We start from the raw sequence: 115,343 nt of genomic DNA on the forward strand, positions 1-115,343 counted from the left end.
TTGCCGGTAATAAAAAATCAATTTTAGTTTTGTGAATCGTTTCGGGAAATTAACCCTTCATTTCTTCCAGCTCCACCCAGCGCTCTGCGGCCGTATCCAGCGCCTGTTGTTTTTCTGCCAGTTGGTCCAGCACCAGCTGGGTTTCGGTGAAAGGGCGGTTGAAAAAGTCCGGGTCAGCTGTCTGCTCTTCCAGCAGCGCAATATCCTGCTCCAGCTGGTCGATCAGGCCCGGCAGGCTGTCCAGCTCCCGCTGGAACTTGTAGCTCAGTTTGACAGCGGGTTTTTTCGCCGCAGCGGTTGAGGTGGTCTCGTGATCCACAAGGTGGCCGGAGGGATGATCCAGCGTATCGGCAATCTTTAGGTGTTTGCCCCGTTTGACCCAATCGCTGTAACCGCCGATATACTCTTCAATTTTGCCGTCTTCCTCGAACACCAGCACGCTGGTGACCACGTTATCGAGGAACTCTCGGTCGTGGCTGACGATGATCAGGGTGCCCTGGTATTCCACCAGTTGCTCCTCGAGAACTTCGAGCATTTCCACATCGAGATCGTTGGTGGGTTCGTCGAGCACCAGCAGGTTGGTGGGGCGGGTAAATAGCTTGGCCAGCAGCACCCGGTTGCACTCGCCGCCGGACAGGGCGCTGACCGGGGTCATGGCGCGTTTGGGCGAGAACAAAAAGTTGCGCAGGTAGCCGATAATATGGCGTTCCTTGCCATTGATGCGAATGTACTCTTTGCCATCGCCAACGTTCTCGGCAATGGTTTTGCTGGTATCCAGTTCCCGCCGGATCTGGTCGAAATAGCCGATTTCAATATTGGTGCCCAGTTTGACCGAGCCTTCATCGGGTTCTATTTGGCCGAGCAGGAGTTTCAGCAGGGTGGACTTGCCGACACCGTTGTTGCCGATCAAACCGATGCGGTCACCGCGCATGATCTTGATCTTGAAGTTGTTGATCAGTTGTTCATTGCCATAGCCGTGGCACACGCTGCGCGCTTCGATCACTTTGCGCCCGGAGTTCTCGGCGGTTTCAACAGTGATTTTGGCCTTGCCCTGCACATTGACGCGTTGGGCCCGGTTCTGGCGCATGGCCTGCAGGGAGCGCACACGGCCTTCGTTGCGCGTGCGCCGGGCTTTGACGCCCTGGCGGATCCAGGTTTCCTCTTCCGCCAGTTTCTTGTCAAACAGGGCATTGCGACTTTCTTCTTCCTCGAGGGCCTGCTCCTTGAGGGTCAGGTAATTCTGGTAGTTGCCGGGCCAGCTGACCAGGTGTCCCCGGTCGATCTCGATGATTCGTGTGGCCAGCCGCTGTAAAAAATTGCGGTCGTGGGTAATGAAGATGACAGAGCCCTGAAAGCTGCGAACACGGTGTTCCAGCCATTCAATCGTGCTGATGTCCAGGTGGTTGGTAGGCTCATCGAGCAACAGCAGATCAGGATTGGACACCAGCGCTTTGCCCAGTGCGACCCGCCTGCGCCAGCCGCCGGATAATTCCGCCAGGGTTTTGTGGGCGGGCAATTCCAGTTGACTGATGATGGTCTCCACCTGTTTGTCCACCTGCCAGCCACCGCCGGCATCAATCTCGGCCTGCAAGTCTTCCATCGCCTGCATTCCCTGTTTGTCCGGACTCTGTTGGGATTGGTGACAAAACTGGTCGATCAGCGATTGTTGGTCGGCCAGGCCCTCCCGCACGACATCCGCGACATTGCGTTCCAGGTCCCCCGGCAGGGCCTGCTCCAGCTGGCTGATGCGCAGGTGGCGGCGGAAGTGGATTTCGCCGTGGTCGGGTTTGATCTGTCCGGTGAGGATTTTCAGCAGAGTGGATTTCCCCGCACCATTGCGACCGATCAGACAAATCCGTTCACCGGATTCCACCGTAAGCTGGGCATTGATCAGCAGTGGCACATCGCCAAATTCAATGGAAATATCGTCGATCCGGATCAGAGTCATGAAACAGCTTGCCTGTGGTTTGGGGTGGGGGATTCTAACAGAGTTCAGGTGATGGGCTATGGGCGCGAGCTCAATGGTCGCAGGGCGTCTCGCCGTTGAGCAGTGGCAGCAATAACTGCATGGCGCGTTGGGTGATCAGCGGTTGTGCCGTTTCAGTCGGATGGATGCCGTCCGCCTGAATCAGGGCCTGATCTGTGGCGATATCTTCGAACATGAAAGCAATCAGTGGCACGTTCTCCTGGGCGGCGAGTTTAGGAAAAACATTGGCGAACTGATCGCTGTAACGCTTGCCATAATTGGGAGGGATTTGCATGCCGAACAGAATGGGCTGGCTATCATTGGCGCGACTGAGGTCGATCATGGCCCGCAGGTTCTGTTCCATGCGGGGAATCGGGTAACCCCGCAGTCCATCGTTACCGCCCAGTTCGATCAGCACAAAATCCGGCTGGTGTTCGTCAATCAGGGCGTCCAGTCGGGACAGACCGCCACCGGTGGTGTCGCCGCTGATACTGGCATTGATGACCCGGTGCTCATCGCCCAGTTGATGTTGCATCAAGTCCACCCAGCCCTTGCCGGCATCAATACCATAACCGGCACTGATGCTGTCACCCAGAACCAACAGGGTGGCGCTGTGGGCGGGGAGCAGAACAAGTGATAATAGCAGGGCAATACAACAGCGGATCATGGCAACAAATTTGAGGGTGACAGATAACTGTTACAGTGTATGGCGTTTGTCGGCAAATGGAAGTAATCAATGATTGAAGCGAACCAGCTTACCAAGGAAGTGACCACTTCCGAGGGTGTCCTGCGGATTCTGGACGATATCAACCTGACCGTTGCTGACGGAGAGGCACTGGCGATCGTCGGGCCTTCCGGATCGGGCAAGTCGACCCTGCTGGGAATCTTGGCGGGTCTGGATACACCCAGCGCCGGGGTAGTCAGGGTGAACGGGGAAGATATCACGGCCATGACCGAGGAGGGGCGGGCTGCAATGCGCGCCCGCTATGTGGGGTTTGTCTTTCAATCATTTCATTTGCTGCCCAGTCTGACGGCGCTGGAAAACGTTTCGCTGCCGCTGGAGTTGCGAGGTGACGCCAACGCCACTGAGACCGCCCGCGGTTACCTCGACCGCGTCGGATTAACCGCCAGGTTCAGCCATTACCCCCGCCAGTTGTCCGGTGGTGAACAGCAGCGTGTCGCGCTGGCGCGCGCCTTTGCCAGTCGACCCAAGATTCTGTTTGCCGATGAGCCCACCGGCAACCTCGATACGGTGACTGGCAAGACCATCAATGATTTGTTGTTCCAGCTGAACCGTGAAGAGGGTACAACACTGGTGCTGGTGACCCATGAGGCGACGCTGGCCAGCCGTTGTCACCGGCGTGTGACGCTGAGGGGAGGTCTGTTGGTGGGGGACGAAGCGGCGCTGCCGGGTACGCCGGGATGATGGCCTGGAAGCTGTTGTGGCGCAGTTGGCGCGGCGGTCAATTGGCGCTGATTTTCTGGTCGCTGGTCATGGCGGTGGTTGTCGTGACTGCGGTTGCCCTGCTGGCAGACAGGGTAGAAAAGGCGTTGGTTAAAGAGTCCAGCCACCTGCTGGCTGCGGATGCCCAGGTTCGCACTAGCCGTGCTATCCCGGACGACTGGTTGCAGCGCGCCGATGATGGGGGCTTGAAAACCGTACAGATGGCACTGTTTGCCTCCATGGTCTACAGCGGGGATAACAATCATCTGGCGGCGGTGAAAGCCGTGCAGTCCGGCTACCCCCTGCGCGGCCTGTTGACGCTGGCCGAGCGCCCTTTTGTAACGACCCCCGAGTTTTTTGAGTCGGTAAACCACGGCCCGCCCGCAGGTGAGGTCTGGGTGGACAGCCGGCTTCTGCCCATTCTGAAGATGGAGCTTGGTGAATCGCTGGACGTGGGGGAAGTCACCCTGCGTGTCTCCAAAGTCATTGTCGAAGAACCGGATCGCGGCGGCTCTTTCTCCCTGTTTGGTGCCCGGGTGTTGATGAACTGGCAGGATCTGGCGGCATCCGGCGTGGTCCAGCCCGGCAGCCGGATCGACTACCGGCTGTTGCTGGCGGGTGAAGACAGCGATCTGGCCAACTACCTAGCCTGGCTCGAGCCGCAACTGAACAGCCATGACCGGCTTCTGTCGCCCGATGAAGCGCAGGCGGGTATTGCCGATACACTGGTCCAGGGGCGGCGGTTCCTGATCCTGGCAGGCAGTCTGGGTGTTGTCCTGGCCGGTATTGCCCTGGCCCTGGCCAGCCGCCATTACGCTGCCGGGCAAACGGCGGCTGTCGCATTGTTGAAAAGCTGGGGTGTGTCCGCCCGGCGTGTGCGGTTACTTTACTGGCAGCAAACTTTCTGGTTGGCGCTGGTGGGCTCGCTGCTGGGGCTAGCGATAGGCTGGCTGGTGCATGAATCACTGGTCTTTTTGGTGCGTGAATTACTGCCGGTCAATCTGCCCCAGGCCGGTTGGCGACCCTGGCTGGTGGGTTTGGCCACAGGCATGCTGTGTCTGGTGGGTTTTGCCCTGCCGGCTCTTTGGCATCTGCCGTCCCTGTCGCCGCTGGCGGTGTTGCGGCGGGATGTGCCCGTCCACCCGGTAAGTGCGATGAAGCGACTGGTGATTGGTCTGCTGGTCATCGTGCTGATGCTGCTCTGGTACAGCCAGAGTGTAGCCCTAACGCTGGCGATTCTGGCGGGACTGGCAGTGACAGCACTGGCGGTGATGGGCCCTGGCTGGCTGTTGTTGAATCTGGCCCGGCGACTGGGTAACCGGGCCGGCAGCGTGTGGCGGCTGGCCCTGGCCAATCTGTGGCGTCGGCGTGGACAAACATTGGTGTTGTTGACCGGCTTTGCCGCTGCCATGGCGATTCTGATGACGCTGGTGATGGTGCGCACCACCCTGATGGAGCAGTGGCGCTGGCAATTGGCCGAAGATGCACCCAATCACTTTCTGGTCAATGTGGCTCCCCACGAACTGGATGGCGTGGAGCACCTGTTGGCAGATAACCAGCTCAGTTCGGTGGGTTGGTATGCCATGGTTCGCGGGCGGATAACGCTGATTGATGGTCAGCCGCCCTCCGACGAGCTGGTGGAGCAGAATAATGCCCTGCGCCGCGAACTGAATCTGAGCTGGACCGATCAGTTGCCCGAGGGCAACAGGGTGGAAGAAGGGCTGTGGTGGGAAGGGCTGGACAACTTCGCTGAACGGCATGGCGAGAATGTGGCGCCGGTATCGATTGAAGAGGATCTGGCCAGTGAAATCGGGGTGACGCTGGGTAGTCGTCTCACCTTCAGTGTGGGCGGACTCACCTTTGACGGGGTGATTACCAGTATCCGCAGCCTCAACTGGGACACCATGACCCCCAATTTTTACGTGCTGTTTCCCGATGGGTATCTGGAAAAGTATCCGCGAATTTTCATGACCAGCCTGTATCTGCCGCCGGAACAGAAACCGTTCGTCAATACACTGCTCAGTCAATATCCCACGGTATTGGTGATTGAACTGGATATGGTGATTGAACGGATTCGCTCTATGGTGACTCAGGTGACCCATGGGCTGGAGTTGATGACGCTGCTGATTCTTGGCTGTGGAGTGCTGGTCATGCTGGCCGCAGTGAAGCTGTCGATGGCCGAACGGCTGCAGGAAAGCGCCATTCTGCGAACACTGGGCAGCACGGCCCAGCGCATATTGATGGTGCAGTCGGTAGAGTTCGGTGCGCAGGGTGCGCTGGCCGGATTGCTGGCCGCCGTCGGTGCAGAGCTGGCATTGTTCCTGTTGCAGCGGCGTATGTTCGAGGCGCCCTTCGGGCTCCATGTCGAACTGTGGCTCTGGGGTCCCCTGATAGGAGCCCTACTGATTGGTGTGCTCGGTGTGCTCTACACCCGCAGGGCGGTGAACCGGCCGCCGCTGCAGGTGTTGGGTAATCTCGATATCTGAAATCGTTAAAACAGCATTTTGGCACCGAGGTAGCTCTCGTGCGCTGCTTCCTGCGTCGCCTGCTGTCTGTGCAGTGACGGTTCTCCACCGTACTGGATGAACAGCACAGACCGGGGTGTACGCTCGTCGCTGGGGGTAGTCCGAAGGGATGCGGCTTGCCACAGCATTGACCATTGCACGGCGAAGATGAAACCCTCTGCAATAGCGCTATTATCGGGCGCATGATGGTTGCCTTCATCACGGCTTGGCTGGATTTTCCAGGTGTCATGATCTTCGCGCTGTAGGGGTGACAGCGCACCAATGTGCTGCCAGCCGTGAGTGTCCGACAATGCGGGCAATGCGATAAATCCGGTTAGTACAACAAGTGTCAGAGTCGGGAGTTTCAAGGAGCGCCTCCATTTTATTTTTGCAAACAACCCCGGAGGGTTGCCTGCCGCCATCCAGTCAGTGACAAAATCGTCATTGTCAGATATTTGTACGCAGGCAAGTAGATTGTGGATCGCATCTGCGATGCAGTAAGATAAGGCAAACGGACGCATCTCTGGAGAACAGGCCGGGAATCCGTTAGAATCCGGCCTCGTTTTTTCTCACAGTCTTGGCCATTATTCATGGAAATCAGCCCACTTCGTCACGCCCTCGAGGATCTTCAGGTACGCACAGACGTGCTTAGGGGGTATCTTTGACTTTGCCAACAAGAAAGATCGCCTGACCGAGGTCGAGCTGGAGCTTGGCGCTGCCGATGTATGGAATGACCCCGATCGGGCTCAGCAACTGGGGCGCGAGCGCTCGTCACTGGAAATTATTGTGACAACCATCGAAGCGCTGGACAGCGGCATTGCCGATGCCAAAGACCTGCTCGATATGGCGGTGGAAGAGGACGATGCCGGCGCGGTAGCGGATATTGAATCCGAAGTGGAGCAGCTCACCGCACAACTGGAAAAGCTGGAATTTCGCCGGATGTTTTCGGGTGAAATGGATCCCAATAATGCCTTTCTGGATATTCAGGCCGGTTCCGGCGGAACCGAAGCCCAGGATTGGGCGGAAATGCTGTTGCGTATGTATTTGCGTTGGGGCGATGAAAAGGGCTTTAAAACCACCCTCGAAGAGTGTTCTGCTGGCGAAGTGGCCGGCATCAAGAGTGCTACGATTCTTTTTGAAGGTGAATACGCTTTCGGTTGGCTTCGCACCGAGACGGGCGTGCATCGGCTGGTGCGTAAGTCACCGTTTGATTCCGGCAATCGCCGCCATACCTCGTTCAGCTCGGTATTTGTTTCCCCCGAAATCGACGACGATGTGGAAATTGACATCAATCCTGCCGACGTCCGGACGGATACCTACCGGGCCAGCGGCGCCGGTGGTCAGCACATCAATAAGACCGATTCGGCGGTGCGCCTGACCCACGAACCGACCGGTGTGGTGGTGTCCTGTCAGAGCGAGCGATCCCAGCACCAGAACCGGGACAAGTGTTGGAAAATGTTGCGCGCCAGGTTGTATGAGCGGGAAATGCTGAAACGCAGCGAAGCGGCTCAGGCCCTGGAGGACAGCAAGTCGGATATCGGCTGGGGCAGCCAGATTCGCTCCTATGTTCTCGATGACCAGCGTATCAAGGATTTGCGTACTAACGTCCAGACCAGTAATTGCCAGGCCGTGCTGGATGGTGATCTGGATCGCTTCATTGAAGCCTCACTCAAAGCCGGTCTGTGATAACCGCACCTGTCCCGGTTCGGCCCAACCCATCTGGTAGATACCATGACTGATACACCCAAAAACACCACCGACCAAGCAGAAGAAAACAGGTTGATCACCGAGCGTCGCGCCAAGCTGGCTGTTATCCGGTCCGAAGCCGAGGCCGTCGGTGGCAACCCGTTTCCCAATGATTTTCGTCCCGCGAATCAGGCGGCATCGCTACAGGCCGACTATGGTGAAGAGTCCAAGGAAGCCCTTGAGTCCCGCCATTACCAGGTCAGTGTGGCCGGGCGTGTCATCCGCAATCGCGGTGCCTTTATGGTGTTGCAGGATGCCTCGGGAACCATTCAGCTTTATGTCACCAAGGAGGCGCGCAGTTTTGCCAAGCGTCTCGATCTGGGGGATATCGTCGGGGTCGCCGGTGCACTGCACAAGTCGGGCAAGGGCGATCTTTACGTCAATATGGAGCAATTTCAGTTGCTGACGAAGGCGTTGCGGCCGCTGCCTGACAAGTATCACGGGCTTGCCGACCAGGAGCTGCGCTATCGCCAGCGCTATGTGGATCTGATCGTCAATCCGGAGATCCGCGAACTGTTCCGCATCCGTTCGAGTGTGATTGATTTTATTCGTCGCTACCTCAACAACCGGGCGTTCATGGAGGTGGAAACCCCCATGCTGCAGGTGATTCCCGGTGGTGCTACGGCCAAACCGTTTATCACGCACCACAATGCGCTCGACATCGATATGTATCTGCGAATCGCCCCCGAGTTGTATCTCAAGCGGCTGGTGGTCGGCGGCTTTGAGCGGGTTTACGAGATCAATCGCAACTTCCGCAACGAGGGGCTCTCGACCCGTCACAACCCCGAATTCACGATGCTGGAATTCTATCAGGCCTATGCGGATTATCAGGATCTCATGGATCTGACCGAAGACATGTTGCGCAGTCTGGCCGCCGAGGTGCTCGGTAGCACCGAAGTTGTCAGTACGGTTAAAAACGCCGAGGGCGAGGTGTTGCAGGAAACCCGTTACGACTTTGCCAGGCCTTTCCGTCGCCTGTCGGTATTCGATGCCATTCTCCACTTCAATCCGGATGTCAGTGCAGCGGTACTCTCCGACGTGGAAGGCGCCCGGGAGCTCGCTGAACATCTCGATATTCCCCTCAAGGACAACTGGGGGCTGGGCAAGGTGCAAATTGAGATTTTCGAGAAAACCGTCGAGCACCGCCTCGATCAGCCGACTTTTATCACCGAGTACCCCACCGAAGTGTCGCCACTGGCCCGTCGCAGTGATCGGAATCCTTTTGTCACCGAGCGTTTTGAATTCTTCGTCGGCGGTCGTGAGATTGCCAACGGTTTTTCCGAGTTGAACGATGCAGAAGACCAGGCGGCGCGTTTTCGTGCCCAAGTGGCAGAAAAAGAGGCTGGGGATGACGAGGCAATGCATTATGATGGAGATTATATTCGTGCACTCGAGTATGGCTTGCCACCCACGGCTGGTGAGGGGATCGGTATCGATCGTCTGGTGATGTTGCTTACGGACTCACCTTCTATCAGGGATGTGTTACTGTTCCCGCATATGCGCCCGGAGTAGTGTCTGGACTCTTTACCTCGTGCTCGTTGTTGCAGGCAGGCTCGAGGGTTTTCTTCTGATCAGGGTGGGTTGAGCACCACGTTTTCAAAAACGGCTAGCAATTAGTGTGTTTCGAGTGTAATTAATAATACCGTGGGACCCGTTTTTTAAGTGACGGGTATTTGTTCAAGGAGAACAGCGGATTATGTCAGGGAACTCAGACAACCAAAAAAAGCCGGGCTGGACCGACAGCATCAGTCGTGCCCCGCAGCGTGCTGCGGCCGATGCGGAAGCCCAGTGGCAGTCAGTGATCATTGGTATTCTAATGCTCACCGGGGGGCTGGTGATGACGGCCCTGTCGCTCTGGGACATCTATATAGACCTGGGCCCGGTCTGGTCAAATCTGGTCACTCTTGCAGCCGGATTGATCATCACCTTCTTCTATATCCTGCTACTTAACAGAGGCAGCACCAGTGTTCGCCTGACGGTCGTCATACTCCGATTGACCATGGTTATCATGGTCTTTTTACATTTCTTCTGGTTGCTGGTTGAAGATGTGGAGTGGTCCGGACTGCTTTGGTGTCTGGTGATGTTACCGCTGTTTTTTCACCTGCTCGGCTACCAGCGGGGTTCGATTCTGGTGTTGTTGCTGATCAGTGGCACCACATGGCTGCTGTTCTGGCCCGCCACTTTCTATTCGTCTCCCCACTCGGCAGCAATTCTGTTTCGGTTCTGGGCCGCCTACCTGATACTGGCCTGGATTTCCTTTTCGGTGGAGTATATCCGCCACCAGACCCGTCAACGACTGCAGGCTACCTGGCGGGAGCTTGATGTCCAGGCCTGTACGGATGAATTGACTGGCCTGGCCAATCGACGTGGCCTGAAAGAGTATCTGGGCAAGCAGGAGCAACGCAGCAGCCAGGGAGAGGGCAGTTATGCCGTGATTCTTGGCGATATGGACGATTTCAAGCAGATTAATGACCGGTATGGTCACGATGTTGGGGATCGGGTGTTGGCGACAGTGGGCAAGCTTATCAGCAGCTTGGCCCGGGCAGATGATCTCGCTGCCCGCTGGGGTGGTGAGGAGTTTTTGTTATTGCTGGCCGATACCGATGCCGAGGGTGCGAAAGTACTGGCTGAGAAAGTTCGCGACTGCGTGGCCACCAGTAAAATTCTGGTGGGTGGTGAGTCGATTGATCTGACCATGAGTCTGGGGGTTGCTGCCCAGCAACAGGATGCGCCTTTATCGGCTTTGCTGAAATCTGCCGATACCGCCATGTACAAGGCCAAATGCCGGGGCAAAAACAGTGTGGTCATGGCGGACCACCTGCCATCGAACGTGGAAAGCGAAACCCGTCAGGATTCACCGGCGGCGGTCACTGATCCGGTGAATACCTGAGGCGGCAGTTGAGGGTAGAAGGCTTCAGAGCGCTTTGATGGTGATGCACTGCTGAGAGAGTTTGCCCAGCGTGGCTTCCATGTCAGCCATCCTTTCCCGCTCTTTGGCAACCACCTCTGCCGGTGCTTTGCCGACGAAGTTTTCATTGCCGAGTTTGCTTTGTACTTTTTCCAGTTCCCGCTGCAGTTTATCGATTTCCTTGTTCAGTCTCGCCAGCTCTGCGTCCTTGTCGATCAGCCCTGCCATGGGTACCAGGATTTCCATATTGCCCACCAGTGCCGTGGCCGACATGGGTGCTTCTTCACCCGGCTCCAGCCAGGTGATGGCTTCGAGATTCGCCAGTTTGGCGAGAAACTGACGGTTATCGTTCAGCTTGCGCAAGTCATCGGCGGAACCGTTGTTGAAATAAATAGGCAGATGTTTTGCCGGCGTGATGTTCATTTCACCGCGGATGTTGCGGATACCGATGATTACCTTCTTCAGCCATTCGATATCTGCGATGGCGGTTTCGTCGATGCGACTGTCGTCGGACTCGGGATAGGGCTGCAGCATGATGGTGTCACCTTTGGCACCGGCCAGCACCTTGATTTGCTGCCAGATTTCTTCGGTGATGAAGGGCATCAGCGGGTGAGCCAGTCGCAAGGTGGCCTCCAGTACTCTCACCAGGGTGCGACGGGTGCCCTTTTTCAGGGCCGGAGCGGCGTCGTCGTCCCACAATACCGGCTTGGACAGTTCCAGATACCAGTCGCAGTATTCGTTCCAGAAAAACTCGTAGATAGCCTGTGATGCCAGATCGAGCCGGTAATGGTCGATGGCCTCTGTTACGGCCTTCTCGGCCTGTTGCAGGCGACCGATGATCCAGCGATCCGCCAGGCTCAGTTGATAGTCAGTGCTGTTGTCCTGACCGCAGTCCTGATCCTCGGTATTCATCAGTACATAGCGGGTAGCATTCCACATTTTATTGCAGAAATTGCGGAAACCCTCGATCCGGCCCACATCGAAATTGATATCCCGGCCGGTAGATGCCAGCGAGTAGTAGGTGAAGCGCAGGGCGTCGGTGCCATAGGGTGCAATGCCGTCCGGGAATTCCTTGCGGGTCTGTTTATCGATTTTTTCCCGGAGTTTGGGCACCATCATGCCGGCGGTGCGTTTCTGCACCAGCGGTTCCAGGTCGATGCCGTCGATCAGGTCGATGGGGTCGAGCACGTTGCCCTTGGACTTGGACATTTTCTGGCCCTGACTATCGCGCACCAGGCCGTGCACATAGACCGTGTGAAACGGCACTTCCTTCATGAAATACAGGGTCATCATGATCATTCTGGCCACCCAGAAGAAGATGATGTCGAAGCCGGTGACCAGCACACTGCTGGGGTGGAAGGTCTTCAGGAGTTCGGCGACATTCGGATCGTTATCGGCATTGGGCCAGCCCAGCGTGCCGAAGGTCCACAGGCCGGAGGAGAACCAAGTGTCCAGCACATCCTCGTCCTGTTTCAGGGCGGTATCGCCGAGGTTGTGGCGTTCGCGCACGTCTTCCTCGTTGCGGCCCACATAGACATTGCCTTGATCGTCGTACCAGGCGGGGATACGGTGGCCCCACCACAGTTGTCGGGAAATGCACCAGTCCTGGATATCGCGCATCCAGGAGAAATACATGTTCTCGTACTGTTTGGGCACAAACTGGATACGACCGTCCTCTACAGCATCGATGGCTTTCTCCGCCAGCGGTGCGGCTTTCACGTACCACTGGTCGGTGAGGTAGGGCTCGATAACGACGCCGGAGCGATCGCCCCGGGGCACTTTCAGTTTGTGGTCGTCGACCTTTTCCAGCAACCCGAGGGCATCCAGATCATCGACAATGCGCTTGCGGGCCTCAAAGCGGTCGAGGCCGCGATAGGCTTCCGGTACCTGGTCGTTGAGCTGGGCATCGTGGTTGAAGATGTTGATCATCGGCAGGTTGTGGCGCTGGCCGACTTCGTAGTCGTTGAAGTCGTGGGCCGGGGTGATTTTGACGCAGCCGGTGCCGAATTCGCGGTCGACATAGTCGTCGGCAATAATCGGGATTTCTCGATTGGTCAGGGACAGGGTGACGGTTTTACCCAGCAGATGGGCGTAGCGTTCATCGTCGGGATTCACTGCCACGGCAGTGTCACCCAGCATGGTTTCCGGGCGGGTCGTGGCGACAATCAGAAATCCACTGCCGTCGGTCAGCGGGTATTTGAAGTGCCAGAGGTGACCGTTTTCCTCTTCGGCAATCACTTCCAGGTCGGAGATGGCCGTGTGTAGTGCCGGGTCCCAGTTCACCAGCCGCTTGCCGCGGTAGATCAGGCCGTCCTCATAGAGTCGAATGAAAACTTCCTGAACGGCTTTGTAAAAGCCGTCGTCCATGGTGAAACGTTCCCGGGACCAATCCGGGGATGCGCCCAGACGGCGGAGTTGTCGGGTGATGTTGCCGCCGGACTGGGCCTTCCATTCCCAGACTTTTTCGATGAATTTTTCGCGGCCCAAATCGTGCCGGGAAACACCTTCAGCCTCCAGCAGACGCTCCACGACCATTTGCGTGGCAATGCCTGCGTGGTCCGTCCCCACTTGCCAGAGCGTGTTGTTGCCGAGCATGCGATGGTAGCGAATCAGGGCATCCATGATGGCTTCCTGAAAGCCGTGGCCCATGTGCAGGCTGCCAGTGACATTCGGAGGCGGAATCATGATGCAGTAGGGGTCCGCCTGGGGATCGGAGCCGGGTTTGAAATAACCCTGCTGCTCCCAGGTCTGGTACCACTTGGATTCAATATCTTGGGGACTGTAGGTCTTTTCCATGCGCACTCGTAGGGGTTTTTGGCAAAACATGACCGCCCATGGCGGAAATTGCGGGGCAAATAAACGTAAAGGCGGGGATTATAAAGGGCCAGCTAGCCTGCGTCGACGTGGTTTTCGTCACCTTCCGTGGAATCCGAACTGAGTGCCAGACGCAGTTTTTCCCGTAGCTGGCGTTCCAGGACGGGCAAGTATTCTGCGACCAGTTCTTCCAGCAAATCCTCCAGCTCGGCGCCGGCTAATGTCGGGGCCGACAGCGGGGTTTGATGGGTTTGCAGAGTAGCCGGGTGGCTGGACGCTTCAGGTGGATTTTGTTCACCTTCTAATAATGGCTCAGTGAGAATCGGGATATCCAGCTCGAACGGGTCGTCAAGGTCGCCGAAGGTCTCATCCAGCATGGGAATATTCTGCTGCACCTCAGGACTGTCGTGGAGGGTATAACGCAATTGATCGAGTTCTTCGATCAATGTCTTGCGCGGGTCTTTGGGCTCGTGATTCATGGCGCCTACCTCTGGCCGCCAGCACGGTGATCCATATTCCTGATGGTCAACACTATTTTTTGTTGCTCAGATCGTGAAAGTTTAGTGGATAGCCGCGGTGTTTATAAAAGCTGAAACGCTCCCGTTTCAGTTCTATCACTTGCTGGTCATCGTAGACGATCTCAATGGCTTTCTCAAAGCGCGAAAACCATCCCGGCGTCTCTTTCGCCAGGTTGATCAGCAACCCGTGGTGCTCACCCGGGTCATCATCGTGATTGATGGCGATGGCTGAGACCGGCTTTGACTCAATGGCGTGGGGCAAAAAGGCGGTCGGTCGGAAGGACCAGAGCAGGTCGTCGAGTTGCCGGGAAACATCCTCGTCACCCGTGTGCAGCAATACCGGCAGGTCCTGCTGAAAGGCTTTTTCCGTCAACTGACAGGACAGCATCAGCGACTCACTGAAGCCGCCGCTTATCTTGTAAAAATTGATATTGGTCATTGGCTGACCTGCCCAGCCAGAAACTCGACCAGTAGGGGAACGGGGCGACCGGTGGCCCCCTTGTTGGCGCCGCTATTCCAGGCGGTACCGGCGATATCCAGGTGCGCCCAGCGATAATTTTTGGTAAATCGTCCCAGAAAACAGGCTGCGGTGATGGTGCCCGCTTCCCGCCCGCCGATATTCGCCATATCGGCAAAATTACTTTTCAGCTGTTTGTCGTATTCATTCCACAGGGGTAGTCGCCAAACCCGGTCACCGCTGGTCTGGCCGGCGCTTTCCAGTGCCTGTGCCAGGGTATCGTCATTGCTCAGCAGGCCGCTGGCATGACTGCCCAGCGCCATGACACAGGCGCCGGTAAGTGTTGCAATATCAATCACGAAAGAGGGCTTGTAGCGCCCGGCGTAGGTGAGTGCATCACAGAGAATCAGGCGGCCCTCGGCGTCGGTATTGAGCACCTCAATGGTTTGTCCGGACATGCTGGTCACCACATCACCCGGCCTGGTGGCAGTGCCACTGGGCATATTTTCGACCGCCGGGATAATGCCTGTGACATTCAGGGGGAGCTTGTACTCGGCAATTGCCGACAGCGTGCCAATAACGCTGGCGGCACCGCACATATCGTATTTCATTTCATCCATGCCGGCCCCGGGTTTGAGGCTGATGCCGCCGGAATCAAAGGTCACCCCCTTGCCCACCAGCACGATCGGTTTGCCGCGGCTTTTGCCTCCCTTGTATTCCAGCACAATCATTTTTGCTGGCTGTTCAGTGCCCGCGGTCACCGATAACAGTGAACCCATGCCGAGCGTTTCCATCTGTTTCTCGCTCAGGACCTTGCAGTCAAGATTGGGGTATTGGCCCGCCAGCTCCCTGGCCTGACTGGAAAGGTAGCTGGGAGTGCAGATGTTGCCGGGCAAATCGCCCAGTTCCCGGCTGCGGTTGACACCGTTGGCGATGGCGCCGCCGAGGAGCAGGGCCTGTTTCACCGGGCCTATTCCCTGTCTGGACGGGCATATCAGGGAAACCTTGCCCAGGCTTACTGGCTTCTTTTCCCGGGCCTTGAACGGATTGAACAGATAAGCCGCTTCGCCCAGTTTGCGGGCCAGCTGCTGAGCCAGCCAGGGGCGCTCGCGCCCGGTTACTGCGATGCCTTCGAGTGATATGGAGGCAGACTTTATCGGCAATTTGGTCAATTGGCTGGCCAGAGTGGACAGGGTGTTGAGGCAGGTTTGTTCGTTGAGTGTTTCTTTGCCAGCACTGAAGATGAGCAGGCGTTCCGCCGCCAGGCCTTTTGGCTCATTGATCAGCTGCATGCCGCCGTCGGCATATTTGATATCGCCTTTTTTTATCAGTCGCGCTATCAACCCTTCCGTAGCCTGGTCGATTTGTTGGAGGTCAGGGGAGTCGAGTCCCTTCGGGCCATAGGCCAGCACGAGACATTCGGTTTTGCGGGTGGTGAGCTGGCCGACAAAGGTATTAAATTCCATGATATCTCCATTGAGGGGTAGGGAGTGCGAGACAATAGCAGTGTAATTCTGGATAATTGGATGAACAACTCCAATGCTAGTCCGCCGAGCATAACAGGAACCCACACTTGCTGATATTTCGCTACATTGCCAAGGATCTACTGATCTCTACATTTGCTGTCAGCGGGATTTTGTTGATCCTGGTCGCCAGTGGCCGATTTGTGAAGTACCTGGCCAGAGCAGCAGCGGGTGAGATGGATGCCAGTGTGCTGCTGGCTATTATCGGCTACCGCCTGCCGGGTTTTCTCGAATTGATTCTGCCGCTGGCTTTCTTTCTTGGCATATTGCTCAGTTACGGTCGGCTTTACGTGCAGAGTGAAATGACCGTGATGCGAGCCTGTGGTATGAGCGTGCGCAGGCTGGTGGTTTATACCATGATTCCGGCGGTGTTCGTCGCGTCTATTGTTGCCTGGCTGAGTCTGGATGTCAGTCCGTCCGGGATGCAAAAAGCCGAAGCCCTGTTGCTTGCCCAAAAGGAACGCGGCGAACTGGACGGTTTGATTGCTGGGCACTTTCATCCCCTGCAGGGTGGTCGGGGTGTTACCTACACCGAAGAAGTGACCAAACAGAAAGAAATGCGGGACGTGTTCCTGGCGGAAAACAACCCCGATGCCGTGGAAGGTAAACAGTTGGTACTGGTGGTTGCGCCCACCGGGCACGTTCGTGTCAGTCCCGACCCTAAAGAGGCGAACTTCCTGGTTCTTGAGGACGGCTACAGGATTGAGGGTGTTCCGGGCAATGCCGATTATCAAATCACCCGGTTTGAGGAATACGGTCAGCGGCTGAGCAAGCCTGAAGAGCCAAGGAGCAGGGACAAGGTGGATACGTTAGCAACCGGCACTTTGATGAGTTCAACGCTTCCGTCGCATGTTGCCACCCTTCATTGGCGGCTGTCTGTGCCAGTGCTGGTCCTGGTGGTGGCATTACTGGCGGTTCCTCTCAGTAAGACCGATCCCCGCCAGGGCCGATTTGCCAAGACGCTGCCGGCGGTCATTCTATACATGGTTTACCTGGTCTCCCTAAGTGGCGCCAGAGGATTGGTGGAAGACGGCAACACCGCCGCGCTTGTGCTGATGTGGGGAATCCATATCCTGTTTCTGGGTATTGCCGTATTGCTGTTTAACTGGTCGACCGTAAGCACCCTGTTTGCGCGCCTTGCAGGCGTTGCCAGAAAACCGGTGGGAATGCAGTCATGAAGTTAAATGCAGGCTATCAGTCGATGAGGCGTCTGTCCTCCTATGTGATGGCATCGGTGTTGTCGGCGATTGCCATGGTTCTGCTGGTTATCGTGACGCTGGATGCGGTGGGTGCCGTCATCGATGGGGTGGACGATATTGGTAACAAATACACTTTTTCTCAGGTGGTTATCTATGTCGCGTTGACCCTGCCAGCACGCATTTACGAGCATATTCCGATGGCATCACTGATCGGCTGCCTGGTTGGTCTCGGCGTGTTGGCGAATAATTCTGAACTGGTGGTGATGCGATCGGCCGGGATTTCCCTGCTGCGCATTGTCTGGTTTGTGAGCCGACCGATTCTGATGCTGATTTTTTTGGGCGCACTGCTGGGTGAATTTGTGGTGCCCTACACGGACCAATATGCCGAGAGTCGGCGCATGGTCCTGAAAGGCGGGGAGAGCTCTCAGGAAACCAACATTGGTATCTGGAACAAGGAAGGCAATGAATACATGCATTTTAATGCAGTGTATCCCGGCGGTGTTTTGTTCGGGGTGACCCGCTATGAATTTGATGATGAGCACCGGCTCCAGAGAGCAAGTTTTTCCGAGCGGGCGACGTACCAGGGTGATCATTGGCTGGAAGAGCGGGGAGTAATCACCCGCTTCCTGGATGACAAAGTGGAAACCGGTGAATTCACCACGCGTCTCTGGGACAGCAAACTGTCGCCGGAGTTGCTCTATCTGATTATCCTCCCGCCGGAGTCACTGGCCATTCGAAGTCTTTACGATTACACCGAGTATCTGGAAGGGCAGGGCCAGGATGCTTCGAAATATCAATTGGAGTTCTGGCGCAAGGCACTACAGCCGGTCACGATAGTCAGTTTGGTGCTGATTGCCATTTCCTTTGTGTTTGGTCCGCTCAGACAGGTGACGATGGGCTATCGGATTTTTGCCGGTGTTCTGGTGGGGCTGGTGTTTAGTACTGCCCAGGATCTGCTGGGGCCCGCGAGTGTGGTGTTCGGTTTCCCCCCTCTGCTGGCGGTAGTGATCCCGGCGCTGGTATGTGCTGCCGTTGGATTGATTCTGCTGCGCAGAGCGGCCTGACCCTCTATTGCGAGAGGCTTCCCCAGTGTCAGTTGGCAGCCGGATTTTTTTTGCTCCGTTTCGGCGGCTTCGGTAATACAACCGTTCGGGTATGGCTCCACTTGTCATGCAGGCAGTCGCCGTTACGGTCCACCAGGCACCACAGATAGCCAATGCCGAACACGGCAAAGGATAGCGGTGCAAACACCGTGCGTTTCCAGCAGGCTTGCCAGGGGGGACTATCCTCGTTCTGGCCGATGAGCTGAATTCGCCAGGATTTCATGCCGAGGGTTTGGCCTGAACGACGCCAGCACCATACAAAAAACAGCGCACAAAAAAACCACCATCCCACCATAATTAGTAATTGTAACGAGCTGTCTGGCGCCTGCATGGTGTCGTCACCGAACAACCTGCGCAGCAATAACAGTACAACGCCGTAGGCGAAACTGATGCCCAGCAGCAAAAAACTGTCATAAAGCATTGCCATCAGGCGTCTTGCCAGATTTGCGGAGGGGAGCGTGGTGAGGGTGGGATAGGTCAAGGAGCGCTTCACTTATGTCGGTTGGGGGTGTTGGCTAGCTTGTGATGATCGTTTCAGGTCGGCTGACCATTGATGTCCAGCAACCGCATTCTAACAAAACACCATCAACTCGACATCGATAACCGGGATCAATTTCTCCCACTCACCTGATCAGGTAATCCACTTCCTTGCGCACAGGATCTTTGCCTTCGGCATCGGAGCAAAAAAAAGGCTGCCGGTGAGGGCAGCCTGTCAATAAGGCCTATGGGATTGGCCTTGGGCACTAGTTGCTCTTGCGAGCAAGGGGGTAAGACAATATTAAGCGCTAGTAGTGGGGCTATTCGCTTTCGGTGTGGTCGGTGCTGGTTTTGTCTCAGCACTGATGGGTTTGCTGGCCGCAGGAGCCGGCTTGGTCGCTACCGGTTTGGCAGCCGCTTTTTTAGCGGGTGCCTTTTTGGCCACTGGCGTAGCAGTTGCTGTTGACTTGGCCGTTAGCTTGTTGACGGTGCGAATCAGCTCGTCTACTTTGGTATTCAGCTCGGCCAGTTTGTCGTCGTTGTTGTAGAACGAAGGCATAGACGGAATCGTCGGCATCACCATTTTGGATGAGACTTTTTCACGAATCTCGTCGATTCTGGAGCTGACATTCAAATTGATGCCGTCCTTACGTAGATCTTTGCCGCGCTTCTTGAGCTTTTCACCTTTGGCTTTCAGTTTGCCACCCGCTTCCTTGAACCTGTCGCCGGTTTTATCCAGTCTGGATTTGGCTTCTGACTCGATTTTTGTGCCGCGGGCAACCAGGTCGTCAAAATAGCGACGGGTCTGATCACTCATTTTTTCATAGCCATCATGAATGTTGTTGAGGCCATGGCCATAGGCGCCGAGTCCAGCGAGCCAGATCTTGCGTGCGAGTTCTTCAGTTTTGTCGATAGTGTTTTTAAGTTCTGCCATAGTAATATCTCCGGTAGCAGTTGAATTCGTGTGTTTACGCTTAATTTCATGCCACATTAGTGATAATTTTTAGAAAACGCATACTAAAAACAAGGTTTTTACAAAATAGTGGAATTTATTTTGCAACGCAGTCGGGATGCTGATGAAAAGACGTGATCATATTCTGTTGGTGAGTCTGGACCTGTTTAATCGCGAGGGCGAAACCAACCTCACTGCAGTGGATATTGCCAATGAGCTGGAAATCAGCCCCGGTAACCTCTATTACCATTTCAAGGGAAAGGAGGAGATGGTCACGGAGCTCTATGAGCAGTTTGAGGCCGGTATCGACACCTTGCTACAGGACTCCCGCAGCGCAGAAGACAGTCTGGAGGAGCACTGGCTCTACCTGTATGTGATGCTGGAGCATATCTTCAACTACCGCTTTTTTTTCCGTAATACCACAGACCTGTTGCACAAGTACCGCGGTATAGATAAGCGGTTCGGCAAGTTGGTGGAAAAGCAGTATCAGTGGATACACGGGTTGCTGGATAGCCTGCTTGAGGAAGGGTTGCTGGCGGATAGAACAATGATTGCAAGTCGTGTTGATCAGTTGGCCGACAACATGATGCTGATTTTCACACACTGGTTTCAATTTCAGAATCTTCGCAAAAAAGAACTCGACCAGCACCAGTTTATCCAGGGTGCCATTTTACAGATTATGGCACTATTGGCGCCTTATCTGGGTGAGCAGCAATTGCAGTTTATGGAAGCCTGCACGGAGCTTTCTCTCCGCGAGAAACAGTGCCAGTAATCCTGCATTCGGCCAGGTCCAGTCAAATCACAAAAAAGAGAGGGGTAGATGAGCCATATTCAGTTGGAACGCAATCACACCATGGAGAAAGAACAGGTTCGCACCATGACGGAAGCGCTGGGACAAAAACTGAAAGCCAAACATGGTGGTGATTATTGCTGGGAGGGCGATACGGTTCATTACAAACACAGCGGTATTGATGCCAAAGTGAGCTTTGATGACAATACCGTCAGAGTGGATGTAACCCTTGGCCTATTGATGAGCGCCTTTAAAGGCATGATCGAGTCAGAAGTCACCAAGTATCTGGATGAAAAGTTTGCCTGAGTGCGACGCTCACTTATTTCAGGACGGGGACTAGTTCTGCGTCGCACCGACACTGACCAGATATTCAGTGACCTGTGTGTTGTCACCGTAGTGGGCCCACTTTAGTGGCGTTTCAGCTCCCCGGCAGGTAGCGTTGATCAGGGCGCCGTTGTTCACCATGTATCTGACCATGTCGACAGTCCCGTCCTGCGACAGGTAGTGCAACGCGGTGCAGCCGTCACTGTCACCCTGATTGATATCGACGCCCTGATCCACCAGGTACTTCACAACGTCGATTTTTTCCGTCAAAGCTCCGTAGAGAATTGCCTGGTTAAGCTGGCTTTGCTGAGCCTGTCCGCTGTCCACGAAGGCTTGGAGGGTATTCAGGTTTCCGAGGCGCGCCGCCATCTTTAAAGCGCCACTGTTTTCGCTTGCCGCAAAGGTCCCGCCGTTTGCCAGAAGCAGGGCTGCCAGATCGTAGTTATCCTGGTAGGCCGCGTAAAACAGCGAATCATTGCCCGGTTTTGCCCCATGGTTAATCAACAAAGCCGCCATTGGAACAGTGTTTTTCCTGATCGCCCGATTCAGGGAGCTGGCCAGTTCATCGGCCGGAAAGACCTGGTCAGCTTCGTAACGGGACAGCATCACATAAAGCCCGTAGTTGCCGCTGGCGCTTGCGTGTTTCAGCGCGTCCCGGAAGTCGGCATCGCTGATCTCTGCGAAAAAGCCTGCATCCTCGAACAGATAAGCTCCGTCATGGTTCCGTCCGGTGGTTGCCTGTTTAAGACCGGCGAGAGTAACTGGGATATTCCGGCGGGCCAGCTCTTCCCTGGCGGCTGCTTCCGCAGCTGAGTTTGAGGCCTGTTGCGAACAGCCAGAAAAAACTGTGGCCAATAAGCCAGCCAGTAGAATTCGTAGCAGATTCATCGGGTTCTCCGTCTCAGGAGCGAAAAAAAGATAGGTTAACAGCGCCAACACAGGACGGGCAGCAGCGGGTTCCAGCCTTAAATACTGTCTTCAAACTGAACGGGTTCTTTGCCTGTATTGCGGATAACGACAGTGCTCGCCAGCTTGTCGTGCCAGCCCTGTTTGCGCTGGTCTATGCCCACCCAAATAAATCCAAGGCATAGTGGAACAGCGGATAAAATGTACGCAAAGTATCTGCCGATAGCCTGGCCGGTACGCATTTTTTCACCGGTGGATGCATCGACGATTTGTAATCTCATGACCATTTTACCGGGCGTGCCGAGATAATGTAGCCAAAACCATATTGTTGCGACAAATGGCACAACATAGCCAAGCATAACGTCCCAGAAGCCGTATATAAGTTTGTCCCCTACCCAATACTCTTCACCGTAAATAAGGCTTAATGGCACATATAAAACAATCATCATGATCACTAAATCAATGAGCAGTGCGCCAAATCTAATCCAGAAACCTGCGTATTCTTTATTTTCCATAAAGCAAAAACTCCTTAATGTGATTTAGTGGTTAACGGTTTTATATCACGCAGATACGCTGTGCGACATTTGATACTGGGATCTGTTTGGTAGGGCTTTGATATGGAATAGAAATTTCGGCATGTCTGGTTCCTATCAAAATAAAGTGAGATTTTTTGTTAGCTAAAATAACAGGATCTCATAACTTACCTGCCTGAGCAGAACTCGCTGTTTTTCTGATTATATTCCGGGCAATTGCTTGGAGAATGAGCGTCGCTCGAGTATAAGCCGCACGTTGGATTTGGCAACCTCAGGATATATTGCCTTGAATCAGGTGCGGGTGTTGGAATATCTGCCCTTGAGAATAAAAGGGAATTTTTTGTAGGGATAGGGAATTTTCGGAGGGATAAATCAGGGTTGAGGTATTTTAACCCTGTGATTTTTAAGTGGTACCAGAGGCCGGACTCGAACCGGCACGCTTTTAAGGGCGGGGGATTTTGAATCCCCTGTGTCTACCAATTTCACCACTCTGGCACAGGGGCGCGATTATAGCAGTGGTCCCCGGAGAAGCAATAGAGCGGTGTTGTTCTGATTGATGGGTGCGCTGGCTCTGGCGGTGGATTTCCATTACCCTTGCGGCCTTTTACAAGCCTCCCCCAAACGTATGCGCCGAGACCATTTTCATTACCCTCTGCCCGATGAGCTGATTGCCCGTCAGCCCGCTGCCGAACGCCGTGGCAGCCGTCTTCTGGTGGTGGATGGCGTGACGGGAGCGCTGCAGCATCTGCAGTTTCCGGCGATCAGTTCGCTGGTGAATTCTGGTGACCTGCTGGTGTTCAATAACACCCGGGTGATTCCGGCCCGGCTGTTTGGTCAGAAGGATTCCGGCGGCAAAGTTGAAATGTTGGTGGAGCGTCTGCTGGACGACCAGCGATTGCTGGCTCATCTGCGGGCCAGCAAATCACCCAAGGCGGGCACCCGACTTCAGTTCGAAGGCGGTGTGGAAGCCGAGGTGGAAGGTCGCGATGGCGATCTGTTCCGGCTGCGTTTTCTCGGTGACAGAACGGCACTGGATATTCTTGAGAGCCACGGCCATATGCCTTTGCCGCCTTACATTGATCGCGCCGATAACCCTGCTGACCGGGAGCGCTACCAGACGGTGTACGCTGAAAAGCCCGGTGCGGTAGCCGCGCCCACGGCGGGACTGCACTTTGATCGGGCGCTGCTCGACCAGCTTCGCGCAAAGGGTGTGGACTTTGCTTTTGTGACACTGCATGTCGGGGCGGGCACCTTTCAGCCGGTGCGGGTTGACCATATTCACGATCATCAGATGCACTCTGAGGTGATCGAGGTCTCGGCTGAGGTCTGTCAGCAGGTGCGGGAGACTCGCGCCCGGGGCGGTCGGGTTATTGCGGTCGGGACCACCAGCGTACGATGCCTGGAAAGTGCCGCCGCTGCTGGCCAGATACAACCGATGACCGGTGAGACCGATATTTTTATCTACCCCGGCTATTCGTTCAAACTGGTGGATGCCCTGCTGACCAATTTCCACCTGCCGGAATCGACGCTGCTGATGCTGGTGAGCGCCTTCTCCGGATACACACACATGATGAACGCCTACCGGCAGGCGGTGGTGGAGCGCTATCGGTTTTTCAGTTATGGCGATGCCATGTTTTTGACCCGCAATCCCGCTGCTGCAGAGGACATTCCCGAATGAGAAACAGTTGTTTTATGTCCTTTGAGGTGGCTTGCCGCGATGGCGAGGCGCGCCGTGGCAGAATGACCTTTCCCCGCGGCACGGTTGAAACGCCGGCATTTATGCCGGTGGGCACCTGTGGCACCGTCAAGGGCATGTTGCCGAGGGATGTTGAGGCCATCGGGGCCCAGATTCTGCTCGGCAATACCTTCCACCTGATGCTGCGCCCCGGCACAGATGTGGTGATGGAACATGGCGGATTGCATGAATTTATGCACTGGCCGGGACCAATCCTGACCGATTCCGGCGGCTTTCAGGTGTTCAGCCTCGGGGCGATCAGCAAGATCTCCGAGCAGGGCGTGGCTTTTCGTTCGCCGATCGATGGCAGTGCCGTGTTTCTCGATCCGGAGACATCCATTCGGGTGCAGCAGCAGCTCGGTGCGGACGTGGTGATGATCTTTGATGAGTGCACCCCTTACCCGGCAACCGAACAGCAGGCCCGTGCCTCAATGGAGCTTTCGCAGCGCTGGGCAAAGCGCAGCAAGGATGCCCACGGTGACAATCCCTCTGCGCTGTTTGGTATTGTGCAGGGCGGCATGTATGAGGACCTTCGCGATGCCTCCCTGGCCGGTCTCGAGTCAATCGGTTTTGACGGCTATGCCATTGGTGGTTTATCGGTGGGTGAGCCGAAAGAGGATATGTTGCGAATTCTGGATCATCTGCCGCCGAAAATGCCCCAGGACAAGCCCCGCTATCTGATGGGTGTGGGCAAGCCGCAGGATATTCTCGAAGCCGTGCGGCGGGGTATCGACATGTTCGACTGTGTGATGCCTACCCGCAATGCGCGCAATGGACATTTGTTCACCAGTGCCGGTGTCGTCAAGATCCGCAATGCGGTGCACCGGCACGATACCCGCCCCCTCGATGCGAACTGTGACTGCTATACCTGCCAGAATTTTAGCCGGGCCTATCTGCATCATCTGGAAAAGTGTGGTGAAATGCTCGGCGCTCAACTGAACACACTGCACAACCTGCGTTATTATCAGACGTTGATGACCGATATCCGTCAGGCCATCGCCGATGGCGGTCTCGATGAATTCGCCGTGCGGTTCTATGACCAGCAGGGTCTGGAACAGCCCGCTTGAGGTTTGCTCATTTGCCCCAATATGTGAGGGGTGCTCGATATTTTCCGCCGTTTCTGACAAGGGCGCTGCTTCCACCCTATAATGGTCAGCCTCTTGTTCAGGACTCAATAAAAGACTAGTGATATGAACCGTTATCCGTTATGGAAATACCTGCTGATTCTCTTTGTCGTCTCGTTGGGAGTGGTGTATGCCCTGCCCAATCTGTACGTGCCTGATCCGGCTGTACAGGTTTCCGGACAGAGTAGTGCGACCGTGGTCGATCAGCAGTTGCTGGATCAGATGGAGCAGGCTCTCAAGGATGAGGGTATCGAGTATTTCGGTGCAGAGAGCACGGGTGAAAACGCCCTCATTCGCCTGAAGGAGCGGGATCAGCAGTTGCCGGCCAAACGGGTCATTCAGCGGGCTCTCGGTTCCAATTATGTGGTGGCGCTTAACCTCGCACCCACAACCCCGGAGTGGCTTGCTGCGCTGGGGGCGCAACCGATGAAGCTCGGGCTCGACCTCAGTGGTGGCGTGCATTTCCTGCTGGAGGTCAATATTGACGAGGCGGTTGGCAAGCGGATGGAATCTTCGGTTCGGGAGATACGCGGTGCCATGCGTGAGCAGAAACTGCGCTACCACACGGTGAAGCTGGAGGAGGGGACGATTGTCAGCAAATTCCGCACTGAAGAAGAGCGGGATGAGGCGAACCAGATTCTCCGTCGCGACTTCCGCGATCTTACCACGCAGCTCACTACGGACGGCGGTTTGTTCACTATCCGCTCCAATATGTCGGAATCTGCGATCAGGGAAGTTGAGGATTACGCACTGAACCAGAACCTGGTGACCCTGAGAAACCGGGTTAATGAACTGGGGGTGTCCGAGCCCATCGTTCAGCGTCAGGGTCGCAACCGTGTAATGGTCGAGCTGCCCGGGGTTCAGGATACGGCTGAGGCGAAGCGGATTATCGGCAAGACAGCCAATCTTGAGTTCCGTCTTGAGGCCGAAGAACAGAACGTGGTCACGGCAGAAAAATTTGAATTTCTGAATGACAAATCCCGTTTTCCCGATGCCTGGCTGGAACGTACGGTGGTGATAACTGGCGACCATGTCTCGAACGCGACAGCCTCCTTTGATGAAAATGGCTTTCCGCAGGTGAATATCACGCTGGACAGTGATGGTGGCGCCCGTATGCATCGGGTTTCCCGCAAAAATATCGATCGTCGCCTGGGTGTGCTGTTTATCGAGTACAAGACCAACACGACCTATACCACCAATGAAAAGGGCGAACAGGTTGCGACGTCCGAGCGCTACGTCGAAAAGAAAATTATCAGTCTGGCCACCATTCGCAGTGCACTGGGCAAAACCTTCCGCATTACCGGTCTTGATAATCCCCGTGAGTCCTCGGAGCTGGCACTGCTGCTCCGTGCCGGCGGCCTGGCGGCACCCATGTATTTTGTAGAAGAGAGAACCATCGGTCCTTCGCTGGGCGCCGAGAATATTGCTCTGGGGGTTAAATCGGTCACCATCGGTATGGCGATGGTGCTGCTCTTTATGCTGGCCTACTACCGCGTCTTCGGCATCTTTGCCAATGTGGCGCTGGCTCTCAACCTGGTCATCATGGTTGCGGTTATGTCATTGTTGAGTGCAACCCTGACCCTCCCGGGTATCGCGGGTATCGTGCTGACGGTGGGGATGGCAGTGGATGCCAATGTGCTGATTTTTTCCCGAATCAGGGAGGAACTGGCCAACGGCCTGCCACCCCAGTCGGCCATCAATGCCGGCTATGACCGGGCTTTTGTCTCGATTCTGGATGCCAACCTGACGACCCTGATTGTGGCGGTGATTTTATACGCCGTTGGTTCCGGGCCGGTGCAGGGCTTCGCAGTCACCCTGTCGATCGGTATTTTGACATCGATGTTCACCGCAATTCTGGGTACCAGAGCGCTGGTCAATCTGGTCTATGGTGGCCGTACCATTAACAAAGTCTGGATTTAGGAGCTCACCATGACAACGCTACGTGTTATTGATTTCATGGGTCAGCGCAAATTGGCGGCGATCATCTCCATTTTATTGGTGTTGGGTTCGCTGGTTTCCCTGTCGGTGAAAGGCATCGTGCTGGGTCTTGATTTCACCGGAGGCACCCAGATAGAGGTGGGCTATCCAGAGCCGGCAGATTTATCAGTGATTCGCGCACAGCTGACTGAGAGCGGCTTTGAAAACCCCACTGTGATCTATTTTGGTTCCGAGAGTGACGTGCTGATCCGTTTGCAGGGTGAACCGGCAGCCGGCTTGTCCGATGAGGTGTTTGCTGCGCTGAAAAATAACACCGACAGCGAGATTGAAATGCGCCGGGTGGACTATGTGGGCCCCCAGGTGGGCGATGAGCTCCGCGAAGATGGCGGTCTGGGCATGCTGGCTGCGCTGGCCGTGGTGATGCTCTATGTGGCCATCCGGTTTCAATACAAGTTTTCCATTGGTGCTGTTCTTGCGCTGGTTCACGATGTGATTATCACGCTCGGGTTTTTCTCGATCACTGGCCTGGAATTTGATCTCACAGTGCTGGCGGCGGTGCTCGCCGTGATCGGTTACTCCCTGAATGACACGATTGTCGTGTTTGACCGAATACGGGAAAATTTTCGCCTGTTGCGAACGGCAGAGGCAAAAGAGGTCATTAATGAATCCCTGACACAATCGTTGCAGCGGACATTGCTTACCTCTCTGACAACCATTTTTGTGCTGGTGGCGCTGTTTGTTTTTGGCGGTGAGCTGATTCACAATTTTGCGATTGCACTGATTGTGGGTGTGGTAATCGGTACGTACTCCTCCATCTATGTGGCGTCAAATATGCTCATGGCTCTACGGATGACCAGAGAGAACCTACTGCCGCCCGAGAAGGAAGGAGAGGAGTTCGATGGGATGCCATAGGATTTCTTCACGATGACGTGCGCTGTACTTGAGGGATATGTCAAGGTATTTTTGCTTGCGCGTTTTTGTAAGCCGTTTTAAAGTGGGAATTGCGGGTCTTTGGCTGCCCGTATATTTACACCGCCAACCGAGGTTGGCACTAAGTGCTTACGAGGATTTTATGTCAGATTTAGTTACCGGTACCGTTAAGTGGTTCAATGAAGAAAAAGGGTATGGCTTTCTTGCGCAGGAGGGTGGCAAGGACGTCTTTGTACATTTCAGTGCTATTAACGGTACAGGCCGTCGCACACTTTATGAAGGGCAGCAGGTTTCTTTCGAAGTGACCGACGGTCAGAAAGGCCCGCAGGCACAAAACGTGACTGTTGTTGCCTGAGGCAAATGCCTGAGTTTAACCAATAAAAATGCCAGCATTAGCTGGCATTTTTTTGTGTTTTCGTTGCAGATGGTCATCACAGGGGTTTTTCGTTTGAAATAACCCTGTAGTGCTGTTTGCGCGTTTGCTTTTAGCGCCAGTTATCCCAGGCCAGCATGACTCTCTCTGGGTACCAGGTTTTACCATAGCTGCCGTTATAGCGGGCGAGCGCCAGCGCGAGATCGCCATTTTCCTTGTCCAGATAATACTTGAGAATGGTGCAGCCATAGCGCAGATTGGTATCGATGTTGATCAGATTGTCGTCCGCCCGGCCGATTTCGTGCTTCCAGAAGGGCATGACCTGCATCATACCCTGAGCGCCGGCACTGGAGACCGCGTAGGAGTCAAAGTGACTCTCCACCTGAATGACCGCGAGCACCACTTCCGGTGACAGTTCTGCCCGCGTGGCGGCCTGATGGATTTTACGCAGCAGATCGAGTCGCTCTTCGCTGTCAGGAATGTACCGGGCAAGCTGGGTGGATTTTGCCATCAGCCATACCTCGGCATCGAAACGATCCTCAAAGCTGTCGGCCTGTTCCACGGTCTTTTTCAGCAGGCTCAGCAGAGCCTGATCCACTTCCTGCACATCGCCCGCGAGAGAAACACTCAGCCAGAGAGCGGTGCTCGTCAGTGTCAGCCATCGCGCGATCATCTGGCCGACCGAGGCGCTCATCCGAGGGCCTGTGCCAGAAATTCAGGCAACTCCGTTACCGCGATTTGGCAGCTTTCCCCGCTGCGACGGTTGTAATATTCCACCTGACCCTGTTCAAGCCCGCGGTCACCCACGACGATGCGGTGAGGAATGCCCATTAATTCGATATCTGCCAGCATGACCCCTAACCGGGCTTTCTCTTCATCCATTAACAGTACGTCAAAACCTGCCTGTTGCAGATCGGAATAGAGTGTTTCGCAGGCATCGCGAACCGGTTCGGACTTGTGTAGATTGATCGGCACCACCGCGACCTGGAACGGGGCCAGGGCATCGGGCCAGATGATGCCTTTTTCGTCATGATTCTGCTCGATGGCAGCGGCCACAACGCGGCTTACGCCAATACCGTAGCAGCCCATCAACATGACCTGCTCGCGGCCTTCTTCATTGAGTACCCGGGCGTTCATGGCCTCACTGTATTTGGTGCCCAATTGAAAAATATGCCCCACTTCAATGCCGCGTTTGATCTCCAGTGTGCCCTGGCCGTCGGGACTGGCGTCGCCGGGGACCACATTGCGAATGTCCTCGACTTGCAGCGGCGGGCAGTCCCTCTCCCAGTTGACACCGGTGAGATGGTAATCATCGCGGTTGGCACCACAGACAAAATCTGCCAGATGGGCCGCGCTGCGATCCACAATGGTCGGAATGCTGAGCGCTACCGGACCAATGGATCCCACAGAACATCCCAGTATGGCTTTTACCTGAGCTTCGCTGGCAAAGGTCAGTGGTGATGCCACGCCCTGCAGTTTCTCGGCCTTGATAGCGTTGAGTTCGTGGTCGCCACGCAGCACCAGTGCCACCAGTGCGGTGGTGTTTTGGTCGGGTTCTCCCAGCACGATCAGGGTTTTTGCGATCTGCTCAGGTTTTACCCCGAGAAACCGGCTGACCTGTTCAATGCTGTGCTGGCCCGGGGTGGCCACTTCCTGCATGTCTGTCGATGCAGTTGGCCGACTGCCGGTCGGAGCCATGGCTTCGGCCATTTCCACGTTGGCGGCATAGTCGCTGGCGTTGGAGAAGGCGATATCGTCCTCGCCGGAGGCCGCCAGCACATGAAATTCATGGGAGTGGTTGCCGCCAATGCTGCCGGTATCCGCCAGGACGGGCCTGAAGTCGAGGCCGAGACGGCTGAAAATAGTGGTGTAAGCCGCGTGCATGGTGTCATAGGTCTGCTGCAGGCTGGCCTGATTCGCATGAAAGGAGTAGGCATCTTTCATCAGAAATTCCCGTGCGCGCATGATGCCAAAGCGGGGGCGGATTTCATCCCGGAATTTGGTCTGAATCTGATAGAAATTGGCGGGCAGTTGCTTGTAACTGCGCAGCTGGTTGCGGACCAGGTCGGTAATGACTTCCTCGTGGGTCGGGCCGAGGCAGAAGGCGCGGTCGTGACGGTCTTTCATTCTCAGCAGTTCCGGCCCGTACTGTTCCCAGCGACCGGACTCCTGCCAGAGTTCCGCCGGTTGGGTCACCGGCATCAGGACCTCCATGGCGCCGGCCCGGTTCATCTCTTCGCGGACAATGGCCTCCACTTTACGCAGCACCCGCAATCCCAGAGGCAACCAGTTGTAGAGCCCGGCGGCCAGCTTGCGGATCATGCCGGCGCGAATCATCAATTGATGGCTGATGACTTCGGCATCGGCCGGGGTTTCTTTTTGGGTAGCGATCAAAAACTGGCTGGCACGCATAGTTGATTCTTTGTCTTGGAGGTGAGTGTAAAAACCGCTATTTTACGGTGGAGCCCGCTTTGGGTACAGGACAAGAGGTTGTTAAATGTTTGAGCTCGATTCTGCACTGATGGCTGACACGGTAATTATTGGTGACTTTCCGTTGTGCCGGTTGTTGATCCACCGCGATGCCAATTATCCCTGGTTCATTCTGGTGCCACGGATTGCCGATGTGACGGAAATTTATCATTTGTCAGAGCAGGACCAGTATCAGCTGATTCGCGAATCCTCTCTGCTGGCGGAGACATTGGTGGATGTGTTCTCCCCGGATAAGGTCAATATCGCGACCCTGGGCAACCGGGTGGCCCAACTGCATGTGCATCATCTCGCCCGCTATAAAACGGACGGTGCCTGGCCCGATCCCATTTGGGGACGGCTGCCGGCACAGGGTTATACCGGGGAGTTGCTTGCGGCGCGGGTCGATCCAGTCGTCAATGTGCTGGTCGGGGACGGCTTCACCGCCCTTCAGAAATAGCCTTTTCGGCAGATTTTTGCGTACTGTGTCGGCCATTGCCCGGATTCAGGCTTTATCCAATCTTCTAGCCCCCTGGTTACTGGGGTATAATGCGCCGCTTTTATCAGGGGCGTTCTGCCCGCTCTAGAATCAGGGTATTTGGTTATGCCGATTTACAGTTATCAATGTCAGGCCTGCGGTCATGCGCTGGAGGCACTCCAAAAAATCAGTGACAAACCATTGACGGATTGTCCGGTTTGTCATCAGTCGGAATTGAAAAAACAGTTGACGGCTGCCGGTTTCCGGCTGAGTGGCAGCGGCTGGTATGAAACGGATTTCAAAAAAGAGAAAAGAAAGAATATTGCCGGCGACCAGCCCTCGGAAAGCAAGGCAAAGCCAGAAACAAAACCCAAACCCAAAGAGGCTGCCGGTTCCACCCCCGCTGCCTGAACCAATACCACCGGAAGCCCTGCCCGGCCTCCATTAGATTAACAACGGGAAGACATAATGCGGACAAGTTATTGTGGTGTGCTCGGCGCCGAACACATTGATCAGGAAGTCACCCTGTGCGGTTGGGTGGATCGTCGCCGCGACCACGGGGGTGTGATCTTTGTCGATTTGCGCGATCGTGAAGGTATCGTGCAGGTCGTGTTTGACCCGGATTGTGGCGAGCATTTTGCCCTTGCCGACCGGGTTCGCAGTGAGTATGTGCTGCAGGTGACTGGTCGGGTTCGCGCCAGAACCCCCGAAACCGTCAACCCGGAAATGGCCACTGGTCAGATTGAAATTTATGGTCTGGCGGTGCAGATACTGAATGCCTCTGAAACGCCGCCTTTCCCGCTGGATCAGCACAACAAGGTGGGCGAGGAAGTGCGGCTCAAGTACCGCTATCTGGACCTGCGCCGGCCGGAAATGCTCAACAACATGCGGTTTCGCTCCAGGGTGACCAATATTATCCGCAACTTTCTCGATCAACGGGGGTTTCTGGATATTGAAACCCCGATCCTGACCCGGGCCACGCCGGAGGGCGCCCGCGATTACCTGGTGCCGAGCCGCACCCACGAAGGCAAGTTCTTTGCGCTGCCGCAGTCGCCACAATTGTTCAAGCAGTTGCTGATGGTGTCGGGGGTGGACCGTTATTACCAGATCGCAAAATGTTTCCGTGACGAAGACCTCCGGGCCGACCGCCAGCCTGAATTTACCCAGGTTGATGTGGAAATGTCGTTTACCTCGGAAGCGGAGATCATGGCCATCAATGAGGAAATGATCCGCACGGTTTTCCAGGAGGTGCTCGAGGTGGATCTGGGGGATTTCCCCTCCATGCCTCATAGCGAGGCCATCATGCGCTATGGCAGCGATAAACCGGATTTGCGGATTCCCCTCGAATTGGTGGAAATCAAGGATCTGATGACAGAAGTGGATTTCAAGGTGTTTTCCGGGCCAGCCAATGATCCAAAGGCTCGTGTCACGGCGTTGAAGGTACCTGGTGGCAACGAGATCAGTCGCAAGCAGATAGATGATTACACCAGGTTTGTCGGTATTTATGGTGCCCGGGGGCTGGCCTATATCAAGGTCAATAACAGGGAAGATCTGGAAGAGGGGCTGCAATCCCCGATCGTCAAGTTTCTGCCGTTGGACGTGCGTGCCGCCATACTCGATCGCACCGCCGCCGAGAATGGCGACCTGATTTTCTTTGGTGCAGATAACCACCGTGTTGTGACCGAAGCTTTGGGTGCTCTGCGCTGCAAACTCGGTGCAGACCTGAATCTCTACACCTGTCAGTGGGCGCCGTTGTGGGTGATCGACTTCCCGATGTTTGAAGAAGACGGGGAGGGCGGTTGGACCTCCCTGCATCATCCCTTTACCCGACCGGCCTGCTCGGTGGAAACGCTTGAGGCCGATCCGGAAAAAGCCCTGTCGATTGCCTACGATATGGTGTTGAACGGCACGGAACTCGGTGGTGGTTCGATTCGTATCCACAACCCCGATATGCAGCATGCAGTCTTCAAGGTGCTGGGTATCAGTGAGGCAGAAGCGGACGAAAAATTCGGTTTCCTGATCGACGCCCTGAAATTTGGTTGTCCACCCCATGGCGGGTTGGCGTTTGGTCTGGACCGGCTGATTATGTTGATGACCGGTAGCCATTCGATTCGCGATGTGATCGCTTTCCCGAAAACCCAGACTGCGGCCTGCGTCATGACCGATGCGCCGGGCGGGGTTGATAATCGGCAATTGCGTGAACTGAATATTCGTTTGCGGGAGAAAAAACCGGCGGATAGCTGATTTATTCCGCAGTGCGCTGACCGGCGCAACACGATAAAAAACGGCTGTTGGCGAGATGGCCACAGCCCGGCAGTATGGGAGATTTTTGTTATGGCAGGTCACAGCAAATGGGCCAATATCAAGCACCGCAAGGCAGCACAGGATGCCAAGCGCGGCAAGGTATTCACCAAACTGATTCGCGAGCTGGTTGTGGCTGCAAAATCCGGTGGGCCTCTGCCGGAGGATAACCCCCGGCTTCGCGCCGCAGTGGACAAAGCGCTCGGTAATAACATGAAGCGCGACACCATTGATAAAGCCATTGCCAGGGGGGCCGGTGCCGGTGAAGGCGACAATTATGAAGAGGTGACCTACGAGGGTTACGGGGTCGGAGGTATCGCTGTGCTGGTGGACTGTATGACGGATAACCGCAATCGTACGGTTTCCGATGTGCGCCACGCATTCACCAAGCGCGGTGGCAATCTGGGCACGGACGGGTCGGTCGCCTACCTGTTTAATCGTACCGGTCAAATCAGTTATCCCGCCGGGGTTGATGAAAACCGGTTAATCGAAGTTGCCCTGGAAGCGGGCGCAGAAGATGTGGTGACCAATGATGATGGTTCCATGGATGTGCTCACCGCGTGGGAAGACTTCAGTGCAGTCAAAGAGGCCCTGCAGGGAGCCGGCCTAGAGCCGGAAAGTGCAGAGGTCACCATGCTGGCATCCATTACTGTGCCCGTTGATCTGGACGGTGCAGAGAAACTGCTGGCGCTGGTGGATCATCTGGAAGATCTGGATGATGTGCAGAATGTATTTACCAATGCGGATATTCCTGCGTCGGTGATGGCTGAGCTCGGCTGATAATCGGTTGGGCCAGAGAGTAAACCCGGGTGTATCCCGATATTGTTAACAGAACGAGTAATCACAGGAGAGACAGGATGAAAGTACTTCAGAAAACTGACGAGTACACCATTTATCAAAAACGCTCAGGCCGCTATGCCGTTGAAGGCGCCGACAAGAAGATCATTAATGGTGACGAAAAAGTCAGCATTCTGGTCGCCGCGGGTGTCGTCAAGCAGGCAGTTGCCAAACCCGCGCCGGTAGAAGAGGCGGTTGTTGAAGAAGCCCCCGCTGAGGAAGCCCCGGCAGAAGCAGCCCCGGCAGAAGAAGCTCCAGCAGAAGAAGCTCCAGCAGAAGAGGTTGTGGCAGAGGCAGCTCCAGCAGAAGAGGCGCCTGCTGCTGAAACATCCGCAGAAGCAGCTCCCGCTGAATCGGTAGATGAAGAAACCAAATAAAAGTTGTTGCTGTGTGAACGCAAAAAGGCGGCTGGCAACAGCCGCCTTTTTTAGTGGGGACAGTGTCGATGGAGCAGGTGGCTCTTGTTTTTTTAAGTGATTAGGATACTGTGACAATATACAGTATTTCGGGCGACTCCCATGACACTGATTCTCGGTATAGATCCCGGTTCGAGAAAGACCGGCTTTGGCCTTGTCAACGCCGTTGGTTCCAATGCTGAGTATGTTGCCAGTGGCATTATTCGCCTGCCGGATGGGGCGCTTCCGGATCGTCTCAAGGTGATCTTTGAGAGCCTTTCCAGCATTATCGAAGAGCATCATCCTGAGACAATGGCCATTGAGGATGTTTTCTTTGCTCGAGACCCCAGGGCTGCGTTGAAGCTCGGGCAGGCCCGTGGCGCGGCGATTGTGGCGGGTGTTGCTGCGGGGTTGTCGGTGGCCGAATATGCCGCGCGGTCGGTCAAACAGTCGGTGGTCGGCAGTGGTGCGGCTGGCAAGGAGCAGGTGCAGCACATGGTCACACGGTTGTTGAAGTTGCCTTCGGCACCCTCTGAGGATGCCGCAGACGCACTTGCCGTGGCACTCTGCCACGCGCAAACGATGCGCACCACGGCCGGGTTGCCCCCCGATGTTCGTTATGCCAGAGGGCGGTATAAATAATATGGCGAGTCCTATAACGAGAGGGGTTGCGAGGTGATCGGAAGAATTCATGGCACATTGCTGGAGCGCAAGGCGCCGGAACTGCTGATTGATGTGCAGGGTGTCGGCTACGAAGTGTTGGTGTCGCTCAATACGTTTTTTGATTTGCCGGCACCGGGCCAGACCGTGACTCTCCATACGCACTTTGTGGTGCGGGAGGATGTGCAGCAACTTTACGGCTTTGCCGATACTGTCGAGCGCGAGTTATTTCGCAGCCTGATCAGGGTCAGTGGCGTGGGGCCGAAAATGGCGCTGGCGATTTTATCCGGGATGACGGCGGCTGATTTTGCCCATTCAGTACAGCACAACGATACCGCGACCCTGGTGCGATTACCCGGCGTCGGCAAAAAAACAGCCGAGCGCCTGATCGTGGAAATGCGGGATCGTCTCAATCATTTTTCCACCGATTCGGCGGACTCCCCACTCACTGGCCCGGCAGGACGACAAACCGATACGGTCAGGGAGGCCGAGAGTGCACTGATTGCACTGGGTTACAAGCCCCAGGAGGCGGCCCGGATGATAACGGCCGTAGCCAGCGAAGGGCAATCCAGTCAGGAATTGATTCGCCTTGCCCTGAAAAGCATGGTTAAAAGCTAGCCCGTGCAAGATATACTGCGCCCATGATTGAGAACGATCGTCTGATATCCCCGGAAGCTTCCGTGCAGGAAGAGCGCTTTGATCGTGCGATTCGCCCCCTGAGTCTGGCCGACTATGTCGGGCAGCAGGCGGTCCGTGAGCAGATGGAAATATTTATCGGTGCTGCACGCAGGCGCGGTGAGCCACTGGACCACACGCTGGTGTTTGGCCCCCCGGGTCTGGGCAAGACCACGTTGGCTCATATCATTGCCAACGAAATGGGCGTGGACCTAAAAACCACTTCCGGCCCGGTGCTGGAGAAAGCCGGTGATCTGGCGGCCCTGATGACCAATCTGGAGCCGGGTGATGTGCTGTTCATTGATGAGATTCATCGTCTGAGTCCCGTGGTGGAAGAGGTTATCTATCCGGCCATGGAAGACTACCAGCTGGATATCATGATCGGCGAAGGGCCTGCTGCGCGTTCCATCAAGCTGGACTTACCACCCTTTACCCTGGTTGGTGCAACCACCCGGGCGGGGTTGCTCACGTCGCCGTTGCGCGATCGATTTGGTATCGTGCAGCGTCTTGAGTTTTATTCTGTGGACGAGTTGAGCACGATTGTCGCGCGCTCTGCGGATATTCTCGGGGTGGCCATGGGGCAGCAGGGGGCTCTGGAAATTGCCCGCCGTGCGAGGGGTACCCCCAGGATTGCCAATCGCCTGTTGCGCAGGGTCAGGGACTACGCCGAGATCAAGGCAGATGGCAAGATCAGTGCGGAGGTGGCCGATCAGGCACTGAATATGCTCAATGTGGATGCCAATGGTTTTGATCATATGGATCGACGGCTGATGCTGACCATCATGCAGAAGTTTGATGGCGGGCCGGTGGGGGTGGACAGCCTCGCGGCCGCGATCAGCGAAGAGCGGGGAACAATCGAGGACGTGCTGGAACCGTTTCTGATCCAGCAGGGATATTTGATGAGAACCACTCGGGGCAGAATGGTGACACGCCTTGCCTACCAGCACTTCGGTCTGAAAAGTCCACAAAAAATTGACCAACAACTGGATTTCATGGAGAAATGACGAGCGAATATTGTCTACCGATCCGTGTGTATGTGGAAGACACTGACGCGGGCGGGATTGTCTACTACGCCAATTATCTGAAGTACCTTGAGCGCGCCCGCACTGAACTGATGCGGTCGTTGGGTTATGACAAGCCAGCCCTGTTTGAGGGCATGCAGTTTGTGGTCTGTTCGGTGGAATTGAAGTACCGGCAACCGGCAGTATTGGATGACCAGATTGTTGCCACGGCCAAACTGGTCGCCGTGAGCAGAACTTCATTCACCATCGCCCAAAAAGTGCTGAGGGGTGAGCAGGTTCTGGTCGAAGGGGTCGTAAAAGCGGCCTGTATCAATCATCAAACGAAGCGACCCACGGCCATCCCGGCCGAGATGTTGCAAACATTGCAAGCCGCTATTTAACAAGAAAACAGGAGTTACCTGGTGACCGAACAATTATCACTCTGGAGTCTGATTGCCGATGCTTCCCTGCTGGTGCAATTTGTCATGACGCTGTTATTTTTTGCTTCGATCATCTCCTGGGTAATGATCATCCAACGCGGGCTATACCTGAGAAATGCGGGGATGAATTTGCGCAAATTTGAGGATAATTTCTGGTCCGGGGTAGATCTTAATCAGCTCTATACGGAGATTGGTGGCAGAGGTGCCGCCGAAGGTCTGGCGAGTGTATTCCGCGCGGGCTTCCGCGAATTCAACCGCCTGGCCCAGCAGGCAAATGTTGATGCGGACACGGTCATCGAAGGCACCGAGCGGTCCATGCGAATTGCCCTGTCCCGGGAGGAGGAGCGACTCAATCGGAATTTACCCTTTCTGGCCAGTGTTGCGTCGGTGAGTCCCTACATTGGTTTGTTTGGCACCGTCTGGGGGATCATGAACTCCTTTCGCGGACTGGCAACAGTACAGCAAGCCACCCTGGCTACGGTTGCGCCGGGTATCTCTGAAGCCTTGATCGCCACAGCCATGGGCTTGTTTGCCGCGATTCCGGCGGTGCTGGCCTACAATCGCTATTCAGCGTCGGCGGATAGTATCTACAGCGGCTATCAAACCTTTGCCGAGGAATTTTCCAGTATTCTGCACCGCCGGGTACACGGTTAATGGCTATCCGAACTCCCAAGCATAAAAGGCGGCTGGTGGCTGAAATCAATGTGGTGCCGTACATTGATGTGATGCTGGTGTTGCTGATTGTCTTTATGGTGACAGCTCCCATGTTGATGCAGGGGGTCAAGGTGGAGCTGCCACAGGCACCGTCCGCACCGCTTGACGACAAGGACCTGGAACCCCTCATTGTTTCTGTGAAGGCCGATGGAACTTACTATCTGGATCTCGGCAATGGCAAGAATATTGAAGAGCCGCTCACCTCTATTATAGAAAAAGTGCAGAAGGTGATGGGCGTGCAGCCGAAGACGCCCGTACTGGTCTGGGGCGATGCAAAAGTGGATTATGGTACTGTGGTCAGGTTGATGAGCGAGCTGCAGAATGCCGGTGCGCCCTCTGTCGGGCTGGTCACCGAGCCGCCGCCAGGGAAAAACTAGCTACCGTGTTCTCCGGCAAAGTCTCCTCATTTACCGTTGCCGTTGTGGTGAGCCTGCTGTTGCATGCTTGCATGTTGGTGCTATTGGTGGTGCATTGGGAACCGGAGAGGAAACAACGAAAAATTACCCAGCCGAAATATGTTCAGGCAACGTTGCTCAAACTGGAAGAAAAGGCCAAACCCAAGCCAAAGCCCTCGGTGCCTAAAGCGGCACCCAAGCCAGCGCCCAAACCGACTCCGAAACCGGCCCCCAAGCCCAAGCCAAAGCCAGCTCCGAAGCCGGCGCCAAAACCGGAACCCAAACCCGCGCCAAAACCGAAACCGGAGCCCAAGCCGCAAATAGACCATCAGCAGCTTGAACAGGCGCTGGCCAGTGCTCTGGCCGAGGAAGAGGCGTTTTTGGCAGCCGCAAACGATGAGGAGTTGGCCAGCAGTTACGCGGATTACATTTTTGAGCGAGTGGCCGCCAACTGGAGTCGTCCTCCCAGTGCCCGTCGCGATATGGAGGTTGAGTTGCTGGTGCAACTGGTACCAACCGGTCAAGTGGTCAGCGTTGTTGTTGTCAGATCCAGTGGTAATACGGCATTTGATCGTTCTGCCGAGCAGGCCATCCTTAAAGTGGGCAGGTTCGAAAAGCTACAGGAACTGCCACCGAAGGTGTTCGAGACTTATTTTCGTAAATTGCCGTTAATTTTCAGGCCAGATGATTTGAGGTTATAAACAGTGAGGAAAATCGGGTTTCTATTAAGTGTGTGTGTGCTGGTGACGTGCTGGCTGCCATCAGCATCTGCTGAATTCGCCATCGAAATTACTCAGGGCGTCGACAATCCGACCCGTATCGCCATTTCACCGATGACACTCGGCGGTCGGGCGTTGCCCGAAGATATCAGTAAAATTGTTTCGGCGGATCTGGATCGCAGTGGCCTGTTCAGTTCGATATCCCGGCAAAACATGTTGTCATTTCCCGCTCGTGAGAATGATGTCTACTTGCGTGACTGGCGGGTTCTCGGTGCAGAATACCTGGTGGTTGGCGACGTGACTGATCAGGGGGGTAGTTACAAGGTGACGTTCAGCCTTATGGAAATGGCTGGAGGCCGCAAGTTGTTTACCAAGGCGGTGGATGGAAAGGCTGCACAGTTGCGAGATATCGCCCACCACATCAGCGATCAGGTGTATGAAACTATCACCGGTATCCCCGGTGCCTTCTCTACCCGCATTGCCTATGTGAGCGCTATTCCCAAGAACGGAAAAATGTCATTTCGCCTGATGGTGTCTGATGCGGATGGTGCCAGAGAACGTTTGCTGTTGGCATCAGACGAGCCAATCATGTCACCGGCCTGGTCCCCAGATGCCAAGGAGTTGGTGTATGTCTCTTTTGAAACAGGCAGGCCGGCCATTTTTCGTCAAAATCTTGCCACGGCAGCCCGCGAACAGTTGACCAATTTCCGGGGGCTCAACGGTGCACCCTCCTGGTCACCCGATGGTCGAAAGTTGGCTCTGGTATTGTCAAAAGATGGCAATCCCGAACTTTATACATTTGACTTGATCACACGAAAATTTACGCGCCTGACCACCCATTTTGCGATTGATACCGAACCAAACTGGATGCCGGACGGAAAATCGCTCGTTTTCACCTCAGATAGGGGCGGAGCGCCACAAATTTATAAGTTAACCATTGCCAGCGGGCAGGTAGAACGCTTAACCTTTACAGGGTCGTACAATGCCAGACCAAGACTTGCTCCTGATGGGCGCACTTTAGTTATGGTGCACCGCGATAAAGGCGATTTTCATATCGCCTCTCAGGACCTGGTTACGGGCGACCTGAGAGTTTTAACACAAACGTATCTGGATGAATCCCCTACAGTTGCCCCGAATGGTGCTATGTTAATTTACGCAACCAAGCAGGGCAGCAAGGGAGTACTGGCAGCTGTTTCGCTGGATGCGGGTGTGAAATTTTTACTGCCAGCAACTGTCGGCGATGTCCGAGAGCCTGCCTGGTCACCAAAATAAACAAGCTACATTTAGTTACAGGAGAAAAAAATGAAAAATCAACTGCTCAAATACGGCGCTTTGGTTACCGTTGTGATGGCGCTGTTATCGGGCTGTTCATCGACCGGTACTGAAACAGATACAGCGGGTGCCGGCACGTCAGTGCCAAGCAGCCAGGTGTCTACAGGTTCAGTATCGACTGAAGGCGTTACTGCTACGACACTGGGTACAGATACCGCTGTGCCACGGGTATTCTACTTCGAGTTTGATCGCGCGGTTCTCAATGCTGAATCTACCGCTGCGTTGCGTCTCCATGCCGAATGGTTGCATGCCAATCCGGTCAATGTTCGTCTGGAAGGTCATGCCGATGAGCGTGGAACACGCGAATACAACATGGCGCTCGGTGAGCGTCGCGCCAATGCCGTTCGCGATTTCCTGATTTCCGAGGGTGTGAATGGCAATTTGCTGGAAGTGATCAGCTATGGTGAGGAAAGCCCTGCTTCCCTGGATAGCAATGAAACTGCCTGGGCGTTGAATCGTCGCGTAGAAATGAAGTAATCGCGCCGCAGGCGCCTTTGCTGTTTTTAGCAAACGTCCGGTGTTCAAACACCGGACGTTTGCCTTTCTCGTGTAGCGTTTTCCCGTGCCATTGGTAGAGGATATCTCCATGCGTGTGACTGCAGTTGGTATTATTCTTTTCTCTCTCCTGCCCATTGTTGGTTTTGCCGCTGCGCCCGTCTCTGAACTTGGCAGACAGTCGCAAGATACCTCTCCCAGGGTCGTCCCTGTCCCACCTGCCGAACCCGCTCAGACATCCGCCTTTAATGGGGGCGCTCAATACCAGATGCAAATGTTGCAGGAGGAAGTCCGAACCCTGCGGGGTATGGTGGAAGAGTTGAGCCACGAAATCCGTCAGTTAAAATCCCGTCAGCTGGATGACTACATGGACCTCGATCGGCGGCTCAGTGCTATTGCAGCCGGTGACTCGTCGGTGACCCCCACCCCAAACCGGGCTGATGGCCCTTCAGCTGAGAGCCCCTCTGCTAACAGTCCCGCTGCCGAAAGTGTCAATTCCGGCACGGATGAAGCAAAGCACTACAACAATGCCTACAACCAGTTAAAAGCGGGTAAGACCGAAGACGCCATTGCTCTTTTCAAAAAACATCTCTCCGATTATCCGGATGGCAAGCTGGTGGCCAATGCGCATTACTGGTTAGGTGAAATTTATCTGCTACAAAATGATCTGGATGCTGCCCGTCAGGCTTTCTCTGCTGTGGTAGAACAGTATCCGGCGAACCGTAAGGCCTCCGACGCCGCCTTCAAGCTCGGCCAGGTGTATTTCCTGATGGGTGATAAAGCGAAGGCTAAATCCCTGTTGGAGACCTCCGCTGCAGGCAATGATAACGCGGCGACCCTGGCAAAACGCTATCTGGATCAACACTTTTAATCGGTCAGACCTTCTGATTTTGCAAATGTCGGTTAAACTGCGGCATTGATGACATGCAGTACCTCCCATGAACCCAACGTCTGTCCGCATTACTGAAATTTTTTATTCTCTCCAGGGTGAGTCGTCCACGGTTGGCCTGCCGACGGTTTTCGTGCGACTGACCGGTTGTCCGTTGCGTTGTCATTATTGCGACACGGAATATGCTTTCTACGGTGGCGAGCGGCGCTCAATCGAGCAGGTTTTGGATGAAGTGAGTACTTTTAAGGCTTCGCGGGTGTGTGTCACCGGTGGCGAACCGCTGGCCCAGAAGTCCTGCCTGCCGCTGTTGACCGCGCTTTGTGATAAGGGGTACCAAGTGAGCCTGGAAACAGCGGGTGCGTTATCCCTGGCCGAGGTGGACCCCAGAGTGATCAAGGTGATGGATCTGAAAACCCCCGCCTCTGGTGAGGTCAATCGCAACCTGTATGAAAATATTGCTTACCTGAAACCCTCCGATCAGATTAAGTTTGTGATCTGTGACAGGCAGGACTACGAATGGGCCCGGATGAAGCTTGATGAATTCGATCTGCCGGGCTGTGTCACTGACATCCTCTTTTCTCCGAGTTTCGGCCAGCAAGATGCCACCGAGCTGGCAGAGTGGGTGCTGAATGACAGGTTGCCGGTCAGGTTTCAGCTTCAATTGCATAAACTGTTGTGGAAAGATGCCCCGGGACACTGAATGACTGAGAACGAAAATAACAGGGCCGTGGTGCTGGTATCCGGCGGCCTGGACTCTACGACGGTGCTGGCGCTGGCAAAAAGTCAGGGATTCAGCTGCTATACCCTGAGCTTTGATTACGGGCAGCGGGCCCAGGCAGAACTGGTTGCCGCCCGGCGCTGTTCTGAACAGCTGGGTGCCGAGGAGCACAAGGTTATTAAGTTGGACCTGAGGGCTATTGGCGGCTCTGCCCTGACCGATGACCGTATTGATGTGCCAGAGGAGCAGACCAGCGGCATTCCCGTGACTTACGTGCCGGCCCGCAATACGGTATTTCTCTCCATTGCGCTGGGTTGGGCAGAGGTGCTGGGTGCCCAGGATATTTTCATCGGGGTCAACGCGGTGGATTATTCCGGTTATCCGGACTGTCGTCCCGACTACATCGAAGCCTTTGAAAAAATGGCCAACCTCGCCACTAAATCAGGGATTGAAGGGCATTACCTGCGAATCAACAAACCGTTGATCAATCTCACCAAAGCAGAAATTATCCTTCAGGGCACGTTGGCGGGCGTTGATTATGCGGAAACAGTCTCCTGCTATCAGGCGAACGAGCGAGGTTTTGCCTGTGGCCGATGCGATAGTTGCCGGTTAAGAATATCGGGATTTCAGGAAGCCGGGTTGCCAGATCCCACCCGTTATATCGGCACAGAATAAACACTTGATTTTTGACTCCCCATAAGTAAGATATGCGCCTCTTCTGAGGGTCGTTAGCTCAGTTGGTAGAGCAGTTGGCTTTTAACCAATTGGTCGCTGGTTCGAATCCAGCACGACCCACCAAACAAATAAAAAGGCCACCCCAATGGGGTGGCCTTTTTATTTGTAGGCGATTTGTTGTGGCTTCGTTCGTTAAAGCGTGGTTCGACAAACTCCGTCAGGAGTTTGGACCGAGCGGCTGCAGGCCGCGAAGCCCTTAAGGGGTCAAAACAGTGACAAACTGTTTTGAGTCAATCCAGCACGACCCACCAAATACAGAAATGCCGGGCTTGTCCCGGCTTTTTTGTGTCTGCGCGTAGGGCTGGTTGAGGTGCGTGCAGTGCAGGCCGTAGTAATTCTCGACTCGAGGTGGCGGAGTGGTGATGCTGCACTATTTTAAGCGGGCCTGCGGATTCGGGTCGTGAACGGCGGCTGTTTGTCAGGGTCACATTCATAGAACACACTGAAATAAATTGGCGGCGGAGGATCCTGGTATTTATGGTAAAATTCTTGCGTAGCACTGCACTTATTCCGGTTTTTTATGACGCATCCATCGAAACTCCATATTGCCAGCGATTCTGATCACCGTGAGGTGGTCGAGCACTATCTGGGCAAATTGCACGAGGAGCCTCGCTACACGCCAGAGCAAGAGGCCGCATATCGGACTTCGATCAAACGGCTGTTGAAGGAACGCAATGCGGTTATCGTGGCACATTACTACACGGATCCGGTGATTCAGTCTTTAGCTGAAGAGACGGGTGGGCTGGTATCGGACTCTCTGGAGATGGCCCGTTTTGGGCATGATCACCCGGCTGCCACGCTGATCGTGGCCGGCGTCAGGTTTATGGGTGAAACCGCAAAGATCCTGAATCCGGAAAAAACGGTACTGATGCCTACCCTGGAAGCAACCTGTTCTCTGGATATTGGCTGTCCTGCGGATGATTTCAATGATTTCTGTGATGAAAACCCAGATCGCACGGTGGTGGTTTACGCGAACACCTCGGCGGAGGTAAAGGCGCGTGCCGACTGGGTGGTGACGTCCAGTATTGCGCTGGACGTGGTGGATTACCTGGATAGCTGTGGAGAGAAGGTTCTATGGGCACCTGATAAGTATCTCGGCAGCTACGTGCAGAAAAAAACCGGTGCGGACATGCTGTTGTGGGATGGCAGTTGTATTGTTCATGAAGAATTCAAGGCCCGGGGGGTGCTCAGCATCAAGCAGCTCTTCCCCGATGCAGCCATTCTGGTTCACCCGGAGTCCCCGGAGGCCATGGTGGCCATTGCCGATGTGGTGGGATCTACCTCGCAGCTGATCGAGGCTGCCAGAACGCTGCCGAACCAGCAGATGATTGTTGCCACGGATAGCGGTATTTTTTACAAGATGCAGCAGGCGGCGCCGGATAAAGAGTTGATTATTGCGCCCACTGCCGGTGAGGGAGCCACCTGTCGCAGCTGTGCCCACTGTCCCTGGATGGCAATGAATCACCTGGAGAACCTGATGGAATCCCTTGAGCGCGGTAGCAACGAGATTCATGTGGATCCAGCGGTTGGCCGGCGCGCAATGGTGTCGCTGCAGCGGATGCTGGCATTTCGCGAGCAGCAGTTGGCCGAGTTGTAACCCTCTGTAGTAGCGCCGGGCAGACTGCCTGACTTGTAGCTGCCAAGCCTAGAAGTTTTTCATCTTCTCCTGCAAATCGGCCAGATCTCTCAACTGCTGGTCAATAATGGCGGTCTCCTGATAATCGTGAATCAGCAGCTTTCGGGCATAACCCAGTTGTTCTCTGGCCTTGTCAAATACCCCGTTGAGAATAAAATATTGTGCGCGGGCCTTGTGCACCCCGGCGATATCACCTGCCAGACCACTGACTTCCGCCAGCTGAAACCAGATGTAGGGTCGATCGGGGTAGCGTTGGGCCAGCTCTTCAAGCACTTTTTCAGATTCGGTGAACTGGTTGGCCTTGAGGTAAACTTCGGCCAGCATCATCCTGAGCGCATAACTTTTCGAATTGTGGCGCAAAAGATTTTGTGCCTTCTCAATGGCCGAAATATATTTCCCTTCCCGGCGGTCAATTTCGATATCAGCCAGTAGATAGGTGAGTCTGTCGGGCGATGAGCTGATTAACTGGCTGAGGTTTTTTCTTGCATCATCGAAGTTGCCCAGTCCCATGTGAGCCAAAACCAGGCCGTAACGAGAGGCATCCTTGTTGAGGCTGTCGCCTTCCAGTTCGCTACTGAAGCGGTTGAGCGATGCCGCCGCATTTTTTTCGATGGCAAACAGAGCCCGGGCACGCATCAGGTGATATTCAACATTATCAGAGTAATGTTTTAACGGAAATTGACTGACGCGGTTTTTGGCGTCAGCAACGCGGTTTTCCGTCAGTGGGTGAGTGAGCAGGAATTCTGGCGGCTTGCTGCCGGTGTAGCGGGTTGCTCGCAGCATTTGCTCGAACATGGCGGGGACACCTTTCGGGTCCATACCAGCGGCATAAATTGTCTGGATGCCGAGCCGGTCGGCCTCTTGTTCATTTTGGCGGCTGTATCGCATGGCATTTTCCATGCTGTGCGCCTGGCTGGCGGTCATCGCGGCCATCCCGGCATCACCGCCTACGGTGGCGGCAATCACGAGGCTGGCCAGCATGGCAGCCATCGTGGTGGTCGCGTTCTTGCGCTGTTGTTCGACCCGCCGGGCAAAATGTCGTTGGCTGAGGTGAGCCAGCTCATGGGCCAGCACGGACGCGATCTGGTGTTCGGTCTTGGCGTAGCGGAACAGCCCCGTGTGTACGCCAATAACGCCACCCGGAACCGCGAAGGCGTTCATTGATGGATTATTGATCGTCACCAGTGACAGGCGGTGGTCCTTTAATTCACTGTGGGCGGCGAGTTGGTAGAGTAGTTCCTCCAGGTAATCATACAGTTGGGGATCGTTGTATTCGGAGATCCTGCTGCGGTAGGCTCGCAGCCAGGCCTGCCCGAGTTCAAATTCCTGTTGCTGTGAGATAATGGCCGAGGCGGTATCACCCAGCGCTGGCAACTCAATATTGGCGCTGTGTGCCGGCGCGATCAACAGCGCGGTCAGCATTAACCGGTTCAGGAAAAACATGATGGAGCCTGTGTGCACTGCTTGAACATCCATTAATACGTGAAAGTGATATGTGAGAGGGTGACAATTTCTCTGGATAGTAACGCAACTCTATGACCTAATTCATGCGGATTCGTGCGTTTTCATCTGAAAAAACCGACCGCATTGCAGGTGGTTTCAACAGTACTTGGTGCAATAGTAACGATTTCGTAATCTGATTTTTGTAACCTTTTTAATTGTCTTGACAGGAAAATGTTATGTGGAGAGTGCTTGGCACTTGGGTCGACCGCTATTTCGGTGAAGAAGAAGCGGTATTGCTGGCTTTGATGCTGGTGATCGCATTGATCGTTATGGTCACTTTTGGCCAGATTCTGGCCCCTTTTGTCGCAGCCATTATTTTTGCTTTCCTGCTCCAGGGCGGTGTGAATCGTCTTGTTAGGTGGCGGCTGCCCCGTCTGGTTGCTGTGGTGCTGGTGTTCCTGCTGTTTGTCGGCGTATTCCTCACGATCCTGATCGTTGTCCTGCCGTTGATCGGGCGCCAGGCCGCCAATCTTGCCAGTGAAATTCCGGACATGATACGGCACTGGCAAAATGTCCTGCTGTTGCTTCCCGAGGAGTATCCACATCTCATTTCAGAGTCTCAGCTGAAAGAGTTGTTGGGACAAGCGTCAAAGGAAGTGGCGAGTATGGCAGAGCGGTTGGTGAGTTTTTCTTTCAGCACTTTTCCCAGCCTGGTCATCATGATGGTCTATCTGGTGCTGGTTCCACTGCTGGTATTTTTTATGCTGAAAGACAAGGATGAGCTGTTGGATCTGCTCGCCTCTATGCTGCCCCAGGAGCGGCCTGTCATGTGGCGAATCTGGCATGAGATGAACCTGCAAATGGCCAACTATGTGCGCGGCAAGGCTATTGAAATATTGGTAGTCGGGTTGGTCAGCTATGTTTTTTTCCTTTTTATGGGCTTGCAATATGCTGCTTTGCTGGGGCTCCTGGTGGGGTTATCTGTAGTGATACCCTATATCGGTGCGATGATCGTCACATTTCCGATCGCCGCAGTGGGTTACTTTCAGTGGGGGTTTGGCCCGGAGCTGCTTTGGCTGATGGTGGGTTACGGGATTATTCAGGCGCTGGATGGTAATGTGTTGGTGCCGCTATTGTTTTCGGAAGCCGTTAATCTTCACCCCATTGCGATTATTCTCGCGGTTCTGGTGTTTGGGGGGCTGTGGGGTTTCTGGGGGGTGTTTTTTGCCATTCCCCTCGCCACGCTGGTCAAGGCACTTTATAACGCCTGGCCGCGAACTGATTTGCCGAACACGTTGTCGGAGTAACTTTACCCATAAGATGGAATTCCATGAAAAGACTTGTTGTTGTATTTGTCTGTCTGTTTTTTGTTGCCGGAGTTTACAGTGAGGTAACCCCTTCTTCCCCCCAGTCCTCCAGCGATATTGTTCGCAGTGAAAATGATCAGTCTGCCTATCGTCACCTGACATTGCCCAATGCACTTGAGGTGTTGCTTGTCTCCGATCCCGATGCGGACAAGGCGGCGGCGGCACTGGATGTCTTCGTGGGCAGTTCACATGATCCCGTCCAACGTCAGGGTTTGGCGCATTTTCTCGAGCATATGCTGTTTCTCGGTACGGACAAATACCCCGAGCCCGATGAGTATCAGGCATTTATCGGCCAGCACGGTGGGCAACACAATGCCTACACGTCTTTCGAGCACACCAACTATTTTTTTGATATTGATCCGGCGCATTTTGAGCCGGCGCTGGACCGGTTTTCCCGCTTTTTTGTCGAGCCACTGTTTAATGCCGATTACGTAGAGCGTGAAAAGAACGCAGTGCATTCGGAGTACAAGGCTCGCATCAAGGATGATTACCGCCGCCAGATGGATGTCTACAGTCAGGTTGTCAACCCGGTGCATCCGGCAGCCAAGTTCAGCGTCGGTAATCTGGATACGCTGGCGGATGAAAAAGGTCAGCTGCGCGAGGACCTGCTCTCTTTTTACAAGGCGCACTATTCTGCCAACCGGATGGCCCTCGTGGTTTTGGCGCCACAGCCCCTGGACCGGCTGGAAGCCATGGTCAGAGACCGTTTTGCCAATGTGCCCAACCATGCCAGTCGGCAGCCGAAGCATGGCAAGCCACTATTGAAACCGGGTGAACCGCCGAAGCTGGTTTCTGTTCAACCCGTTCGCGAGATGCGGGAGTTGTCCATCACCTTTCCCCTGCCGGCAGTGGATCAGTATCAGCGGGAACAACCGCTCGCCTACCTTGGCAATCTGATTGGTCACGAGGGTAAGGGCAGCCTGTTGTGGCTGTTGAAAAACAGGGGCTGGGCCGAGAGCCTGCGGGCGGGCCAGGGTATCTCCGATACCAGTGGCAGCAGTTTCAGTGTGACGGTCGGTCTGACACCGGATGGTTACGCAAACTGGCAACAGGTGCTGTCTCTGGTATTCCGTCAGATTGATCTGGTCGCCGATGAGGGGATTGCCCAGTGGCGTTTTGACGAGCAGGGTGCGTTGGCGGACATGCAGTTTCGCTACATGGAGCAAGAGGACCCGGTGCACCGGGTGAGCCGTCTGGCCAATCGCCTTCATCAATATCCCTACACCGAGGTGATCCGGGGACCCTACCGCATGGATCTTTTTGATGCCGGACTGATCGCCGACATGGCATCCCGTATGACTGCGGACAATGCCATGGTGTTACTGGCTGCTCCGGATATTGAAACAGATCAAACCACGGCTCTCTATCAGGTGCCTTATAAAGTTGAACCGCTGCCGAAAATGCAGGCTGTGGCGGCGGCCACTGACCTGGCGTTGCCAGGAAAAAACCCCTTTATTCCCGTGCATTTTTCGCTGAAACACCCTGACAAGACCTCTGAACCAGGGTTGGCCGAGCTGTTGGTCAAGCAGCCCGCTTACCGGTTGTGGCACTACGCCGATCATTTTTATCGGGTGCCCAAGGCGCAGCTTTATGTGGCAGTCAAGACCCCGGCAGTAGAAGGGGTACGTCATGCCGCAATGCTGGATCTGTACTTGCGGGCGGTTGAGTATTCATTGAATGAAACCAGTTATGAGGCGGCCTTGGCCGGCTTGCGCTATGGCATCAATCGCCGGCCAGATGGGCTGGGTTTCATGATCAGTGGTTTTGACGACAAGCTGTCGGTGTTATCAGCTGCTGTTGTGGAGGCTCTGCTAACTACTGATCTGGCGGATGAGCGACTTGAATTGTTGCGCCAGGAGCTGATTCGAAAATGGCGCAATAGCACTAAGGACACGCCCTATATCCAGCTGATGCGCGAACCCGGTTTGTTGCTCAATACCACTGCATGGCAACCAGCGCGACTGGCCGATGAGCTGGAGAATCTTGATTTCAGCGCCTTCCGGCAGTATGTGAAAACGATTTTTAACGGGGCTTCGCTGGAGTTGCTGGCCAGTGGCAACCTGGAGGCGAAAGAGGTAAAAGTGTTGGCGCAGTCACTGTCGGAACAGTTGGCATCCGGCAATCCGGCTGACTGGTTGCCGAGGGGTATTGCCAAGGTGGCCCCCGGGGAAAAAATTAAAGCACCCATGTCCATTCCGCACAAGGATGCGGGGATTCTCCGTTACTATCAGGGTCGCGATGACTCGGTGGCGGAAGCAGCCCGCTTTATGTTTCTGCGGCAGCTGATCAAATCCCCGTTCTTTCACGAACTGCGTACCGAGCAGCAGCTGGGATATGTCGTTGCGGCGGTGGATCAGGGCCTGGATCGGGTGCCGGGATTTGGGCTGCTGGTACAGTCTCCATCGGCACCACTGTCTCGACTTGAGCAGGCCATTGATCAGTTTCTCGATACATTTGCAGAGCAGTTGGCGGCAATGCCGGCTGATCAATTTGAGCGCCATCGCGCTTCTATTCTCACGGGTCTGACGGAGAGACCGAAAAGCCTCGCGGAGCAGAGTGGGCGATTCTGGGCTAGCATTGACCTGAGGGATTATCGGTTTGATATGCGCCAACAATTGATTGCAGAAGTCCAGGCTCTGACCCATGCGCAAATGCTGGAAGCCTATAGGGCCGTCGTTGTCGCGGCGGGTTTTTCAATGCAGGTCGATACTTCGGCAGGGGATTTTATGTCGGGGGCTGGGCTGGCTAAAGAACGGGATGTCTACCAATTGCCCAGTAAAATGTAATAAAACTATTTATTTTTTTCTGGAGAAAAAATAATAATATTATATTTTTCATATAGTTGAAGTTTTTATGGAGGGGGTTGCCGGTTAGCCGCCTTTGTCTTTGTGGTTGAATAAGTATTTTTTGGTAGATAAACTACACGGAATGGCTTGATAGTCGGGTTAGCGGTGTTTTTGGTTGCCCGACTGATCAAGTTGCCAGTCATCATAAAAAAGAAAGGTATCGATCATGCAAGACGATATGGATCCCGTCGAAACCCGGGAGTGGCTCGAATCGCTGGATTCCGTATTGAAGTTTCAGGGCCCGGAGCGGGCAGCTTATCTGCTTCAGAAATTGCTGGATCGAGCTACCTCCACCGGGGTCGGCATGCCGCCAGCCATTGTCACCCCCTACAGAAATACGATCCCGGTTATACGTGAAAAACGTATGCCCGGCGACCTCTTCATGGAGCGCCGGATTCGCTCGATCATCCGCTGGAATGCACTGGCGATGGTGATGCGGGCCAACAAAGACCCCGACGAGGGTATTGGTGGTCATATTGCTTCCTTCGCCTCTTCGGCCACGCTCTACGATATTGGCTTCAACTATTTTTTTCGGGGTAACCAGGGCGAAGAGCAGGGCGACCTGATCTATTTTCAGGGTCACAGTGCACCGGGAATTTACGCCCGCTCTTATCTGGAGGGGCGTTTCGATGAAGATACCCTGGATAATTTTCGGCGAGAGGTGGATGGCAAGGGGCTCTCATCTTACCCCCATCCCTGGCTGATGCCTGATTATTGGCAATTTCCCACCGTTTCCATGGGGCTTGGTCCACTGCAGGCGATATACCAGGCACATGTGATGCGCTACATGTCGGCGCGTGGCATGTCTCCGCGAGGTAATCGAAAGGTGTGGGCATTCCTCGGCGATGGCGAGTGCGACGAGCCGGAAACCCTGGGTGCTATTTCCCTTGCCGGCAGGGAGCAGCTGGAAAATCTGACTTTTGTGGTGAACTGTAACTTGCAGCGTCTGGATGGGCCGGTGCGCGGTAATGGCAAGATCATTCAGGAGCTTGAAGGCGTCTTCCGCGGAGCGGGCTGGAACGTCATCAAGGTCGTCTGGGGTCGTCTCTGGGATCCATTGTTTGAGAAGGACCAGACGGGCTTGTTGCAGCAACGGATGGACGAAACCTGTGATGGCGATTACCAGAACTACAAACACAACGGTGGCGCCTATACCCGGGAACATTTTTTTGGGGCTTATCCGGAGCTGAAGTCACTGGTTGAAGACCTCAGCGACCGGGACATCATGTATCTGAACCGCGGTGGGCACGATCCCTACAAGGTTTATGCCGCCTATGCCGAGGCGATGGCCCACAAAGGCCAGCCCACCGTGATTCTGGCAAAAACGGTGAAAGGTTACGGGATGGGTGTGGGCGAAGCGTCCAATGATACCCACTCCATCAAGAAGCTTGATCTGGAAGGGCTCAAACATTTCCGCGATCGTTTCGGAATCCCGATTGCGGATGACGACCTGGAAAAGGTGCCCTATTACCGGCCACCGGAAGACAGTCCTGAAATGATGTATATGAAGAAGCGACGCGAGTCGCTGGGGGGGGCGGTGCCCTCCCGGCGGGCAGATTTCGCATCACTTGAGATACCCGCACTGGAGGACTTCAACAAGTTGCTTGAGGGCAGCGGGGATCGCAAGATATCCACCACCATGGCCTTTGTGCGGCAGCTCGGCATGTTGGTCAAGGACAAAAAAATCGGTGAGCGGATTGTCCCCATTGTCCCCGATGAAGCGCGCACCTTCGGTATGGAAGGCATGTTCCGGCAGCTGGGCATCTACTCCTCCGCGGGCCAGAAGTATGTGCCCCAGGATCGCGACCAGATCATGTACTACAAGGAGGACAAGCGCGGCCAGATTCTTGAAGAGGGGATAACCGAAGCCGGCGCATTTTCCGCATGGATTGCACTGGCGACGGCCTACAGCAATTACGATTGCCCCATGATCCCCTTCTATGTGTTTTATTCCATGTTCGGCTTTCAGCGCATCGGCGACTTTGCCTGGGCTGCAGGCGATATGCAGGCGCGGGGATTCCTGATCGGTGCGACCTCGGGGCGGACGACGTTGAATGGTGAGGGCCTGCAGCATCAGGACGGGCACAGCCACCTGCTGGCCAACACCGTGCCGAACTGTCGAACCTATGATCCGGCGTATGGCTATGAGCTGGTGGTGATTATTCAGGACGGCTTGCGGGCGATGTATCAGGACCGGGAAAACTGCTTTTACTACATCACGACCATGAACGAAAATTATGAACAGCCCGCCATGCCAAAGGGGACTGAAGAGGGTATTATCAAAGGGATTTACCTGTTGGAAGAAGGAAAAAATACCAAGCTGAAGGTTCAGCTTATGGGCGCCGGGGCAATTCTGAATGAAGTCCGGGCGGCAGCGGTAATCCTCAGGGATAAATTCAAGGTGGCAGCGGATATCTGGAGCCTGACCAGCGTCAATCAGCTTGCCCGTGATGGGCAGGCGACTCAACGCTGGAATCGAATGCATCCCGAGAGCGAGTCGAAGGTGCCTTACATCACTGCGCAATTACAGGGCAGAAAAGGACCTGTTGTGGTGGCCACAGACTATGTCAAAACCTACACCGAACAGCTTCGCGCCTTTATCCCTGCCAATTACCATGTGCTGGGTACGGATGGCTTCGGTCGCAGTGATAGCCGTGAAAAGCTACGCCATTTCTTCGAAGTTGATCGCTATTTCATTGCGGTGGCGGCGCTGGGTGCGCTGGCTGATGAAGGAAAAATAGAGAAATCCCTGGTTGCCAAGGCCATTAAAGAGTTTGGTCTTGATCCGGATAAAGCCAATCCACTGTGCTGTTGAAAACGAGAATAAACTGTGACTTCTGAAACAATCCTGGTACCCGATCTCGGTGGCGCTGATACGGTCGATGTCATTGAGCTGTGTGTTGCGGTGGGTGATACCGTGGCACTGGAGCAATCCCTCATCGTATTGGAATCCGATAAAGCCACCATGGACGTGCCTAGTCCTCAAGCGGGTCAGGTCAAAAAGCTGTTGGTCAAGGAGGGGGACAAGGTCAGTGAAGGATCCCCCATCCTCGAAATTGAGAAATCAGCGGATGAAACGGATGCAGCGGAAGAGTCAGCTGCTTCTGACAAACTGGACGATGCTGCCCAGCCAGAAGAAAACAATGAGACCTCTGACGGTGTAGAAAAGGTCACTGAATCTGAAGCTGTAAACAAGTCTGGCAATCAGACCGAGTCCGCTGCGGCTAAAAGCCCGGCCGTTGAAGAAGATGTGCTGGTGCCAGACATCGGCGGTGCCGATGCGGTTGAAGTGATTGAAGTAATGGCCGCATCAGGTGACCAACTGGCCGAAGGTGATGGCATCCTGGTGGTGGAAACGGATAAGGCTAGTATGGAATTGCCGGCACCCTTTGCCGGGGAGTTAATCCGGGTAACGGTCAAAGTGGGAGACAAGATTGCCACTGGAGACAAGATCGCCCGCATGAAAACCATGTCGGATTCAGATCAACCCGATACCACAGCAAAGCGTGATGAAAAGACAGGCGAGGACAGTGCATTCAGTCCTGCGGAAAAGGGCGAACCTGCTGGCAAAGCATCCTCTGAAACCGATATGTCTTCCGGTACAAAACCGGACGTGGTAGAAGCACCTGTGACTGTGGAAGAGTCTGACGAACCGGATGTGGCGTCGAAAATAGGTGATGCCGCGTCAGCCGAGGTTTATGCCGGCCCCGCCTCACGGGCGCTGGCCCGAGAACTGGGTGTCGATTTGCGGAAGGTTTCCGGTTCCGGACCGCGCAATCGCATCCTCAAGGAAGATCTGCACGAGTATGTCAAAAGTGCGGTGGCAAAGTCAGAAAATGCTGCTGCCACCGGCGCAACAGGCGCGGGAATTCCTCCCATACCCACGGTGGATTTCGCCAGGTTTGGCGAGATTGAGATGGTGCCGCTGCAAAAAATTCATAAGCTGACGGCTGCAAACATGCAGCGCAGTTGGCTTAACGTGCCCCACGTTACGCAATTTGATGAGGCGGATATTACGGAACTTGAAGCTTTTCGCCATTCGCTCAAGGCAGAGGCCGAGAAAAAGAACTCCCGGCTTACCCTGCTGCCGTTTCTGCTCAAGGCCTGTGGCCATGCCCTGGCGGTCAATCCCTCGTTCAATCGCTCTCTCGCCCGTGATGGCGAACATTTTGTCGAGAAAAAATATATTCATATCGGTGTGGCGGTTGATACCCCCCGGGGGCTGGTCGTGCCGGTGATTCGAGATGTGGATCGCAAGGGGCTCTGGCAGTTGACCGATGAAGTCAATGAGATGGCAGTCAAGGCCCGCGAAGGCAAACTTTCGGCCGCTGAGATGCAGGGAGGCTGTTTCACGATTTCCAGTTTGGGAGCGATCGGTGGCAATGGTTTCACACCGATTGTGAATGCGCCTGAGGCGGCCATCCTCGGGGTTTCAAAATCCCAGATCAAACCGGTCTGGGATGGGGCGGAGTTCAAGCCAAAGCTGATGTTGCCGCTGAGTGTTTCCTACGATCACCGCATTGTGAATGGCGCCGATTGCGGCCGTTTCTTTACCTGTCTCGTTGATGTGATTGCCGATATGCGCCGGTTGCTGCTGTAAGCCTGTCGAGGCGTCACCAAAACGCTCTCTTTCCTCACCCGGGTTGAGCTCGGCAACGGTTTGGAACTGATCGCCCATACCGGGTTCTAAACTCTGAGTTATGTGCCAATTACGGTGTGTCGTATTTGGCCCGTTCAAGCGACCAGAGAAACCGTTATGGTAATTCGACGCTTTCACCTGATTTTCTGCAGTTCTGTCCTTGCTGTCTTCATGGCTCTGTTCCTGTCCCCGGCTGTCGCGGCCAAGGAGAACCTGTTGAGTGAATCGGATCAGCAGTCCGTGCAACAGGTGATTGATGGCCAGATCTCGGCTTTTAAAACCGATGACTACAGTACCGCCTACTCTTTTGCTGCGCCGAATGTCAGGCAGGCATTTCCGTCGGTCCAGATGTTTATCGAGATGGTGCGGAGTCAATACATGCCGCTCTACCGGCCTGTATCCTATTTGTTTGGCAGAAATACTCTCTCGGAAGGCCTTGTTTACCAGGAGCTGATTGTCACTGACCTCCATCGCCAACTATGGCAGATTATTTATACCCTTCGGCAGCAGGACGATAAGACCTGGAAGGTAACCAATGTTGTGATGTATCCCTACGACGGGGTATCTGCCTAGTCCGGACAGCATAGTATGTTGCCTCTCGCTGGCGTATGCCGTCGCGCCGTCAGCGTCGTCGCTTGACTGATCCCGGCGTATAAACCGGGAGGTCTTTCCAGGCACAAAAAAACCGGGCTTTTTAGCCCGGTTTTTTTTTAGCCCGATTGTCCGGGGTGAAACAACTTACTTTTTCGTCGGTCGCGGGCCGCTTCGTTTTTGGGCGGTTTCCGGTTTTCTGGCCCGTGGTTTGCCACCAGGCTTGGTTTTCAGTGACAGTTTTCCTTTCGAGGGCGCTGGCCTGTGACCGCTATCACCACCGAGTGGACTCAGTTTCATCGGTTGTTGGCAAACCCTGACCTTGTTCTTCAGGTGATTGAGCAGTTCAGGTGGCATACCCTCGGGCAGGTCAACTGTACTGTGGTCGTCATAGAGCTTGATCTGGCCGATATAGCGGCTTTCAATGTCGGCTTCGTTGGCGATGGCGCCGACGATATCACCGGGCGTAACACCGTGGCTCTTGCCCACCTCCATGCGGTATGTGGTCATCTCAAACTCACCGAATTCGTCGCGTTGCTTGCGTTTGTCGGCGGGTCTTTCCTTGCGTTTCTGGGCGCGGTCACGGGGTGCAGCATCAGGTCTTCTGTCCCGACCGATGGATTTTTCGTGACTGGCCACTTCAATTGACGCCAACTTTGGAAAGAGCGGACGTTCCTGTTGCAGTTGCCATGCCATGGCTGCAGCAATATCAGACATGGACAGCTCGCGGTCGTGCGCCAGCCCTTCCAGCAACTCACGAAAACGGTCGAGATCCTGGGTATCGAGATTGCGCAGAATCTGTTCCTGGAACTGTTGGACCCGCTGGGTGCTCACTTCTTCACCGGTGGGCAATTCCATTGACGTCACTTGCTGCCCCGTGGACTTCTCAATGGCGCGCAGCAGATGCCGTTCTTTGGGGGCAACAAACAGGATCGCACAGCCCTCGCGACCGGCGCGACCGGTACGGCCAATACGGTGTACGTAGGATTCATTGTCGTAGGGAATATCGTAGTTGACCACGTGGCTGATGCGATCAACGTCCAGCCCCCGCGCTGCCACATCCGTGGCAACGACGATATCGACATCACCTTTCTTCAGCCGATTGACGGTGCGCTCACGCAGGGCCTGACTCAAATCACCGTTCAGCGCCGCCGCAGAGAATCCTCTCGCTTCCAGTTTCTCAGCGAGTTCGACGGTGGTGGATTTGGTGCGCACAAAAATCAGCATGCCATCAAATTCTTCCACCTCCAGAATTCGGGTGAGGGCATCCAGTTTATGGCGACCCTGTACCATCAGGTAGCGTTGACTGATCCGCTCTACGGTACGGGTTTTGGCGGCGATACTGACTTCCCTGGCATCGCCGAGGTATTTCTTCACCACACGGCGAATAGCCGGGGGCATGGTGGCCGAAAACAGTGCGCGCTGACAGGTGGAAGGGGTTTCCGCCAGAATGGTTTCGACATCGTCAATAAAGCCCATGCGCAGCATTTCATCCGCTTCGTCCAGCACCAGTGCGCGGAGCTTGCTCAGATCCAGGCTGCGACGCCGTAAGTGATCCAGAATACGCCCTGGTGTACCGACAATCACCTGCACCCCGCGCTGCAATCCACGCAATTGTCCGCGCATGTCCTGGCCACCATAAATGGGCAACACGTGGAAGTTTTTCAGGTGGCGGGCGTATGTCTGGAAGGCCTCGGCAACCTGAATGGCCAGTTCCCGTGTAGGGGCCAGCACCAGTATCTGTGGTGCGGACTGGCTGCTATCCAGACGGCTCAGTAGTGGTAATGCAAAGGCTGCGGTTTTGCCGGTGCCGGTTTGTGCGATACCGAGCAGGTTGGCACCTTCCAGCAGTATCGGAATACTCTGGGCCTGAATGGGGGAAGGCTGTTCATAACCGAGTTCCTGAACAGCCTGGAGCACTGGTTTGGAGATGCCCAGTGATGCAAAATCGGGGGAAGACATAAATACGCCTGTATGGCCGTAGGCCGGATGAAAATAGGGGCGTAAGTATACGCGTATCGCTATGAGGGATAAAGATTTTTCCCATCTCGGGCAGGTGGATATAAACTATTTCGGTCTCGCCTCCAGCAGCCTGTCCAGCACATTGGCAAACTGCTGGCGCTCGGTATGACCGAGGCTGCCGGGGCCACCTTTGACCTCGCCCGTATTGCGCAATTCTTCCATCAGGTTGCGCATGGCCAGCCGCTGGCGAATATTGGCCGGGGTAAAGTGTTCCCCTCTGGGGCCGATAACCTGCGCACCCTTGTCAACAGCTTCCGCCGCCAGTGGAATATCCCCGGTGATCACAATATCGCCAGGCAGAACCTGTTGCGCGATATAGTTATCCGCCACATCAAATCCGCTTGCTACCTGCCGCGCCTTGATTAATGGTGAAGGGGGGACTTTCACCAGGTGGTTGGCAACCAATGTCAACGGAACCTGACAGCGTTGTGCTGCCCGAAACAGGATTTCCTTGATGGGGTTGGGGCAGGCATCGGCATCGACCCAGATATGCATTGGACCTCTCCTTGTTTTGGGTTAACCAATCAGGCCGGTTTTCAATGTCAGGTGCAGGGTCAGCGTAATGACCAGGGCGCCGCATAGATTGATCCAGAATCCGGCTTTGGCCATTTGTGGAATACGGATAATGTTGGCGCTGAACACAATGGCATTCGGTGGCGTGGCCACTGGCAGCATAAAGGCAAAACTGGCGGCAATGGTGGCCGGAATAATGATGGCCAGTGGGTCGATGCCCAACCCAATAGCCATCGCCGCAAAGATGGGCACCAGTGTGGTAGTGGTGGCCGTATTACTGGTCAACTCGGTCAGGAAAATAACCAGCGTCACCACCAGCAGTGTCATCACTAGTGGCGGAAAGCCCTGCACTTCCGCCAGTTGCAGTGCCAGCAGTTCCCCGACCCCGGTGCTGCTGATAGCGCCCGCCAGTGCCAGGCCGCCACCAAATAGCAGTAACACGCCCCAGGGCACCCGCATTGCGGTATCCCAGTCCATCAAAAATTCACGTTCTTTCAGGTTTACCGGAATGGTGAATAGTAACAGGGTGGCGAGAATGGCCACGCCGGTATCACTCAGTCCATTCAGCCATGGCAGTTTTGTCAGCAGTGGCCGGGCAACCCACCCCAGGGCTGTCAGCGAAAAAATAGTCAGGGTTAATTTTGCGCCAAGGGTCCATGGCTCGGTGGGTTCGTGGAGAAATTTACCGTCGATGGGTGTTTTACCCGGTGGGTATATGCAGTGGGTCAGCAGCCACCAGGTGAGTGGTACAAAGATCACCACCAGCGGTAGGCCGATGCTGAGCCAGCGGGTAAAACTGATCTCGATACCGAGCTCACTCTGGATAAACGAGACGGTAAACATATTTGGCACTGTGCCGACAATGGTGCCTACGCCGCCTATGGATGCCGCATAGGCTACCCCCAAAAGCAGGCAGAGACTGAAGTTTTCACGGTTTGGCGCACTTTTGTCGAGCAGCTGGATAATGCTGAGCAGTATCGGCAACATCACCAGTACGGTGGCTGTGTTGGTGATCCACATGCTCATGGTGGCAGAGATAAACATGAAACCGCCGACCAGGGTTGCCGGTTTGGTGCCCACCAGCCGCAATATCGTAAAGGCGAAGCGGCGGTGTAAATGCCACCGTTCCAATGCCAATGCCAGGATAAATCCCCCCAGAAACAGGAAAATCATCGGGTGGGCATAGGCTTTGGCGGTGGCATTGATGTCACTGGCTCCGACCAAAGGCAGCAAGGCGAGTGGCAATAGTGCCGTCGCATAGATGGAAATGGCTTCCGTCAGCCACCAGACCGCCATCCAGGCGGCCAGGCCGGCAGTGGCCCTGCCCGCCGTGCCGAGCACAATCAGGTTGTCATTCAGGGAGAGAGTCTGGTCGGGGACCACCGTGAATACCAGTATGCCCAGCAGGGGGCCGGCAAGCAGAGCTAACAGGCGAAACTGGCCGAGCCACAGCATCGGATTCATAGGCGGGTTCTTATCATTATTCGAAAATGGAGCCTAGCAGGCTTTGACGCACAGTTTAAGCACCCTGTCTTGCCGAGTATGGGTCCCCTCTGTTGTCCATCAGCTGCCCATCAGCCAATAATTTTTTCTTTCAGGGCGCGGGCAAACATTCTGGCCTTCGATGGATTGGTAAGGTGCTTTGGACGGGTTCCCCGGATGCCCTCACTGAAGGCGCTTTGCCGGCTGTAATCAACGTGGATATCGATCATCACCGGTCTGTTTTCCATCGCCAGAGAAAACGCCGTATCCAGGGCTGATTCAATGTCGCCGTTGTCTTCAATGGCCACGTATTCGCAGCCGACGGCATGGGCAAAAGACACCCAGTCCGCTTCACCCAGTTTGATCATCTGTGTTCCCTGGCCGGGGAGTTGTCGGATCTCACCGGATACCTCCCCATCGTTAAACAGGCAGTAAATAACCCCGAGCTGATACTTGCTGGCAGTCAGCGCTTCCATTCCCGTCATCATCATTGCGGCGTCACCGACCAGACCGATGACTGTGCTCTGGGGATGGGCCATTTTCAGTGCGTTGGCGGCGGGCACTCCGTAACCCATGGCATTGAAGTCACCGGGACAAATAAACCCGCCGGGTTGATGGATCGGCAACAGTTCTGCAGCCAGAAACATGTGGTTGCCATCGTCGCAGGCCACCAGTGCATCATCCGGCATGCGCTGTCGCAGTGCGGTAAAAAAATGGGCCGGATTGACCCGCTTGTCGGGTTGTTTCTGCCAGTCGGCCAGATAATTCTGTTTGTCGGTAGCGATCTTTGCGATCAATGTGTCGTCAGAGGCGGAAGTCGGCATATATTTTTTGATCGCCTCCGCCAGTGCTGCAACCACGTCGGCTGCATCGCCGAGCAGGGTCAGTTCCGCCGGGTAATTGGCATTGAATACCGCCGGGTTGATATCCACATGGATCAAGGCCTCTGGCATGCTGAGACCGTAGTTGCCGGTGGGTATTTCCGAAAAACGGGTAGCGATTGCCAACAGACAATCACAGTTGGCAAAGGCGTGTTGTGCCGCTGGTACTGCAGCGGGGCCAAAGCCCATGCCGGTATGCAGGGGGTGATTGGCGGGAAACACGCTCAGCCCCTGCAGGGTGGTCGCCACCGGGGCATTCAGGTGGGTCGCCAATGCCTGTATTGACTCACTTGCCTCGCGGGCGCCCCAGCCAATCAATAATCCCGGGTGTTCAGCCTTTGCCAGCCTCTCGGCGGCCAGTTCAATGGCGGCCATATCCAGTGGGGGATTGATGCGATGCCCATCGAAGATGGGCAGGGAACCGTTGTCGATGCTGCGGGTTTGCAGGTTGACCGGGATTTCCACAAACACCGGGCCGGGCTCGCCTTCTATCGCAGTGCGGTAGGCCTCAAAAATGGTGGGCACAATGTCCGAGAGGTGTTCTACCAGATAGGTTGCTTTGGTGATCGGGGTCAACAGGGCGCGGTGGTCGATATCCTGCCGCTGAAAACGGTGATTGGTCTGGTAATCAATGCCCCCGGCAATGACCAGCATGGGGATGCCGCCGAGAAATGCTTCACCAATACCGCTTGCCGCGTGGGTAACGCCGGCACCGGGAATAATCAGCAGAGTGCCAATCGACCTGGTTGTACGGCTGATGGCATCGGCCATAAAAGCGGCTGAGGCCTCGTGGGTTACCAGGGAGGGGGTGATAGTGTCGGACTGTTGGAGTTCAGTATAAATAGCCGTATTGTGAAAACCGGGTATCCCGAAGGTATGCGTGACCCCGATCTGTTCCAGTGCATACCGGGTGAGCCAAGCGCCGGTCTTTTTCATTCGTCTCCCCAGATATCCTGAACTGCATACGGCTTGATGCTATGAGACACGGGGGCCCGAGTCAATGTGGTAGTGGGGCGTTGTTCCCTGCCATCCGGTTTTGGTAAACAATCTCAGCTGATTGCACCGGTAGTTCTCACCCGTTTGGCCCCTTTGGTAACCGGTAACTGGCGCATCATCCTGCGCCGTTCAATACGTCCGTCGATGACATTCTTCAGGGCGATCAGCATGCCGGCTACCAGAAAAGCCCCCGGCGGCAGGATGATTACCAGAAACCCGTAACCATTGCCAAATAACTGCAGGGCCCAATTCTCGGCCACGGGGCCGAACAACAGGTGCATGTTGGCAAACAGCGTACCACTGCCCAGAATTTCCCGGATCGCCCCGATTGCGAGAAGTACCAGCCCGAAGCCGGCACCCATCATGAGTCCATCCAGTGCGGAGGCCCCCACAGGGTTCTTGCTGGCAAACGCCTCGGCGCGCCCAAGGATGGCGCAGTTGGTGACAATCAACGGGATAAAAATACCCAGAATGACATACAGCTCATAGGTGAATGCCTGCATCAGCAATTCCGTACAGGTGGTAAATGTGGCAATAATCATGACAAAAGCCGGAATCTTGACCGCTTCGGAAACCCGGTGGCGAATCATTGACACGACAATATTCGAGCCCGTCAGTACCAGCATGGTGGCAAGACCCAAACCCAGAGCATTGACCACTGACCCGGTGACGGCCAGCAGGGGACAAAGACCAAGTAATTGGACCAGTGCAGCATTGTTTGTCCACAGGCCATTGCGGGTGATGTCGCGATAGCTGGTTTCATCCGCCATGTTTTGCATCCTCTGTCGCTGGTTGTGGGTTTGATACAGGCCGTTGGGCGGCTTTCAGCAGTCGCTCCCGGTCTTCCTTAAAGTATTGCAGGGTCTTGAACACCTGATTGACCACGGCCCGGGGAGTGATGGTGGCGCCGGTGAACTGGTCGAAATTTCCGCCGTCTTTTTTCACTTTCCATCTGTCAGGGGGCGGATTGCTAAGTGATTTGCCGTTGAAATCCAGAATCCAGTCATTCTTGCTCAGATCGACCTTGTCACCCAGACCGGGTGTTTCCCGATGTGAAATCACTCGAACCCCGGCCACTGTACCATCTATATTGATACCGATAATCATCTGAATGTCACCGTTGTAACCGTCCCCGGCCACCGAGGGCAGTATGACGGCTACCGGCTCGTCGCCCTGGCGGGCAATATTGGCCACACCCTCCTCGATCCCAAGCATTGGCCAGGATTCAGCACGGATGGCCACGGTATCCACCAGTAAATTGTTGGTGTGTCTGTCCAGCGGTACGATTTCCAGCAGAGCCCGCTTGGCTACCTCCCGCTTGGCGTCGGCGATGGGTTGCTCGGTCCCCAGATAGGTGACGGATAGCAGCGTTGCAGTGATCAGGGCAAACAGGCCCAGCAGCAGGCTGTTGAAGCTGATGGACCTGGCCAGCGAAGCCATGCTCATTCTTTTTTCTCCGTAGCGCGGCGGGATTTTTTGTGGCCATAGGTTCGTGGCAGCGTGTAATTATCAATCAGTGGTGCGGCAAAATTCATCAATAACACCGCGAAAGCCACAGCGTCCGGATAGCTGCCCCAACTGCGAATAATGAAAATCAGCACCCCGATCAGTGCACCGAAAATCAGTCGCCCACGGTTACTGGTGGCGGAACTGACCGGGTCAGTCAGAATAAAGAAAGCGCCCAGCATGGTGCCGCCAGAGAGCAGGTGCATGAGGGGTGAGCCGTGACTGGCGGAGCTGCCGCCGTCATAAAACAGCGCCGCGCAGAGACTGAGACTGGCCAGCATGGCAACCGGGCCGTGCCAGGTAAATACCCGGCGATACAGCAAAAAACAGCCCCCCAGTAAAAAACCCAGGTTGACCCATTCCCAGCCGGCTCCGGCCCAGCGGGCGAGACTGAACAGCGGGTCCTGTTCGTACAGTTGGGCGATCAGCAGGCCACTGTTTTGCCGGAGGGTATCCAGTGGTGTTGCAGCGGTGAAGGCGTCCACCGTTTCAACACCGGGCAGCCCAAAGACGATTTGCAATGAGGCCAGAAATTCCGGCGGAGAGACACCCTCTGCATAGAGTGGCAGTGGTGCCGGCCATGCGGTCATCTGCACCGGAAAGGAAATCAGCAGTACCACATAGCCGACCATGGCGGGGTTGAACGGGTTATAGCCCAGCCCGCCGTAGAGATGTTTGGCGATCAGGATGGCGAAGCTGGTACCTATAACGACTACCCACCAGGGTGCCAGGGGCGGCAGGGCGAGTCCCAGCAGTACGGCGGTGACCAGTGCACTGTTGTCGCCCAGGTAAAACATCACCGGGCGCTTGCGCAGGTGCATTACGGCAGCTTCACAGAACACGGCTACGGAGCCTGCCAGCAGAATATTGATGAGCGAGCCCCAGCCGAAAAACAGGGTCAGTGCGATCAGTCCGGGAATGGTCGCGAGCAGTACCAGCCGCATCACCGAGGCTGTGCTCTGGGCCGTGTGCGCATGGGGTGATGTGATTTTAAGCAACGCCATAGCGGGATCCGGTCAAGGGTGATATTCGGCGAGCTGTTGCTCGGCTTCGGTCAGTCTGACCTGCAGCTTTTCAGCAGCGGTACGCAGGCTGTCCACATGCTCAGAGCGCTCTGCTTCCGCCTCTCTCAGTTTGATACGGGCTTTTTCCAGCCGGCTTTTCAGGGAGGTGACGGTTTCGCGGAGTTTGTCCTCTTCTGACATGCTGGCCAGTTCTGCCACTCTTGCCTGGGCGCGGGCAATGGCCGATGAGGCCGCATCTCCGCTGTCGTCATCGACTGCCGAGGGCTGGGTAGCGATAGCATTCAGTTGCTGCTGGGCGTCAAGCAATTTGTCCTGTAATTTCTCCAGGCCTGCCTGCAGGGCATTGACGTATTCTGACTCGCCGGCCCTTGCCTCATCCAGTTTTGCCCTGGCTTTTTCAATGCGTCCCTCCAGGGCAACCACTGTCTGACGGAGTTTTTCCTCTGCCGGGAGATCACGGGTGGCCGCTGCGCGGGCCTGGGCCTGTGCAATCGCGTTAGCCGCCGCATCGGTAGTTTCCCGGGTGACGGGCGTGTCGGGCGTATTGTCCGGGAGTTCCGCCAGTGCCTGCTGTGCATCGGCCAGTTTGGCTTGCTGCTTCTCAAGACCGCTTGTCAGGGCGGCCTTCAGGGTCTCATCATCGCTGTCGGCAATCTTCTGCCGGGTGACCGCAATCCGCTCCTTGCAGCTGGCAATTTTCTTTTCCAGTGTTTCCCGGGGGCCGGCCTGTAGCCGTGCCATCACTTTGTCTGTATCCGGCGAACCTGTGGCCTCGTCGAGTTGCGCCCGTTTTCTGCGGGCGTCCTCGAGTCGTCGTCGGGCATCCTCGACGGCCGCCCGGGCCTGTTCCTGTTGTTGCTCCGACCCTTCTTCGCGAATGGTCTCCAGCCGTTTCTCAACCGTATGCAAATGGCTTTCTGCACGGGCAATGCCGCGTTCCAGTCTGGCCTGTTGCTCTGCGGGAGAGGTCTGACTCTCGGCGGCACGGGCCATGGCAGCCTTGACAATATCCTCGCTTCCCTGGGGCTTGTTGCCGCGCTCGGCAGTCATGGCTTTGGCCTGTTCGGCAGCCTGTTTGCGGGCTTCCCGCTTGGCGGCTTTGGCCATTTCTTCCTGTTCCTTGCGGGCTTTCTGGAACTCGAATCGCGCTCTGGCCCGATCGGATTTGATTTTTTCCTGCGCCTGTTTGCGAATTTCACCTTTGGAGGCGCGGTAATACTGCACCAGAGGGATATTGCTCGGGCAGACATAGGAGCAGGCACCGCATTCAATGCAGTCGAACAGATTGTGGGCCTCCAGTCGCTCGTGGTTGTGGGACTGGGCATACCAGAATAACTGCTGGGGCAGCAGGCTGGCGGGACAGGCTTCCGCGCACATGCCACAGCGAATACAGGGCTGGGACGGTGGTGGGGTCGGGGATTCCTCCCTCGAGGCGGCGAGAATGCAATTTGTGGTTTTGATGACCGGTATATCCGGGTCAGTGAGGGTGAAACCCATCATCGGACCACCCATGATCAGTCTGGAACAGTCGTGCTCATCAAAACCGTTATGGGCCAGCAGATGCGCGATAGGTGTGCCGATCAGCACCTCATAGTTCCGGTTGGTTGCGCAAGCCCGCCCGGTTACCGTAGTAATTCGGGAAATCAGCGGCTCGCCGAAATAAATCGCCTTTTGTACCGCGAAAGCCGTACCCACATTCTGGCAGACAATGCCAATGTCAGCGGGTAGTCCACCGCTGGGAACTTCGCGGCCGGTGAGAATCTGAATGAGCTGTTTCTCGCCGCCGGAGGGGTAGCGAGTGGGGAAACTGACCAGCTGAATGTGGGTGTCCCGGACAAAGGGTTCCAGTGCCGCACGCGCCTCGGGTTTGTTGTCCTCAATGCCGATCAGCACTTCTTCCGGTCCGCCGAGGATATAGCTGAGGATCTGGACGCCCTCCACAATGGCCTCCGCCCGCTCGCGCATCAGCATATCGTCGGCAGTGATATAGGGTTCGCACTCGGATGCGTTGATAATCAGGGTGGTAATGGCTTTGCGTGGGGACAGTTTGACTGCCGATGGAAAACCGGCACCACCGAGGCCGGCAATGCCCGCGTGGCGAATCATTTCCAGTAATTTGGCCGGACTGTAGTCCTGAAAGGAATACGTCGTGTCGATACCGACGTGGTCAACCCACTGTTCCTGACCGTCGGGGATCAGTGTGATGCTGCGGGCCGCCATGCCCGAGGGATGGGGAATGGGGTACTCACTGATATCGCTGATGGTGCCCGAGGTGGGGGCGTGAACACCGACACTGACCAGGCCAGTGGGTTCGGCGAGTTCCTGTCCCTTGAGAACACGGTCTCCGGTGGCCACCAGCAGTTTGGCGGGCGCGCCGATATGCTGGTTGAGCGGGATGACCAGTTTTTCCGGCAAGGGGAGGACGCCAATCGGTAACTGTACCGACTGGTGCTTGTTTTCCGGAGGGTGGACGCCGCCGATCAGATCCCAGACCTTTCTCATGCCGCGTTGTCTCCCCGGTCCGTGGCGATGATCCCGGCAGGGTGCCTCTGGGCTTTAATCTGCTCTTCGGCGGGTGGGGGCATATCCCAGGTCCAGTCAGACAGGCCCTGGGGTACCGGGATCATATCAATGCAGTCCACCGGGCAGGGTTCCACACACAGGTCGCAACCGGTGCACTCGCTGGCGATGACGGTGTGCATCATCTTGGCTGCACCGAGAATGGCATCCACCGGGCAGGCCTGGATACACTTGGTGCAGCCAATGCATTCGTCCTCGCGGATATACGCCACGGTTTTGACGTCATTTTCTTCGCCGTGCTCGGCATCGAGCGAGGGGGCTTCAACTCCCAGCAGGGTGGCCAGTGCATTGATGGTGCTCTGGCCGCCGGGAGGACATTTGTTGATCGCATCGCCATTGGCGATGGCCTGGGCGTAGGGTCGGCAGCCGGGATAGCCGCATTGGCCGCATTGGGTCTGGGGTAGCAGCTTATCGATCTGCTGGACGATCGGGTCGCCTTCAATGCGGAATTTGATGGCGGCAAAGCCCAGCACGGCACCAAACACCAGTGCCAGCCCCACCAGTGCAACCAGTGCGGCGATCAGTGGATTTTGCAAAATCAACTCAATCACGCAGAACCCCTATACCAGCCCGCTAAAGCCCATGAAGGCCAGTGACATCAAGCCGGCGGTAATCATGCCGATCGCGGCTCCGCGAAACGGGGTCGGTACATCGGCTACCGCCAGTCTCTCTCGCATGGCGGAAAACAGGATCAATACCAGCGAAAAGCCGATGGCGGCACCAAAACCATACAGTGTGGACTGGAACAGGTTGTGGGCCTTGGCGGTATTTTGCAGTGCCACCCCGAGCACCGCACAATTGGTGGTGATCAGCGGCAGAAATACCCCCAGAACCCGGTAGAGCAAAGGGCTGGTTTTCTCGATAAACATCTTGGTGAACTGTACGACCACTGCGATGACGAGAATGAAGGAAATGGTCTTCAGGTAGGTCAGGTCCAGTGGCTGCAGAATCCAGGTGTTCACCAGGTAGCTGGACATGGCGGCGAGTGTCAGTACGAAAGTGGTGGCCCCGGCCATGCCGATGGCGGTCTCCAGCTTGTTGGAGACCCCCATGAAGGGGCACAGGCCCAGGAACTGGACCAGAACAAAGTTGTTCACCAGGATGGCGCTGATCAGAATGACGGCAAATTCCTGCATTTCGTCCTGTCTCGCTTGCAAAGGGAGATGATTTACTAGCCGACCATTATAGCGGTCAGTATTGCTGACTAATAAGCATAAAACACGAGCTGTTTAGTTTATTTGGCCATAAGGCATAGCGTTTAGTGATATGGCCGCGTCACTGCCAGCTGTTTCTGTGAACAGGCCCCAGTGCGTCAGACGATGCGCTGTCCGGGCTGTGCGCCGCTGTCGGGAGACAACAGGTAAATGCCCTGTTTGTCTCCGGCTGCCAGCACCATACCTTCCGACAGACCAAAGCGCATTTTGCGGGGTGCCAGATTGGCCACCAGCACGGTCAGCCTGCCCTCCAAGTCTTCTGGCTGATAGGCGGCCTTGATCCCGGAAAATACCGTGCGAGTTTCGCCGCCGATGTCCAGTGTCAGTTGCAGCAGTTTGTCGGCCCCTTCGACGGCTTTTGCCGCCACAATGCGCGCCACACGTAGATCGACCTTGATGAAATCCTCAAAACCGATTTCCGTCGCCAGCGGCTCTTCCATCAGTGGCCCGGAGGGCGGGGCTGCAGTGGTTTCCGCCAGCGCTTCCCTGCTGGCTTCCAGCATGGCGGCCACCTTGTCCGGGTCGACCCGCTGCATCAGCGGTTTGAAATTGTCGATGCGATGGTTCAGCAGCGGTTCAATTTTGGCGGGCCAGTCCAGCGGACTGTTGAGGAAGGTCTCCACTTCTGCCGCCATCGCGGGCAGCACCGGCTTCAGGTAAATCATCAGGGCACGGAACAGGTTGATACCGAGGGAGCAGATATCCTGGACTTCCTGTTCGCGGCCTTCTTCTTTCGCCAGTTGCCAGGGTGCCCTCGCGGCAATATATTCGTTGGCTGCATCGGCGAGTGACATGATCTCGCGGATCGCTCTGCCGAATTCCCGCTGCTCGTAGTAGTCGGCAATGCTGTCGGCAGCTGCGGAAACCCGGTGCCACAGGGCTTCATCCGCAATACTGGCCGCCAATACACCGTCGTTACCCTTGCTGATAAATTTGGCGCAGCGACTGGCGATATTGACCACCTTGCCCACCAGATCGCTGTTGACCCGCTGGATAAAGTCGTCCAGGTTCAGGTCCAGATCATCCACGCCGGAGGAGAGTTTGGCGGCAAAATAATAGCGCAGGTATTCCGGGTTGAGATTGTCCAGATAGCTGCGGGCATTGATAAAGGTGCCGCGGGATTTCGACATTTTCTTGCCGTTCACCGTCAGAAAGCCGTGTACGCAGACCGCTGTAGGCGTGCGGAAACCAGCGCTGCTGAGCATGGCCGGCCAGAACAGGGCGTGAAAATTGACAATATCCTTGCCGATAAAGTGGTACAGCTCGCTCTCGGCCTGTTCACCCCAGAAGCTATTGAAGTCGATGCCTTCGCGCTCACAGAGATTCCTGAAGCTGGCCATGTAGCCGATCGGCGCATCCAGCCAGACATAGAAATATTTGCCGGGGGCATCGGGGATTTCAAAGCCGAAATAGGGCGCATCGCGACTGATATCCCATTCGTGCAGACCGCCCTCCAGCCATTCCCCGAGCTTGTTGGCCACCTCCTCTTGCACATGACCGGCGCGGGTCCAGGCTTTGAGAAAGTCGCTGAATTCCGGTAGCTTGAAAAAAAAGTGCGTGGAAGCTTTCTCTACCGGCGTGGCGCCGGAGATGACCGACACCGGGTTGATCAGATCCGTGGGTGCGTAGGTGGCCCCACAGGCTTCGCAGTTGTCGCCGTACTGATCCTCAGTTTTGCATTTGGGACAGGTGCCCTTGATGTAGCGATCTGCCAGAAACAGGTGTTTTTCCGGATCATAGGCCTGGGTGATTTCCCGTGTGGCAATATGACCATTGTCCCGCAGGCGGGAATAGATCAGTGATGACAGCTCGCGGTTCTCCACAGAGTGGGTGGAGTGGTAGTTATCAAAGTCAATCAGAAATGCTGCAAAATCCTGCTGGTGTTCTGTCCGGACCTGGTCGATCAGTTCTTCGGGGCTGATGCCGAGTTGTTCCGCCTTGAGCATGATGGCGGTGCCGTGCGCATCATCGGCGCAGACGTAGTAACATTCATGGCCGCGCATTTTCTGGAAACGAACCCAGATATCTGTCTGAATGTATTCCACCAGATGCCCCAGATGGATTGAACCATTGGCATAGGGCAGGGCACTGGTAACAAGAATTTTTCGGCGTTCAGTCATGTTGGGAGCTGCTGTGGTTGGCGTTGGGAATCGACGTGGGCAAAAGCGGTTGTCATCGAATACTGGTAAAGGGGCGCAACTATAACGGTTTTGCCCCGTTTTTTCATCCGTTGTCAAGGGGATTTCGTATGGCTGAGGTAACCGTTCAGGACGGTTTGGCAGAGATCAAATATATTATCGGTGTGGCGTCTGGCAAAGGTGGTGTCGGCAAATCCACCACCGCGGTGAATCTGGCGCTGGCATTGGCCGCCAACGGCGCCAAAGTCGGTATTCTGGATGCGGATATCTATGGCCCCAGTGTGCCGATGATGCTCGGTTTACCCGACGGTACCCGGCCTCAGGTGGAGGAGGAAAAATACTTTTTGCCGGTGCCGGCCCACGGCATTGTGTCCATGTCCATGGGTTACCTGGTCACCGAACAGACACCCATGGTCTGGCGCGGGCCGATGGCGACTGGTGCCCTGATGCAGATGCTCAATCAGACCCGTTGGGGTGCACTGGACTATCTGGTGGTGGATATGCCGCCGGGGACTGGCGATATCCAGCTGACCCTGGCCCAGAAGGCCAGTATGGCAGGTGCTGTGATTGTCACCACACCGCAGGATATTGCGTTGCTGGATGCCCGCAAGGCGATTGAGATGTTCAGCAAGGTAAAGATTCCGGTATTGGGTATCGTGGAAAACATGGCAATGCATCGTTGCAGCCAGTGCGGCCACGAGGAGCCTATCTTTGGTGAGGGCGGTGGTCAGCGGGTCGCAGCGCAATACCAAACCGAGGTGCTGGGTTCCCTGCCGCTGGACCGTCTGATTCGCGAGCAGGTCGATGGCGGCAGACCCTCGGTGATTGCGGAGCCGGAAGGCTCGACCGCACAGCGTTATGGTGAGATCGCTGAGCGAATCGCAGTACTTCTGTCCGGGACTGACAGGTCCGGTGGCCCACAGATCACGATTGAATAACTCGTTCAGGGTCGCCCTTTTTAGGACTTTGACCAGTTGATCCAAACCGGTATCATGGCCCACTTTCGGGCACACCGGGCATGCAACAACGGATCCTGACGTGGTTGTTTGTAGGCCCACCCAAGACCCCTGGCACTTTACTTGAGAGCATCACAGTATGAGCATCAAATCCGACAAGTGGATTACCCGTATGTCCAGAGAACACGGCATGATTGAGCCGTTTCAGGGAACCCAGGTGCGGCAGCCCGATCCCAACGGCCAGAAAGTGATTTCCTACGGGGTGTCGAGCTATGGGTACGATGTGCGCTGTGCCGATAATTTCAAAATTTTCACCAACATCCATTCCAAAACAGTCGATCCGAAAAATTTCGACTCCGATGCTTTTGTGGATGTGAAGGGGGATTACTGCATTATCCCGCCCAACTCCTTCGCTCTGGCCAGTACGATCGAATATTTCCGTATACCGCGCAATGTACTGACCATCTGTCTCGGTAAATCCACCTATGCCCGCTGCGGCATCATCGTCAATGTCACCCCGCTGGAACCGGAGTGGGAGGGTCACGTGACGCTGGAGTTTTCCAACACCACCAGCCTGCCGGCAAAAATTTATGCCAATGAAGGTGTCGCACAGATGCTGTTTTTTGAATCCGATGAGGTCTGTGAAACCTCCTATGCAGACCGGGGCGGCAAATACCAGGGTCAGCGCGGAGTTACCCTGCCCAAGGCTTGATGAACAGAGGGCCGCAAAGTCCCCGCAGAAACCTGTGAGCTTTTATAACGAGGGTGAATGGGTGATTGCCACGGCAAGGATGTAGCAGAAAATCGCCACCGACATCAGGCTGAACAGTAACCGGATGCCCGCGGTTCGGCCGCGTTTGATGGCAAAAGTCCCCGTTCCGATATAGGCGATCAGGGCGATCAGCTTGGCGGTAAGCCAGCTGTCGGCAAACGGATACTGGTGACTGGCCATCATCAGGTACACCGCAGAGGCGAGCAGCAGGGTATCGATAATGTGTGGGACGATTTTGGCCCACTTCTGTTGCAGTTTTGGCGATGCATTGACCGACCAGACGGCCCGCACAACAAACAGGGTCAGGCTGAGCAGGGCGAGTGTGATGTGAGTGTTTTTCAGGATCAGGTACATAATATTATTCTGGCAGCATTCGATTTGAGTCGGTGAATCTTAGCCTGTCTGGTCGGGTTATCCCAACACCGGACAGGGACATAATGCCGTCGGGTTGTTTTTTCTTGTGGTTTGCCACTGGTGGCAAGGCCGGATTAATTTCAGGGAATCGTTTGCAGTGATCGAAGTCTTATTTCTGGCCGTTGCGTTGAGTATGGACGCGTTTGCAGTCTCCATTGGCCTGGGCTCAAAGCACAAGGGCAAAGCCATTACATTGGCTTTAATGGCCGGTGCCTATTTCGGTATTTTCCAGGCGCTGATGCCGATGATCGGTTACCTGGGTGGCAAAGGTGTGCTGGGCTGGATCGAGGCTTTTGCGCCATGGGTGGCATTTTTCCTGCTGCTATTGATTGGCGGCAAGATGATTTACGAATCCTTTTCTGAGGGCATCGAAGAGGATATTGCGAATATCACCCATCGGGTGATGCTGGTTCTGGCGATCGCCACCAGTATTGATGCCATGGCCGCCGGTTTTGCCCTGACCCTGCTCGACGTTGGGCCGTTGCTGGCCTGCTTGGTCATCGGTATCACCACCTTTTTGTTCAGCTTTCTCGGGATTTTTGTCGGCATCAAAAGTGGTACCTGGCTGGAGAGTAAAGCGGAACTTTTTGGTGGCGTGGTATTGATTTTAATCGGCTTTAAAGTGCTGTTGGCCTAAACGCTGCACTGGCCAAACTGATTGTCGAATGCCGGCCAACTCGGAGTTGGCAACGGTTTGTTTTTTGCCATGCTTAGCCGGGAATTTCTTCTGTTTTTCCCGTCTTTTCCACAACCCGGTGCTCCCCGGTGCTCAAGTAACGCTCAGTTAACCATTCCAGAATAGCGCCTGCTGGCTTTGAGGCTGTCACGCTCTTGTCATGCAAATGGCACAATAAATCTGCTATGGTCGCGCTTATCCTGAAAAAAACCATCAATGTTCAGCGGATTGTTATATGAATTTAGGTACTCCGATTATCAGCAGTAAGCGTAAATGGCTCGTGATTGCCGTTGCCCTGTCTGTAATCGCCCTGGCTGTTATTGTTTTTGAGTCCCCTGCGATTGCCGATCTGTCGGAGGAGAACCGTCACCAAGTGCCGACCTTGAAAGCGCAATGGCAAAAGGGTGAGGTGATTGTGCTGGTAAGGCACCTGGAGCGTTGTGATAAAGAGGATGCTCCCTGTCTGGTTGGCACTCAAGGTATCACCGCGCGATCCGTCGATGAGGGGCAAGCACTGGGTGATGACTTTTATCGGCTTGGATTGTTGAACAGCGACGTCTACAACAGTCCACTGGATCGCACAGCCCAGACGGAAAGTATTGTCTTCGGTGACCGCGGTTTTGATCGGGACTGGTTGTTCAAATGTAAAGAGACCATCTTCAAGGACGCCATGGCAAACAAGGCGCCCGGCAGAAACCTGATTATGGTGACCCACAGCAGTTGTATCGACAGTTTTGAAGAGTCCCTGGGGTACGCCAGTGAAACCCCTGAATACGGTACTGTCCTGTTTTTCAGCCCTGGTCAAAATAACAAGCTGGAAGTCCACGGTTTTCTTGATATGGAAGACTGGGATCGTACCCTGGGTTTTTGATCGCCGATCTTCCGCCTGATTCGATTTACCAGCCAACCCTGGCTTTTGACTAGCCATGGTCTGTGCCCTGTTTGTCCAAATCTTTGCTGTCCCGATTTTCCGCCGTTAGCACCAGCGGTTTGCGTGGCATATCGTAGCGTTGTTGCCGGTATAGCCACGAGGGCATCAGCGCATGGGCCAGTGCTTCGCGGGTGTCACTTGCGGTGGCCTCGCCGGTGAGCTGCAGTTGCCGGACCGCGGGATCATAAACACCGCTCAAGGCGGATTGCCCAGGCCTCAGGATGGTGACTTGCCGCCCTTGTAGCAGGGCAAAATAATCTGCGAACTGCATCAGTGCCCTGCCCGGAGATTGCTGTTCACTCTCAAGGGTCATATCGCGACCGATCATGGGTGTTTCCGCGCTGATGCCCAGCAGGGAGAGCAGGGTGGGGGCCATATCAATCTGACTGGTGACACTGGTGATGCGTTTGGGTTCAATATCTGCACCCAGGATCAGACCGGGAATCTGGAAGCGTTCAATGGGTACCAGGCTGTCACCAAACACTTTCAAATCATGGTCGGCGATCACCAGGAACAGGGTGTTTTGCCAATAGTCACTCTGTCTGGCCCGGTCAATAAATTCACCGAGCGCATAGTCCGCATATTTCACGGCATTGGGGTAGGTTTGTTTTTCCGGGTTGTGCAGTTCGATACGACCATCGGGAAACTCGTAGGGCGAGTGATTGCTGGAGGTGAAGACCAGGCCAAAATAAGCCTCATCGCGTCGCTGCGCCTCGCTGAGCCGTTGGTGGGTTTTCTCGAAGAGGTCTTCATCGGACACGCCCCAGCTGCCGACGAAGGCGGGGTTTTCGTAATCCCGCTGGTCAATGACCGACTGGAAGCCATTGCCGATAAAAAAGCTGGCCATATTATCGAAGTGTGACTCGCCACCATAGATGAACTCCGTGGTGTAACCCTGCATACCAAGCAGCTCGGCAATGGTGAAGAAGTTCTGTTGTGACAGTGACAGCTTGACCACACTGCGGGCTCGTGTGGGCAGGAATCCGCTCACGGTCGCTTCAATGCCCCGTACGGAGCGTGTGCCGGTGGAGTAGAGTTGCTCAAACCACCAGCCATGTTCCTTGAGTCTCTCCAGTTCCGGCGTGACCGGAGTTTCACCGCCCAGGGAACCGACAAAGGTGGCGCCCATGCTCTCTTCGAGAATGATCACCAGATTGAGGGGCTTTTCCCGTGAGTGTGTGGCCTGGCGGTAATTGAGCGTCGGGAAGGGCTGGTCACCATCGGGTTGCAGCCAGGGGTAAAGTTTGTCCAGTTGCTCCATGATTTCATCATCGCTGAGGGTGCCGTACACCTCGGCCGAACGGTCTTCGTGCTTCATGTTGTAGAGCGCAAAGTATACAGACCAGGTGGAATTGATGATCAGGCTGTTTACCAGCGGGTCCGGCGTCAGGGCAAAGATGGCCGGGTTGGCGGGGCGATGGCCCACCGAAGACCGCACCATCACCACCAGCAATACAGCGACGATTGGCCAGGTCAACCAGAGCTTCCAGAGAGGCCAGATTTTGTTGTAGGTTCTCAGCCAGTTTTTCATCAGGCGCGTGATTGCCCAGCCCGCCAGCGCTGTGATCAGCACTCCCATTAGCAGCGGCAGACGAAAGTCACCCCAAAGGGTGGCGAATACTTCACGGGGGTATTTCAGGTATTCAACAAACAACCGGTTGGGCCGCAGGTCGTACTGCAGGATGAAGGCCGGTGTGGCGGTTTCCATAAACACCAGCAAGGTGATGGCGATGACACCCCAGACCAGCACCAGCACCCGCCAGGCTGGCCATGACAGTCGCGAGGCCAGTATTGGCGTCAGCAACGCAAGCGGTGCCAACAGCATACCCATAATGATCAGGTCTGCCCGGATACCCTGACTGATAATCACCCACAAATCAGTTGCGGCCGTTACCCGATCCCATTGCCAGGCGATCAGACCCAGTCGGGACAGGGATAAAACCATCAGCCCGGTGAGTAACAGGATGATCAGTATCCCGTAGGGGCCAAATAGATTGAAAATACGTGTGTGAAGCGGGCTTTTCATGGATTTGGGCACTTGGGTTCTGAGACACCTTTTCCGTAGGGGGGTTGTTTCAGGCTGCAGTCTAGCTGCCTGTACCTTAACGGATCCTTAAGACCAGTCAGGGTGGTTCTGTGATTGGACCAGATCAGAGTCCGGGGCCTTCCTTGAGCGGGGAGAGTGCTTGGAGAGTGGGGGGATTTTAAAACCTTGCCGGATGCTCTAATCTGCCTTCATGACACTGCTCATCGCCTTTGCCCTGTTGTCCATTGCCGTCTCTTTTATCTGTTCGGTTCTCGAAGCTGCACTGCTGTCAATTACGCCCAGTTATATTGCCCAACAAAAGCTGGAAAACCTCAGGCTCCACGATCAACTCAGCTATTTGAAAGAACAGATTGATCAGCCGCTGGCCGCCATCCTGACATTGAATACGGTGGCCCATACGGTGGGTGCCACTGGTGTTGGCGCACAGGTGGCGATTGTCTTTGGCAGTGGCTATCTGGGGATCGCCTCGGCGGTGATGACGTTGCTGATTCTGGTGTTGTCGGAAATCATTCCGAAAACCATTGGCGCTCGCTACTGGCCGGTTATTGCGCCTTTTATGCCAATCACACTGAACAGTCTGATCACCCTGTTGCGACCATTTATCTGGTTGTCCGACCAGATCATGAAACTGTTTGGCGGCGGCGGTCACGAGCCCGATATTCGTCAGGAAATCAAGGCGCTTACTGTGTTGGGAAGGGAGCAGGACAAGCTGGATGACGACGAGCAGCGGGTGATTGGCAATATTCTCGATCTACATGATGTGAGGGTGAAAGACATCATGACGCCGCGTACTGTCTGTGAAGTTGCCAGGCCGGATGAGCTGCTCAGCAGTTTCATTGAGCGGGTAAAAGTAGGCCAGTTTTCACGTTACCCGGTGCTGGATGGCAATGAGGTGCCGATGGGCATGGTCTTCCGTCATGAGCTGTTGAACATCCCTTGGCAGAAAACCGTGTCGGATCTGATGAAACCGGTCGAGGTGGTCTCGGAAAAATTGAGCGTGGAAGCGCTGATGTCGCAGTTGATCCATGACCGGCAACATATGCGGCTGGTCTACGATGAATACGGCGTCTGGTTGGGCCTGGTGACGCTGGAGGATGTGATTGAAGCCGTGATCGGCCAGCCCATCATGGATGAAACGGATGATGTTGCCAGCATGAGACACCTGGCCAGGCGTCGTTGGCAATACCGGCAGAGATATTTTTCAGGTGGTCAGGCTGAGGAGTAGTTGCACCGATCTCGGCTGTTGACAGCCGTTCTCTGGCGCTGGTCAATATCCCTGCTTCGGCTCTGGTCTTTTCATGCCCGCTAACAATTCCTTGCCACCGTCTCGCCCGATAATGTCATGGCCCCGAGGGCTTTTGTGTCGGGGAGGGTATGACCGTTATTCTGTTATTGCGAGGGGTGATTGCTGCTGTGCAGCTTTGAGCAAGTCGAGAAAATCACTGGCCGGTAGCGGACGACTGAAGTAGTAGCCCTGGATAACATCGCAGCCTATCGACTGAAGAAACTCAAACTCAGTCGGGGTTTCAATGCCCTCGGCCACGACCTCCAGATTGAGAATATGGGCCATGGAAACAATGGCGCGGTAGATGTCGCGGCCGCGTTTGTCTGTTTCGATACTTCTGGCAAAGACCTGATCAATTTTAAGTTGATCCACGGGCATGTCTCTGAGATACCGCAGGTTCGAGTAACCACTGCCAAAATCATCAATGGCAATTTGCAGTCCCAGCGCCTTGAGTTGATTCAGGGTCGAGAGAAAGGAGCTCTCGTCCTGTGCCAGACAGCTTTCCGTGATCTCGAGTTCCAGCAGGGAGGGGGAAAACGTATGCGCTTGCAGGGCGGTGTCGATGGTCTCGATCAGATCGGGTTGGTTGAACTGTCGCGGGGAGAGGTTGATCGATACAGGCACCTGATCAAACCCCCGGTCAGTCCACTGCTGCAACTGTGCGCAGGCCTGCTCGATGACCCATTTGCCGAGCGGTTCTATAATGCCGGTTTTTTCGGCCAGGGGAATAAAGCGTGCAGGTGAAATCAGCTGGCCGTCCGCCGCTGGCCAGCGTATCAGTGCCTCGGCGCCGACAATCTCTCCCGACGAAACGGACATCTTGGGCTGGTAGTGCAGGACAAATCCGTCGGTGGCCAGTGCGGTGCGCAGCTGCTGTTCCATCTCGAGGTTGGCTGTGATGATCCTGTTCAGCTCTTCGGTAAAAAATTTGTAGTTGTTGCGTCCGGATTCCTTGGCCTGGTACATGGCCATATCGGCCTGCTTGAGCAATTCATTGGCATCGGTGCTGTCATGGGGATAGACACTGACGCCGACACTGCAGGTCACTTCGATATCCCGGTTGGCAACGCGGCAGGGTGCCTGCACGATGTCCAGTATGCGCTTGACCAGCTGTGACAGGGAGTTTGTGCTTGCGGTTTGGTCAGTGTTGTCGGGGGGGTAGGCCAGCAGCAGCACAAATTCGTCGCCGCCGATGCGCGCCACCGTATCGCCATCGCGAATGGATTTTCGCAGGCGGTCAGCAATCGCTTCAATCAGGCAGTCCCCCGCCGCATGACCGAGACTGTCATTGACGTTTTTGAACAGGTCCAGGTCGAGCAATACCACGGCCAGTTCGCCATCACTCCGTCGGCCACTTTTTGTCAGTTGCTGTAACCGGTCGAGTAGTAAAAGCCGGTTGGGCAAGTCAGTCAGGCTGTCATGGGTGGCCTGGTGAGAAATACGCTGTTCATAGTATTTCCGTTCGGTGATATCTTCAACGGAGCCCTCGAAATACAGCAGGCGCCCGTTCGGTCCGTATACCGTCCGCGCATTTTCCGAAATCCAGATTACAGAGCCGTCTTTCCTGAACACCTGCGATTCAAAGTTTTTGACCCCGCCATTACTTTGCATGAGTTGTACAAATGTCGCCCGCCTGCCGGGGTCGACGTACAACTGCTGGCTGATATTCTTGAGTGCCTGCTGCAGTTCGTCAGTTGTCTCGTAACCGTAAATCGTTGCCAGGGCTGGGTTGACGTTCAGGTAGTAGCCATCGGTGGTTGTCTGAAAAATACCTTCAATTGCATTTTCAAAGATGCTTCGATAGCGATGTTCGGCCTCAACCATGGCCTCTTCATTGGCATGGCGCTGGGTTATATCCTGAATGAAGCCATGCAGTGCGCTGGGGTAGCCATCCATGGAGACGCCCTGACCCCTTTCCCAGACCCAGCGTACGCTGCCATCCGCATGGTAGATTCGGTATTCGACATTGATGGAAACGCCCTTTTTTAGTGCATCGTCGATCGTTTCCCGCACCCGTTTGCGATCATCAATGTGCGTGATTTCTTCGTATGAAATCCGGCTGTTGAGTAGCAGGTCCTTTGCCGGGTAGCCAGTGAGTTTCAGGCAGCCTTCGCTGACAAAGTCCATGGTCCAGTGTCTGTCCTGCCGGCAGCAGTAAACCATGCCGTCGAGCTCGGACAGCAGCATTTCCAATAAAGGTTCGCGCTGCAGCTCGGTGGAGGAGTAAACAGTATAGAGATTGAGGTCTGCCATGCAGCATGAATAAGCAACAATCGTGCCGATTGGGCAGGGGTGTGCGATCAATGGCTAGAGGATCGGGATTGGTCTGCCAGCAGGCTTTCCCGGAGTGCTCTGGCTTTGTCCTGAATCCGCCGGGTATGTTCGGGGCCCATGCGGATCAGCTGTTTTTGCAGAGCGGGTAGCGCCTCCAGTTTCGGGTCCGCGTATTTGTACTGAACGGAATCCTGAACCAGATAAACGGGCTGCAGAGGCAGCGGGGTGTCCAGCACCTGGTCCAGCGCACTGATGATCGCTTTGTCTACAGTTTCAGGTGGATAGCCGAGCTCACCATAGGCCTGTTCAAGCAGGGGCCGAAGCAGATGAAAAAGCTTGATCAGTTTGTCGTTGTCCATGGCTTCCAGGGTGTTGACCAGGTAGTTGTAGCGCTGATGGTTGGTCGGGCTGATTGAGCGCTTTTGCCCTTCCTGGACGACCTCGAAACTGCCTTTCGGCGTGGGGGCCCTGAGCATTTTGCGCAATACATCACCGCGGGAGAGACCATCCAGCAGGCTGACAGTGCGGCGAAGGACATGGTTTGGAGGAAACCACTGACCCAGTTGGTCGTCGGGGGTCAGCTCCGTAAATTGTTTGCGGGCGAATTCATCGCTGTCGTCGAGTGGTGGCAGTTCCGACGCTGTCGGTTGCGTTGGTTGCTCGGGAACGGTTTCCTCGATGTTGGCGACCGGGTTCGTTGTAGCCGGTGTCGGGGCTGGTAATGCCGGTGTGCTGGTTTCAGGTGCTGTAATGGTGGCGGGTGTTTCATCCGCCGGCTTGAGAAAAAAGTAGCTTAGCAGTGCCAGACCGGCCAGCACGATAACCACGCCAATCCACAGGGCAACTTTGTTTTTGCCAACTTCTCTTTCCGGACGCTCGTCGGGGTTGACCCTCATTCGTTACTCCTTGGCCAGCTGTGTATGGGTGCCATCACAAAGCGGTGGTGTGGCGGTACGTTTGCAGGTGCAGAAGGCGACCTTGCCGGTTCTGGTTGCCTGCCAGGGCCTTGGCTCAAAGGCCGTGCCTGTGTGCGAGCCATCGCAGAATGGTTGGTTCGCACTTTTCCCACAGGCACACCACCAGTAGGTTTGCCCTTCTGTGACAGTCTGGATGATCGGTGTCATGCCGCCCAGTTCTGGTGTTGTCACGCGGACATCCTCCCGGTGCTAATGGCTGCCTGCGGTGATGGGTTTATTGTCCACTGTACCTTCTTTCAGGGTGATGCGGTGATCGTCATCATCTTCATTCTGCCAGATCTGCACCAGAAGATAATTCATATGCGGCGCAAACCACAGGTAGGTTTCCCGATCACTGTCCTTGCGGATACGGTGAACCTTGACGGCATTGATTGGACCCAATGCTGTATCAACGATTTCCTCACCCATGATTTCAAAGTTGTACTGCTTTATTTTGCCGCGGTCAATTACCTGGTACTGCAAGGGGATCGTACCCTTGATCAGATCCCGTTGTAACTGGACCTGATAGGTCAGTTTGTCCAGATAGTCACTGTCCAGCTTGACCTGTCGCTGTTTCTTTTTTTTCTGATAATTGGCAACGCCCGCTGACCGGTCGTAGGTCAGTGACTCATTTTTCTTGATGCCGAAAATATTGCGTTCGTAGGTGTACTGTTGGCCAAGAATATTGCCTGTTGAATCAATTTTGAAGGTGCCCTTTTCGGTAATACTGGCCAGCAGGGTGTCAGCTTTGCTCACCAGTTTATAGCTATCTCCTTCCCTGACCAGATGCCGCTCCGCCTGGATATCCATACCCTTGATGGTGGCATCGTAAACGAGATGATAGGGGGTCAGGGCCGGTTCTTTGGTCTCGGCGAGACACAGGCCTGAAAGCAGCGACAACAGGATCAGGCCTGTCAGCGGGATGGCAGATGGGGTGTGGCGACGAGTGTGGCGCATTAACTGTGAATTCCCTCAATTTTTGATGCTGGCAGTTTGTCAGACTCTTTGGATGCCATTTAGTTGTGAATATTTCAGTTATTTATCCCTGGAAGGCGAATCCTGTGGGCGGCAGGGGTCGACCAAACAGGCAGGCCCTGCCGTTACTCAGTGTCACCCTGCCCTGGCAATACCAGCGCACGGCCATCGGGTAAATCAGGTTTTCCTGCTCAAAGACACGGCTGCTCAGCGTTTCGGCAGTGTCATCTTCCAGAATGGGGACTTCGGCCTGAATTATCGCCGGGCCACCGTCGAGCTCTGATGTGACGAAATGCACCGTGGCGCCGGTTTTGGTATCGCCGGCCTCAATGGCGCGCTGCTGGGTGTGCAGGCCGGGATATTTTGGCAGCAGGGATGGGTGGATGTTCATCATCATGCCCGCAAAGCGTTCGACAAATGCCGGGGTCAGAATACGCATGAAACCGCACAGCAGTATCAGGTTGGGTCTGTAGCCTTCCAGCAGGTCAGCCAGCGCCACATCGAAACTGTCCCGGTCGGGGAACTGCCGGTGGTCCAGCGCCTGGCAGGGCAAGCCGGCGGCCCTGGCTTTTTCCAGCCCGGGGGCATCGGGATTGTTGCTGATCACACAAACGATTTCGGCATCGATCACGTTCATCTGTATCGCATCGATAAAGGATTGCAGGTTGCTCCCCTTACCGGAAATCAATATTGCCAGCCTTGGTTTGTAACTCTTATTCATATTCAATCAGCCTATCCTAGTTGAACGCGTTGTTCGCCGGGTTCAGCATGGGCGATTTCGCCCATGACAAATGCTTCCTCGCCAGCGATGTGCAGTGTGTCCAGTGCCGTTTGCACGGCACTTTGTGGCACGCAGATCACCATGCCGACGCCGCAGTTAAAAGTGCGGTGCATTTCGGTGGCGTTGACATTGCCGTTGCGTTGCAGCCAGTCAAAAATGGCGGGCATCCGCCAGCTTTGGGTGTCGATGACAGCTTTGGCACTGTCCGGCAGAACCCGTGGAATATTTTCCAGCAGGCCGCCACCGGTAATGTGAGAAATCGCATGGACCGGCACGTGCGCGTGCTCCACCAGCCCCAGCAGGGTCTTGACATAAATTCGCGTGGGGGTGAGCAACAGTTCACCCAGCGGCTTGCCGTCGACCATTTCTGTGCGCGGGTCTGCGCCGGAGACTTCGATGATTTTGCGAATCAACGAATAACCGTTGGCGTGCGGGCCGGAGGAGGCCAGTCCGATCAGGGCATCGCCTACATGCACGGCACTGCCATCGATAATGCCGGACTTTTCGACAATCCCGACACAGAAGCCCGCCAGGTCGTAATCCTCGCCCTCATACATACCGGGCATTTCCGCCGTCTCGCCGCCCACCAGTGAGCAGCCTGCGAGTTCACAGCCCTGACCAATACCCGTGACGACGGCAGCAGCGGTATCGACATGTAATTTGCCGGTGGCGTAATAATCGAGAAAGAACAGTGGCTCGGCACCGCAGACCACCAGATCGTTGACGCACATGGCCACCAGATCAATGCCGATGGTGTCATGGATACCGAGATCCATTGCCAGTTTCAGTTTGGTGCCGACACCGTCCGTGCCCGATACCAGCACCGGTTCCTTGTAGCCACTGGGCAGGCTGAACAATGCGCCGAATCCTCCCAGACCGGCCAGTACTTCAGGTCGGCGGGTGCGCTTGGCAACCTGTTTGATCCGTTCGACCAGGGCGTTGCCTGCGTCGATATCAACACCGGCATCTTTGTAGCTGAGAGAGGGTTGCTTGGGGTGACTCATTGGCGGGCCTTGCTGGGTAGTGGGTGAAAAGGTGGGATATTTTATATGAAAAGGCGGCGTCTGACAGTTAGATAATATGTCTATTTGCAGGCTGCTGTTACAATCCCGACCATGAAAAATATCGCGCTGTTGAAGAATCTTGTCGCCCTGCTGTTTGCGGGGTTCTTTACCCTGCCCATTGCTGCGGCTCCGCTGGTCGATCTCTATGAGGCACTGGTGCCCGTACCGGATCAGAGCGATGCGGCCAGAGAGCGGGCGCTGAAGACCGGGCTGGAAAAAGTGCTGGTCAAGGTAACCGGCGACAGTCAGGTGCTGTTAAACACCCGGTTGGATAGTGCCACGGCAGAGCCCCGGCGTTATGTGACGGCATACAGTTACACGAGTTATCGCGATTCGTTGGCGGCGCCCAGTGAAGACGGCGCCGCGCCCAGAGCGGGTATGGCGATCAATATCCGTTATTCCGAACCGGCGATCGACCAGCTGTTGCGACGTCATCAGTTACAGATCTGGCCGGCAGAGCGTCCGTTGCTGCTGGCGTGGATTGTGGTAGATGATCCCGTTGCCGGAAAACAGTTTGTCACCAGCGAACAGCTGCCGAATGCCGATGCTGCGCTCAGTCAGTTGATGGCTGACCGGGGTGTGCCGCTGTTGCGGCCGATGTTTGATTTATCAGACAGCCAGATGCTGACAGAAGCGCAGGCCTGGGCATTTGACCAAGCGCGGCTGGCATCAGTTGCAGAACGCTACGATGTGGATTCCTGGCTGATTCTACGGGCCTATCGAAGCGCCACTGGCCAGTGGCGCGGTGCCTGGCTGTTGAATGTGGAGGGTGACGACAGTTTGCACAGCCTGGCCGCTGATTCCCTGCCAAAGCTGATCGCTGGCATGGTTCCTGCTGCGGCGGACAAGCTTGCCAGCCGTTACGCCTATGTACCCCAGGATATCGCCCAGCAACTGGTTATTCGGCTGGATAACATCAACGATTACCGGGCCTACCGTGAAGCCACGGGATTTATCGAGTCCCTCGAACTGGTCCGGGCCCTGGCGGTAGACTATGTGGATGCCGATCAGGTTGGCCTGCGCGTTTCCGTGGAAGGCGAGGCCGCACTGTTGCTGGGTATGCTGCGTCGCGATAGCCGGATCAGTGAACATGAACCACCGATCGGACTTGTTCAGCCTGAGGGTTATTGGTTTAGCTGGAGACAGCCCTAGATGGCCGTCCAGCTCAGCTTGCCGATCAAGCTGAATGATGCCGCCACGTTCGAGAATTTTCTGATTCCCCCCGCTGATAACAGGCAGCTGCTGTTGACGCTGTTGCGCGACCAGTGGCCGCAGGGCAAAGAGCCGATCCTCTATCTTTGGGGGCGGCGCGGCAGCGGGGTTTCACACCTGCTCCAGGCCAGTTGTCACGCTGCCCACGCGCGCGGACTGCCCGTCCAGTATCTGCCGTTATCCGTATTGATCGACTATCCCCCGGCAGAATTGCTCGATGAGCTGGAACAGCTGCCGCTAGTCTGCCTCGATGATGTTCAGTTGGCTGCGGGTCGGCGCGATTGGGAGGAAGCCCTGTTCGGGTTGCTCAACCGCATGCGGGATACCGGTAGTTGCCTGCTGGTGGGTGGTGACGCCGCACCGCGGGAGTTGCCAGTGGTTCTGCCGGACCTGCAGTCCAGACTCGGCTGGGGCCCGGTGTTTCAACTGGAGACGCCGGGGGATGCCCTGCGGGAGCAGGTGGTTCAGTTTCGTGCCATGCGCCGCGGTATGACACTGGATAACGGCGTGGCACGGTTTCTGGTGAACCGGGCCGGACGGGATTTGCACAGCCTGATGGATTGTCTCGATCAGCTGGAAAGCCGTTCCCTGCAGGACAAGCGGAGGCTCAGTATCCCGTTTGTGAAGCAGGTGTTTGGCTGGTAATTAGCACGGCTCAGTGGTTAGCATTTGCGATGCCCTGCTTCGGGCGAGGCAAGAGCTTACTTTTCCGTCGTGGATGCTGTTGACAGCTGTTTCAGCAGTGCCGCCAGTTTTTCTTCTGTCTGGGGCCCCAGCAGAATCTGGCGGTAATTGCCAGCAGCGTCAATAACCAGCGTTTCCGGCAGTACACCACTGGGTTTGACGTTGAATTGCTGGCGGGGGTCGTCAAGCAGTACGGGAAAGTCTATTCCCAGCGCTGCGGCCTGCTGTTTCAGTGCCTCGCCAGTGACCCCGTCGAAGTTGACGGCCAGTAATTGTACCCGGTCGCTGTGGCTGCGCTGGAATTCATTGAGTTCCGGTATTTCCTCGCGGCAGGGCTTGCACCACTCGGCCCAGTAATTAATCAGTACCACTTTGCCGTGCAGCTGGTCGAAATCAATGTGACCGCCATCAAGCAGGGCATAACCCTGTTCCCCATCGCTGCAGCCGATGGCTGTCAGGAGTAATAAAGTTGTCAAGAATCGTATGGCACTGTGTTTCAATGGTGGCGTCCTCCCGCTTCGGTTTGTCTGTCTGGCCCCGTCCACCGGTTTGCAGCTAGAATGTATTTTTCTCAGGACTATTCTACACAAACATTATGATCAGCATTTATCACAATCCCCGTTGTTCCAAATCCCGTCAGACACTGGCCCTCCTCGAGGATCGCGGCCTGGCGCCGAATATCATTCTCTATCTGGATAACCCGCCCGACAGGAAGACCCTCAAGGACATTCTCGGCAAACTCGGCATCACTGCCCGGCAATTGCTGCGCAAGGGAGAGGATGCCTACCGGGAGAACAATCTGGCGGATGAGCATCTGACAGAAACACAATTGATTGACGCCATGGTTGCCAATCCAAAACTCATCGAGCGCCCCATCGTCATTAACGGCAGCCGGGCAGCACTGGGGCGTCCGCCTGAAAATGTACTGGAGATTCTCTGATGTCGCACATACTGGTTCTTTACTACTCCCGTTACGGCAATACCCGGGCCATGGCCCAGCAGGTGGCGCTGGGCGTGGAGCAGGGCGGCATGGAAGGGCGGTTGCGCACCGTGCCGGCAGTCTCTGCCAACTGTGAAGCCACAGAGCCCGATATTCCGGCAGAGGGCGATATTTATTGCACCAGTGAGGACCTCGCCGACTGTGCCGGGTTGATTCTCGGAAGCCCGACCCGGTTTGGCAATATGGCAGCACCCCTCAAGTATTTTCTCGATGGCACCGGTGATCTCTGGATGAACGGCAGTTTGATCGGCAAGCCCGGTGCCGTGTTTACATCCACGGGTTCACTGCACGGCGGCCAGGAAACCACGCTTCTCAGCATGATGTTGCCGCTGCTGCACCACGGCATGTTGCTGATGGGGCTGCCCTACAGTGAGCAGGCGCTGCATACCACCACCACTGGTGGTACCCCCTACGGTGCCTCTCACCGGGCCGGTGATGGCACGCAGCCATTGAGCCCGGAAGAAACCGAACTGTGCATCGCTCAGGGCAAGCGCATGGCCGCGCTGGTGAAAAAACTGGCGGTGAGCCAGTGACAGATTCAGAACATGCTGCCGAGGTTCATGCTGCCGAGGTTAAAGTCATCAAGGCGATACCCCGCTTGCGGAAAAAGCTCACCATTGCGCGTTGGCTCACCCGGGGCAGTTATGCGCTGCTCCTGGTGACGTTGCTGGCCAACGGATTATTGTCCGCCACACCGCTCAGTTTGATGGTTTTTACCCTGGTGCCGCTGGCGATTTTTATTCCGGGTCTGCGTCGGGAGCACTATAAAACCCTCTCCATGCTGTGCTTCGTCACCCTGCTTTACTTCATGGTGACAGTCAGTAATCTGTTTGCCCCCAATGCCAATCTGCTGGATGCCGTTGAACTGGTGTTGCTGGTGATTCTGTTTGGTGCCGCCATGATGTTCAGTCGCTGGAAGCAATATTCGCTGTATCAGGAGGATCAGTCATGAGTCGTGAAAAGCCGGGTATTTTTCGGCGGTTGTTCGGTTTTATCGGAAAGCTGGCCAGTGGTCTGCGGATATTGCTTAACATTCTTTTCTTACTGGTGGTGGTTGTTTTCATCCTCAGTATTTTTCGCAAGGATGTGCAACCGTTGCCGGAAAAAGCGGCCCTGCGCATTGCCCCGGGTGGCTTTCTGGTGGAGCAGAAAACCTATGTGGACCCACTGACCCAGCTGTTGCAGCAGAGTGGTCCGGCCGATGCGGAAACCCTGGTGCATGACCTCACTGAAGCCATTGATGAGGCCGCGGATGATCCCCGTATTACCTCGCTGGTGCTGGAGCTGGATTATCTGCTTGGCGGTGGTCTGACCAAGCTTGAGGAAGTCGCGCAGGCGCTCAGCAGGTTTCGTGAGAGCGGCAAGCCGATTATTGCGGTGGGTGACAGTTACACCCAGGAGCAGTACTACCTGGCCAGTTTTGCCGATGAGATCCACCTCAATCCGATGGGCGCTGTTCTGATTACCGGCTACGGCAATTATCCCAACTATATCAAGGGTGCCCTCGATAAGCTTCGCATCAATGTCCATGTGTTCCGGGTGGGCAGTTACAAGGATGCCATAGAACCTTTTACCCGCACGGATATGTCTCCTGCCTCACGGGAACACAACAGCGCCTGGCTCAATGCGCTCTGGTCGGCGTATACCCGCCGGGTGGAAACCCAGCGCGAGCTGCCGGTGGATGCCATCAATGATTATGTCAACAACCTGGTGAGCAAGCTTGAAGACCAGCGGGGTAATACCGCTGAAACGGCCGTTGCCAGCGGATTGGTGGACAAACTGTCGACCCGCCCGCAGATGCTGGCCAGGTTGCAGGCGCTGGCAGGCAGTAACGACAAGGGTGGCTACCAGGCCGTGGATGTGGGTCGCTATCTGGGTCATACCCGTCGGGCCGAGGCAGCACAGGTGCTGCCCTCAACTGATAAGGTGGGGCTGATTGTAGCCAGGGGTGCGATACTGGATGGTGAGCATCCCGCCGGGACCATCGGCAGCGACAGTCTGGCAAAACTGTTCCAGCAGGTGCGCAAACAACAGTTCAAGGCTCTGGTGCTGCGTATTGACAGCCCTGGTGGCAGTGCGTTTGCCTCTGAAGTGATTCGTCAGGAGATGGTGCTGACCCGGCAGGCGGGTATCCCGGTAATTGTCTCCATGGGCTCTGTGGCGGCCTCCGGGGGTTACTGGATGGCGATGGGCGCGAATCAGATATGGGCCAGTCCTACCACGATCACCGGTTCCATTGGTGTGTTTGGCGTGATCCCGACCTTTGAAAACAGCTTGGCCGCGCTGGGTATCAACAGCGATGGTATCGGCACCACCAATCTGGCCGACCTCTATCGTCTCGACCGACCCATGTCACCCCAGGCAAAACAACTTATCCAGTTTGGGGTCAACCATGTTTACGATCAGTTCCTTGCCATTGTCGCGGAGGCCCGCAACAGCACTCCGGAGAAAATCCATGATATCGCCCAGGGGCGGGTCTGGACCGGAGAAAAGGCAAAGGCGTTAGGTTTGGTTGACCATCTTGGCAACCTGCAAGAGGCGATGGATGCTGCGGCTCTGGCGGCCGGTCTCGACACCTACCAGACCGAAGAGGTAAAGAGTCCGATGGATTTCCGCGAGCAGCTGATGCGCCAGTTGTCCGGCAGCGTGGTGGGACAGTGGATCCGCTGGCTGCCGGCCGACTGGTTGCCGCAGGGTTTGTTGGCAGAGGTCTACGGTGCGACCAGAGAGCTGCAACTGCTGAATCGTTTTAATGACCCCCGCGGCCTCTACCTGCACTGCTTCGAATGCACGGCGCAGTAGCGGTATTTAAGCTGCATAATAAAAAGCAGGGCAATAAAAAAGCGGCCATCAGGCCGCTTTTTTTACGCTTGTGTACCGGACACCGGTGATCAGCGCTCCAGATATTGCAACTTGTCGGGCACCCCGTCCCACTCTTCCGCGTCCGCTGGCGCCTCTTTCTTCTCGGTGATATTTGGCCACACTTCTGCCAGTTCGGCATTCAGTTCCAGGTAGACCTGCTGGTCGGTGGGCAATTCGTCCTCGGAGAATATCGCATCCACAGGGCATTCCGGTTCGCAGAGTGCGCAGTCAATACATTCGTCCGGGTGAATGACCAGAAAATTAGGGCCCTCGTAAAAGCAGTCCACCGGGCAAACTTCGACACAGTCAGTGTGTTTGCACTTGATGCAGTTATCGCCGACAACAAAAGTCATGGGTTGCTCTCCGAAAAGCGGGTGATAGAACAGGCGCGCATTATACAGAAATAAAAACGGTTATTTAAACAATCAGACCGGCAAATTAAATTCGGGGGCAGATTTTTGACTTCACTGGGTCGGATCATCGCTCCCGAATGAGTTGTTTGAGTGCGTAGAGTTGCTCCAGCGCCTGTTTGGGGCTTAGTTCATCCGGCTCGATAGCGGCCAGCGTTTCCAGCAAGGCTGTTGAGAGCGGGTCGCGAAACAGCTCCTGTTGCCGGGGTTTGGCTGCCGGTCCCGCTGCCACCACCGGGCGCGCACCGGCTTCGAGACTGGCCAGCTCCAGCCGGGCCAGCGTGAGTACTTCCGCCGGAATGCCCGCCAGCTTGGCCACCTGGATACCGTAACTCTGGCTGGCGGGGCCCTCCTGTATGGCGTGGAGAAACACGATGTCATCGTTGTACTCGGTGGCATCCAGGTGGACATTGGCCACTCCAGTGGTTTTTTCCGGCAGCCCGGTGAGTTCAAAATAATGGGTGGCAAACAGGGTAAAGGCCTGGACCTTTTCCGCCAGCTGAACCGCGCAGGCCCAGGCCAGTGATAAGCCGTCAAAGGTGCTGGTACCGCGGCCAATTTCATCCATCAGCACCAGGCTTCGGGCCGTGGCATTGTGCAGAATATTGGCTGTTTCTGTCATTTCCACCATAAAGGTTGAACGGCCACCGGCCAGATCATCCGAGGAGCCGATGCGGGTGAAAATACGATCGACCAGACCAATTGTAGCGCTGGCGGCTGGCACACAGCTGCCGATATGGGCCAGCAAAACAATCAGTGCGGCCTGGCGCATATAGGTGGACTTGCCGCCCATATTGGGGCCGGTAATAACCAGCATACGCCGCTGTTCGTCCAGGTTCAGGTCATTGGCGACAAAGGGTGTGTCCAGCACCTGTTCAACCACCGGGTGGCGACCACCACTGATCTCAATGCCCGGTTGCTCCGACAGGGAGGGTGGAATCAGACCGAGACTGTCGGCGCGTTCCGCGAGACAGACCAGTGCGTCGAGTTCGGCCACTGCTGCAGCGCTCTCCTGCAGCGGCAGGAGCTGTTCGTTGAGGGTTTCGAGCAGCGCTTCATAGAGGGCTTTCTCGCGGCTCAGGGCGCGACTTCTGGCACTCAGGGCCTTGTCCTCGAAGGTTTTCAGTTCGGGGGTGATATAGCGCTCGGCATTTTTCAGGGTCTGGCGCCGGATGTAGTGAGCGGGGGCCCGTTCAGACTGGCCGCGGGAAATTTCTATGTAGTAGCCATGCACCCGGTTATAGCCCACCTTGAGGGTGCTGATACCGGTGTTCGTTTTTTCCTGCTCTTCGAGATCCACCAGAAACTGGCCGGCATTGCTGCTGAGATTGCGCAGCTCATCCAGTTCGGCGTCATAGCCCTCGGCAATCACGCCACCGTCGCGGATCACCACCGGTGGATTCTCGGCGATGGCCCCGGTCAGCAGGGCGACCAGCTCGGGGAACTCCCCGGCTTTGCGCAACAACTGTTGCAATGGCGCAGTATCTGACGAGGACAGTTCCCGCTGGATAGCGGGCAGGGTGCCGAGTGACTGCCGCAGCCGGGTCAGATCCCGTGGGCGGGCAGAGCGCAGGGCCACCCGCCCCAGAATGCGCTCCATATCGCCCACCTGCCTGAGGTGTTCCGCCACCGATTCATGGCAACCGTTCAAGCGCAGGGCGGCCACCACCTGCTGTCGACATTGCAGTGCAGCCAGATTGCGCAGGGGCCGGTTGATCCAGCGATTCAACAGGCGGCTGCCCATTGCCGTGCTGGTGCTGTCCATCACCGACATCAGCGTATTATCCGTCGTGCCATTCAGGTTGATGCTCAATTCCAGATTGCGCCGGGTGGCGGCATCGAGAATAACGCTGTCGTCGCGGTTTTCATGGCTGATACTGCGAATATGGGGCAGGGCGGTGCGCTGGGTTTCCCTGGCGTATTGCAGCAGACAGCCGGCAGCGGAGAGCGCCAGCGGCAAATGATCGCAACCAAAGGCGGACAGATTCCGGGTGCCAAACTGGTCGGTTAACTGGCGCTGTGCCGTATCCCGGTCAAATTCCCAGGGCTGGCGATGGCGCAGGCCCCGTTGCTGGCTAACGAGTGCCGGGCAGGGGAAATCATCGGCGACCAGCAACTCGGCGGGACTGAGCCGCTGCAATTCACTTTGCAAACTTTCCGGGCTATCCACCTCCAGCACCAGAAAACGACCGCTGCCGATATCCAGTGTTGCGATGCCGAACAGATCATTGTGATGGGCGATGGCGGCCAGCAGATTGTCCCGCCGCTCTTCCAGCAGCGCTTCGTCGCTGATCGTGCCGGGGGTGACGATGCGAACCACCTGGCGGTCCACCGGCCCCTTGCTGGTGGCCGGGTCACCAATCTGCTCGCAGATCGCCACCGATTCCCCCAGCTTGACCAGTCGTGCCAGATAGCCCTCCGCCGCATGGTAGGGAACCCCGGCCATCGGAATCGGCTGGCCCGCGGACTTGCCCCGGGCCGTCAGTGTGACATCCAGCAACCGCGCTGCCTTTTTGGCATCGTCGAAGAACAGCTCATAAAAATCACCCATGCGGTAGAACAACAACTCGTGGGGATGCTGGGCTTTGATGCGGAAATACTGCTGCATCATCGGGGTGTGTTGGGACAGGACGTCCGTCTGGGCTGTCATCGGTTTGCGGTGGTGCCTCTTATTCGCGCGGGAAAGCCGTCCATTCTACGACAAGGTCGGTGCAGTAAAAAACTGCTGACTTTGAGGGCCACTCTGAAATACTACCGGTTCTAGCACTGGAGCAGGCAATACCCAATTCGCATGACCTCCCGGTTAAATTATGTTTACGGATTGGCAGGCCCGCGGCTATTGCGGCATGCTGACCAATCACACACAGCGGGAAACCGGTTTCGGGAGAGCATCATGGGATTATTGGTGAACGGGACATGGCAGGACAAGTGGTATGACACCAAGGCCAGCGGCGGGGAGTTCAAGCGGCAGGAAAGCCGGTTCCGGCACTGGATCACTGCAGATGGCGGCCCAGGCCCCGATGGGCAGCGGGGGTTTGCCGCCAGCAGTGGCCGGTATCATCTGTATGTTTCGCTGGCCTGTCCCTGGGCCCATCGGACGCTGATTTTTCGCCAGTTAAAGGGGCTGGTGGAGCATGTTGGTGTCACGGTAGTGGAGCCACTGATGCTGGAGAACGGTTGGGAGTTCAGCGCGGAGGGTGATGATCTCTACGGGCTGGATTACCTCTATCAACTCTATTTGAAAGCGGCCCGTGATTATGAAGGGCGGGTGACCGTGCCGGTGTTGTGGGATAAACAACAGCAGACCATCGTCAGCAACGAATCTGCCGACATTATTCGAATGTTCAACAGTGCCTTTGATTCGATGACCGGTAACCGGCTCAATTTTTACCCGGCAGCTTTGCGCGTGAAGATAGATGACATTAATCAGCGGGTGTACGAGGAAATTAACAACGGCGTGTACCGGGCCGGATTTGCCACAACCCAGACCGCCTATGAGAGAGCCTACGCCGGGCTTTTTGAAGCGCTGGACTGGGTGGAGGGCAGACTGGCAAGCCGGGATTATCTGTTGGGCGAACAGGTCACAGAGGCGGACTGGCGATTGTTCACTACACTGGTGCGTTTCGATGCGGTTTACCACGGTCACTTCAAATGCAATCGCAACCGCCTGCTGGAATTCTCGAATTTACCCGGCTATCTGTCCCGGTTATACAAAACCCCCGGTGTCGCAGAAACCGTCAACCTGGATCACATTAAAAAGCACTACTATGGCAGCCACAAAACCATCAATCCCACCGGTATCATCCCGGTGGGTCCGGCCCGGCTGTTCGTCGCTGATTGATCGATTGTTCAGTGCTGCTGCCTGTTGATAGGTTGCAAGTGACAATTACCAGGCACTGTTCACTGCTTTCGTGAGCGGGGTGGCGCCATTGAGAAATCCCAATGGCTGTAAAACTAGGGCATACTTGAAGGCTGTTTTAGCGTCGGTGGGTTTGTCTGCCGACAGTCATATGTAAGGAATCCCATTGAAACCCAGAAGACCTCACCCTAAAGCCCGACGGCAATCGCCCAACCGCCCGATTGAATTCCTGATTGAGAGCATCGATCCGATGGGGCAGGGGGTGGCAAAGATTGACAGCAAACCCTGTTTCATTGCCAAGACATTGCCTGGTGAACAGGGTGCTGCAACTATTACCCGCGCCAGCAAAGGGGTGCTGTTTGCCCGGATGGACAGCCTTTCCAGCACCGCTGAAAACCGTATTGTGCCAGCTTGCGAGCATTTTGAGCAGTGCTCCGGCTGTCACTTTCTGCACACAGATTATGAAAGCGAACTGACCTACAAGCGCAATGCCCTGGCGGATCATCTCAAGCGGCTCAGTGTGGAGACCCCCGACATTCACGTGGCGCCTGCCGAGCAGCGGCTGGGCTACCGCAATCGCATGCAGTTGCACTACCGTCACAAGTATCTGGGTATGATCGACCCAGTCACCGATGCTGTTCTGGAAATTCCGCACTGCCAGGTGATTGATGAGCGACTTCGCGAGACCTTTGACAGCCTCTATCAGGACAAAAGCTGGACTGAAGATCACCAGGGTCAGGGGCACTGTGAGCTGTATCTGACCGATGATGGTGTCAGTGTGCAATGGGATCAACCCTATGCCCACGGCGGTTTTACCCAGGTCAACGGGGCCATGAATGAGGTGCTGCGGGAGATCGTAAGAGCCCAGCTGGACGATCTTGAGGTCAGGACGTTGCTGGATCTGTTCTCCGGAGAGGGCAACCTGTCAGATTTGATTCTGCCGGAGCACCCCGGTATCGAGCGGGTGATGGTGGACTATGCGCCGGAGCGGGCGAAGCTGAAGGAAGTGTTGAGCTTTATTCATCTGGATCTTTTTTCCGACACGGCGTTGCGGGCCTTCAAGGCGCGTACCGAGCACACCCGGTTCGATGTGCTGTTGGTGGACCCACCCCGCAAGGGCTTTGTTCATCTGGCACAATGGGTCAAAGCCTATCGGCCCAAAAAACTGATTTACGTCAGTTGCAGTGCCCCCACCATGGTGCGCGATCTGCAGTTGCTGGGCGGTGATTACCGGATCGAACAGGTGAATCTGATTGATCTGTTTCCCGGCACCTATCACTACGAAACACTGGTTACCATTACCTTCAAATAAGGGTATGTGCATCGCCTCTTTAATCAGCAGATCAGTTACAGTAAGTTGTCGGCATGGATAATCAAACGGTTTCGCTGTCGGCCCGGCTGGGAGAGCTGTTGCTCAATCGCCATGCCACGGTTACCTGCGCGGAATCCTGTACCGGTGGCGGCATCGCCAGTGCCATCACCGAAATTTCAGGCAGTTCCCAATGGTTTCAGCTGGGGCTGGTGACCTACGCCAATAGTGCCAAGCAGCAGTTGCTGGGGTTGTCCCCCGACGTGCTCACCGCTGAGGGTGCGGTCAGTGAGGCGGTGGTCATCGAAATGGCGCGGGCTGTCCTGGTCCTCGCCGATGCCGATATCAGTGTGGCGGTGAGCGGTGTGGCGGGGCCGGATGGCGGCACCGAGGCGAAACCGGTGGGGACGGTCTGGTTTTGCTGGATGCTACGCGATGGTTCTCCGGTCGCCCGCTGTTTCAGGTTTCCCGGTGACCGGGCGGCGGTGAGAACGGCCGCAGTACAGCAGGCGTTGCTGGGATTAATTGAGTTGCTGGAAAATTAAATACTGTATGACTATACAGTAGTTTTGCGTTGCGTTAAGCTAGCGCCATTCTCTACACAGAAGATAGCAAAGGAGACCTTTCATGGATCCAAACAAGGAAAAAGCGCTGCAGGCGGCGCTCGGTCAGATCGAGCGGCAATTTGGCAAGGGAACTGTCATGCGGATGGGCGACCGCGAACATGTGGTTATGCCATCTATCTCAACCGGGTCGCTGGGTCTGGATATCGCATTGGGCATCGGTGGTCTGCCGAAGGGTCGTGTGGTGGAAATTTATGGGCCGGAATCCTCCGGTAAAACCACGTTGACGCTCCAGGTGATTGCCGAGGCGCAAAAGAAAGGCGGCACCTGTGCTTTTGTGGATGCGGAACATGCGCTGGATCCGGATTACGCCGAAAAACTGGGTGTCAATGTGGACGACCTGATTGTCTCCCAGCCGGATACCGGCGAACAGGCTCTGGAAGTCACCGATATGCTGGTGCGTTCAGGGGCCATTGATGTGCTGGTGGTGGATTCGGTGGCAGCCCTGACGCCCCGTGCAGAAATTGAAGGTGAAATGGGCGATCACCATGTGGGCTTGCAGGCCCGTCTGATGTCCCAGGCACTGCGCAAACTCACCAGTAATATCAAGCAGGCCAACTGTCTGGTGATCTTTATTAACCAGATCAGAATGAAAATCGGGGTGATGTTTGGCAACCCGGAAACCACCACGGGTGGTAATGCCCTGAAATTTTACTCTTCGGTGCGACTGGATATTCGCCGTATCGGTGCCGTCAAGGAAGGCGAGGAAGTGGTGGGTAACGAAACCCGTGTCAAGGTGGTTAAAAACAAGGTGTCTCCCCCGTTCAAACAGTGTGAATTCCAGATTTTATACGGTGAGGGCATCAACCATCTGGGCGAAGTGGTCGATCTGGGGGTCAAGTGTGGCCTGATTGACAAGGCGGGTGCATGGTATGCCTATAACGGCACCAAAATTGGACAGGGAAAGGCAAACGCCTGCGAGTACCTGAAGGAAAATCCGGCAATTGCCGCTGAGGTGGAACAGAAAATTCGCCAGCAGTTAATGGCGCCGGCCAAACCCCCAAAACAGGAGCTGCCAGCGGATCCTGCAGAAACGGAAGAGATTCAAAACTGACCGCTGTGAACAGCTGATCGCAGGAGGTTAAAAAAACCGCATCAGGTTCCGGGTGCGGTTTTTTTTGTGGCCATCTGGATTTCCTGATTCAATATCCGTCTGATAGTGAGGGGGATCGCGCTGGCGATTCTCCGGGCAGGTTCCCCGAGGGGACGGTAAAACGATTGATGGATATATCAGAGCTGGTTCTCTACAAAAGTATTCTGGTGCTCGGGTTTCTGATGCTTTTGTTCGTATCTGAACGCAAATGGCCTGCTGCGCAACGGCCCGGTGTCATTGCCACTCCCCGCCGGCTCGGCAAAAACCTCTCGCTGTGGCTCTGCAACAGTGCTCTATCGCCGCTGATCGTCCTGCCCATTACGCTGTTCGCCGTGAACCAGAGCGCAGATTGGCGAACCGTTTGGCCGGGGGGTGGCTGGGGCATGGCATTGGATATTCTGTTGCTGGACCTGTGGATTTACTGGTGGCATCGCGCCAATCACCGCTTACCCCTGTTATGGCGTTTCCATCGGGTTCATCACCTCGATCAGTGGCTGGACGTGACTTCAGCTGTGCGGTTCCATTTCGGTGAGGTGGTGTTGTCGGCACTGGTGCGTGGCGCCGTTATTCTGCTGATCGGGTTCCCGCTGCTCTCGGTGATTCTCTTTGAATCGCTGGTGCTGGCAATGGCGGGTTTCCACCATTCCAATATCCGGCTGCCAGCGAATCTGGAGCGGTGGCTCTCGCGGGTGATTGTGACGCCCTCCATTCACTGGGTGCACCACCACATTGACCAACGCGACACGGACAGTAATTATGGCGCTATATTCAGCTTCTGGGATCGCCTGTTTGTCAGCCGCTCGGACAAGGTTCGCGAACCGGCCATGCCCATCGGCCTGGATCAGGCAAAGGATGAGGGGTTGTGGTCCCTGTTGTTGGCACCGTTTCGGCGTTGATCGCTGGGACGACTGTACAGTGCTTTTACCCATAAAATAGTCAACCACCGGATTCGTCCGGCAGGAGTGGATCGATGGATAGTTATCAGGAACTGATCAGCGTGATTGCCCTGACGGCAGGTGTCGGCTGGGCCAGCGGCATCAATCTGTATGCGCTGGTGCTGGTGCTGGGCATAGCGGGGGCCACCGGCAACATCCAGTTGCCCGCGGAGCTGGCTGTGGTGCAGAGTCCGCTGGTGATCATGGCCGCCGGCGTCATGTATGTGATTGAATTTATTGCGGACAAAGTGCCGGGGGTGGATACCGGCTGGGATACCCTGCATACCTTCATCCGCATACCCGCAGGGGCCATGCTGGCTGCGGGGGCGGTGGGTGATGTCACCCCGGCGCTGGAAATTGCGGCGGGGCTGATGGGGGGTACTCTGGCCGGTGCCAGCCATCTCACCAAGGCCTCCACCCGGGCGCTGATCAATACTTCCCCCGAACCAGTCAGCAACTGGACCGCATCAATCAGTGAAGATCTGCTGGTGTTGGGAGGGCTGTGGACGATGTTTAATCACCCGATACTGTTCCTCTGCCTGATGGTACTGTTTATTGCGCTGGTGATCTGGCTGTTGCCCAGGTTGTGGCGGCTGATCAAAAAGATTTTTGTCAAGATCGGCCAGTGGCTGGGTATGGTCGAGAAGCCCGTCCCCCAGACCATCCCTGATGCCGAGCCGCCGGTTGCGCTGCCGCCGGAGGAGCGGTCGCCTTGAAGAAAGCCGCCGAATCGGATCCGCAGCGTTTGATCCGCTATCGGGCCATGGATCTGCTGGCTCGCCGTGAGTACTCCGCACATGAGTTGCAGGCCAAGCTGGTGGAGAAGTTTCCCGAACACGCCCCGCTGGTGGGGCCGGTGTTGGCGGGGCTGACGCGGGACAACCTGCAATCTGACCAGCGTTTTGCTGAAGCCTATGTTCGCGCGCTTATTCACCGCGGGCAGGGGCCCTATCGGATTCGTCAGGCATTACAGCAACGGGGGGTTGATTCGTCCCTGGCCGAGCAGACCATTGCCGATTGCGGTGAAGACTGGTTTGAACTGGCCGTTCAGGTGATGCACAAGAAATATGGTGGTCAGCCCTGCACCGGTTTTGCCGAGCGCGCCAGGCGCAGCCGTTTTCTTCAGTACCGCGGATTCAACGCTGAACAGATTCAGGCCTGCTTTACTGATGATGAAAAGGATGATAGTTGAAAATTTCCGCCAGACAGCGATCGATCCAGCAATCCAGGCGGTAGTTCTCAACGAATCCGCAGTGTCCACCCAGTGCCGTCACGACAAACGTCAGCGCATCGGGCCGGTGAATCTTTTCCAGATCGGCCACCGGCACAATGGGGTCATCCTCACTTGTGATGAGGTAGGCCGGGACACTGAGATTGGATAACCTGTCGCCGCTCAGTGCGTAGGCCGAGAAGTATTGGCTGGCATCGCTGAAGGGGGTGAAGGCGGGTACAAAGAAGTCATTCAGGGCAGTCAATGATGAGAACCGGGGCAGTGGTTTGTGATTCAGCAGGTCGGGGAAAAAATACAGTTTTTTCTCCAGTGAACGGGTCCACTTGTCAAAGAAATGGTTGCGGTAAAGCGGGCCGTCCATAATGCGTTGCATGGCATGTGCAGGGTCCACGGGTGGGCAGATGGCCACTACTGACGACAGCGGTATCTCGGTGCCGACATCGGCGGCAATACGCAGGGCAAAATTGCCCCCCAGTGAATAGCCGGCCAGGGAGCACTGGCAGTGAGGTTGTTGCCGCAAAAAGTCCATGATGGCAGTGGCGACCTCCTCCGACAGGGTGGAGTTGAACGTCCCGTTGTTGAGGTGCAGGCTCCCGCCGTGGTCGCGAAGGTTGAGTCTCAACACATTGAAGCCGCGCTGGTAGAGATAGTGGGCAGCGGAGAGTATATAGGTGGATTCTCCACTGCCTTCCCAGCCGTGCAATAACACAGCCAGTTTGTTGTTGTCGCGATCTGCCCGATCAAAGGAGGCCAGCAGTCTTACCGTCTGACCGCCGTGAGAGCCGTTGAGCAGCAGGGTTTTGCTGCGTGCTCTCATGGCCAGGCATCGATTGTTAACCAGCCATTGCCTGGGACCCGTGTTGCTGAGTAGGCTCTGGAGGTGTGCATTGCGCAGGCCGGGCGGTGGGCAAAAGTCGGGTAGCTGGAGGTGCATGGCGATTATTTGAGCTCCCAGGGTGGATGCGGGCTATCATAGCACCCATTGAATTAAATACATGCCCACAGGAACGGACGCGCCGGGATACAATCTAACAGGCAGATTTGAACCAATTTAGCTGGGGTATTGAATTGAAATCGTGGAAGCGTTGGACCATATTCTGGGTCGTCCTGGTTCTTGGCCCTCAACAACTTCTGGCTGAGGATCGGCACCAGAATGGCGTCCCAAAAACCGGACAGCAGGCAGAATCGGAAAGAATTAGCGATGCCGATCTGGCCCTGTGGGGTATTGTGGATGGCTGCCTGAACAGCAAGCTGGTTCATTATTTTTACGTGTTGAATTCCCACGCGGCGGTGCTCGAGTTGGCCGGTGGAAAAAAAGTGCTGATGCGTTTCGATGGCGACTGTCAGGGTGTCGAGCAGTACGGTTTTGTTCACACAGCTCATGATAATAAATTTTGTGCGGGCTCCCATTCAATAAGAGTGCTGCACAGCGGTGACCGCTGTGAGGTCAAGTCGCTCGAACCCTATCCCTGATACACTTCCCAACACTGTTAAACCAACGCGAGTGAATCATGTTGCTGAAAGGTCTGTCCCTGTGTCGTCGGCTGTTTGTTCTGCTGCTGTGTCTGTTGCCGATGGGTTCCTTTTCGCTGGACCTTAAAGGCGAGCTGGTGCAGGGCGGCATGCTGATTGGCCGGGTTGCGCCCGGCGAGCAAGTTGAAATCATGGGCCGTGCGATCAAGGTAGATGATCAGGGTTTGTTTGTGTTTGGCCTTGGCCGGGACGCCCCTGCAGAAATCAAACTCACCCACACCAACAGTAGTGATGAAGTGACGACCCACAGTTATGCTGTGGCGCAGAGAGTCTATCGCGAGCAGCGTGTGGAGGGCGTGCCACAGAAGACCGTCACGCCGCCGCCCGAGGTGCTGGAGCGAATCCGCCAGGAGGCGGCGCTGGTGCGTGAGGCGAGAACCGTGGACGACCGGCGAACAGATTTTCTGTCAGGCTTTGTCAAACCCCTTGAAGGACCGGTTACCGGCGTCTATGGAAGCCGTAGGGTTTACAACGGTACGCCTGGAAACCCTCACTATGGTCTGGATATCGCCGCCCCCACCGGTACTGAGGTTTTCGCACCGGCGCCGGGAGTGGTGACACTGGTGCATCACGACATGTTTTATTCCGGTGGTACCCTGTTGATCGACCACGGTTACGGTATCAGTTCCACCTTTATCCACCTCAGCGAATTGCTGGTTGAAGAGGGGCAGCAAGTGGCCCCCGGTGACCCGATTGCCCGTGTCGGAGCGACTGGTCGTGCCACTGGCCCGCATCTGGACTGGCGGATCAACTGGTTTGATGTACGTCTCGATCCGGCGCTGGTGCTGGAACACTTCCCCGCGGCAAAGTAATGCAACCGGATACTGAATCCCGATACTACAGGCGTAGTCTTGGGACCGCCTTTCCCTTAAACTTCGTCCTTGCAACTTTCGCTACGCTCCGGATTCGTGATGATTGATAAAAAACTACTCAGTATCCTGGTCTGCCCGGTGAGTAAGGGATCACTGGAATATGACAGGGAAAAAGACGAGCTTGTCTGCCGGGCCAGCGGTCTGGCCTACCCGATTCGCGATGGTATCCCGGTGATGCTGGAAAGTGAGGCCCGCCCACTCAGCACCGACGAAAAACTCGGTGGTGCTCACTAGCCGGAGTCCAACAAACCATGTCAGAAGAAACCATTTTCAGCCGAATTATCAAGGGTGATATTCCTGCCGACATCGTCTATGAGGATGAGCTCTGTATCGCCATCAAGGACGTTGCCCCCAAGGCGCCTACGCACATACTGGTGATTCCCCGGAAACCGATTCCCCGACTGGTCGATGCCTCTCCGGAGGATCAGAAAATCCTCGGGCATCTCATGCTGGCGGTCGGTGATATTGCCCGCCAAGCCGGTATTGGTGACGCCTTCAGGGTCGTGATCAACAATGGCGAAGGGGCTGGTCAGACGGTGTTTCACCTCCATTTGCATATTCTTGGCAATAAATCATTTTCCGAGGCTGAACTCGGATTCTGAGAATTGCCGGACACACGATTGATTAACCGACCCCATTCAGGGTCATGGAACCTGCCTGTTTATGAAAAGTGCTGAAATACGTGATGCCTTCCTGAAGTATTTTGCCAGCCAGGGGCATGCTGTTGTGCCCAGTAGTAGCCTGGTGCCCGACAACGACCCAACACTGCTGTTTACCAATGCCGGCATGGTGCAGTTCAAGGATGTCTTTCTAGGCGTCGAGCAGCGGCCATACAGTCGCGCCGCTTCTTCGCAGCGCTGTGTCAGGGCGGGAGGCAAACACAACGACCTGGAAAACGTGGGCTATACCGCGCGTCACCACACCTTTTTTGAAATGCTGGGTAACTTCAGCTTTGGCGACTATTTCAAGCGCGACGCCATCCGCTTTGCATGGACGTTCCTCACCGAGGTGCTCGGGCTGCCGCAAGAGCGCCTGTGGATCACCGTGCATGTCTCCGATGATGAGGCGGCGGACATCTGGCTGAACGAGGTGGGTGTCAGCCCTGAACGGTTCTCCCGTCTCGACGAAGATAATTTCTGGCAGATGGGTGACACCGGCCCCTGTGGACCGAGTTCGGAAATTTTCTATGACCATGGCCCGGACGTACCCGGTGGCCCCCCCGGCAGTGAAAATGACGATCTGGATCGCTATATCGAAATCTGGAATCTGGTTTTCATGCAGTTTGAACGCAGTGCCGACGGGCGCCAGACGCCTTTGCCGAAACCCTCCATCGACACCGGCATGGGGTTGGAGCGCATCGCTGCCGTGATGCAGGGTGTTCACAGCAACTATGACATCGATCTGTTCCAGGCATTGTTGAAAGCGGCTGCAGAGGTGACCGGCACCCGTGACCTGGAAAACAAGTCGTTGAGAGTCATCGCAGATCACATTCGCTCCTGCAGTTTTCTGATCGTCGACGGTGTGCTTCCGGCCAACGAAGGGCGAGGTTACGTACTGCGACGGATTATTCGCCGCGCCGTTCGCCATGGCCACAAACTGGGTCAGGCAAATCTGTTTTTCCACAAGCTGGTGGCGGCGCTGGTCGCCGAAATGGGCGATGCCTACCCGGAACTGGCCAAAGCCCAGGCTCAGGTGGAAAAGGTCTTGCTGGCGGAAGAGCGGCAGTTCGAGAAAACCCTCGACAAAGGCATGGCCCTGCTTGAGTCGGCACTCAATGATCTGCAGGCGGATGTGATTCCCGGAGAGCTGATCTTTACCCTGTACGACACGTTTGGTTTCCCGGTGGATCTGACCAATGACATCGCCCGGGAGCGCGGACTGTCACTGGATATGGCCAGTTATGAAGCAGCCATGGAGCAGCAGCGCCAGCGGGCGCGTAGCGCCGGTGCCTTCAAGGTGGATTACAGTCATTCGCTGGTGTTGGATGGTGCCACGGCTTTTACCGGGTACGACAACCTCACCGGTCAGGGTGAGGTCCGGGCATTGCTCAGGGAGGGGGCGTCGGTCAGGCAGCTTGCCGCCGGTGAGGAGGGGATCGTCGTCCTCGATCAGACCCCTTTCTATGCCGAGTCCGGTGGTCAGGCCGGCGACAGCGGTTACCTGCTGGCCGACGGTGTCGAATTTGAAGTGCGCGACTGTCAGAAGCAGGGCGGTCACTACCTGCACATCGGTACGCTGTTGTCCGGCACGATAACCGAGGGGCAACCACTGGAAGCCCGGGTTGACAATGCGGTGCGCGCTGCGACAGCGCTCAACCACTCTGCCACTCACCTGTTACACGCTGCACTGCGGGAAATTCTCGGTGATCACGTCACCCAGAAAGGCTCGCTGGTGGACAGCAAGCGGCTGCGTTTTGATTTCAGTCATCCCGAGGCGGTCGACGCAAAACAGCTGAAAGCCATTGAGCTGCGAGTCAACGAAGAAATTCGCTGCAACAGCCCCGTACAAACAGAAATCTGCGATATGGAGACAGCCAGACAGAAAGGTGCGATGGCCCTGTTTGGTGAGAAATACGGTGATCAGGTTCGTGTCTTGACGATGGGGGATGACTTTTCTGTTGAGCTCTGTGGCGGAACCCACGTGCAGCGCACCGGCGACATCGGTTTGCTCCGGATCGTCAGTGAAACCGGTATCGCCTCCGGTGTGCGCCGTATTGAGGCCGTGACCGGCGCACAGGCGCTGGCTTACCTGGATGGGCTGGAAGCCCAGTTGGAACACATTGCCGAGCTCGTCAAAGCCCGTCCGGCGAATGCCGCCCAAAAGGTGGGAGCACTCTGTGCCGAAATGAAAGCGCTTGAAAAGGAAAACGCCCAGCTGAAGGGCCGGCTGGCCAGCAGTGCAGGTAGCGACCTGGTCGATCAGGCGATAACGGTCAATGGTGTTCAGGTGCTGCTGGCTGATATCCAAGGTGCAGATCCGAAATCCCTGCGCGATACCGTGGATCAATTGAAGAACAAACTGGGCGCATCGGTCATTCTGCTGGCTGCGGTGAACGACGAAAAGGTAGCGCTGGTTGCCGGTGTGACGTCTGAGGTGACGGGTCGCCTGAAAGCGGGTGACCTGGTACAGCGCGTCGCCGTTGATTTGGGTGGAAAGGGCGGTGGCCGTCCGGACATGGCGCAGGGTGGTGGCACGGATGTGCAGGCGCTTCCGGCGGCACTGAAATCAGCGGGCGAGTGGGTGCAGCAACAGCTCTCCAGCTGAGTGCTTGCACGCCATATTATCTGTTAACTTTGTCAATCATTTGGTGTTTAATTGCCGCCCATTTCCGGCGGCAAGAACTGTAGGGTTGTCATGAGTCTGATTGTTCAAAAATACGGTGGCACATCGGTCGGCACCATAGAGCGTATTCAGGCCGTCGCCGAGAAAGTCCAGGCTTTCCGCAATCGCGGCGATAGTGTGGTGGTGGTGGTTTCTGCCATGAGTGGCGAAACCAATCGCCTGATTGGGCTGGCCAGAGAGATCGAGGCCGAGCCCAGTGCGCGAGAGATGGATGTCCTGGTTTCCACGGGGGAGCAGGTCACCATAGCGCTGCTGACCATCGCCCTTCATAAGCTGGGTTGTGATGCCCGCTCCTATACCGGTGGCCAGGTACGGATCCTCACGGATGATGCCCATTCCAAGGCCCGCATTCAGGAAATTGATGCGCACCGGATGCAACAGGATCTCTCGGCTGGTCGGGTGGTTGTGGTGGCCGGTTTTCAGGGCGTCGATGACAATGGCAATATTACGACATTGGGCCGCGGCGGTTCCGATACAACTGCAGTGGCTCTTGCCGCTGCCCTGAAAGCAGACGAGTGCCAGATCTATACCGATGTGGACGGTGTTTACACTACGGATCCACGGGTGGTCGCCAATGCGCGACGACTCGACCGAATCACCTTTGAAGAAATGCTGGAGATGGCCAGCCAGGGGTCCAAGGTATTGCAGATACGTTCGGTTGAGTTTGCTGGAAAATACAAAGTCCCGCTGCGGGTGCTGTCCAGTTTTGAGGATGGCCCCGGTACATTGATTACCCTGGAGGACGACGACGATATGGAAAAACCGGTTGTTTCTGGCATCGCGTTTAACCGCGATGAAGCCAAGCTGACCATCCGCGGTATCCCCGATGTACCCGGGATAGCCTCCAAAGTGCTCGGTGCAGTGGGTCGCGCGAATATTGAGGTCGATGTGATTGTGCAGAACGTTGCGCATGACAATACCGCCTCTCTGACGTTTACCGTTCATCGCAATGAACTGGTAAAAGCCAGAGACATCCTCGAGCGTATTGCTGCGGAGCTCGGTGCTACCCAAGTTGATACCAATGCCAGCATTGCCAAACTTGCTCTGGTTGGGGTCGGCATGCGCTCCCATGCGGGTGTCGCCGCCAAGATGTTTGAAGCGCTGGCGCAGGAAAATATCAACATTCAGATGATCAGTACCTCTGAGATTAAAATCACCGTCGTTATCGATGAAAAATATCTCGAGCTGGCTGTGCGTGCTCTGCACAGCGCCTTCGAGCTGGAAGAGTCTGACAGGGAAGAGTGAGTAAAAGACTGTTTACCGCAATATGGAATGGTTGGTATAGTTCGGCCTGCCCGACTGTGGAAGCATTATCCATCAGGGAGGTGGCCCGCTGAATAACAATAACAATGCGTGGTTAAACCAGGAAAGCCAGCATAGACGTTGGTATTTGGCAGTATACAGGAGCTAAACCATGTTAATTCTCACGCGTCGCGTCGGGGAAACCCTCATTATTGGTGATGATGTCAGTGTCACCGTGCTCGGAGTCAAGGGCAATCAGGTACGTCTGGGTGTGGATGCACCCAAAGAAGTTTCCGTTCACAGGGAAGAGATTTACCAGCGGATTCAGCAGGAAAAAGACGAAGATCAATAACCCTTGTCCACTTTGATTTTCCATTTGGTATGTTATCATGCCGCCACTTTTGCGAGGCGGCATTTATCGTCGTTTCAATAGTATGGTGAGGTGGCCGAGCGGCTGACAAGTTGTGACAACAACTTGGGCGACCAAAGGTCGATCCCGCAGGGGCGAGGGCGAAAGCCCGAAGCAACGCGCGACCGGGGAGCGCCCCTACCAATACATGATAGATAGAAGAAGATAAACGATAACTGGTGAGGTGGCCGAGCGGCTGACAAGTTGTAACAACAACTTGGGCGACCGCAGGTCGATCCCGCAGGGACGAGGGCGAAAGCCCGAAGCAACGCGCGACCGGGGAGCGCCTCGACCCATACTTTACAGATAGACAAGCTAGACGATAATTGGTGAGGTGGCCGAGCGGCTGAAGGCGCTCCCCTGCTAAGGGAGTATAGGCTAATCCCCTATCGAGGGTTCGAATCCCTCCCTCACCGCCACCCATAAAAATCCCGGCTTTATGCCGGGTTTTTTATGGGTGGGTGATGGGAGACATGGATGAGAGCCCCCGTTCGACAAAACGGCTTGTCCGTTTTGGGCGCCGACGCATCGCGACGGCGGGGTGAAACCCCGAGCCGCCTCGCGGCGAGCCAATCCCGACCGAATCGAGTTGTGCCACTGAGGCTCTGATTCAAATCCCGGCTTTATGCCGGGTTTTTTATTTATCTTGAGAGAGCTGTTGAGATGGGGCTCCGGCACTATCTTCAGCCTTCAAAGAGCGGGCTGCTAAAGCCGCGCAGGTGCTTGGGCAGGTTGTCGCTGACATCGACAATGCGCTGTTCATAGAAAATATGTGTCACGGCGGTTAATTCTCGGGGCAGTTGGTTGTCGTGGCTCTTGGCGATCAGCCACTGGGGGACCGCCCGCCAGTCCACGCTGTTGGTGTTGAACAGCACTTCTCCGCAGTTGGTGCAGAAATACTTTTTCATTTTCAGCCGGGGGTGTTGGTAAATGCCGAGGTTGCTCTCGCCACGGGTGATGGCAGCAGTGTCATCGGTCCACACGGTGACCGGATAAAACGGGCTGTCAAGCAACTCCCGGCAGTCGATACAGTGGCAAATGACCCGCACCTTGGGCTCGCCGCATAGAGACAGTTCGATGCGGTTACAGCTGCAGTGGACGGTATAGGTTTTCATAGTGGCTCCATAGATACGGGCAAGTACCGCTGATGTGGGCGGGCGGCTTCGTTGCTCCTGTTGTGTGGCTTATTGGCGAGTGAAATATAACAGTGCCAATGCCAGTATTAATACGAGGAGGCCTGCGACAAACAGAAATCTGTTGAAGGCAGTGTAAGAACTTTGGTTGGCGTTTGTCTCAAGTAGTGACAATTTTTCTTCGCTCAGCCCCGATGTGATCTCGTGATTTTCGTCTGACAGATAGGCGCAGGCATCCTCGAACTGCGTGTCGAGTACAGCCCATAAACCCACTTTGAATGCGCCAGCGACATAGCCGGAGGTGACATATGAGTTCTTGAATCGGCCGCAGTGCTACGAATACTATTAATCCTCGCTGACTATCGGGTTTCTAGTGGACTGCTAGTCTGAAGCGCCACCCAGTTCCGGGTAGCGTGCGAAATCCCTCACGGTGGGATAGCCGTCGATATAAACCCATTCGGTATTTTTAACCGGCACATGACAGCCAAAACAATTATTGAATCCTTCGCCATGCCAGGTGGTTGTTACATTCTCTTTCGGTGCATCTGCCTTGAATAAAGCCCAACCCCAGCCTTCGCCCCAGGCTTTGTTGTCCGGAAATCGGTTTTCCCGGTCGCGCACCATCACAAACCAGACACCGATATCGCCGGCCCATTGTGCAGTCCCTGTAGATAACTGTTTTTCCTCAATTCCGGAAACGGTTTTTATCAACACTGCAGCATCGGGCCATTGACCATTTTTCTTGAATCCTTCGACGGACTCAGGCGTAGCGTAGACATCATGAACACCGGGACCACTCGCATGATCATCTTCCTTCACAAACCAGGTGCCGAGATGAACCCAGTTTTCACGAAAATTATCTGGCCGACTAATGTTTCCCTGTTCATCGACATGTGGAGAAAAACCACTAGCCAGCATTTTCGGTTCTGATACTGAAGCGTCACCTGGCGAACAACCCGCCATGAGTATGGATGCAGCCACATACAGGATCATTAAATATCTCATCCCTTTATCCCTCCGACCCAAACAGGAGTCGTATCCAAATAAATAACAATGGAATAGCCACTCTATAGCGTAGTGCCAGACAGGCAGTGCCACAAGTTCCAGTGCAGCCTGTTTGTCACCGTCAGTTTGGGGGGGGGATTACGGTCGTTTTTGCCGGCAGAACTTGCTCTGCGGCCTGCAAGAAATCACAGTGATACCTATACTGGCATTGGGCGCTGAAAACTATTCGGCGTGTACGGTGTATCAGGTAATGACAGGTTTAATGTTATGCAGAGAGTTATAGAGGGTTTTCACCTGGACCGCTTTCAGGAGTGGGTGGCGGAGCTGGAGTGTGGCCACGAATTGCAGATGAAGCACAATCCACCCTACATGGAGTGCCGTTGGATCGGAACCGGCAAGGGGCGGCAGGAGCATATCGGTGATAGCGTTGAGTGTGTGGACTGCGATATGCCCAAAATACCCGACGGCATGACACAGGTTGATACCAGTCCGGTCTATCAGCGTTCGGACATGCCCAGCGAATGGCAGAGTAGCTTCGCCACGGAACCCGGGGTATGGGGCAGAGTCGTGATCGTCGAGGGAATGCTGCAGTTCGTTATCGAGCCGGGTGTGGCTGCCAGCCGTGGTTTCCTTCTCGACAAGGGTTTTGCCGGTGTCATGGCTCCCGATCTCACGCACAGTCTCAGTCCGGCAATGGGAGATGTGCAGTTTTACATTGAGTATTACTCGGCCTGATGCCTGGCTGGCGACTTTGTTATCGAGGTTGGAAAGGGTGGTTTCCGGGTGGAATTGTTCAAGGCGCCGTATCGTTACTATACTGATTTGACGGATTCGATGGTTGAGTCAGCACTGTTTGTCTGACGGACTCTTTTTAGAAAGCCTGTCGGGCGCATTCCATAGTGAATTAAAACAGGTGATTGATTTCCGGACAGGTCATACGACCTGTTGCACGATCAAGTGAGACATGAATTTTTAATATAAAACAAATAGATATAATTCATACTCCGATCAGAAATAAGTTGGTACGTCTATTGCATAAGTAATGGGGCTCTCTAGGTGGTGGCTATCTTTTTGGCCGCTTTCCAGTGAAGTTTATAACCCTAACTATTCTCGGCTAGTAAAAGAACTAAGGTAACTCGATATGGGAATGCTAATAAATATCGATAATGGCGGTACGCTCACAGATATCTGTGTGCTGACAGATAATAACTTCTACAAGACCAAAACTCTGACAACACCTTACGATTTGAGTAAGTGTTTTTTTGACGGTCTGCGGTCTGCTTCCAAAGCAGTTTACGGAGAAGAAAATGTCGCCCGTTTGTTGGCTGAAGTGGATCATATCCGCTATTCAACCACGCAGGGAACCAATGCCATTGTTGAACGTAAAGGTCCACGACTCGGTTTGATCATCAACAAGGGCTCTACGTTGCCTGCCCGTTTACGTGAGCAGGATCCTGAGCTCTATGACTTTCTGATTGGCGACAGGATTTCTGAGGTTGATTTGGCAGACGTGGATGACGAATCAAAAGGTGCAGATACCACCTCGGTTATTACGCGACTCACTTCCGTGGGTGCCAACCGTATTGTGGTCTGTTTTGAATCCGAGAAAGCTGACGAGTACGAAGCTCAGTTCAAGCGTATTGCCTTTGACAATTATCCTCGCCACCTGCTCGGCGCTGTTCCGATGCTGTTTGCCAGTGAACTGGCCGATGATGTGTCCACTGAGCGCCGTTGCTGGACTGCGATGATTAACTCATTTTTGCATCCGGCCATGGAGAACTTCCTCTATAACGCCGAAAACCGTCTTCGCGAGTATCGCACCAAGAACCCGCTGCTGATTTTCCGCAACGATGGTGATGCATCGCGCGTCGCAAAAACGATCGCTATAAAAACCTACAGTTCCGGTCCACGCGGTGGCATGGAAGGGGTTAAAACCTTCAGCAAGCAATACAACCTGCCCAACGTACTTTCCATGGACGTTGGTGGTACCACTACGGACATCGGTCATGTGATTGACCACGGTGTGCACGAGCAGCGTCGCGGTACGGTTGAAGGTGTCCCCGTCTCCTTTGCGCTTTGTGAAATTGCCAGCCCCGGTGTGGGCGGCAGTTCTATTCTGACGGTCAAAGACGGTGCCATCCAGGTAGGCCCGGAAAGTGTCGGTGCAGTACCCGGTCCGGCCTGTTTTGGTCGCGGTGGCAAGAACGCCACGATCACCGACGTAAACCTGCTGTTGGGTTTGCTGGATCCGTCCACGTTCTTCGGCGGCGGTCTGGCTCTCGATCTCGAGCGTGCCCGTACGGCAATCGCCGAAAATATTGCTACTCCGCTGGGCATTACCACAGATGACGCCCTGCTCCAGCTGCGCGATGCCTTCGAGCAGAAAATTGCCGGGGAACTGAAATCGTTTGGTGATATTAACAGCGATACCGTGCTGCTCGCTTTTGGTGGAGCCGGTCCGATGAATGCTTGTGGTATCGCTGAAAACTGCGGTATTTCGACCGTGTTTGTGCCCAAAATGGCGGCGGTCTTCAGTGCCTTTGGCATTGGCTCCTGCGATATCGGCCAGAATTATTCCACCGTGTTGACCGGTAGCCGTCAGCAGGCACTGGAAACGGCCTATGCCTCACTGATGGAGCGCGGCGAGCGAGACATGTTTGCCGAAGGTTATGGCAAGGGTGAATACGAAGTTGTGGCCCGACTGGTGGCAGAAAAGGCCGGTGTTGAGTCCATTCATGAACTGGGGCACACCATTACGATCCCGCAGGATATGGCAAAAGCTGACGATGTGACTCTCGAAATTGCGGTCCGTAAAAAGCTGAAAACCGAAGATAACAAGCACGCGGAAGTGTCCAAAGCGGCCCAGGCCCAATCGACCAAAAACCGTTCACTGTTTAGCGGTGCTGCTGGTTGGAACGACGTGCCTGTCTATGAAGTGAACAATATGCAGCCCGGTGCTCACGGCACAGGACCGGCTATCCTTGAGGAAGAATTCTTTACCTGCCTGGTTCGCGAAGGTTGGGAATTCGTGGTGACTGAGCTGGGCGATATCTGCCTGACCAAGGGGGACAAATAATGAAAGTGTTGATGACTGAATATCTCCGTATTGATCTGGATTCGGAAAACTGGGAGTGTCGGGTGTGTGACCACGTGATTGGCCCAGCCCGCGGCAACTACAAAGAGGGTTTGCTGGTATACAACCGTGATCCAGCAGATATCCACCCGTCGATTATCGACCCTGAAAAATACCGTTTCACCTTCTGTCCCGACAGGGAGTGGGTCAACATTTACGAGTTTTACTGTCCGTCCTGTGGCACTCAGGTAGAGGTTGAATACACCTTCCCCAACCATATGCCACTCTACGATATGGAAGTAGATATTGATGCCCTGAAAGAGCAGTGGAGTCACCGCGAAGAGATTCTCGAGCCGGTGAAAGGCCCCAATATTCTGGTAGATCGCTGTCACACCCACAAGCACTGATAGGGCTTGTTGATTGGTGATTGAATAAATTAGGTCTGTTTTAGGAAAAAAGGTTATGAAACGTATATCAGTAGATATCGGTGGTACGTTTACCGATTGCTTTGTAGTGTGGGATGGCAAGTACATTGAAACCAAAGCGTTGACGACCCACCAGAACCTGGCCCTCGGTTTTAACGAGGCCCTGGAAAACGCATACACTGAACTCGGCCTCACCATGGAAAGTATTCTTTCCGGAGTGGATTCGGTTCGCTACGCCACTACGCTGGGTACCAATGCCCTGATCGAGCACAAAGGTCCTCGCATCGGCATGCTGGTGACAGCGGGTTACGAGGCGATGGTGCCTCTCAGCCGTGGCCGCGGCTACGGTGAAGGTCTGGACGAGCTGGGCAAGCAAAACCTGCCCGATGCACAGCGCCCGGCCCCGCTGGTTCTGCCGCACATGATCGAAGGCGTTCGCGAGCGTCTCGGCTTTCAGGGTGAGCTGGTTATGCCGCTCGATGAGCCGGATGTGCGCGTCAAGATCAGAAAGCTGGTGGACAAGGGTGCTCAGGCCATTGTGGTCTGTCTGGTTAACTCCGTGGTTAACCCTGCCCATGAGAAGCGCGTCGAACAGATTTTGCTGGATGAGTACCCCTCACATCTGTTGGGTTCCATCCCGGTAATTCTGTCCCACCGCGTTGCCGGTCGGAAGGGCGAATATGTTCGTGCGACTTCGGCGATCGTTGATGGCTATCTTCACTCCACCATGTATCACGCCATGAGCCAGCTGGAACAAAACCTGCGTTCCAACAAGTACGAAAAACCGATGTTGGTGATCCACAACTCCGGTGGTATGGCGCAGTTGAACTCCACCGATGCACTGCAAACCATTCACTCGGGTCCGGTATCCGGTATCAGTGCAGCGGAGCATTTGGCCAAGGAAGCCGACCTCGGCAGCGTGGTTGCCACCGATATGGGCGGCACCTCCTATGACATCGGTATCGTGGTTGAAGGCGGCATCAAGCACTATGACTTCAACCCGGTTATTGACCGCTGGTTGGTGTCCGTGCCCATGGTCCACCTGGTTACCCTCGGTGCGGGCGGCGGTTCCATCGCCAGCTTTGACCGGATGTACAACGCGGTTGCCGTCGGTCCGAAAAGTGCTGGCTCCGACCCCGGTCCAGCCTGTTATGACCGCGGTGGCATGAGTCCTACCGTAACGGATGCCGATTTGGTATTGGGTTATCTGGATCCCACCAACTATGCCGGTGGCCATATTCCGTTGAACCCCAAACGTTCCGTGTTCGCCATTGAAGAAACACTCTGTGACGACCTGGATGTATCACCGATTGAAGCGGCGCTGCTGATCAAGGAAAAAGTTGACAGCAACATGGCCAACGGCCTGCACACCGAGTTGCGGGTTCGCGGTTATGATCCCGAAGAGTTCACCATGCTCGCCTACGGTGGTAATGGTCCGTTGCACTGTTGTGGTATTGCCAGCAATCTGAGCATTGACAAAATCCTGGCTCCGCCCATGAGCTCGGTATTCTCAGCGGTGGGTGCAGGCAACATGCATCAGATGCACATTCATGAAATGTCATTGTTCATGGTGCTGTACGATTCCAACACCCGCAAAGTGTTCGATGACTACACGCGCTTCAACGACATCGTTGCCGAGCTGAGCTCCCGTGGTCAAAACGATCTGCTGCGTCAGGGTATGAACCTTGAGGACATCCGTTATTCGCTGGAGCTGGATATGCGCTACGGTAACCAGTTGGTTCAAACCACCGTGGTGGTGCCCAAGCACACCCTGGAATCTGCCATGGATGTCATGAATATCCTGCAACAGTTCTCCACGGACTACGGCAAGCGTTTCGGCGAAGGCAGTCAGGCACCGGAAGCGGGTATTCGTATCAACACCGTCCGTGTGGCTTCCTTCGTGGAGCACGAAACCGTGCACTTCAAACACATCAAGCCGATCCCGGAAAGTGAGCGCATTGCGCCGCCGGAACCCATTGCCAAACGCACCTGCTACTTTGTCAGCACTGGTGCCAAGGCAATTGAAACACCGGTCTGGCGGAAAGCTGACATCCCGTCGGGAACAGAAATTGTGGGCCCCGGTATCGTGGCCTCGGAAGTAACAACCTACTTGATTGAACCGGGCTGGAAGTATGTCTCTGCCGAGCAGGGCGCCGTATGGTTCTTCCGCACCGATGCAAAAAATTGAGTGGATATAGGGGTATTTGATTATGAATAACGAAACAAACAATTCAGCTTTGCAAGATCAGGAGCTGATCGAAAAATTCCTCAAGGATACTACCCTTTTTCTGGGGCCCGATCCCGAGATCATGCGCGACCACCGCATCATGCCGCGCACGCCCGAAGAAGAAAAGGCGATGGAAGCTTTCACCGACCTCAACCAGATCGCCTCCATTCGCGACCGACTTCAGTCTGCCTGTGAAGAAGGTTTTGAAATGGTTGAGCAGATGGGTGCAGCTCCCGGTGCCAAGTGGGGTGACATTATCACCGGTATCTACTCGGCGTCTGGTGACCTCACGATCGGTAGTGCCGGCGGGGTATTGATCTTCTCCGCACTGGTTCACCACCCGATCAAGTTCATCATCAAGAACTGGATCGATGAAAAAACCGTAGGCGTCAGTGCGGGTGATGGCTTCATCCACAATGACTCCCGCTATGGCAACGTGCACAACACCGACCAGAGTATGATTCTGCCGGTATTCCACGAAGGCAAGCTGGTTTGCTGGGTGGCATCCACTGTTCACGAAGGTGAGTGTGGTGCGATTGAGCCGGGCGGCATGCCTTCCATGGCGGAAACCTCCTTTGACGAAGGCCTGAAAATGTCTCCGTTCAAAGTGGTGGAAAACTACGAGATCAAGCGAGACCTGCTGACCTTCCTGCAGAATTCCGTGCGCGAGCCAAAGCTGCAATATGAAGACATGAAGGTAAAACTGTTTGCCTGTATGCGTCTCGAAAAGCGTATCAAGGAAGTTCTGTCCACTGACGGTCCGGAAGCTCTGACCGCCTGTCTGCGTTACACCAACGAGAGTGTGGTAACTGAAGTCCGTCGCCGCATTTCCGAGTGGCCCGACATGACCGTGCGCACTCAGACCATCATGGATAGCACCCTGCGCGAAAATGCGCTGCTGAAAGTCAACCTGGCGGTGATCAAGAAAGGTGATCGGCTCATTTTTGATTTCTCTGGCACCAGCCCCGAGCTGACCAACCGGGCTATCAACACCCAGTTGCCCGGCATGAAGGGCATGGTGGGTCAGGCCTTCATGAACCACATCTGGCCGGATCTGCCCCGTGGTCAGGCGGGTCTGTCGCCCGTGGAGTTCGTGACTCAGCCCGGTACCCTGGTGGACTGTTCCTACTCAGCGCCAAACTCCCAGAGTCTGATGTCCATCTTCCACAGCTTTACAGTGGCCCAGCACGCCTGCGCCAAATTCCTGTACAGCTGTCCGGACAAGTACACCCGTGTACTGGCGCCCTGGCACAACATGATCAACACCTTCATCTGGGGTGGTGTCAACCAGCACGGTGAAACCCTGGGCAACCTCTGTGCCGACCTGAACGGTATGGGCG

Annotated in this window: 106 protein-coding genes and 3 tRNA genes (1 of these 109 only partly in view); 69 read left to right on the forward strand and 40 right to left on the reverse strand. The window is 55.4% G+C overall.

Annotated features, from left to right (window positions below; all coding sequences use genetic code 11):
• Positions 1-49 precede the first annotated feature (49 nt).
• Positions 50-1,948, reverse strand: coding sequence for an ATP-binding cassette domain-containing protein (locus tag QZ516_RS06240; RefSeq protein ID WP_297187629.1), 1,899 nt, complete (start codon positions 1,946-1,948; stop codon positions 50-52).
• Positions 1,949-2,018: 70 nt separating this feature from the next.
• The gene (locus QZ516_RS06245) at positions 2,019-2,633 is read right to left on the reverse strand and encodes an arylesterase (protein WP_297187631.1); all 615 of its coding nucleotides are present in this window, start codon (positions 2,631-2,633) and stop codon (positions 2,019-2,021) included.
• A 69-nt stretch (positions 2,634-2,702) separates the two neighbouring features.
• Here QZ516_RS06245 and QZ516_RS06250 point away from each other — a divergent pair, with 69 nt between their 5' ends.
• Positions 2,703-3,392: an ABC transporter ATP-binding protein gene (locus QZ516_RS06250; protein WP_297187633.1), complete on the forward strand. Its 690-nt coding sequence runs from the start codon at positions 2,703-2,705 to the stop codon at positions 3,390-3,392.
• On the forward strand, positions 3,389-5,896 hold the full coding sequence (locus QZ516_RS06255; RefSeq protein ID WP_297187635.1) for an FtsX-like permease family protein: 2,508 nt from the start codon (positions 3,389-3,391) through the stop codon (positions 5,894-5,896). The genes QZ516_RS06250 and QZ516_RS06255 overlap by 4 nt, the downstream gene beginning before the upstream one ends.
• A 5-nt stretch (positions 5,897-5,901) precedes the next feature.
• Here the strand turns inward: QZ516_RS06255 and QZ516_RS06260 are convergent, their stop codons facing one another.
• A complete protein-coding gene (locus QZ516_RS06260; protein WP_297187637.1) occupies positions 5,902-6,282 on the reverse strand; it encodes a hypothetical protein in 381 nt (126 codons plus the stop codon).
• Positions 6,283-6,504: 222 nt separating this feature from the next.
• On the opposite strand from QZ516_RS06260, the gene prfB reads away from it, so the two are divergent.
• The 3 genes from prfB (at position 6,505) to QZ516_RS06275 (ending at position 10,550) form a co-directional block, all read left to right on the forward strand.
• Positions 6,505-7,600 (forward strand): peptide chain release factor 2 gene (gene prfB / locus QZ516_RS06265; protein WP_297187638.1). Its coding sequence is split into 2 segments (ribosomal slippage): positions 6,505-6,576 and positions 6,578-7,600, totalling 1,095 coding nucleotides; the frame shifts between segments, so codons are not numbered across the junction.
• 45 nt (positions 7,601-7,645) lie between these two features.
• Positions 7,646-9,172: a lysine--tRNA ligase gene (lysS, locus tag QZ516_RS06270; protein ID WP_297187640.1), complete on the forward strand. Its 1,527-nt coding sequence runs from the start codon at positions 7,646-7,648 to the stop codon at positions 9,170-9,172.
• Between the two features lie 184 nt (positions 9,173-9,356).
• Positions 9,357-10,550 carry a GGDEF domain-containing protein gene (locus tag QZ516_RS06275; protein ID WP_297187642.1) on the forward strand — a complete coding sequence of 398 codons (1,194 nt, stop codon included), beginning with the start codon at positions 9,357-9,359 and terminating at the stop codon, positions 10,548-10,550.
• A gap of 24 nt (positions 10,551-10,574) precedes the next feature.
• Here QZ516_RS06275 and QZ516_RS06280 read toward each other — a convergent pair whose 3' ends face one another.
• The 4 genes from QZ516_RS06280 to QZ516_RS06295 all read right to left on the reverse strand — a co-directional run bounded on the left by QZ516_RS06280 (position 10,575) and on the right by QZ516_RS06295 (position 15,823).
• A complete protein-coding gene (locus QZ516_RS06280) occupies positions 10,575-13,364 on the reverse strand; it encodes a valine--tRNA ligase (RefSeq protein ID WP_297187644.1) in 2,790 nt (929 codons plus the stop codon).
• A gap of 92 nt (positions 13,365-13,456) precedes the next feature.
• A complete protein-coding gene (locus QZ516_RS06285; protein WP_297187646.1) occupies positions 13,457-13,861 on the reverse strand; it encodes a hypothetical protein in 405 nt (134 codons plus the stop codon).
• Between the two features lie 52 nt (positions 13,862-13,913).
• The gene (locus tag QZ516_RS06290) at positions 13,914-14,339 is read right to left on the reverse strand and encodes a DNA polymerase III subunit chi (RefSeq protein WP_297187648.1); all 426 of its coding nucleotides are present in this window, start codon (positions 14,337-14,339) and stop codon (positions 13,914-13,916) included.
• Positions 14,336-15,823 (reverse strand): leucyl aminopeptidase, encoded by a 1,488-nt coding sequence (locus QZ516_RS06295; RefSeq protein WP_297187650.1) that lies wholly within the window; start codon positions 15,821-15,823, stop codon positions 14,336-14,338. The genes QZ516_RS06290 and QZ516_RS06295 overlap by 4 nt, the downstream gene beginning before the upstream one ends.
• Before the next feature lie 107 nt (positions 15,824-15,930).
• Between QZ516_RS06295 and lptF the strand changes: the two genes are divergently transcribed.
• A complete protein-coding gene (gene lptF, locus QZ516_RS06300) occupies positions 15,931-17,058 on the forward strand; it encodes an LPS export ABC transporter permease LptF (RefSeq protein WP_297187652.1) in 1,128 nt (375 codons plus the stop codon).
• Complete coding sequence (gene lptG / locus QZ516_RS06305) at positions 17,055-18,143, forward strand: LPS export ABC transporter permease LptG (RefSeq protein WP_297187654.1); 1,089 nt, start codon at positions 17,055-17,057, stop codon at positions 18,141-18,143. Before lptF ends, lptG begins: the two co-directional genes overlap by 4 nt.
• Positions 18,144-18,171: 28 nt before the next feature.
• On the opposite strand, the gene QZ516_RS06310 is transcribed toward lptG, so the two are convergent.
• Positions 18,172-18,663, reverse strand: coding sequence for an RDD family protein (locus QZ516_RS06310; protein WP_297187656.1), 492 nt, complete (start codon positions 18,661-18,663; stop codon positions 18,172-18,174).
• A gap of 297 nt (positions 18,664-18,960) precedes the next feature.
• Positions 18,961-19,593: a phasin family protein gene (locus tag QZ516_RS06315; RefSeq protein ID WP_297187658.1), complete on the reverse strand. Its 633-nt coding sequence runs from the start codon at positions 19,591-19,593 to the stop codon at positions 18,961-18,963.
• 142 nt (positions 19,594-19,735) lie between these two features.
• Between QZ516_RS06315 and QZ516_RS06320 the strand changes: the two genes are divergently transcribed.
• Both QZ516_RS06320 and QZ516_RS06325 read left to right on the forward strand, forming a co-directional pair.
• Positions 19,736-20,383 carry a TetR/AcrR family transcriptional regulator gene (locus QZ516_RS06320; protein WP_297187661.1) on the forward strand — a complete coding sequence of 216 codons (648 nt, stop codon included), beginning with the start codon at positions 19,736-19,738 and terminating at the stop codon, positions 20,381-20,383.
• A gap of 48 nt (positions 20,384-20,431) precedes the next feature.
• Positions 20,432-20,707 (forward strand): polyhydroxyalkanoic acid system family protein, encoded by a 276-nt coding sequence (locus tag QZ516_RS06325; protein WP_297187662.1) that lies wholly within the window; start codon positions 20,432-20,434, stop codon positions 20,705-20,707.
• Between the two features lie 30 nt (positions 20,708-20,737).
• Here QZ516_RS06325 and QZ516_RS06330 read toward each other — a convergent pair whose 3' ends face one another.
• From QZ516_RS06330 to QZ516_RS06340, 3 genes are all read right to left on the reverse strand, one after another.
• Complete coding sequence (locus QZ516_RS06330; protein ID WP_297187664.1) at positions 20,738-21,613, reverse strand: ankyrin repeat domain-containing protein; 876 nt, start codon at positions 21,611-21,613, stop codon at positions 20,738-20,740.
• A gap of 77 nt (positions 21,614-21,690) precedes the next feature.
• Positions 21,691-22,146: an RDD family protein gene (locus QZ516_RS06335; RefSeq protein WP_297187666.1), complete on the reverse strand. Its 456-nt coding sequence runs from the start codon at positions 22,144-22,146 to the stop codon at positions 21,691-21,693.
• Between the two features lie 426 nt (positions 22,147-22,572).
• Positions 22,573-22,659, reverse strand: a tRNA-Leu gene (locus QZ516_RS06340).
• A 130-nt stretch (positions 22,660-22,789) separates the two neighbouring features.
• Between QZ516_RS06340 and queA the strand changes: the two genes are divergently transcribed.
• The 5 genes from queA to QZ516_RS06365 all read left to right on the forward strand — a co-directional run bounded on the left by queA (position 22,790) and on the right by QZ516_RS06365 (position 28,246).
• Positions 22,790-23,842: a tRNA preQ1(34) S-adenosylmethionine ribosyltransferase-isomerase QueA gene (gene queA / locus QZ516_RS06345; protein WP_297187885.1), complete on the forward strand. Its 1,053-nt coding sequence runs from the start codon at positions 22,790-22,792 to the stop codon at positions 23,840-23,842.
• On the forward strand, positions 23,839-24,966 hold the full coding sequence (gene tgt, locus QZ516_RS06350; protein ID WP_297187668.1) for a tRNA guanosine(34) transglycosylase Tgt: 1,128 nt from the start codon (positions 23,839-23,841) through the stop codon (positions 24,964-24,966). The genes queA and tgt overlap by 4 nt, the downstream gene beginning before the upstream one ends.
• A gap of 123 nt (positions 24,967-25,089) precedes the next feature.
• The gene (gene secD, locus QZ516_RS06355) at positions 25,090-26,943 is read left to right on the forward strand and encodes a protein translocase subunit SecD (RefSeq protein WP_297187670.1); all 1,854 of its coding nucleotides are present in this window, start codon (positions 25,090-25,092) and stop codon (positions 26,941-26,943) included.
• A gap of 9 nt (positions 26,944-26,952) precedes the next feature.
• The gene (secF, locus tag QZ516_RS06360) at positions 26,953-27,873 is read left to right on the forward strand and encodes a protein translocase subunit SecF (protein WP_297187672.1); all 921 of its coding nucleotides are present in this window, start codon (positions 26,953-26,955) and stop codon (positions 27,871-27,873) included.
• Positions 27,874-28,033: 160 nt separating this feature from the next.
• Entirely contained in the window at positions 28,034-28,246 is a 213-nt protein-coding gene (locus QZ516_RS06365; RefSeq protein ID WP_297187887.1) for a cold-shock protein, read from the forward strand.
• A 130-nt stretch (positions 28,247-28,376) separates the two neighbouring features.
• On the opposite strand, the gene QZ516_RS06370 is transcribed toward QZ516_RS06365, so the two are convergent.
• Positions 28,377-28,958, reverse strand: coding sequence for a transglycosylase SLT domain-containing protein (locus QZ516_RS06370; RefSeq protein WP_297187673.1), 582 nt, complete (start codon positions 28,956-28,958; stop codon positions 28,377-28,379).
• Positions 28,955-30,676: a proline--tRNA ligase gene (locus tag QZ516_RS06375; protein WP_297187675.1), complete on the reverse strand. Its 1,722-nt coding sequence runs from the start codon at positions 30,674-30,676 to the stop codon at positions 28,955-28,957. Before QZ516_RS06375 ends, QZ516_RS06370 begins: the two co-directional genes overlap by 4 nt.
• A gap of 85 nt (positions 30,677-30,761) precedes the next feature.
• Between QZ516_RS06375 and QZ516_RS06380 the strand changes: the two genes are divergently transcribed.
• The 19 genes from QZ516_RS06380 to nadA all read left to right on the forward strand — a co-directional run bounded on the left by QZ516_RS06380 (position 30,762) and on the right by nadA (position 45,111).
• Positions 30,762-31,190 carry an HIT domain-containing protein gene (locus QZ516_RS06380; RefSeq protein WP_297187677.1) on the forward strand — a complete coding sequence of 143 codons (429 nt, stop codon included), beginning with the start codon at positions 30,762-30,764 and terminating at the stop codon, positions 31,188-31,190.
• Positions 31,191-31,334: 144 nt separating this feature from the next.
• Positions 31,335-31,619, forward strand: coding sequence for a zinc ribbon domain-containing protein (locus tag QZ516_RS06385; RefSeq protein WP_297187679.1), 285 nt, complete (start codon positions 31,335-31,337; stop codon positions 31,617-31,619).
• 57 nt (positions 31,620-31,676) lie between these two features.
• Positions 31,677-33,452 (forward strand): aspartate--tRNA ligase, encoded by a 1,776-nt coding sequence (gene aspS, locus QZ516_RS06390; RefSeq protein ID WP_297187681.1) that lies wholly within the window; start codon positions 31,677-31,679, stop codon positions 33,450-33,452.
• A 90-nt stretch (positions 33,453-33,542) separates the two neighbouring features.
• On the forward strand, positions 33,543-34,289 hold the full coding sequence (locus QZ516_RS06395; RefSeq protein ID WP_297187683.1) for a YebC/PmpR family DNA-binding transcriptional regulator: 747 nt from the start codon (positions 33,543-33,545) through the stop codon (positions 34,287-34,289).
• 77 nt (positions 34,290-34,366) lie between these two features.
• Positions 34,367-34,723 carry a hypothetical protein gene (locus tag QZ516_RS06400; RefSeq protein ID WP_297187685.1) on the forward strand — a complete coding sequence of 119 codons (357 nt, stop codon included), beginning with the start codon at positions 34,367-34,369 and terminating at the stop codon, positions 34,721-34,723.
• Positions 34,724-34,864: 141 nt separating this feature from the next.
• On the forward strand, positions 34,865-35,383 hold the full coding sequence (gene ruvC / locus QZ516_RS06405; protein ID WP_297187687.1) for a crossover junction endodeoxyribonuclease RuvC: 519 nt from the start codon (positions 34,865-34,867) through the stop codon (positions 35,381-35,383).
• Between the two features lie 33 nt (positions 35,384-35,416).
• On the forward strand, positions 35,417-36,019 hold the full coding sequence (gene ruvA, locus QZ516_RS06410) for a Holliday junction branch migration protein RuvA (protein ID WP_297187689.1): 603 nt from the start codon (positions 35,417-35,419) through the stop codon (positions 36,017-36,019).
• A 23-nt stretch (positions 36,020-36,042) separates the two neighbouring features.
• A complete protein-coding gene (ruvB, locus tag QZ516_RS06415) occupies positions 36,043-37,080 on the forward strand; it encodes a Holliday junction branch migration DNA helicase RuvB (RefSeq protein ID WP_297187691.1) in 1,038 nt (345 codons plus the stop codon).
• On the forward strand, positions 37,077-37,478 hold the full coding sequence (gene ybgC, locus QZ516_RS06420) for a tol-pal system-associated acyl-CoA thioesterase (protein ID WP_297187693.1): 402 nt from the start codon (positions 37,077-37,079) through the stop codon (positions 37,476-37,478). The genes ruvB and ybgC overlap by 4 nt, the downstream gene beginning before the upstream one ends.
• A gap of 18 nt (positions 37,479-37,496) precedes the next feature.
• Positions 37,497-38,171 (forward strand): protein TolQ, encoded by a 675-nt coding sequence (gene tolQ, locus QZ516_RS06425; protein WP_297187888.1) that lies wholly within the window; start codon positions 37,497-37,499, stop codon positions 38,169-38,171.
• The gene (gene tolR, locus QZ516_RS06430) at positions 38,171-38,608 is read left to right on the forward strand and encodes a protein TolR (protein ID WP_036858348.1); all 438 of its coding nucleotides are present in this window, start codon (positions 38,171-38,173) and stop codon (positions 38,606-38,608) included. Before tolQ ends, tolR begins: the two co-directional genes overlap by 1 nt.
• Before the next feature lie 5 nt (positions 38,609-38,613).
• Positions 38,614-39,327: a TonB family protein gene (locus QZ516_RS06435; protein WP_297187695.1), complete on the forward strand. Its 714-nt coding sequence runs from the start codon at positions 38,614-38,616 to the stop codon at positions 39,325-39,327.
• Positions 39,328-39,369: 42 nt separating this feature from the next.
• Positions 39,370-40,617: a Tol-Pal system beta propeller repeat protein TolB gene (gene tolB / locus QZ516_RS06440; protein ID WP_297187697.1), complete on the forward strand. Its 1,248-nt coding sequence runs from the start codon at positions 39,370-39,372 to the stop codon at positions 40,615-40,617.
• Between the two features lie 30 nt (positions 40,618-40,647).
• Positions 40,648-41,154, forward strand: a complete 507-nt coding sequence (gene pal / locus QZ516_RS06445; protein WP_297187699.1) for a peptidoglycan-associated lipoprotein Pal — start codon at positions 40,648-40,650, stop codon at positions 41,152-41,154.
• Positions 41,155-41,263: 109 nt separating this feature from the next.
• Entirely contained in the window at positions 41,264-42,043 is a 780-nt protein-coding gene (locus tag QZ516_RS06450; protein WP_297187701.1) for a YbgF trimerization domain-containing protein, read from the forward strand.
• A 67-nt stretch (positions 42,044-42,110) separates the two neighbouring features.
• Positions 42,111-42,761 (forward strand): 7-carboxy-7-deazaguanine synthase QueE, encoded by a 651-nt coding sequence (gene queE, locus QZ516_RS06455; protein ID WP_297187703.1) that lies wholly within the window; start codon positions 42,111-42,113, stop codon positions 42,759-42,761.
• Positions 42,762-43,454 carry a 7-cyano-7-deazaguanine synthase QueC gene (gene queC / locus QZ516_RS06460; protein WP_297187705.1) on the forward strand — a complete coding sequence of 231 codons (693 nt, stop codon included), beginning with the start codon at positions 42,762-42,764 and terminating at the stop codon, positions 43,452-43,454.
• Between the two features lie 47 nt (positions 43,455-43,501).
• A tRNA-Lys gene (locus QZ516_RS06465) sits at positions 43,502-43,577 on the forward strand.
• 457 nt (positions 43,578-44,034) lie between these two features.
• Positions 44,035-45,111, forward strand: a complete 1,077-nt coding sequence (nadA, locus tag QZ516_RS06470) for a quinolinate synthase NadA (RefSeq protein WP_297187707.1) — start codon at positions 44,035-44,037, stop codon at positions 45,109-45,111.
• A gap of 48 nt (positions 45,112-45,159) precedes the next feature.
• Here nadA and QZ516_RS06475 read toward each other — a convergent pair whose 3' ends face one another.
• Positions 45,160-46,593 carry a M48 family metalloprotease gene (locus QZ516_RS06475; protein ID WP_297187708.1) on the reverse strand — a complete coding sequence of 478 codons (1,434 nt, stop codon included), beginning with the start codon at positions 46,591-46,593 and terminating at the stop codon, positions 45,160-45,162.
• A 236-nt stretch (positions 46,594-46,829) separates the two neighbouring features.
• Between QZ516_RS06475 and QZ516_RS06480 the strand changes: the two genes are divergently transcribed.
• From QZ516_RS06480 to QZ516_RS06500, 5 genes are all read left to right on the forward strand, one after another.
• Positions 46,830-47,900, forward strand: a complete 1,071-nt coding sequence (locus QZ516_RS06480) for an AI-2E family transporter (protein WP_297187710.1) — start codon at positions 46,830-46,832, stop codon at positions 47,898-47,900.
• A gap of 23 nt (positions 47,901-47,923) precedes the next feature.
• Positions 47,924-50,746 carry an insulinase family protein gene (locus QZ516_RS06485; RefSeq protein ID WP_297187712.1) on the forward strand — a complete coding sequence of 941 codons (2,823 nt, stop codon included), beginning with the start codon at positions 47,924-47,926 and terminating at the stop codon, positions 50,744-50,746.
• 226 nt (positions 50,747-50,972) lie between these two features.
• Positions 50,973-53,621 (forward strand): pyruvate dehydrogenase (acetyl-transferring), homodimeric type, encoded by a 2,649-nt coding sequence (gene aceE, locus QZ516_RS06490; protein WP_297187714.1) that lies wholly within the window; start codon positions 50,973-50,975, stop codon positions 53,619-53,621.
• 15 nt (positions 53,622-53,636) lie between these two features.
• Positions 53,637-55,406, forward strand: a complete 1,770-nt coding sequence (gene aceF, locus QZ516_RS06495; RefSeq protein ID WP_297187716.1) for a dihydrolipoyllysine-residue acetyltransferase — start codon at positions 53,637-53,639, stop codon at positions 55,404-55,406.
• Between the two features lie 156 nt (positions 55,407-55,562).
• Positions 55,563-56,018 (forward strand): DUF4864 domain-containing protein, encoded by a 456-nt coding sequence (locus QZ516_RS06500; RefSeq protein ID WP_297187719.1) that lies wholly within the window; start codon positions 55,563-55,565, stop codon positions 56,016-56,018.
• A 165-nt stretch (positions 56,019-56,183) separates the two neighbouring features.
• On the opposite strand, the gene QZ516_RS06505 is transcribed toward QZ516_RS06500, so the two are convergent.
• From QZ516_RS06505 to metG, 11 genes are all read right to left on the reverse strand, one after another.
• Positions 56,184-57,998: a DEAD/DEAH box helicase gene (locus QZ516_RS06505; RefSeq protein WP_297187720.1), complete on the reverse strand. Its 1,815-nt coding sequence runs from the start codon at positions 57,996-57,998 to the stop codon at positions 56,184-56,186.
• Between the two features lie 105 nt (positions 57,999-58,103).
• Entirely contained in the window at positions 58,104-58,553 is a 450-nt protein-coding gene (locus QZ516_RS06510) for a YaiI/YqxD family protein (protein WP_297187721.1), read from the reverse strand.
• A 21-nt stretch (positions 58,554-58,574) separates the two neighbouring features.
• Entirely contained in the window at positions 58,575-60,035 is a 1,461-nt protein-coding gene (locus tag QZ516_RS06515) for a DASS family sodium-coupled anion symporter (RefSeq protein WP_297187722.1), read from the reverse strand.
• 110 nt (positions 60,036-60,145) lie between these two features.
• Positions 60,146-61,870, reverse strand: coding sequence for a thiamine pyrophosphate-binding protein (locus QZ516_RS06520; RefSeq protein ID WP_297187724.1), 1,725 nt, complete (start codon positions 61,868-61,870; stop codon positions 60,146-60,148).
• A 113-nt stretch (positions 61,871-61,983) separates the two neighbouring features.
• Positions 61,984-62,700 (reverse strand): electron transport complex subunit E, encoded by a 717-nt coding sequence (locus QZ516_RS06525; protein ID WP_297187726.1) that lies wholly within the window; start codon positions 62,698-62,700, stop codon positions 61,984-61,986.
• Positions 62,690-63,376: an electron transport complex subunit RsxG gene (gene rsxG / locus QZ516_RS06530; RefSeq protein WP_297187727.1), complete on the reverse strand. Its 687-nt coding sequence runs from the start codon at positions 63,374-63,376 to the stop codon at positions 62,690-62,692. The genes QZ516_RS06525 and rsxG overlap by 11 nt, the downstream gene beginning before the upstream one ends.
• The gene (rsxD, locus tag QZ516_RS06535) at positions 63,373-64,440 is read right to left on the reverse strand and encodes an electron transport complex subunit RsxD (RefSeq protein ID WP_297187729.1); all 1,068 of its coding nucleotides are present in this window, start codon (positions 64,438-64,440) and stop codon (positions 63,373-63,375) included. Before rsxD ends, rsxG begins: the two co-directional genes overlap by 4 nt.
• Before the next feature lie 12 nt (positions 64,441-64,452).
• Complete coding sequence (gene rsxC / locus QZ516_RS06540) at positions 64,453-66,963, reverse strand: electron transport complex subunit RsxC (protein ID WP_297187731.1); 2,511 nt, start codon at positions 66,961-66,963, stop codon at positions 64,453-64,455.
• The gene (gene rsxB / locus QZ516_RS06545; protein WP_297187733.1) at positions 66,960-67,592 is read right to left on the reverse strand and encodes an electron transport complex subunit RsxB; all 633 of its coding nucleotides are present in this window, start codon (positions 67,590-67,592) and stop codon (positions 66,960-66,962) included. The genes rsxC and rsxB overlap by 4 nt, the downstream gene beginning before the upstream one ends.
• Before the next feature lie 9 nt (positions 67,593-67,601).
• The gene (gene rsxA, locus QZ516_RS06550) at positions 67,602-68,177 is read right to left on the reverse strand and encodes an electron transport complex subunit RsxA (RefSeq protein ID WP_297187734.1); all 576 of its coding nucleotides are present in this window, start codon (positions 68,175-68,177) and stop codon (positions 67,602-67,604) included.
• 176 nt (positions 68,178-68,353) lie between these two features.
• Positions 68,354-70,375, reverse strand: a complete 2,022-nt coding sequence (gene metG, locus QZ516_RS06555; RefSeq protein WP_297187736.1) for a methionine--tRNA ligase — start codon at positions 70,373-70,375, stop codon at positions 68,354-68,356.
• A gap of 128 nt (positions 70,376-70,503) precedes the next feature.
• Between metG and apbC the strand changes: the two genes are divergently transcribed.
• Complete coding sequence (gene apbC / locus QZ516_RS06560) at positions 70,504-71,331, forward strand: iron-sulfur cluster carrier protein ApbC (RefSeq protein ID WP_297187737.1); 828 nt, start codon at positions 70,504-70,506, stop codon at positions 71,329-71,331.
• A gap of 157 nt (positions 71,332-71,488) precedes the next feature.
• Entirely contained in the window at positions 71,489-72,061 is a 573-nt protein-coding gene (gene dcd, locus QZ516_RS06565) for a dCTP deaminase (protein WP_297187739.1), read from the forward strand.
• A gap of 42 nt (positions 72,062-72,103) precedes the next feature.
• On the opposite strand, the gene QZ516_RS06570 is transcribed toward dcd, so the two are convergent.
• Positions 72,104-72,475 (reverse strand): SirB2 family protein, encoded by a 372-nt coding sequence (locus QZ516_RS06570; protein ID WP_297187741.1) that lies wholly within the window; start codon positions 72,473-72,475, stop codon positions 72,104-72,106.
• Positions 72,476-72,632: 157 nt separating this feature from the next.
• On the opposite strand from QZ516_RS06570, the gene QZ516_RS06575 reads away from it, so the two are divergent.
• Complete coding sequence (locus QZ516_RS06575; protein WP_297187742.1) at positions 72,633-73,172, forward strand: manganese efflux pump MntP family protein; 540 nt, start codon at positions 72,633-72,635, stop codon at positions 73,170-73,172.
• Positions 73,173-73,446: 274 nt separating this feature from the next.
• Positions 73,447-74,082 (forward strand): hypothetical protein, encoded by a 636-nt coding sequence (locus tag QZ516_RS06580; protein ID WP_297187743.1) that lies wholly within the window; start codon positions 73,447-73,449, stop codon positions 74,080-74,082.
• A 49-nt stretch (positions 74,083-74,131) separates the two neighbouring features.
• Here the strand turns inward: QZ516_RS06580 and QZ516_RS06585 are convergent, their stop codons facing one another.
• Complete coding sequence (locus QZ516_RS06585) at positions 74,132-76,168, reverse strand: LTA synthase family protein (RefSeq protein WP_297187745.1); 2,037 nt, start codon at positions 76,166-76,168, stop codon at positions 74,132-74,134.
• A 211-nt stretch (positions 76,169-76,379) separates the two neighbouring features.
• Here QZ516_RS06585 and QZ516_RS06590 point away from each other — a divergent pair, with 211 nt between their 5' ends.
• Positions 76,380-77,414 (forward strand): CNNM domain-containing protein, encoded by a 1,035-nt coding sequence (locus tag QZ516_RS06590; RefSeq protein WP_297187748.1) that lies wholly within the window; start codon positions 76,380-76,382, stop codon positions 77,412-77,414.
• A gap of 156 nt (positions 77,415-77,570) precedes the next feature.
• Here QZ516_RS06590 and QZ516_RS06595 read toward each other — a convergent pair whose 3' ends face one another.
• From QZ516_RS06595 to purM, 6 genes are all read right to left on the reverse strand, one after another.
• Positions 77,571-79,727, reverse strand: a complete 2,157-nt coding sequence (locus tag QZ516_RS06595; RefSeq protein WP_297187750.1) for a bifunctional diguanylate cyclase/phosphodiesterase — start codon at positions 79,725-79,727, stop codon at positions 77,571-77,573.
• 47 nt (positions 79,728-79,774) lie between these two features.
• The gene (locus tag QZ516_RS06600; RefSeq protein WP_297187751.1) at positions 79,775-80,644 is read right to left on the reverse strand and encodes a DUF3014 domain-containing protein; all 870 of its coding nucleotides are present in this window, start codon (positions 80,642-80,644) and stop codon (positions 79,775-79,777) included.
• Between the two features lie 3 nt (positions 80,645-80,647).
• Positions 80,648-80,896 carry a CDGSH iron-sulfur domain-containing protein gene (locus QZ516_RS06605; protein WP_297187753.1) on the reverse strand — a complete coding sequence of 83 codons (249 nt, stop codon included), beginning with the start codon at positions 80,894-80,896 and terminating at the stop codon, positions 80,648-80,650.
• 18 nt (positions 80,897-80,914) lie between these two features.
• Positions 80,915-81,661, reverse strand: a complete 747-nt coding sequence (locus QZ516_RS06610) for a DUF3108 domain-containing protein (protein WP_297187766.1) — start codon at positions 81,659-81,661, stop codon at positions 80,915-80,917.
• Between the two features lie 82 nt (positions 81,662-81,743).
• Positions 81,744-82,400, reverse strand: a complete 657-nt coding sequence (gene purN, locus QZ516_RS06615) for a phosphoribosylglycinamide formyltransferase (RefSeq protein ID WP_297187768.1) — start codon at positions 82,398-82,400, stop codon at positions 81,744-81,746.
• An 11-nt stretch (positions 82,401-82,411) separates the two neighbouring features.
• Positions 82,412-83,464: a phosphoribosylformylglycinamidine cyclo-ligase gene (gene purM, locus QZ516_RS06620; RefSeq protein ID WP_297187770.1), complete on the reverse strand. Its 1,053-nt coding sequence runs from the start codon at positions 83,462-83,464 to the stop codon at positions 82,412-82,414.
• Between the two features lie 111 nt (positions 83,465-83,575).
• Here purM and QZ516_RS06625 point away from each other — a divergent pair, with 111 nt between their 5' ends.
• Both QZ516_RS06625 and hda read left to right on the forward strand, forming a co-directional pair.
• Positions 83,576-84,676 (forward strand): DUF2066 domain-containing protein, encoded by a 1,101-nt coding sequence (locus QZ516_RS06625; protein ID WP_297187772.1) that lies wholly within the window; start codon positions 83,576-83,578, stop codon positions 84,674-84,676.
• Complete coding sequence (gene hda, locus QZ516_RS06630) at positions 84,677-85,381, forward strand: DnaA regulatory inactivator Hda (protein ID WP_297187774.1); 705 nt, start codon at positions 84,677-84,679, stop codon at positions 85,379-85,381. It begins immediately after the preceding gene.
• Positions 85,382-85,437: 56 nt separating this feature from the next.
• Here hda and QZ516_RS06635 read toward each other — a convergent pair whose 3' ends face one another.
• Positions 85,438-85,896 (reverse strand): TlpA disulfide reductase family protein, encoded by a 459-nt coding sequence (locus QZ516_RS06635; RefSeq protein WP_297187776.1) that lies wholly within the window; start codon positions 85,894-85,896, stop codon positions 85,438-85,440.
• Between the two features lie 119 nt (positions 85,897-86,015).
• On the opposite strand from QZ516_RS06635, the gene arsC reads away from it, so the two are divergent.
• The 4 genes from arsC to sppA are packed head-to-tail and all read left to right on the forward strand — an operon-like array spanning position 86,016 to position 89,222.
• A complete protein-coding gene (arsC, locus tag QZ516_RS06640; protein WP_036860893.1) occupies positions 86,016-86,360 on the forward strand; it encodes an arsenate reductase (glutaredoxin) in 345 nt (114 codons plus the stop codon).
• Positions 86,360-86,953, forward strand: a complete 594-nt coding sequence (gene wrbA / locus QZ516_RS06645) for an NAD(P)H:quinone oxidoreductase (protein ID WP_297187779.1) — start codon at positions 86,360-86,362, stop codon at positions 86,951-86,953. The genes arsC and wrbA overlap by 1 nt, the downstream gene beginning before the upstream one ends.
• Complete coding sequence (locus QZ516_RS06650; RefSeq protein WP_297187780.1) at positions 86,950-87,372, forward strand: DUF2069 domain-containing protein; 423 nt, start codon at positions 86,950-86,952, stop codon at positions 87,370-87,372. Before wrbA ends, QZ516_RS06650 begins: the two co-directional genes overlap by 4 nt.
• Entirely contained in the window at positions 87,369-89,222 is a 1,854-nt protein-coding gene (gene sppA / locus QZ516_RS06655; RefSeq protein ID WP_297187782.1) for a signal peptide peptidase SppA, read from the forward strand. The genes QZ516_RS06650 and sppA overlap by 4 nt, the downstream gene beginning before the upstream one ends.
• An 89-nt stretch (positions 89,223-89,311) precedes the next feature.
• Here sppA and fdxA read toward each other — a convergent pair whose 3' ends face one another.
• Positions 89,312-89,635 carry a ferredoxin FdxA gene (gene fdxA, locus QZ516_RS06660; protein ID WP_297187784.1) on the reverse strand — a complete coding sequence of 108 codons (324 nt, stop codon included), beginning with the start codon at positions 89,633-89,635 and terminating at the stop codon, positions 89,312-89,314.
• A 124-nt stretch (positions 89,636-89,759) separates the two neighbouring features.
• Positions 89,760-92,342 carry a DNA mismatch repair protein MutS gene (gene mutS, locus QZ516_RS06665; protein ID WP_297187786.1) on the reverse strand — a complete coding sequence of 861 codons (2,583 nt, stop codon included), beginning with the start codon at positions 92,340-92,342 and terminating at the stop codon, positions 89,760-89,762.
• Between the two features lie 243 nt (positions 92,343-92,585).
• On the opposite strand from mutS, the gene QZ516_RS06670 reads away from it, so the two are divergent.
• From QZ516_RS06670 to QZ516_RS06700, 7 genes are all read left to right on the forward strand, one after another.
• Positions 92,586-93,533, forward strand: coding sequence for a glutathione S-transferase family protein (locus tag QZ516_RS06670; RefSeq protein WP_297187787.1), 948 nt, complete (start codon positions 92,586-92,588; stop codon positions 93,531-93,533).
• A 184-nt stretch (positions 93,534-93,717) separates the two neighbouring features.
• Complete coding sequence (locus QZ516_RS06675; RefSeq protein ID WP_297187788.1) at positions 93,718-94,863, forward strand: TRAM domain-containing protein; 1,146 nt, start codon at positions 93,718-93,720, stop codon at positions 94,861-94,863.
• A 53-nt stretch (positions 94,864-94,916) separates the two neighbouring features.
• On the forward strand, positions 94,917-95,405 hold the full coding sequence (locus QZ516_RS06680; protein WP_297187790.1) for a nicotinamide-nucleotide amidohydrolase family protein: 489 nt from the start codon (positions 94,917-94,919) through the stop codon (positions 95,403-95,405).
• A gap of 82 nt (positions 95,406-95,487) precedes the next feature.
• Positions 95,488-96,537, forward strand: coding sequence for a recombinase RecA (recA, locus tag QZ516_RS06685; RefSeq protein ID WP_297187792.1), 1,050 nt, complete (start codon positions 95,488-95,490; stop codon positions 96,535-96,537).
• A 167-nt stretch (positions 96,538-96,704) separates the two neighbouring features.
• Positions 96,705-97,472 carry a sterol desaturase family protein gene (locus QZ516_RS06690; protein ID WP_297187793.1) on the forward strand — a complete coding sequence of 256 codons (768 nt, stop codon included), beginning with the start codon at positions 96,705-96,707 and terminating at the stop codon, positions 97,470-97,472.
• Positions 97,473-97,546: 74 nt separating this feature from the next.
• Complete coding sequence (locus QZ516_RS06695) at positions 97,547-98,227, forward strand: DUF4126 domain-containing protein (protein WP_297187794.1); 681 nt, start codon at positions 97,547-97,549, stop codon at positions 98,225-98,227.
• Complete coding sequence (locus QZ516_RS06700; RefSeq protein ID WP_297187795.1) at positions 98,224-98,703, forward strand: regulatory protein RecX; 480 nt, start codon at positions 98,224-98,226, stop codon at positions 98,701-98,703. The genes QZ516_RS06695 and QZ516_RS06700 overlap by 4 nt, the downstream gene beginning before the upstream one ends.
• Here the strand turns inward: QZ516_RS06700 and QZ516_RS06705 are convergent.
• Positions 98,675-99,676 (reverse strand): alpha/beta fold hydrolase, encoded by a 1,002-nt coding sequence (locus QZ516_RS06705; protein WP_297187797.1) that lies wholly within the window; start codon positions 99,674-99,676, stop codon positions 98,675-98,677. The two genes, QZ516_RS06700 and QZ516_RS06705, sit on opposite strands and share 29 nt — an antisense overlap.
• 134 nt (positions 99,677-99,810) lie before the next feature.
• Between QZ516_RS06705 and QZ516_RS06710 the strand changes: the two genes are divergently transcribed.
• The 8 genes from QZ516_RS06710 to QZ516_RS06745 all read left to right on the forward strand — a co-directional run bounded on the left by QZ516_RS06710 (position 99,811) and on the right by QZ516_RS06745 (position 106,559).
• Positions 99,811-100,215 carry a hypothetical protein gene (locus tag QZ516_RS06710; protein ID WP_297187798.1) on the forward strand — a complete coding sequence of 135 codons (405 nt, stop codon included), beginning with the start codon at positions 99,811-99,813 and terminating at the stop codon, positions 100,213-100,215.
• A 38-nt stretch (positions 100,216-100,253) separates the two neighbouring features.
• Complete coding sequence (locus QZ516_RS06715; protein ID WP_297187800.1) at positions 100,254-101,087, forward strand: M23 family metallopeptidase; 834 nt, start codon at positions 100,254-100,256, stop codon at positions 101,085-101,087.
• Positions 101,088-101,186: 99 nt separating this feature from the next.
• The gene (locus QZ516_RS06720; protein WP_297187802.1) at positions 101,187-101,381 is read left to right on the forward strand and encodes a Trm112 family protein; all 195 of its coding nucleotides are present in this window, start codon (positions 101,187-101,189) and stop codon (positions 101,379-101,381) included.
• 17 nt (positions 101,382-101,398) lie between these two features.
• Positions 101,399-101,749, forward strand: a complete 351-nt coding sequence (locus tag QZ516_RS06725) for a histidine triad nucleotide-binding protein (RefSeq protein ID WP_297187804.1) — start codon at positions 101,399-101,401, stop codon at positions 101,747-101,749.
• 61 nt (positions 101,750-101,810) lie between these two features.
• Positions 101,811-104,411, forward strand: coding sequence for an alanine--tRNA ligase (gene alaS, locus QZ516_RS06730; RefSeq protein ID WP_297187805.1), 2,601 nt, complete (start codon positions 101,811-101,813; stop codon positions 104,409-104,411).
• A 90-nt stretch (positions 104,412-104,501) separates the two neighbouring features.
• On the forward strand, positions 104,502-105,734 hold the full coding sequence (locus QZ516_RS06735) for an aspartate kinase (RefSeq protein ID WP_297187807.1): 1,233 nt from the start codon (positions 104,502-104,504) through the stop codon (positions 105,732-105,734).
• A 169-nt stretch (positions 105,735-105,903) separates the two neighbouring features.
• On the forward strand, positions 105,904-106,083 hold the full coding sequence (csrA, locus tag QZ516_RS06740; protein ID WP_036860863.1) for a carbon storage regulator CsrA: 180 nt from the start codon (positions 105,904-105,906) through the stop codon (positions 106,081-106,083).
• Between the two features lie 385 nt (positions 106,084-106,468).
• Positions 106,469-106,559: transfer RNA gene (locus QZ516_RS06745), tRNA-Ser, on the forward strand.
• Between the two features lie 264 nt (positions 106,560-106,823).
• On the opposite strand, the gene QZ516_RS06750 is transcribed toward QZ516_RS06745, so the two are convergent.
• Together QZ516_RS06750 and QZ516_RS06755 are read right to left on the reverse strand one after the other, a co-directional pair.
• The gene (locus QZ516_RS06750; protein WP_297187809.1) at positions 106,824-107,255 is read right to left on the reverse strand and encodes a GFA family protein; all 432 of its coding nucleotides are present in this window, start codon (positions 107,253-107,255) and stop codon (positions 106,824-106,826) included.
• A 399-nt stretch (positions 107,256-107,654) separates the two neighbouring features.
• Positions 107,655-108,278, reverse strand: coding sequence for a cytochrome P460 family protein (locus QZ516_RS06755; RefSeq protein WP_297187811.1), 624 nt, complete (start codon positions 108,276-108,278; stop codon positions 107,655-107,657).
• Positions 108,279-108,545: 267 nt separating this feature from the next.
• Between QZ516_RS06755 and QZ516_RS06760 the strand changes: the two genes are divergently transcribed.
• The 5 genes from QZ516_RS06760 to QZ516_RS06780 form a co-directional block, all read left to right on the forward strand.
• The gene (locus QZ516_RS06760; protein WP_297187812.1) at positions 108,546-109,013 is read left to right on the forward strand and encodes a DUF3565 domain-containing protein; all 468 of its coding nucleotides are present in this window, start codon (positions 108,546-108,548) and stop codon (positions 109,011-109,013) included.
• 406 nt (positions 109,014-109,419) lie between these two features.
• Positions 109,420-111,354, forward strand: a complete 1,935-nt coding sequence (locus QZ516_RS06765) for a hydantoinase/oxoprolinase family protein (RefSeq protein ID WP_297187814.1) — start codon at positions 109,420-109,422, stop codon at positions 111,352-111,354.
• A gap of 11 nt (positions 111,355-111,365) precedes the next feature.
• Entirely contained in the window at positions 111,366-111,758 is a 393-nt protein-coding gene (locus tag QZ516_RS06770; protein WP_297187816.1) for an acetone carboxylase subunit gamma, read from the forward strand.
• Positions 111,759-111,813: 55 nt separating this feature from the next.
• Positions 111,814-113,964, forward strand: coding sequence for a hydantoinase/oxoprolinase family protein (locus QZ516_RS06775; RefSeq protein WP_297187818.1), 2,151 nt, complete (start codon positions 111,814-111,816; stop codon positions 113,962-113,964).
• Positions 113,965-113,986: 22 nt separating this feature from the next.
• Positions 113,987-115,343: the 5' portion of a hydantoinase B/oxoprolinase family protein gene (locus QZ516_RS06780; protein WP_297187820.1), read on the forward strand. The gene runs 920 nt beyond the window's last position; only the first 1,357 of its 2,277 coding nucleotides appear in the window; it begins with the start codon at positions 113,987-113,989; the stop codon falls past the right edge of the window.

Source organism: uncultured Porticoccus sp., assembly GCF_913061305.1.
GTDB lineage: Bacteria > Pseudomonadota > Gammaproteobacteria > Pseudomonadales > Porticoccaceae > Porticoccus.

Excerpts from the sequence above, each read along its gene's own strand:
- QZ516_RS06240 (WP_297187629.1), bottom strand. The coding sequence starts at position 1,948 with ATGACTCTGATCCGGATCGACGATATTTCCATTGAATTTGGCGATGTG.
- QZ516_RS06245 (WP_297187631.1), bottom strand. The coding sequence starts at position 2,633 with ATGATCCGCTGTTGTATTGCCCTGCTATTATCACTTGTTCTGCTCCCC.
- QZ516_RS06250 (WP_297187633.1), top strand. The coding sequence starts at position 2,703 with ATGATTGAAGCGAACCAGCTTACCAAGGAAGTGACCACTTCCGAGGGT.
- QZ516_RS06255 (WP_297187635.1), top strand. The coding sequence starts at position 3,389 with ATGATGGCCTGGAAGCTGTTGTGGCGCAGTTGGCGCGGCGGTCAATTG.
- lysS (WP_297187640.1), top strand. The coding sequence starts at position 7,646 with ATGACTGATACACCCAAAAACACCACCGACCAAGCAGAAGAAAACAGG.
- QZ516_RS06275 (WP_297187642.1), top strand. The coding sequence starts at position 9,357 with ATGTCAGGGAACTCAGACAACCAAAAAAAGCCGGGCTGGACCGACAGC.
- QZ516_RS06280 (WP_297187644.1), bottom strand. The coding sequence starts at position 13,364 with ATGGAAAAGACCTACAGTCCCCAAGATATTGAATCCAAGTGGTACCAG.
- QZ516_RS06285 (WP_297187646.1), bottom strand. The coding sequence starts at position 13,861 with ATGAATCACGAGCCCAAAGACCCGCGCAAGACATTGATCGAAGAACTC.
- QZ516_RS06290 (WP_297187648.1), bottom strand. The coding sequence starts at position 14,339 with ATGACCAATATCAATTTTTACAAGATAAGCGGCGGCTTCAGTGAGTCG.
- QZ516_RS06295 (WP_297187650.1), bottom strand. The coding sequence starts at position 15,823 with ATGGAATTTAATACCTTTGTCGGCCAGCTCACCACCCGCAAAACCGAA.
- lptG (WP_297187654.1), top strand. The coding sequence starts at position 17,055 with ATGAAGTTAAATGCAGGCTATCAGTCGATGAGGCGTCTGTCCTCCTAT.
- QZ516_RS06315 (WP_297187658.1), bottom strand. The coding sequence starts at position 19,593 with ATGGCAGAACTTAAAAACACTATCGACAAAACTGAAGAACTCGCACGC.
- QZ516_RS06320 (WP_297187661.1), top strand. The coding sequence starts at position 19,736 with ATGAAAAGACGTGATCATATTCTGTTGGTGAGTCTGGACCTGTTTAAT.
- QZ516_RS06325 (WP_297187662.1), top strand. The coding sequence starts at position 20,432 with ATGAGCCATATTCAGTTGGAACGCAATCACACCATGGAGAAAGAACAG.
- QZ516_RS06330 (WP_297187664.1), bottom strand. The coding sequence starts at position 21,613 with ATGAATCTGCTACGAATTCTACTGGCTGGCTTATTGGCCACAGTTTTT.
- QZ516_RS06335 (WP_297187666.1), bottom strand. The coding sequence starts at position 22,146 with ATGGAAAATAAAGAATACGCAGGTTTCTGGATTAGATTTGGCGCACTG.
- queA (WP_297187885.1), top strand. The coding sequence starts at position 22,790 with ATGCGCCGAGACCATTTTCATTACCCTCTGCCCGATGAGCTGATTGCC.
- tgt (WP_297187668.1), top strand. The coding sequence starts at position 23,839 with ATGAGAAACAGTTGTTTTATGTCCTTTGAGGTGGCTTGCCGCGATGGC.
- secD (WP_297187670.1), top strand. The coding sequence starts at position 25,090 with ATGAACCGTTATCCGTTATGGAAATACCTGCTGATTCTCTTTGTCGTC.
- secF (WP_297187672.1), top strand. The coding sequence starts at position 26,953 with ATGACAACGCTACGTGTTATTGATTTCATGGGTCAGCGCAAATTGGCG.
- QZ516_RS06365 (WP_297187887.1), top strand. The coding sequence starts at position 28,034 with ATGTCAGATTTAGTTACCGGTACCGTTAAGTGGTTCAATGAAGAAAAA.
- QZ516_RS06370 (WP_297187673.1), bottom strand. The coding sequence starts at position 28,958 with ATGAGCGCCTCGGTCGGCCAGATGATCGCGCGATGGCTGACACTGACG.
- QZ516_RS06375 (WP_297187675.1), bottom strand. The coding sequence starts at position 30,676 with ATGCGTGCCAGCCAGTTTTTGATCGCTACCCAAAAAGAAACCCCGGCC.
- QZ516_RS06380 (WP_297187677.1), top strand. The coding sequence starts at position 30,762 with ATGTTTGAGCTCGATTCTGCACTGATGGCTGACACGGTAATTATTGGT.
- QZ516_RS06385 (WP_297187679.1), top strand. The coding sequence starts at position 31,335 with ATGCCGATTTACAGTTATCAATGTCAGGCCTGCGGTCATGCGCTGGAG.
- aspS (WP_297187681.1), top strand. The coding sequence starts at position 31,677 with ATGCGGACAAGTTATTGTGGTGTGCTCGGCGCCGAACACATTGATCAG.
- QZ516_RS06395 (WP_297187683.1), top strand. The coding sequence starts at position 33,543 with ATGGCAGGTCACAGCAAATGGGCCAATATCAAGCACCGCAAGGCAGCA.
- QZ516_RS06400 (WP_297187685.1), top strand. The coding sequence starts at position 34,367 with ATGAAAGTACTTCAGAAAACTGACGAGTACACCATTTATCAAAAACGC.
- ruvC (WP_297187687.1), top strand. The coding sequence starts at position 34,865 with ATGACACTGATTCTCGGTATAGATCCCGGTTCGAGAAAGACCGGCTTT.
- ruvB (WP_297187691.1), top strand. The coding sequence starts at position 36,043 with ATGATTGAGAACGATCGTCTGATATCCCCGGAAGCTTCCGTGCAGGAA.
- ybgC (WP_297187693.1), top strand. The coding sequence starts at position 37,077 with ATGACGAGCGAATATTGTCTACCGATCCGTGTGTATGTGGAAGACACT.
- tolR (WP_036858348.1), top strand. The coding sequence starts at position 38,171 with ATGGCTATCCGAACTCCCAAGCATAAAAGGCGGCTGGTGGCTGAAATC.
- pal (WP_297187699.1), top strand. The coding sequence starts at position 40,648 with ATGAAAAATCAACTGCTCAAATACGGCGCTTTGGTTACCGTTGTGATG.
- QZ516_RS06450 (WP_297187701.1), top strand. The coding sequence starts at position 41,264 with ATGCGTGTGACTGCAGTTGGTATTATTCTTTTCTCTCTCCTGCCCATT.
- queE (WP_297187703.1), top strand. The coding sequence starts at position 42,111 with ATGAACCCAACGTCTGTCCGCATTACTGAAATTTTTTATTCTCTCCAG.
- queC (WP_297187705.1), top strand. The coding sequence starts at position 42,762 with ATGACTGAGAACGAAAATAACAGGGCCGTGGTGCTGGTATCCGGCGGC.
- nadA (WP_297187707.1), top strand. The coding sequence starts at position 44,035 with ATGACGCATCCATCGAAACTCCATATTGCCAGCGATTCTGATCACCGT.
- QZ516_RS06475 (WP_297187708.1), bottom strand. The coding sequence starts at position 46,593 with ATGTTTTTCCTGAACCGGTTAATGCTGACCGCGCTGTTGATCGCGCCG.
- QZ516_RS06480 (WP_297187710.1), top strand. The coding sequence starts at position 46,830 with ATGTGGAGAGTGCTTGGCACTTGGGTCGACCGCTATTTCGGTGAAGAA.
- QZ516_RS06485 (WP_297187712.1), top strand. The coding sequence starts at position 47,924 with ATGAAAAGACTTGTTGTTGTATTTGTCTGTCTGTTTTTTGTTGCCGGA.
- aceE (WP_297187714.1), top strand. The coding sequence starts at position 50,973 with ATGCAAGACGATATGGATCCCGTCGAAACCCGGGAGTGGCTCGAATCG.
- QZ516_RS06500 (WP_297187719.1), top strand. The coding sequence starts at position 55,563 with ATGGTAATTCGACGCTTTCACCTGATTTTCTGCAGTTCTGTCCTTGCT.
- QZ516_RS06505 (WP_297187720.1), bottom strand. The coding sequence starts at position 57,998 with ATGTCTTCCCCCGATTTTGCATCACTGGGCATCTCCAAACCAGTGCTC.
- QZ516_RS06510 (WP_297187721.1), bottom strand. The coding sequence starts at position 58,553 with ATGCATATCTGGGTCGATGCCGATGCCTGCCCCAACCCCATCAAGGAA.
- QZ516_RS06515 (WP_297187722.1), bottom strand. The coding sequence starts at position 60,035 with ATGAATCCGATGCTGTGGCTCGGCCAGTTTCGCCTGTTAGCTCTGCTT.
- QZ516_RS06520 (WP_297187724.1), bottom strand. The coding sequence starts at position 61,870 with ATGAAAAAGACCGGCGCTTGGCTCACCCGGTATGCACTGGAACAGATC.
- QZ516_RS06525 (WP_297187726.1), bottom strand. The coding sequence starts at position 62,700 with ATGGCGGATGAAACCAGCTATCGCGACATCACCCGCAATGGCCTGTGG.
- rsxG (WP_297187727.1), bottom strand. The coding sequence starts at position 63,376 with ATGAGCATGGCTTCGCTGGCCAGGTCCATCAGCTTCAACAGCCTGCTG.
- rsxD (WP_297187729.1), bottom strand. The coding sequence starts at position 64,440 with ATGGCGTTGCTTAAAATCACATCACCCCATGCGCACACGGCCCAGAGC.
- rsxC (WP_297187731.1), bottom strand. The coding sequence starts at position 66,963 with ATGAGAAAGGTCTGGGATCTGATCGGCGGCGTCCACCCTCCGGAAAAC.
- rsxA (WP_297187734.1), bottom strand. The coding sequence starts at position 68,177 with ATGCAGGAATTTGCCGTCATTCTGATCAGCGCCATCCTGGTGAACAAC.
- metG (WP_297187736.1), bottom strand. The coding sequence starts at position 70,375 with ATGACTGAACGCCGAAAAATTCTTGTTACCAGTGCCCTGCCCTATGCC.
- apbC (WP_297187737.1), top strand. The coding sequence starts at position 70,504 with ATGGCTGAGGTAACCGTTCAGGACGGTTTGGCAGAGATCAAATATATT.
- dcd (WP_297187739.1), top strand. The coding sequence starts at position 71,489 with ATGAGCATCAAATCCGACAAGTGGATTACCCGTATGTCCAGAGAACAC.
- QZ516_RS06570 (WP_297187741.1), bottom strand. The coding sequence starts at position 72,475 with ATGTACCTGATCCTGAAAAACACTCACATCACACTCGCCCTGCTCAGC.
- QZ516_RS06580 (WP_297187743.1), top strand. The coding sequence starts at position 73,447 with ATGAATTTAGGTACTCCGATTATCAGCAGTAAGCGTAAATGGCTCGTG.
- QZ516_RS06585 (WP_297187745.1), bottom strand. The coding sequence starts at position 76,168 with ATGAAAAGCCCGCTTCACACACGTATTTTCAATCTATTTGGCCCCTAC.
- QZ516_RS06590 (WP_297187748.1), top strand. The coding sequence starts at position 76,380 with ATGACACTGCTCATCGCCTTTGCCCTGTTGTCCATTGCCGTCTCTTTT.
- QZ516_RS06595 (WP_297187750.1), bottom strand. The coding sequence starts at position 79,727 with ATGGCAGACCTCAATCTCTATACTGTTTACTCCTCCACCGAGCTGCAG.
- QZ516_RS06600 (WP_297187751.1), bottom strand. The coding sequence starts at position 80,644 with ATGAGGGTCAACCCCGACGAGCGTCCGGAAAGAGAAGTTGGCAAAAAC.
- QZ516_RS06610 (WP_297187766.1), bottom strand. The coding sequence starts at position 81,661 with ATGCGCCACACTCGTCGCCACACCCCATCTGCCATCCCGCTGACAGGC.
- purN (WP_297187768.1), bottom strand. The coding sequence starts at position 82,400 with ATGAATAAGAGTTACAAACCAAGGCTGGCAATATTGATTTCCGGTAAG.
- purM (WP_297187770.1), bottom strand. The coding sequence starts at position 83,464 with ATGAGTCACCCCAAGCAACCCTCTCTCAGCTACAAAGATGCCGGTGTT.
- QZ516_RS06625 (WP_297187772.1), top strand. The coding sequence starts at position 83,576 with ATGAAAAATATCGCGCTGTTGAAGAATCTTGTCGCCCTGCTGTTTGCG.
- hda (WP_297187774.1), top strand. The coding sequence starts at position 84,677 with ATGGCCGTCCAGCTCAGCTTGCCGATCAAGCTGAATGATGCCGCCACG.
- arsC (WP_036860893.1), top strand. The coding sequence starts at position 86,016 with ATGATCAGCATTTATCACAATCCCCGTTGTTCCAAATCCCGTCAGACA.
- wrbA (WP_297187779.1), top strand. The coding sequence starts at position 86,360 with ATGTCGCACATACTGGTTCTTTACTACTCCCGTTACGGCAATACCCGG.
- sppA (WP_297187782.1), top strand. The coding sequence starts at position 87,369 with ATGAGTCGTGAAAAGCCGGGTATTTTTCGGCGGTTGTTCGGTTTTATC.
- fdxA (WP_297187784.1), bottom strand. The coding sequence starts at position 89,635 with ATGACTTTTGTTGTCGGCGATAACTGCATCAAGTGCAAACACACTGAC.
- mutS (WP_297187786.1), bottom strand. The coding sequence starts at position 92,342 with ATGACAGCCCAGACGGACGTCCTGTCCCAACACACCCCGATGATGCAG.
- QZ516_RS06670 (WP_297187787.1), top strand. The coding sequence starts at position 92,586 with ATGGGATTATTGGTGAACGGGACATGGCAGGACAAGTGGTATGACACC.
- QZ516_RS06680 (WP_297187790.1), top strand. The coding sequence starts at position 94,917 with ATGGATAATCAAACGGTTTCGCTGTCGGCCCGGCTGGGAGAGCTGTTG.
- recA (WP_297187792.1), top strand. The coding sequence starts at position 95,488 with ATGGATCCAAACAAGGAAAAAGCGCTGCAGGCGGCGCTCGGTCAGATC.
- QZ516_RS06690 (WP_297187793.1), top strand. The coding sequence starts at position 96,705 with ATGGATATATCAGAGCTGGTTCTCTACAAAAGTATTCTGGTGCTCGGG.
- QZ516_RS06695 (WP_297187794.1), top strand. The coding sequence starts at position 97,547 with ATGGATAGTTATCAGGAACTGATCAGCGTGATTGCCCTGACGGCAGGT.
- QZ516_RS06705 (WP_297187797.1), bottom strand. The coding sequence starts at position 99,676 with ATGCACCTCCAGCTACCCGACTTTTGCCCACCGCCCGGCCTGCGCAAT.
- QZ516_RS06715 (WP_297187800.1), top strand. The coding sequence starts at position 100,254 with ATGTTGCTGAAAGGTCTGTCCCTGTGTCGTCGGCTGTTTGTTCTGCTG.
- QZ516_RS06720 (WP_297187802.1), top strand. The coding sequence starts at position 101,187 with ATGATTGATAAAAAACTACTCAGTATCCTGGTCTGCCCGGTGAGTAAG.
- QZ516_RS06725 (WP_297187804.1), top strand. The coding sequence starts at position 101,399 with ATGTCAGAAGAAACCATTTTCAGCCGAATTATCAAGGGTGATATTCCT.
- alaS (WP_297187805.1), top strand. The coding sequence starts at position 101,811 with ATGAAAAGTGCTGAAATACGTGATGCCTTCCTGAAGTATTTTGCCAGC.
- QZ516_RS06735 (WP_297187807.1), top strand. The coding sequence starts at position 104,502 with ATGAGTCTGATTGTTCAAAAATACGGTGGCACATCGGTCGGCACCATA.
- csrA (WP_036860863.1), top strand. The coding sequence starts at position 105,904 with ATGTTAATTCTCACGCGTCGCGTCGGGGAAACCCTCATTATTGGTGAT.
- QZ516_RS06750 (WP_297187809.1), bottom strand. The coding sequence starts at position 107,255 with ATGAAAACCTATACCGTCCACTGCAGCTGTAACCGCATCGAACTGTCT.
- QZ516_RS06755 (WP_297187811.1), bottom strand. The coding sequence starts at position 108,278 with ATGAGATATTTAATGATCCTGTATGTGGCTGCATCCATACTCATGGCG.
- QZ516_RS06760 (WP_297187812.1), top strand. The coding sequence starts at position 108,546 with ATGCAGAGAGTTATAGAGGGTTTTCACCTGGACCGCTTTCAGGAGTGG.
- QZ516_RS06765 (WP_297187814.1), top strand. The coding sequence starts at position 109,420 with ATGGGAATGCTAATAAATATCGATAATGGCGGTACGCTCACAGATATC.
- QZ516_RS06770 (WP_297187816.1), top strand. The coding sequence starts at position 111,366 with ATGACTGAATATCTCCGTATTGATCTGGATTCGGAAAACTGGGAGTGT.
- QZ516_RS06775 (WP_297187818.1), top strand. The coding sequence starts at position 111,814 with ATGAAACGTATATCAGTAGATATCGGTGGTACGTTTACCGATTGCTTT.